The 93,983-nt window shown below is 50.0% G+C and carries 81 protein-coding genes (1 of these 81 only partly in view); 69 read left to right on the top strand and 12 right to left on the bottom strand.

Annotation, left to right across the window (positions count from 1 at the left end; all coding sequences use genetic code 11):
- Positions 1-315: 315 nt before the first annotated feature.
- Positions 316-1,179, bottom strand: coding sequence for a polysaccharide deacetylase family protein (locus tag ACTHRH_RS09010; RefSeq protein WP_440415142.1), 864 nt, complete (start codon positions 1,177-1,179; stop codon positions 316-318).
- 220 nt (positions 1,180-1,399) lie between these two features.
- Here ACTHRH_RS09010 and ACTHRH_RS09005 point away from each other — a divergent pair, with 220 nt between their 5' ends.
- From ACTHRH_RS09005 to ACTHRH_RS08975, 7 genes are all read left to right on the top strand, one after another.
- The gene (locus ACTHRH_RS09005; protein WP_440415157.1) at positions 1,400-3,718 is read left to right on the top strand and encodes a helix-turn-helix domain-containing protein; all 2,319 of its coding nucleotides are present in this window, start codon (positions 1,400-1,402) and stop codon (positions 3,716-3,718) included.
- Between the two features lie 300 nt (positions 3,719-4,018).
- Positions 4,019-4,912: an ABC transporter permease gene (locus ACTHRH_RS09000; RefSeq protein WP_144935181.1), complete on the top strand. Its 894-nt coding sequence runs from the start codon at positions 4,019-4,021 to the stop codon at positions 4,910-4,912.
- Between the two features lie 19 nt (positions 4,913-4,931).
- Positions 4,932-5,792 (top strand): carbohydrate ABC transporter permease, encoded by an 861-nt coding sequence (locus tag ACTHRH_RS08995; protein ID WP_144935159.1) that lies wholly within the window; start codon positions 4,932-4,934, stop codon positions 5,790-5,792.
- Between the two features lie 141 nt (positions 5,793-5,933).
- Positions 5,934-7,502 (top strand): extracellular solute-binding protein, encoded by a 1,569-nt coding sequence (locus tag ACTHRH_RS08990; protein WP_379289000.1) that lies wholly within the window; start codon positions 5,934-5,936, stop codon positions 7,500-7,502.
- Between the two features lie 661 nt (positions 7,503-8,163).
- Positions 8,164-9,219: an amidohydrolase family protein gene (locus ACTHRH_RS08985; RefSeq protein ID WP_144935155.1), complete on the top strand. Its 1,056-nt coding sequence runs from the start codon at positions 8,164-8,166 to the stop codon at positions 9,217-9,219.
- Between the two features lie 72 nt (positions 9,220-9,291).
- A complete protein-coding gene (locus ACTHRH_RS08980; RefSeq protein WP_313960577.1) occupies positions 9,292-9,759 on the top strand; it encodes a Rieske (2Fe-2S) protein in 468 nt (155 codons plus the stop codon).
- A gap of 414 nt (positions 9,760-10,173) precedes the next feature.
- A complete protein-coding gene (locus ACTHRH_RS08975; RefSeq protein ID WP_379289003.1) occupies positions 10,174-12,234 on the top strand; it encodes a hypothetical protein in 2,061 nt (686 codons plus the stop codon).
- A gap of 9 nt (positions 12,235-12,243) precedes the next feature.
- Here the strand turns inward: ACTHRH_RS08975 and ACTHRH_RS08970 are convergent, their stop codons facing one another.
- Positions 12,244-12,783, bottom strand: a complete 540-nt coding sequence (locus ACTHRH_RS08970) for a histidine phosphatase family protein (RefSeq protein WP_144935148.1) — start codon at positions 12,781-12,783, stop codon at positions 12,244-12,246.
- A gap of 403 nt (positions 12,784-13,186) precedes the next feature.
- Between ACTHRH_RS08970 and hrpB the strand changes: the two genes are divergently transcribed.
- Both hrpB and ACTHRH_RS08960 read left to right on the top strand, forming a co-directional pair.
- Positions 13,187-15,799 (top strand): ATP-dependent helicase HrpB, encoded by a 2,613-nt coding sequence (hrpB, locus tag ACTHRH_RS08965; RefSeq protein WP_440415137.1) that lies wholly within the window; start codon positions 13,187-13,189, stop codon positions 15,797-15,799.
- Between the two features lie 318 nt (positions 15,800-16,117).
- Entirely contained in the window at positions 16,118-17,107 is a 990-nt protein-coding gene (locus tag ACTHRH_RS08960) for a Gfo/Idh/MocA family protein (protein WP_440415135.1), read from the top strand.
- Positions 17,108-17,547: 440 nt separating this feature from the next.
- Here the strand turns inward: ACTHRH_RS08960 and ACTHRH_RS08955 are convergent, their stop codons facing one another.
- The gene (locus ACTHRH_RS08955) at positions 17,548-18,480 is read right to left on the bottom strand and encodes an AraC family transcriptional regulator (RefSeq protein ID WP_379291127.1); all 933 of its coding nucleotides are present in this window, start codon (positions 18,478-18,480) and stop codon (positions 17,548-17,550) included.
- 347 nt (positions 18,481-18,827) lie between these two features.
- Between ACTHRH_RS08955 and ACTHRH_RS08950 the strand changes: the two genes are divergently transcribed.
- Positions 18,828-21,728 (top strand): family 78 glycoside hydrolase catalytic domain, encoded by a 2,901-nt coding sequence (locus ACTHRH_RS08950; protein ID WP_440415133.1) that lies wholly within the window; start codon positions 18,828-18,830, stop codon positions 21,726-21,728.
- Between the two features lie 345 nt (positions 21,729-22,073).
- Here ACTHRH_RS08950 and ACTHRH_RS08945 read toward each other — a convergent pair whose 3' ends face one another.
- Together ACTHRH_RS08945 and ACTHRH_RS08940 are read right to left on the bottom strand one after the other, a co-directional pair.
- Entirely contained in the window at positions 22,074-22,244 is a 171-nt protein-coding gene (locus tag ACTHRH_RS08945; RefSeq protein WP_186328301.1) for a hypothetical protein, read from the bottom strand.
- Between the two features lie 412 nt (positions 22,245-22,656).
- Positions 22,657-23,052 carry a VOC family protein gene (locus ACTHRH_RS08940; protein ID WP_379291122.1) on the bottom strand — a complete coding sequence of 132 codons (396 nt, stop codon included), beginning with the start codon at positions 23,050-23,052 and terminating at the stop codon, positions 22,657-22,659.
- A gap of 510 nt (positions 23,053-23,562) precedes the next feature.
- On the opposite strand from ACTHRH_RS08940, the gene ACTHRH_RS08935 reads away from it, so the two are divergent.
- The 3 genes from ACTHRH_RS08935 to ACTHRH_RS08925 all read left to right on the top strand — a co-directional run bounded on the left by ACTHRH_RS08935 (position 23,563) and on the right by ACTHRH_RS08925 (position 26,604).
- Positions 23,563-24,159: an ECF transporter S component gene (locus ACTHRH_RS08935; protein WP_440415130.1), complete on the top strand. Its 597-nt coding sequence runs from the start codon at positions 23,563-23,565 to the stop codon at positions 24,157-24,159.
- Between the two features lie 221 nt (positions 24,160-24,380).
- Positions 24,381-25,844: an ABC transporter ATP-binding protein gene (locus tag ACTHRH_RS08930; RefSeq protein WP_440415154.1), complete on the top strand. Its 1,464-nt coding sequence runs from the start codon at positions 24,381-24,383 to the stop codon at positions 25,842-25,844.
- The gene (locus ACTHRH_RS08925; RefSeq protein ID WP_379291118.1) at positions 25,822-26,604 is read left to right on the top strand and encodes an energy-coupling factor transporter transmembrane component T family protein; all 783 of its coding nucleotides are present in this window, start codon (positions 25,822-25,824) and stop codon (positions 26,602-26,604) included. The genes ACTHRH_RS08930 and ACTHRH_RS08925 overlap by 23 nt, the downstream gene beginning before the upstream one ends.
- Positions 26,605-26,724: 120 nt before the next feature.
- Here the strand turns inward: ACTHRH_RS08925 and ACTHRH_RS08920 are convergent, their stop codons facing one another.
- Both ACTHRH_RS08920 and ACTHRH_RS08915 read right to left on the bottom strand, forming a co-directional pair.
- Positions 26,725-27,141, bottom strand: coding sequence for an NUDIX hydrolase (locus ACTHRH_RS08920; RefSeq protein ID WP_440415127.1), 417 nt, complete (start codon positions 27,139-27,141; stop codon positions 26,725-26,727).
- A gap of 59 nt (positions 27,142-27,200) precedes the next feature.
- Complete coding sequence (locus ACTHRH_RS08915; RefSeq protein WP_440415125.1) at positions 27,201-28,226, bottom strand: hypothetical protein; 1,026 nt, start codon at positions 28,224-28,226, stop codon at positions 27,201-27,203.
- 221 nt (positions 28,227-28,447) lie between these two features.
- Between ACTHRH_RS08915 and ACTHRH_RS08910 the strand changes: the two genes are divergently transcribed.
- The 12 genes from ACTHRH_RS08910 (at position 28,448) to ACTHRH_RS08855 (ending at position 42,445) form a co-directional block, all read left to right on the top strand.
- Positions 28,448-29,830, top strand: a complete 1,383-nt coding sequence (locus ACTHRH_RS08910) for a response regulator (RefSeq protein WP_440415123.1) — start codon at positions 28,448-28,450, stop codon at positions 29,828-29,830.
- A gap of 22 nt (positions 29,831-29,852) precedes the next feature.
- Positions 29,853-30,002, top strand: coding sequence for a helix-turn-helix domain-containing protein (locus ACTHRH_RS08905; RefSeq protein ID WP_440415152.1), 150 nt, complete (start codon positions 29,853-29,855; stop codon positions 30,000-30,002).
- Between the two features lie 3 nt (positions 30,003-30,005).
- Positions 30,006-31,721, top strand: a complete 1,716-nt coding sequence (locus ACTHRH_RS08900; RefSeq protein WP_440415121.1) for a sensor histidine kinase — start codon at positions 30,006-30,008, stop codon at positions 31,719-31,721.
- A 174-nt stretch (positions 31,722-31,895) separates the two neighbouring features.
- Positions 31,896-32,849: an ABC transporter permease gene (locus ACTHRH_RS08895; protein WP_440415119.1), complete on the top strand. Its 954-nt coding sequence runs from the start codon at positions 31,896-31,898 to the stop codon at positions 32,847-32,849.
- A gap of 25 nt (positions 32,850-32,874) precedes the next feature.
- Positions 32,875-33,771, top strand: a complete 897-nt coding sequence (locus ACTHRH_RS08890) for a carbohydrate ABC transporter permease (RefSeq protein ID WP_440415117.1) — start codon at positions 32,875-32,877, stop codon at positions 33,769-33,771.
- 62 nt (positions 33,772-33,833) lie between these two features.
- Positions 33,834-35,087, top strand: a complete 1,254-nt coding sequence (locus ACTHRH_RS08885) for a hypothetical protein (RefSeq protein WP_440415115.1) — start codon at positions 33,834-33,836, stop codon at positions 35,085-35,087.
- Between the two features lie 93 nt (positions 35,088-35,180).
- On the top strand, positions 35,181-37,586 hold the full coding sequence (locus ACTHRH_RS08880) for a hypothetical protein (protein WP_440415113.1): 2,406 nt from the start codon (positions 35,181-35,183) through the stop codon (positions 37,584-37,586).
- A 477-nt stretch (positions 37,587-38,063) separates the two neighbouring features.
- Entirely contained in the window at positions 38,064-38,195 is a 132-nt protein-coding gene (locus ACTHRH_RS08875; protein ID WP_379291097.1) for a hypothetical protein, read from the top strand.
- A 180-nt stretch (positions 38,196-38,375) separates the two neighbouring features.
- Complete coding sequence (locus tag ACTHRH_RS08870; RefSeq protein WP_440415150.1) at positions 38,376-39,488, top strand: RNA-guided endonuclease TnpB family protein; 1,113 nt, start codon at positions 38,376-38,378, stop codon at positions 39,486-39,488.
- A 141-nt stretch (positions 39,489-39,629) separates the two neighbouring features.
- Positions 39,630-40,334 carry a futalosine hydrolase gene (locus ACTHRH_RS08865; RefSeq protein ID WP_440415111.1) on the top strand — a complete coding sequence of 235 codons (705 nt, stop codon included), beginning with the start codon at positions 39,630-39,632 and terminating at the stop codon, positions 40,332-40,334.
- Positions 40,331-41,167, top strand: a complete 837-nt coding sequence (locus ACTHRH_RS08860) for a 1,4-dihydroxy-6-naphthoate synthase (RefSeq protein ID WP_440415109.1) — start codon at positions 40,331-40,333, stop codon at positions 41,165-41,167. Before ACTHRH_RS08865 ends, ACTHRH_RS08860 begins: the two co-directional genes overlap by 4 nt.
- Before the next feature lie 468 nt (positions 41,168-41,635).
- The gene (locus ACTHRH_RS08855) at positions 41,636-42,445 is read left to right on the top strand and encodes a hypothetical protein (RefSeq protein WP_440415108.1); all 810 of its coding nucleotides are present in this window, start codon (positions 41,636-41,638) and stop codon (positions 42,443-42,445) included.
- Between the two features lie 352 nt (positions 42,446-42,797).
- Here the strand turns inward: ACTHRH_RS08855 and ACTHRH_RS08850 are convergent, their stop codons facing one another.
- Positions 42,798-42,959, bottom strand: coding sequence for a hypothetical protein (locus ACTHRH_RS08850; RefSeq protein ID WP_186328300.1), 162 nt, complete (start codon positions 42,957-42,959; stop codon positions 42,798-42,800).
- A gap of 204 nt (positions 42,960-43,163) precedes the next feature.
- Between ACTHRH_RS08850 and ACTHRH_RS08845 the strand changes: the two genes are divergently transcribed.
- From ACTHRH_RS08845 to ACTHRH_RS08680, 34 genes are all read left to right on the top strand, one after another.
- A complete protein-coding gene (locus ACTHRH_RS08845) occupies positions 43,164-44,285 on the top strand; it encodes an efflux RND transporter periplasmic adaptor subunit (protein ID WP_186328299.1) in 1,122 nt (373 codons plus the stop codon).
- Positions 44,282-47,416, top strand: coding sequence for an efflux RND transporter permease subunit (locus ACTHRH_RS08840; RefSeq protein ID WP_379286723.1), 3,135 nt, complete (start codon positions 44,282-44,284; stop codon positions 47,414-47,416). The genes ACTHRH_RS08845 and ACTHRH_RS08840 overlap by 4 nt, the downstream gene beginning before the upstream one ends.
- 489 nt (positions 47,417-47,905) lie before the next feature.
- Positions 47,906-48,385 (top strand): DUF6530 family protein, encoded by a 480-nt coding sequence (locus ACTHRH_RS08835; RefSeq protein ID WP_144935102.1) that lies wholly within the window; start codon positions 47,906-47,908, stop codon positions 48,383-48,385.
- A 24-nt stretch (positions 48,386-48,409) separates the two neighbouring features.
- Positions 48,410-49,525, top strand: a complete 1,116-nt coding sequence (locus ACTHRH_RS08830; protein ID WP_440415104.1) for an AAA family ATPase — start codon at positions 48,410-48,412, stop codon at positions 49,523-49,525.
- Positions 49,526-49,596: 71 nt separating this feature from the next.
- Positions 49,597-50,622 (top strand): vWA domain-containing protein, encoded by a 1,026-nt coding sequence (locus ACTHRH_RS08825; protein ID WP_440415102.1) that lies wholly within the window; start codon positions 49,597-49,599, stop codon positions 50,620-50,622.
- Between the two features lie 189 nt (positions 50,623-50,811).
- Positions 50,812-51,489 carry a response regulator transcription factor gene (locus ACTHRH_RS08820; protein WP_440415100.1) on the top strand — a complete coding sequence of 226 codons (678 nt, stop codon included), beginning with the start codon at positions 50,812-50,814 and terminating at the stop codon, positions 51,487-51,489.
- The gene (locus ACTHRH_RS08815) at positions 51,486-53,303 is read left to right on the top strand and encodes a sensor histidine kinase (protein ID WP_440415098.1); all 1,818 of its coding nucleotides are present in this window, start codon (positions 51,486-51,488) and stop codon (positions 53,301-53,303) included. The genes ACTHRH_RS08820 and ACTHRH_RS08815 overlap by 4 nt, the downstream gene beginning before the upstream one ends.
- A gap of 1,347 nt (positions 53,304-54,650) precedes the next feature.
- Positions 54,651-55,319 carry an N-acetylmuramoyl-L-alanine amidase family protein gene (locus ACTHRH_RS08810; protein WP_144935086.1) on the top strand — a complete coding sequence of 223 codons (669 nt, stop codon included), beginning with the start codon at positions 54,651-54,653 and terminating at the stop codon, positions 55,317-55,319.
- Positions 55,320-55,356: 37 nt separating this feature from the next.
- On the top strand, positions 55,357-56,031 hold the full coding sequence (locus tag ACTHRH_RS08805) for a GDSL-type esterase/lipase family protein (protein ID WP_440415148.1): 675 nt from the start codon (positions 55,357-55,359) through the stop codon (positions 56,029-56,031).
- A 36-nt stretch (positions 56,032-56,067) separates the two neighbouring features.
- Positions 56,068-57,474, top strand: coding sequence for an MBOAT family O-acyltransferase (locus ACTHRH_RS08800; RefSeq protein WP_440415096.1), 1,407 nt, complete (start codon positions 56,068-56,070; stop codon positions 57,472-57,474).
- Positions 57,475-57,506: 32 nt separating this feature from the next.
- Positions 57,507-58,637, top strand: a complete 1,131-nt coding sequence (locus tag ACTHRH_RS08795; protein ID WP_440415094.1) for a DHHW family protein — start codon at positions 57,507-57,509, stop codon at positions 58,635-58,637.
- A complete protein-coding gene (locus ACTHRH_RS08790) occupies positions 58,634-59,128 on the top strand; it encodes a DUF4358 domain-containing protein (RefSeq protein ID WP_440415092.1) in 495 nt (164 codons plus the stop codon). The genes ACTHRH_RS08795 and ACTHRH_RS08790 overlap by 4 nt, the downstream gene beginning before the upstream one ends.
- 432 nt (positions 59,129-59,560) lie before the next feature.
- Complete coding sequence (locus ACTHRH_RS08785; protein WP_144935075.1) at positions 59,561-60,046, top strand: hypothetical protein; 486 nt, start codon at positions 59,561-59,563, stop codon at positions 60,044-60,046.
- 499 nt (positions 60,047-60,545) lie between these two features.
- Complete coding sequence (locus ACTHRH_RS08780; RefSeq protein ID WP_440415090.1) at positions 60,546-61,709, top strand: S-layer homology domain-containing protein; 1,164 nt, start codon at positions 60,546-60,548, stop codon at positions 61,707-61,709.
- A gap of 14 nt (positions 61,710-61,723) precedes the next feature.
- Complete coding sequence (locus ACTHRH_RS08775; RefSeq protein ID WP_440415088.1) at positions 61,724-68,077, top strand: PKD domain-containing protein; 6,354 nt, start codon at positions 61,724-61,726, stop codon at positions 68,075-68,077.
- A 660-nt stretch (positions 68,078-68,737) separates the two neighbouring features.
- A complete protein-coding gene (locus tag ACTHRH_RS08770; RefSeq protein WP_144935066.1) occupies positions 68,738-69,205 on the top strand; it encodes a hypothetical protein in 468 nt (155 codons plus the stop codon).
- 328 nt (positions 69,206-69,533) lie between these two features.
- Positions 69,534-69,887 carry a hypothetical protein gene (locus ACTHRH_RS08765; protein ID WP_150960124.1) on the top strand — a complete coding sequence of 118 codons (354 nt, stop codon included), beginning with the start codon at positions 69,534-69,536 and terminating at the stop codon, positions 69,885-69,887.
- Between the two features lie 14 nt (positions 69,888-69,901).
- A complete protein-coding gene (locus tag ACTHRH_RS08760) occupies positions 69,902-71,620 on the top strand; it encodes an ABC transporter ATP-binding protein (protein ID WP_144935171.1) in 1,719 nt (572 codons plus the stop codon).
- Positions 71,621-72,313: 693 nt separating this feature from the next.
- Entirely contained in the window at positions 72,314-72,493 is a 180-nt protein-coding gene (locus tag ACTHRH_RS08755) for a hypothetical protein (RefSeq protein WP_144935059.1), read from the top strand.
- A gap of 16 nt (positions 72,494-72,509) precedes the next feature.
- Positions 72,510-73,214, top strand: a complete 705-nt coding sequence (locus ACTHRH_RS08750) for an ABC transporter ATP-binding protein (RefSeq protein ID WP_186328298.1) — start codon at positions 72,510-72,512, stop codon at positions 73,212-73,214.
- Positions 73,207-74,346, top strand: a complete 1,140-nt coding sequence (locus tag ACTHRH_RS08745; RefSeq protein ID WP_379290779.1) for a hypothetical protein — start codon at positions 73,207-73,209, stop codon at positions 74,344-74,346. The genes ACTHRH_RS08750 and ACTHRH_RS08745 overlap by 8 nt, the downstream gene beginning before the upstream one ends.
- Before the next feature lie 24 nt (positions 74,347-74,370).
- Positions 74,371-75,546: a sensor histidine kinase gene (locus tag ACTHRH_RS08740; protein ID WP_440415084.1), complete on the top strand. Its 1,176-nt coding sequence runs from the start codon at positions 74,371-74,373 to the stop codon at positions 75,544-75,546.
- A gap of 18 nt (positions 75,547-75,564) precedes the next feature.
- Positions 75,565-76,362 (top strand): LytR/AlgR family response regulator transcription factor, encoded by a 798-nt coding sequence (locus ACTHRH_RS08735; protein WP_440415082.1) that lies wholly within the window; start codon positions 75,565-75,567, stop codon positions 76,360-76,362.
- The gene (locus ACTHRH_RS08730) at positions 76,325-76,837 is read left to right on the top strand and encodes a GNAT family N-acetyltransferase (RefSeq protein ID WP_144935044.1); all 513 of its coding nucleotides are present in this window, start codon (positions 76,325-76,327) and stop codon (positions 76,835-76,837) included. Before ACTHRH_RS08735 ends, ACTHRH_RS08730 begins: the two co-directional genes overlap by 38 nt.
- A gap of 20 nt (positions 76,838-76,857) precedes the next feature.
- The gene (locus tag ACTHRH_RS08725; RefSeq protein ID WP_440415080.1) at positions 76,858-77,394 is read left to right on the top strand and encodes a MarR family winged helix-turn-helix transcriptional regulator; all 537 of its coding nucleotides are present in this window, start codon (positions 76,858-76,860) and stop codon (positions 77,392-77,394) included.
- Positions 77,395-77,408: 14 nt separating this feature from the next.
- Entirely contained in the window at positions 77,409-77,567 is a 159-nt protein-coding gene (locus ACTHRH_RS08720) for a hypothetical protein (RefSeq protein WP_440415078.1), read from the top strand.
- Positions 77,568-77,575: 8 nt separating this feature from the next.
- Entirely contained in the window at positions 77,576-78,001 is a 426-nt protein-coding gene (locus tag ACTHRH_RS08715; RefSeq protein WP_440415076.1) for a class I SAM-dependent methyltransferase, read from the top strand.
- Positions 78,002-78,209: 208 nt separating this feature from the next.
- The gene (locus tag ACTHRH_RS08710; RefSeq protein WP_440415074.1) at positions 78,210-79,271 is read left to right on the top strand and encodes a suppressor of fused domain protein; all 1,062 of its coding nucleotides are present in this window, start codon (positions 78,210-78,212) and stop codon (positions 79,269-79,271) included.
- Between the two features lie 18 nt (positions 79,272-79,289).
- Entirely contained in the window at positions 79,290-79,802 is a 513-nt protein-coding gene (locus tag ACTHRH_RS08705; RefSeq protein ID WP_144935037.1) for a GNAT family N-acetyltransferase, read from the top strand.
- A gap of 49 nt (positions 79,803-79,851) precedes the next feature.
- The gene (locus ACTHRH_RS08700) at positions 79,852-80,487 is read left to right on the top strand and encodes a histidine phosphatase family protein (protein WP_440415071.1); all 636 of its coding nucleotides are present in this window, start codon (positions 79,852-79,854) and stop codon (positions 80,485-80,487) included.
- 167 nt (positions 80,488-80,654) lie between these two features.
- Entirely contained in the window at positions 80,655-81,191 is a 537-nt protein-coding gene (locus tag ACTHRH_RS08695; RefSeq protein ID WP_440415069.1) for a hypothetical protein, read from the top strand.
- A 208-nt stretch (positions 81,192-81,399) separates the two neighbouring features.
- Complete coding sequence (locus ACTHRH_RS08690; RefSeq protein ID WP_150960113.1) at positions 81,400-81,879, top strand: GyrI-like domain-containing protein; 480 nt, start codon at positions 81,400-81,402, stop codon at positions 81,877-81,879.
- A gap of 85 nt (positions 81,880-81,964) precedes the next feature.
- Positions 81,965-82,315: a VOC family protein gene (locus ACTHRH_RS08685; RefSeq protein WP_144935028.1), complete on the top strand. Its 351-nt coding sequence runs from the start codon at positions 81,965-81,967 to the stop codon at positions 82,313-82,315.
- A gap of 137 nt (positions 82,316-82,452) precedes the next feature.
- Entirely contained in the window at positions 82,453-82,923 is a 471-nt protein-coding gene (locus ACTHRH_RS08680; RefSeq protein ID WP_150960112.1) for an NUDIX hydrolase, read from the top strand.
- Between the two features lie 105 nt (positions 82,924-83,028).
- Here the strand turns inward: ACTHRH_RS08680 and ACTHRH_RS08675 are convergent, their stop codons facing one another.
- Positions 83,029-83,790, bottom strand: a complete 762-nt coding sequence (locus ACTHRH_RS08675; RefSeq protein ID WP_144935022.1) for a class I SAM-dependent methyltransferase — start codon at positions 83,788-83,790, stop codon at positions 83,029-83,031.
- A 436-nt stretch (positions 83,791-84,226) separates the two neighbouring features.
- Between ACTHRH_RS08675 and ACTHRH_RS08670 the strand changes: the two genes are divergently transcribed.
- The 5 genes from ACTHRH_RS08670 to ACTHRH_RS08650 all read left to right on the top strand — a co-directional run bounded on the left by ACTHRH_RS08670 (position 84,227) and on the right by ACTHRH_RS08650 (position 86,843).
- Positions 84,227-84,577 carry an NUDIX domain-containing protein gene (locus ACTHRH_RS08670; protein ID WP_440415065.1) on the top strand — a complete coding sequence of 117 codons (351 nt, stop codon included), beginning with the start codon at positions 84,227-84,229 and terminating at the stop codon, positions 84,575-84,577.
- 113 nt (positions 84,578-84,690) lie between these two features.
- Positions 84,691-85,296, top strand: coding sequence for a carbohydrate-binding family 9-like protein (locus ACTHRH_RS08665; protein WP_150960110.1), 606 nt, complete (start codon positions 84,691-84,693; stop codon positions 85,294-85,296).
- Between the two features lie 123 nt (positions 85,297-85,419).
- The gene (locus tag ACTHRH_RS08660) at positions 85,420-85,545 is read left to right on the top strand and encodes an SDR family oxidoreductase (RefSeq protein WP_150960109.1); all 126 of its coding nucleotides are present in this window, start codon (positions 85,420-85,422) and stop codon (positions 85,543-85,545) included.
- A 151-nt stretch (positions 85,546-85,696) separates the two neighbouring features.
- Positions 85,697-86,218, top strand: a complete 522-nt coding sequence (locus ACTHRH_RS08655) for a GrpB family protein (RefSeq protein WP_440415062.1) — start codon at positions 85,697-85,699, stop codon at positions 86,216-86,218.
- 145 nt (positions 86,219-86,363) lie between these two features.
- Positions 86,364-86,843 carry a GNAT family N-acetyltransferase gene (locus ACTHRH_RS08650; RefSeq protein WP_150960107.1) on the top strand — a complete coding sequence of 160 codons (480 nt, stop codon included), beginning with the start codon at positions 86,364-86,366 and terminating at the stop codon, positions 86,841-86,843.
- Positions 86,844-86,978: 135 nt separating this feature from the next.
- Here ACTHRH_RS08650 and ACTHRH_RS08645 read toward each other — a convergent pair whose 3' ends face one another.
- Entirely contained in the window at positions 86,979-88,547 is a 1,569-nt protein-coding gene (locus ACTHRH_RS08645; protein WP_440415060.1) for a Vga family ABC-F type ribosomal protection protein, read from the bottom strand.
- Between the two features lie 423 nt (positions 88,548-88,970).
- Here ACTHRH_RS08645 and spoIIP point away from each other — a divergent pair, with 423 nt between their 5' ends.
- Positions 88,971-90,302, top strand: coding sequence for a stage II sporulation protein P (gene spoIIP / locus ACTHRH_RS08640; protein ID WP_379290746.1), 1,332 nt, complete (start codon positions 88,971-88,973; stop codon positions 90,300-90,302).
- A gap of 238 nt (positions 90,303-90,540) precedes the next feature.
- Here spoIIP and ACTHRH_RS08635 read toward each other — a convergent pair whose 3' ends face one another.
- The gene (locus ACTHRH_RS08635; protein WP_144935001.1) at positions 90,541-90,843 is read right to left on the bottom strand and encodes a phospholipase D-like domain-containing protein; all 303 of its coding nucleotides are present in this window, start codon (positions 90,841-90,843) and stop codon (positions 90,541-90,543) included.
- A gap of 106 nt (positions 90,844-90,949) precedes the next feature.
- Between ACTHRH_RS08635 and ACTHRH_RS08630 the strand changes: the two genes are divergently transcribed.
- Positions 90,950-91,543: a YitT family protein gene (locus ACTHRH_RS08630; protein WP_379290743.1), complete on the top strand. Its 594-nt coding sequence runs from the start codon at positions 90,950-90,952 to the stop codon at positions 91,541-91,543.
- Positions 91,544-91,656: 113 nt separating this feature from the next.
- Here ACTHRH_RS08630 and ACTHRH_RS08625 read toward each other — a convergent pair whose 3' ends face one another.
- The gene (locus ACTHRH_RS08625) at positions 91,657-92,496 is read right to left on the bottom strand and encodes a polysaccharide deacetylase family protein (RefSeq protein WP_440415058.1); all 840 of its coding nucleotides are present in this window, start codon (positions 92,494-92,496) and stop codon (positions 91,657-91,659) included.
- Positions 92,497-92,793: 297 nt separating this feature from the next.
- Between ACTHRH_RS08625 and ACTHRH_RS08620 the strand changes: the two genes are divergently transcribed.
- The 3 genes from ACTHRH_RS08620 to ACTHRH_RS08610 all read left to right on the top strand — a co-directional run.
- Positions 92,794-93,324: a DUF402 domain-containing protein gene (locus ACTHRH_RS08620; protein WP_150960103.1), complete on the top strand. Its 531-nt coding sequence runs from the start codon at positions 92,794-92,796 to the stop codon at positions 93,322-93,324.
- A gap of 74 nt (positions 93,325-93,398) precedes the next feature.
- Complete coding sequence (locus ACTHRH_RS08615) at positions 93,399-93,830, top strand: N-acetyltransferase family protein (RefSeq protein WP_440415056.1); 432 nt, start codon at positions 93,399-93,401, stop codon at positions 93,828-93,830.
- Positions 93,831-93,844: 14 nt separating this feature from the next.
- On the top strand, positions 93,845-93,983 hold the start of the coding sequence (locus ACTHRH_RS08610) for an NUDIX domain-containing protein (protein WP_440415054.1). Its footprint extends 365 nt past the window's final position; only the first 139 of its 504 coding nucleotides appear in the window; its start codon is at positions 93,845-93,847; its stop codon lies off the right edge, out of view.

Below are 93,983 nucleotides of genomic sequence, written 5' to 3'. Positions count from 1 at the left end.
GATTGGGTTACTTTTCCTGTATGCACCTTTAACCTTTATTCCCATGAATTTTTCGACAAGAACTTTTCACTGTCCAGTATACATGGTTATTTTTTTATGGTGCGGACTCCGGAATTAGGGGGCCTAGCCGATAGTGCATCTTTTTGCCTGTTAAAGTAGAGATTTAGAGATTTGGAAAGAGAATTCATGTATTTTCGCAGGCTTTTCTTTCGAACATCTCCATTCGCTTCATAATTGATGTATTATCGCAGCAATTTAGGTTCGCCCAATGGCCCAAGATGTGTTCCTCTGAGTAGGGGCTCACTTTAGAACCGTTCATTTGATTGCTGCCACAACATGATTGAGAATGTTCTGATGCAGCGATTCCGCCGTAATCCACGGCCCTCCCGCATTGATTCGCGGAATTTGCCATGGGTCGGTTTGCTGCGTAACCATGCCCTCTTCAACGGTAAAAGCGTATCGGATTCCTTCCTCCTTGATTAATTGGATCGCAAGCTCATCATAGATTCCATACGGATAAGCCAAGGAATCGATAGTTTTGGGATAGCTCTGATTCAGCGAGTCGATGCAGGTTCGAGTATCCTTCTTAATGCGCTCTTTATATTCGCCTTCCGTCTCTTGAACGCCATCCTTTCCTATTATTCTAGCAATCATCAACGCTTCTCCCGATTCCGATTTGCGGTGGAGGGCGTGCGAATGGCATTGGAAGTCAATGTCTGCGGCTGCGGATGCGATGTCTTCCACTTGGCGATGACTCAGATACGGGATATTTCCGCCCGACGGATTATCCAGAAATTCAGTAATTACAAAATTAATTGCGGGAATATTCTTTTCTTTAAGCAGAGGATAAACATGGTCGAAGAAGCTTTCGTATCCATCATCAACGGTAACTAATACAGCATTGTCGGGTATGGAGCCGCCTTCTAAAAACTGTTTGAATTGTTGCGAAGAGATAAAATTGTAGCCCTTTCCTATTAAGTAGTCCAAATGGCTGGAAAATAGCTCTGTTGGAATGGTGGCAAGGCTTTGATCCACATCGTGGACATGATGATACATCAATACGGCGACCTGGTCCCGATACCATAGGGCTCCGGTATTTTCCTTAGCGCTTATGCCTGCAAAAATAATTGCATAACCCAGAACGAGCAAGATTACTGTCTTGACTACTATTTTTCCCATCTTGTCCCCCTGTTATTAGGAATGATATATACATAGACTTACGAATAATGGGAAAAGTTTCAAAAAACGACAAAATTTAATATTATGTTTGCGCATTGTTCGATAGGTGTCTTGAGAACGAGATGGCCACATACAATAAAATACTGTAGCCGTATAGTTAGGGTGGGGCTCCTTCCAGATGAAAAGGAGGGGGAAGAGGAGGGCTGTTCGGGTGAGGCGTATGATCAAGCAGGGATCTTTTAACATGGCCCTATTTTGGCGTTTCTTCACCAGCTATTTTATCTTGATCCTCATTCCCGCCATCGTTGCGTGTACCTTTACCTACTTCTTCATAGTTCGTCTGATCGAAGACGATGCGGAGAAGCTGAATAACGTCACTATGCGGAATTTTGCAGACCAGACGGACCGTACATTTTCTTCGTTGAAGACAAATATGATCAATCTGCTCAGCACCCCCAATCTGGTCAGCTTTCTTCAGGTAGCCGGCGACTCCCCCGATAACCAGCAGCGCAACGAGCTCGTCCATTCCTTGATGGAGCAGCTCAACAAGATCGATTCGGGCGGGTTGATGTACAGCGCCTATCTGTTTTTTGTCCATGAGGACCTCGTCATTGATTTCCAGACATACACCGGCAAGGAGTTTTATTTTCAACATTATTATCCTCTGGAGCCTGCCGAGAAGTCGGCTCTGTTCTCCTATTTCTCCGATAAACAAATGATGCTCTTCACCGAACCCCATACGATGTACCAGAAGCCTCTGTTTACGAATCAAGTCCTGTCCTCGTACTCTCATATTTCCGTCTTGATGAGCTATCCGTTCAATACCCGCTCCCCGGAGGTCTATCTCGTCGTTAATTTGAATGAGGACAAACTGCGCGAGCATATTGGCATCACCGAAAGATGGGTGACGGGCACGGCTATTCTGGACAGCTCAGGGCGGGTGATTAGCCAGACTGGTTCCATGAGACTGGACGCAGACTCTTGGTCTGACATCCTGCAAGCCAGCCAAGAAGGCTCCCTGTTCGTTAACGAAGACGGGCAGGCGGTGTCCGTCATGAGGTCGCATTTCAAGGATGACTGGTATTACGTCAGCCTCATCGATTTGCAGACGCTGCTGCAGCCGGCGCGCTGGATCAGCAGGGTCAGCTTCGTCTTTCTCGGTTTCGTGCTCGTATTGGGCAGTCTTGTATCCTATTATTTGAGCCGGAGGCTGTATACCCCGATCCTGGAGATCAAAACCGGCCTCGAATCGCACCATAAAGCTGCCGAACCGAAACCATGGTTTCCGGTGAAGGGGAATGACCTCGATGTCATCAAGCAGTTCTCCGGATTGCTGATTTCCGAGAATAAAGAGCTGTCCAGGCTGGTGGGCGGAATGTTCCCAATAGTGCAGGAGCACTTTATGACCAAAATCCTGCTGGGAGAATACCGGGACGGATTGTCCATTGAATATTACGCCAGGGAGATTGACTTCCCTTATCCGTCGCAGGCCGTCCGGACCGTGCTATGTATCGAAATCCAGTATTACGCCTCCGTTCTGGATCAGTTGTCGGAAACGTCCCGGTCGTTCCTGATGGCCGAGCTGAAGGAGAACATCCGCAAGCGGATGCCCGTTGCCGTATGGCTCTGCCAAACCCGGGCCGACTTGTTGGCCTGCGTCGTGCATAGCGAGCCCGCGAAGCCCTTCGGTCCGAAGGAAGCGGCTCAGATCCTGCAGACGATTCTTGTACAGCCCTATTACAAAGCGACCATCGGAATCGGCAAGACGGTCGACACGATAGAAGATCTGCATATTTCCTACGCTCATGCCCTGGCTATGCTCCGGTATAAGGGACTCCGTTCCGAGGTCGAAATTTACAGCCCGGACAATGCCCGGGATGATCGTGCGGCTTGGGACAGCTTCCTGTCTGTGCAGGAGGTGAACAAAATTTTTAACCGGTTCAAAACACGCGATTACCCCGAACTGCTGCAGGCGGTATACGAGCTGCTGGAGGAGGGCGTGAGGAAGAACGCTACCGCTTTTCAGGTAAAATACTTGTGCTCCGATGTGTTAAATACGTGGATAAGAGCGGTCGAGACGGAGCGCAACGAGTTCGGCATCCCTTTCTACTCCGGATTATTCGTCAAGCTGGACCGCTGCGTAACCTGGGAAGAGATCCGGGACTGCTTCCGGGAAACCCACGCGCTGTTGTTCCTTGCCGAGAAGCCGGATGCCCGAAGAGGGCAGCTTGCGGAAATTCTCGAGTATATTCATGAACACTGCGGAGAAGAATTGTCCATCGAACGATTCGCCGAGCGAATGGGCATGTCGGCCGGCCACTTCAGCCGTACGTTCAAGGAAGAGGTTGGCGAGAAATATGTAGAGTATATCGCCAAGGTCCGCCTGGCCAAGGCGAAGCGGCTTTTGCTGGAGACGGATATGAAAATCGACGAGATTGCCGAGCAGGTCGGCTATTGGGGGCGAAATTCGTTCATTCGAATCTTCCGCAGATATGAAGGAACTACTCCGGCGAAATACCGGTCGATCCATCGAAAATAAAGGTGCGAAAGAAGAGACTCCGTTTTTTCGTGAGTCTCCTTTTTTCTATGCGGCTTGTCGGCAAAAAAAAAGCGACCCGGCAAAATTGAGCGCTTTACGCACGGCTTGCCCGCTCCGTATAGTAAAGCCACAACAACGATCAGACGGTGCCGCGAAATGAGGTGCCGCAGCAACCAATAAAATGAAAACGTTCCCGTAAGGAGGTGGGGATGATTGGCAGATCAAGCAGAAAACCGCGGAACCGCCGATGCCGCAGTACTGCCCGGAGCGAAGGGCAAGAAGCCGCCGCATTTATGGCTGATGCTGAAGAAGCACAAGGCACTGTATTTTCTGATGCTTCCCGGCATCCTGTATTACATCATTTTTAAATACTTGCCCATGTACGGCATCATTATCGCTTTCCAGGATTTTTCGATAGGCCGGGGAATATTCGGCAGCAAATTTGTCGGTTTCAAGCATTTTATCGAGTTCTTCTACTACACCCCGGATTCCTGGAAGCTCATCCGCAACACGATCATGCTGAATATTTACGATCTGCTGTTCCATTTTCCGGCGCCGATTGTGCTGGCCCTTCTGTTCCATGAAATTAAAAATAAAGCGTTCAAAAAGTTCGTGCAAAGTGTCAGTTATATGCCGCATTTTCTGTCCACGGTCGTTATCGCGGGGATTATCGTCATGTTTCTGTCCCCGTCCACGGGCATCATCAATTTTATTCTGGTGAAGGTGTTCGGCATGGAACCGATTATGTTCCTGGGCTTGCCGGAATGGTTTCGTACCGTATATATCGGCTCGGAAATCTGGCAGAAGGTCGGCTGGGGAACGATCCTGTATTTGGCGGCGATTGCCGGAGTCGACCCGACCTTATATGAAGCGGCCAAGATCGATGGGGCCAACCGCTTCCAGCAAATGCGCCACGTTACCTTCGTCGGGATGATCCCCGTCATGATCATTCTGTTCGTTCTGAATCTCGGGCATTTCATGGAGGTAGGATTTCAGAAAATTCTGCTGCTGTACAATCCGATGAACTATGAAACCTCGGATGTTATCAATACCTTTGTCTACCGCAGAGGGATTCTGGACGCCGACTTCAGCTTCGCTACGGCGGTCGGGTTGTTCCAGTCGGCCATCGGCTTCGTTCTGGTCGTCTTCGCAAACCGGATAGCCAGAAAACATTCGGAGACCAGTCTATGGTAACGAGCGGGGAGGGAACGGGATGAAAATCAGGGAAAGCCTGGCCTCCAGGCTGTTTGACGCCTTCAATACCGTGATCATGATTGGCCTGGTTATCGTGATGGTGTATCCGATGATTTTTGTATTCTCCGCCTCCATCAGCGAGAATGCCATGGTGGTGAGCGGACAGGTGCTGCTGTGGCCCAAGTCCTTGACCTTGGCTGCTTACGAAAGAGTGGTGTTCAATCCGGATCTGTGGGTGAGCTATTGGAATACGATTCGCTATACCTTCGTTCATACGGTGCTGACGTTGATGGCGACTTCCGCCATGGCGTACCCGCTCGCCAAGAAATGGCTTCCCGGACGCAGAGTGATCCTGCTGATGGCGGCCTTCACCCTGCTCTTCAGCGGAGGGCTCATTCCGACCTTCCTCGTCGTTCAGAAGCTCGGCCTGCTGAATACGATCTGGGCCATCGTGCTTCCTTCGCTAATCAGCACCTGGCATCTGTTTATTATGCGGACTTTCTTCGAAGCGCTTCCCGAAGAGCTGGAGGATGCCGCCACGATCGACGGCTGCGGGACGATTCAGGTGCTGCTGCGGATTGTTCTCCCGCTGTCGCTTCCGGTGCTGGCCACGATCGGGTTATATACCGCCGTTAACCAGTGGAACGCGTTTTTTGACGCGCTGATTTATCTCAACGACCGCAGCATGTATCCTCTGCAAATCATGCTCCGCAACATTCTGATCGCCGGCTCCAACGTGCAGGGCGAAGGAGACATGAGCCATATGGAAACGATGAAGTACGCCATGATCATTATCGCTACTTTGCCGATCTTGTGCATTTATCCGTTTATCCAAAAATACTTTATTCAAGGCAGCATGATCGGGGGGATCAAAGGGTGACCGCTTCGGCAAGCGGTAAGCAGAAGCGCGAGAGTACAGGAAGTCTTCTGTGCCTGCGGTGACGGGAAGTCCGGTCTCAAGTATGAATAATCACTTACCGGACCTTCTGACCAAAACCTAAATAAAGAGGAGGCGAGCAAGGTGAACAAAAGAACGTTAGCGATTACGCTCTCCACCGTTATGCTTGGCGGGCTGGCGGCAGGCTGCAGTGGAGGCAAGGGAGGGACGGCAGCCGAGACGCCCGGCGGAGCGGAAGGCCCGGGTCCGAAGCCGATCACCTTCACATGGCTGGTCTATGACCGGACAGAGGGGCGGGTCCGGGACGACTGGGAAATTTTCAAGGAAATTGAAGCCAAAACCGGGGTTAAGGTCGAATTTCAGGTTGTCAGTCAGGAGGGGATCAATGAAAAGAAACAGATTATGATCGCGACGAATTCCGTCACCGATTTTATTCAGGTAAGCACCCAGGAAGGCAGGGAGCACGGTCCGGAGAAGGTGTTCCTCAATTTGAAGGATTATCTGGATATTGCCCCCAATCTGAAAAAGTTCTATGACGATTTCCCGGAAGCGAAAGCGTTGGCCACCGGACCGGATGGCGGAATTTATACTGTGCCGGTGCTGGAGGGAGACCCCGAGGGCAAAGGCTTCAACTTCGTCTGGATGGCCCGCAAGGATTTGATAGACAAATATGGGTTGAAGCCGCCCGAAAGTCTGGATGAGTTCTACGAATTTCTGAAAGCGTTGAAGGAGAAGCATCCGGATTCCTATCCGCTCACGGCCAACTCACCGATCGGGGATACCGGGCTGTACACAGTGTTCGGCAGAGCCTTCACCGGCATTCAAGGCTTCTTCAATCTCCTCCCGGACGAGGAAAAATACGCCTTCGCCCCATACCACGAAGGGTATAAGGATGCCCTCATTTATTTGAATAAGCTGTATGCCGAAAAGCTGCTGGATCCCGAGTATTCGCTGCTGACCGGGGCCCAGTGGGAGGAGCGGATACTGTCCGGGAAATCTCTCGTCACTTATTTCTGGAAAGCGGATATTGATCCGTTAACCGAGAAAGGACGCACGGCCAGCGGAAGCCAGGAGTATGAGCTCGATGCGATTCCGCAATTCGCCGCCGACGGAATCAAGAACTATCAATATTCGCGTTCGCTCGTGGGAGGCAGCGGCCGGGCGATATCCGCCAAAGTCAAGGATAAGGAAGCGGCGGTCAAGTTCCTGGATTATCTGGTAAGCGAAGAAGGTTCCAATTATCTCTCACTCGGGATTCTCGGCAAAACGTATACGATTGAAGACGGAAAACCAAGGTTCATGGAGGAATTCGGGAACAGCCCGTATGTCCCTCTGCGCCGTGACTATGGGGTCTGGTATGATCATATTTCCCTCAATAATGCCAAAGCCCGGGCCGCGTGGGAGAGCGGCTTGAACGAGAAGAGCAAAGCCATTAACGCCAGATACGAGAAATATATCATTCCAGCGCCTAAAGCGATTGTCAAGACGGAGGAAGAGATGGAGCTGGAGAAGTCGAAGCTGAACAACCTGAACAAATATTTGGAGCAGAAGATTACGGAGTTCGTCACCGGGAAAACCCCGATTAACGACGACACCTACCAGCAATTTCTCGATCAGGCCAAGAAGCTGGGCGCCGACGAGCTGCTTGAAATGTACAATACGGCATACCAGCGAACCTATGGCTCCAAGTAAGCAACTGGTGTGATGGCCCGGTAGGTGGAGAGAGGACCTCGCATTTTGAACAGCCCAGGGAAAGACGTCCCGTGGAAGCGTAGAGGTCTCCCACTCCAATAAGTTGAACAGCCTTGGTAGGAGTGACGGCCGGAGGAGGGGGCCTCGAATTTGAACAGTCCCGGGAAAGACGTCCTGTGGAAGCGTAGAGGTCTCCCTCTTGAATAGGTTGAACAGCCCTGGTAGGAATGACGGCCGGAGGAGGGGGCCTCCTTTTCGACCACGCTGATGGACACTTATGCCTAAGACCTGGTCGGCTCGAAGGTGGTCTTTATCGACCGCGTTCTAACGGAAACGTAGGACCTTAATCGGCTCAAGATTGCCTTTTCGACCGGCTAACGGACTCCAATGACCTTATTCGCAAAAAACAGGGCGGAAATACGAGATATTCTATGAAATAAGTGCATCTGTTTCCGTTACCCCAAGGATAAACGGCTATCGCCGTCCTTAGGACGGGCGCGTTTACCGATGAAATATAAGAACAGGTATAGATGAAAACTTATACTTTCTTATATTTAAAAAAAACGTCCTATTTTAACGAAATAGGGTCTCTCAGGTCCGTTACCGTTTTATTATTGGGGACCTAGGCAAAAATAGATCATTTTGCAAAGGAGCTTAGCATATGGCGGAGAATTACAAGGTCATCGATGCCGATGTCCATAATGAACAGAACGATGCCGATCTTGTTCCTTATCTGCCGGAGCCGTGGAAGAGCAGGGTGGCCCGCAGCGGCGTAGGCTACTCGTACTCCGGCTACTATTCTCCCGTCGGTGTGATGCGGAGGGACTCGATCCCTCCAGGCGGCGGCAAGGCGGGCTCGGATCCGGAGCTCATGATCAAGCAATTGATAGAGCCCTACAATGTCGAGTATGCGATTTTGACGGGCGTGGTCTATAATATCTCGACCACACATGATCCGGATTTTGCCGCCGCTATATGCTCCGCTTACAACGACTACCTCATTGCGGAATGGCTGGGCAAGCACCGAGCCTTCAAGGGGGCTGCAGCCGTAGCTACCCAGGACCCGCAGCTTGCGGCCAGGGAGATCGACCGGATCGGCGGGCATCCCGATATCGTCGAAGTCATCATTTCCAGTGCGGCCCGCTCGCCTCTGGGACAGCGGCAATACCACCCGATCTACGAAGCGGCGGAGAGGAACGGGCTGCCTGTCGCCCTTCATCCGGGTGCGGAAGGAGCGGGCGGGGCTACCGCGCCGACTGCTGCAGGGTATCCGACGTGGTACATCGAATGGCATACATGCTTGTCGCAGATGTTCATGGCCCATCTGGTCAGCATGGTGTGCGAAGGAGTATTCGAGAAATTTCCCGGCCTGAAGGTTGTCCTCATTGAAGGAGGAATGGCCTGGCTGCCGCATGTCATGTGGCGGCTGGACAAAAACTACAAGGCATTGCGCTCCCAGGTGCCGTGGCTGAAGAAGCTGCCCAGCCAGTATATTCGCGAGCACTGCTATCTGACGACCCAGCCTATCGAAGAGCCGGATAATCCGCAGCATCTGGTCGACCTGCTGAACATGGTCGACGCCGAGAATATGATTCTCTACTCAAGCGATTATCCGCATTGGGATTTCGATCCGCCTTCCGCCGTCCTCCGCAAGTTAAGCCCGGATGCAAGAAGGAAGGTACTATACGAAAATGCCAAGCAGCTTTACAAGCTTTAGTATAGCGGGAAGATCGAAGGACCGGCAGCAGTCTGGGAGACTCGGGAGACTTGGGAGACAGATTTTCTTGTCATGAGACAGCAGCTTTTGTACGACAAGCAGCAGCGGTTTCACGGTATGCAATGGACCAGCTTGGCTCCAACCAGAGGTAAAACCGATTTGATTCTATCCGGACGGAGGGGGAAAATGGCGGTACATTATGTATTGAACGAAGGAGATGTGCCGGAGGGCGGGCATGTCATCGTTAACATAGGGGGCCGCGAGATCGGCGTTTATCTAATCGACGGTCAATACTATGCATTGTACAACTACTGCCCCCACCAGGGAGCGCCCCTGTGCAGGGGAATCGTGTGCGGAACGACGATGCCGTCAAGAGTCTATCAATACGAATTCGGCAAATCCGGCGAGATTGTCCGCTGTCCATGGCACGGCTGGGAATTCGAGATCAAAACCGGGAAATCCCTGATCGACGATAAAATCCGCGCCAAAAGCTACCCTATCGAAATTCAAGACGGAAAAATCGGGATTGTGCTGAAGTAGGGTGTAAAAGGGATAAAGAGGTCTCTGAAGTCATCAAGATCGTCAATGACTGAGGGACTTCTTCTTTTCGGTTTGGCCACCATACGGAAAAAGGAAAGTGAGTCGTTTAAAAAGCGATTGATAAAGCAAGATTAGGATTGAAGTGTTCAGCCGCCTAGGATTGGGCGGTTTTCCTATTGTTTAATAACATTTTGCACGGTAACCACACCGTTCCGAAGGGCAGAGATTATTGTATTATTTTATTAAATCGAGGAGAAGGGATTACTGACAAAATATCGAATATATCAACGTCATATTGTTTGTGGAACTTATTGGAACCGAAAAATTTGTTAACACCTCGGCGGAATGCCGCATTGATATAGCTCTTAACCAGAGAACCCATTTTACCAATTGTCCAGAAAAGGAGGGATGCCTTTGAACACGAAAAAATTGGCCCGTTTGATAGGAGTGCCTCCACAGGAAGCCGACGAATGGGCGGGGCAGTCGCAGCCTTTCAGGCAGAGAATTCTGGAGGAAGCGGCTCAGCCTTTCAACACCGAAGCGTTCCATTCCCTGGTTCAGGAATTGTCCCCGGTGGAGAAGCGAAATATGGCCAGGCAGCTGGAGCTGCCGCTCACCGCCTCCCCCAGAAGAGCTTTTCCGGATGCCGTGTTTTACAAGCTTCTGCTTTCCAAATTGCGGCAAACGTCAGGGAAGCAAAAGCTGTTGACGGCCATTCTGCTTACTGTAATGGACCTCTACGAGGAAGCAGGGGATTACGTGGAGGAGTTCCTTGAGGCCCAAGAAGCAAAAATAAAACAGTACGGGCATTGGCATTACTATTGGGCCCTGCGTCTGCACCCGGAACGTACCGAGGAGACGGAGGAACGGCTGCAGCAGCTTGCCGCCGTCAAGGAGGTTCAAGCGGGGAGGACGGAACCGGCTCCACAGCCTGATACAGCTAATGATGAGGCTTGCCGCTCTTTCATCGATCCCGGCAAGCATGCCGCTGTAGAACGAAGGCTGAAGCGGGAATCGGACCTCCGGCTTAAAGCCGAGCAGGAATCCGATCATTTGCGCAAACAATTACGCGTGAAGGAAAGATGGGCGGAACGGCTTAGCGAAGAAAAACAGAAACTATCGGCGGAAGCCTCCGCTTCACAGGAGGAAGTGTTACGCCTGCAAGCTTTGCTGGCGGAGCAGAGGCTGCGTAACGAGGTGCTGGGCAGCGAAAAAATGGAGCTTCTTTCCCGGCTTCGCGCGCTGGAAAGCTCGCTGGCGGGATATCAGGAAAGTGCCGCGGCGGCGGAACGGGAGCTGAAGCAGGCGAAGCACCGTTTGCTGGAATTCAAGCAGCGGTCGGCGGACCCCCGCGAGCTGGCGGAAAGGCTGGCTGCCGGACTCACTCAGGAAGCGGAACAATGGTGCCGGAAGCTGGGACAGCCCCTTCCGGACCGGAGCAGCGGCGCGGCTATTCGCCGTCATATTCGCTCTTTATTCGATATGATCGACTCCCTGGAGCGATACCTGCATGAAGAAGGCCCTATGTCTTCCCAGTCTGCCGTTATGAACCCGAAGAAGGATGCGGTACCTACGGCGGTTTACTCCCCGGCTTCGGAAGAAGGAAAGGAAGAGGCCCTATCGCTGGAAGAGTCGGCTCCTTCCCGGGAAGAAACCGCAGCATGGTTTGGCGGCACCTTTTATAGGCGGGATCATGGCGGTTATATTGTGCTGGAGCATGGAGAAGTGTTTAATATTACGGAATCCATGGTTCATCATTATCGTTTGGAGCATGAGGCGGAGGTCAGATGCAGGCCATATGAACAGGAATCCGGCGTTATTCATTATGAAATCGAGCTGCTGCTGCAAGGGGACGATACCTACGCTCCGATTAACCAGTTCAGCGGGTATGTGGAGCTGGGGGAGCATTTTACATTCTACTGTGTGGATATGAACAACCCGGAGAACCGCTACCCGATTCACTATCGCGATGTGGAAGTACAGGGTCCTTCGGATGGTGATCCCTGTTTGTTCAATGTAGCTGTGGACGGGCATTACGCCCGGCTTTCCAAGCTCTATCGAAAGTCGTCCCAAGGAGACGAAGGGATAAAGAAAAAACTGGATCGGCAGAAGCAGGCCTCATGGACGGCGAAAACGGATAAAAGCAAGCCGGAGCCTTTCCTGACAGGCTGCAAAATTGTCATTATTGGCGGACAGGCCAAATGGTTTGAATCGGTCGTATCGGAGACCGGGGCCGAGCTCGTTCATGATAATGGGGACAGTCCTGAGCGAATCCATGCCGATTTGCGCCGCGCCCAGGCCCTGTTCATGCTGATTACCGCGACTTCCCACCGAGCGACCTGGAGCTGCGTGGAGATTGCCAAGCAGTGCCGCATTCCGCATTATATCATTCAGGGCTCGAAATCCAATTTACGCACACTTCTGTGGGAAAATAAAGAGGCGATTCAACGGACAGCGACAGCGGCCCATTCATAATAAGGAAAATTAAAGGGGGGAATCCGCCCAAATCCGCCGGATAACGGGAGTTTCGGATTCGCCGGCAAAGGACAGATGATAGACATCCGGATTGGACATGGCTTCCCATTCCGAATAGCCGATCCGGCTGTCATAAGATTTCAGAAGCAGAGACAGCAGATTCCCATGGGAAACGACCACGGCATTTTTGTATGGACCATCAAGGATTTCCCTGATTACGGTAACGGCACGGCCTATCGCCTCGTTACCGGACTCCCCGCCTTCGTAGCTTAAGTCCAGATCATCGTAGGTTTTGCGAAGCATATCACGCCACTCCGAATGATTCTTTCCCGACAACACTCTTTCGGTTAAACGTGAATCCAGCTTGATTTCCAGCCCCCGGCGGACGGCAAACGGCTCTATAGTCCGGAACGCTCTTTCATACGGACTGGAAATAATATAATCGATAGATTTATCGGAGAAAAAATCAGCGAGCTTGTCGGCTTGCTCCAATCCGGTATCTGTCAGCCCGGCATCCGTCCCGATGGATAACCCTACCAGCTTACACAAACTTCTTGACGCTACCAAAAGAAGGCGAAAGACGGTCAAATGTGCAGGTCTTTTTCACAAAATGGGGCCATTTCGCTAAAAATCGCTCCAAAGACGTGCACTATTGCTCTAGAATCAGGTATGCGACGACTTTTCTCCAAAAAGACGTGCATTATCGCTCTAGAATTAGGTACTTCTTCGTTGACGGCCCGGTAAATTATGGAGACTCTCGTTGCAAACTCTCATTTGAGGAGAATGATCCCGGGTCCTGACGGTTAGTAAAGCATCCGTAATTTTCGAGCGCCGGGCTTCCCAAAAATTCCGTTCTGCGGCCAGGATCAAAGGCTTTCGGGTGACGGCTGGACAACCTTCCGTTAATCTTTTATTGTAGAATTCAATCATTACCATGGAAAGGTAGCCTGCCATGACGACATCATCATTGCCTATCGAAAAAGTGCTGCCGGAGCTGAAGGAGAAGCTGCGGCTTAATCCCAATGCCGTCCTCCTGGCCGATCCGGGGGCCGGGAAGACGACTCGCGTTCCCTTGGCTTTATTGGACGAGCCTTGGCTCAAGGGGCGCCGTATTCTTATGCTGGAACCGCGCCGCTTGGCTGCCCGGGCGGCTGCACAATATATGTCGGCCACTCTTGGAGAGCCGGTGGGCCTGACGGTAGGGTATCGGGTCAGACTGGATACGCGGGTAGGCCCGGAGACGAGGATAGAGGTTATAACGGAAGGGGTTCTGACCCGTCTTCTCCAGGAAGATCCGTCTCTGGAGGATGTGGGGCTGGTCATCTTCGATGAATTTCATGAGCGCAGCCTGCACGCTGATTTGGGGCTCGCGCTCTGTTTGCAATCGCAGGCGATCCTTCGCGAAGATTTGAAAATATTGGTCATGTCGGCAACTCTGGATGCCGAAGCGATAGCCCGGCTGCTGGAGGATGCGCCGGTAGTGGCCAGTGAAGGAAGGGCCTATCCCGTGGAAACCCGTTATTTGCCGCAACGGCCGGAAGGATCGATAGAAGCGGCTGTGACGAGAAGTATAGTTAAGGCGCTGCAGGACGAACCGGGCGATCTGCTTGTGTTTCTGCCGGGGGCCGGCGAAATTCGGCGAGTGGCGGAGAGGCTGGAAGAGCAAGGTATGGCGCGAACTGTCCGCATTGCTCCGCTATACGGAGGGCTGTCGGCGGAGGAGCAGGACCGGGCGATCGCCCCTTGTCCGCCGGGAGAGCGCAAGGTCGTGCTGGCGACGTCCATTGCCGAGACCAGTCTGACGGTCGAGGGAGTGCGCGTTGTCGTGGACAGCGGGCTGATGCGCGTTCCCCGGTTCTCGCCGCGCACGGGAATGACGAGGCTCGAGACCGTGCCGGTGTCGAGGGCGTCCGCCGACCAGCGCCGGGGGCGTGCGGGCCGTCAGGGGCCGGGAGTGTGCTACCGTCTGTGGACGGAAGAGAACAACCGGCGGCTGGCACCGCAGAGCCTGCCGGAGATGCTCGAGGCGGACCTCGCTCCGCTGGCGCTCGAGCTCGCCGTGTGGGGCGCCGACCCGCAGGAGCTGCGCTGGCTGGACGCCCCGCCCGCCGGGGCTCTGGCTCAGGCGCGGGAGCTGCTCGGCCAGCTTGGAGCGCTGAGCGAAGACGGGGCCGTCACCCCGCACGGGAAGCGAATGGCCGAGCTTGGGCTCCACCCGCGGCTCGCGCATATGGTCCTCCAAGCGATTCCGCTCGGCCTGGGGGACCTGGCCTGCGAGCTGGCGGCGCTGCTGAGCGAGCGCGATCCGCTGCGCGGCCGTCAAGCCGCGGCCGATGCGGACGTGCGCCTCAGGGTGGAGGCGCTGCGCGCCGCCGACGCCTCCGGCGGGCCCGGGCGACCGGGCCAAGCGGCCGCGGTGCATGGCCGAAGCGCGGCTCAGGCGCACGGCTACGGCGCGGACCCGGCCGCTTGCCGGCGGATCGCCGCCGAGGCCAGCCGCTGGAAGCGCACGCTCGGCCTGCCCGCTTCCGGGCCGGGGCGCGAAGGCAGCGCCGGCGGGCCGCCCGCTGCGGAGCCGGGTCGGGGAAGCGATATCGATGCCAGCGGATTGCTGCTGGCGTTCGCCTATCCCGACCGCATCGCGCAGCGGAAGGCAGGCGGCCGCTTCCTGCTGGCCAGCGGCCGCGGAGCCGCGTTCGCCGCCCCGCAGCCGCTCGGCCAGGAGCCCTGGCTGGTCGTGGCCGAGCTGGACGACCAGGGGGCGGATGGCCGCATCGGCCTGGCTGCGCCGGTGGAGCTAAGCGACCTGAAGCAACGATTCGCCGAGCGGATCGTTGTGGAGGAATCGGTCGCTTGGGACCGCTCGGCGCAGGCGGTGCGGGCGAGGCGGCGCGAGCGGCTGGGCGCGTTGGTGCTGCAGGATGCGCCGCTGGCCGACCCGGACCCGGAGGCCGCCTTGCAGGCTCTGCTGCAGGGAATCGCCGCGGAAGGGCTGGCGATCCTGCCGTGGTCCAGGGCGGCCCGGCGGCTCCAGCAGCGTCTGTGCTTCGTGCAGCGCCATGACCCGGGCTGGCCGGACGTATGCGACGCGGCGCTCGGCGCTGACCTGGCCGGCTGGCTCGGCCCGCATTTGTACGGCCTGAAGAGCCGGGAGGAGCTGCAGCGGCTCGACCTGGCGGCCATCCTGGAGGCGATGCTCTCCTGGGAGCGGCGCCGGGAATTGGACGAGCTGGCCCCGACCCATATCGTCGTTCCCAGCGGTTCGCGCATTCCCGTCGATTACAGCGATCCCGCTTCCCCCGTGCTGGCCGTCCGGCTTCAGGAGCTGTTCGGGCTTGCGGAGACGCCTCGCATCATGCGGGGAAGAATCGCATTGACGCTGCATCTGTTATCGCCGGCTCAGCGCCCGGTACAGGTGACGCAGGATCTGGCCAGCTTCTGGCAAAACGCATACTTCGAGGTGAAAAAAGACCTCAAAGGCCGCTATCCGAAGCACTATTGGCCCGACGACCCGCGCAGCGCCGTCCCGACTAACCGTACCCGCCCCCGGAATCAGGGGAATTAGCGAATATTCGGGATGCGCTTTCCCCCCCCCGGCACGCTTGATAACGCTGACCGAAGAAGGAGAAGAGCGGCGAGTAGTCCTTGGTCCGGGGAAAGGGTCCATATTGACGCTGGGGATAAGGATACCCAATCGATCTGTTTTCACAAGGGGAAGGGACATATGGGCAGGATCCTCCCGGATCGTTTGCCGGTTTGTCCCGCTCTATTTTTTTGAATAATGGGAGGCATCGCGTTCTTAATTTGGGCTGTCCATATACGTATTGCCTTGTTTACAGCTCATACATTTTCTCGATTTACGCTCTAAGGAGGCAACATAGCTATGATCCGATTTGCAGTGATTGGAACCAACTGGATTACCGACAGCTTCATCCAAGCCGCCCGTGAGACCGGTCTGGTGGACTTGACTGCCGTCTATTCACGGACGGAAGAGCGGGCCCGAGAGTATGCCGCCAAGCACGGCATCCCGAATCGATTTACCGATTTAGAAAAAATGGCCGCCAGCGATGAATTCGACGCTGTCTATATCGCGAGCCCGACCTCTTGTCACGCGGAACAGGCCATTCTTTGCATGGAACACGGCAAGCATGTTTTGTGCGAAAAACCGATAGCCTCCCACGCCCGGGAAATGAAAAAAATGATAGAGACGGCGGCAAAACATAACGTACTCCTGATGGAGGCTTTAAAGTCCACCCTGCTCCCCAATTTTCGCGCCATTCAGGACAATCTCCATAAGCTTGGGCCCATTCGGCGATATTTTGCAAGCTATTGCCAATACTCTTCGCGCTATGATGCGTTTAAACAAGGAACGGTGCTCAATGCGTTTAACCCTGCGTTTTCCAATGGTTCTTTAATGGACCTGGGGGTCTACTGCATTTACCCGATGGTCGTTCTGTTCGGAAGGCCCGAGCTGACCCGGGCGAACGCCGTCATGCTCGAGTCGGGGGTGGACGGAGAAGGGAGTTTGCTGTTGAAATATAAAGAGATGGACGCGGTCATCATGTATTCGAAAATAACGAATTCGTATCTGCCCGCCGAAATTCAGGGAGAAAACGGGACGATGGTTATCGATCGGATCAATCAGCCGGGGAAAGTGGAAATTCGCTACAAGGACGGGACGGTTGAGGAAATTACCCGCGAGCAGACAGGGAACACGATGAAGTACGAGGTTCAGGAGTTTGTCCATTTGATAAAAAGCGGCGAGCTCGAATCCTCCGTCAATTCGCATGCCAATTCTTTGTCCGTCATGGAGATTACTGATGAGGCCAGAAGGCAAGTCGGCCTGGTCTTCCCTGCTGACTCGCTGGCTTAGCTGGGCTTATTACAATGTAACGTGCATAAGAAACCATGAGTGTTTTGTATGCGTTGTTCCAAGTAAGTCAAGCTGTTCATGATCGTTATGATGCGCAGGTGTAACGGACATGGAAGCCGTTAATGATCGGATTTGCTCCCTTTTGGCATTCTAACGGACATGAGGGCCGTTATTGACCGTTCCGGAGGTCATTTGAAGTCTATTTTCGTCAAATAACGTTCCCTCAGTCCGTTACACGGGGAAAATACCTCAATCGACACAAATAACGGCGCTGGTGTCCACTACAGTTTTTTCGCAAATCGTTCCCTGCCTCCGACTTATGTTGCGATGCTGCATAGAGGTTCTTTTGTAACGCTGTACAAGTGACCATGCGGTTTAACCTATGCATCTTTATTGCGTCCGGCAGATCATAGTTCGGAGATAGGCTATCTCTATCAGTCCTAATGAGAGAACGAACCCCGATCCTTTTGCCTTAGCAAGCGGTATTGGCGGGGGGTGACTCCGGTGTGCTTTTTAAACAATTGGCCGAAATGCTTTAAATCTTCATAGCCGCAATGAAGTGCCGCTTCCAGAACCGTCGTTTTGGGGCGGCTTAAGAGTTCGCAGGCATGACGAATACGCTGTTCTTGTATGTAGCTCAGGATGGTCGTCCCCATGATCTGCTTGAACAAGCGTTGTCCTTGGCGGGGGCTGATGTTGGCAGCGGCAGCTACATCTGAAATGGTAATAGGCTGCTGAAAATGTAGGTAGATATATTGTTTCATGGCCGTAATTTTGTCGATTATTTCGGGAGAAGTGGCCTTACCGGCCGGCTGCTGCAGGCGCTGGAGAAGAATCAGAAGCTCGAGAAGGCAAGCAAGCAGTTGAGAGCGGTAGCCGGGCTTCTTCGTATCGTATTCTGTGAGCAGACGATGCATAACATATTTGAATTCTCCATCCTGTTCACGAATATGCAGCCATCGTTTCCCGTTCTGCAGATTTCCGCTTAATAACACAGCGATTTCCTCTTCCAACGGATAGACGGTTAATTGTTGGAGCTGTTCAGTTTGAAAAATACAGTTATAAACTACCAAGGAACGGTCCTGCTGCAAGCTGACGGGTCGAAAGACATGGGCGGTACCGATAGGGATAAAAAAGACGTCGCCAGCCGTGACCGATAATGTCTCGTTGTCGACGTAATGAAAGCCCTGCCCTTCCGCGACATAGCAAATTTCCGCGAAATCGTGAAAATGTTCCGCCAATTGAAAGGATTCGCTTACCCGATTGACATATATGGGGAGAAATTCCCGGAAAAACAGTTCGCCGCTGGTTAGCTCCACCGTTCGTTTGACCGTCATTCCTCCGAAACTCTTATCCCTTGCTTGGTCAGCCATTTCGTTGGCTCCTTTCCCTTGGTTTGCCTCTTGGCTCTCATTTTCGTCGATTCGTTTATTTCTTCACAGTCATCCGTGCTCTCCCTTTTTCCCTCACTCCAATTTTGCTTCCACTGATGACAGCTTGTTTCTTTACTCCTCGTTTTCTTATCGATTTTCCTATGATATCCCAATAACGAACCGTCTTTTAGAAAGGAAATTGTATGCTTCATTCTACGAACGGTTATCTCAAAACATAAATTGGATTAGATGACATTTTACCCCTGTCGGATGTCGTGATCAACCCCTTTCTTATGTGCCGTTATCGATACAATAAAGGAAATAGGTTAAACGAGGAGGGAAGAATCATGACAAATGTATGGTCTGAGCGGGCGAAGTGGATATGGGGAGGTAACGAAAGCAGTCCCCGCAATGAATGGCGTTTGTTCCGCAAAACGTTCCCAATCCAAGAGAAGGAATACACACAAGCCTGGCTTGATATTACTGCCGATTCGCGATATGTTCTGTTCGTCAATGGACAGGAGGCGGGCCGAGGGCCGGTAAGATCATGGCCGGCAGAGCAGGCCTATGATACGTATGACGTATCTCCCTATATTCGTCCGGGTGAGGACAATACCATTGCCGTTATGGTGATGCACTTCGGTTTGTCTACCTTTTATTACTTGAAAGGAAGGGGAGGATTGTTGGCGCAGCTTCGTATGGCTGACGAAGCGGGAACCAGCTTGGGCTGTGTCATTACTGACGGAAGCTGGCGAACGCTGCGGCATCCCGGCCAGGACGGAAGAGCCCCTCGAATGTCCTGCCAGCAGGCTTTCGCAGAACGGATAGATGCCCGATTATTCGACTCTGCCTGGAAGGATCGGTCCTACTCCGATGAAGCCTGGCCGCTAGCCGAAGAATTGGGGGTGCCGGGGATGGAGCCGTGGACCACTCTAATCCCCAGGGATATTCCTCCGCTGACAGAGGAAACGGTCTATCCGATCAGGGTAGAAGCGTTGAAGAAGGTACGCCGGATTTCCTGGAATGCATACATAGATATTCGCAGCGAGATGGTGCCCGATAGCCGGGAGCATGCGAATCCGGTCGGTTTTGTCGGTTATTTGGCGACCGTTGTCCGGGTCTCCGCCGGCGGGAATTTCACGATAGGCTTTCCTGCGGCATTTGTGAATGTGGGCACGGTCATCCTGGACGGCAAGGCGGTGGCTGCGGAGCGCTTCTACGGAGAAGCCCCGGAGAGATATGCGGATATTGAGCTTGAGGCGGGCGATCATTTATTAATGGTCGATGTAAGTGGAATCGATCACGGGCATGGATTCCGCATCGGCGTCGATGGAGAGGCTCCGATAGAGCTAATTTCCCCATTGTCCGGAATCGATGGGACAAAGTACTCTCCGTTCGTCGGAATTGGACCGTTCGATACGATAGAGGTGATAGATCATCGGCCCGGCAGGCGTTTAAATATGGAACATGAGGAATATTTGGCGGTTCGTTCCGTTTCGCAGGCGGCGGAATTAACTCTGTATGCCGATCGTTTAAGTCCTGTGCCTCTCGGCTTGTATCGCGATGATGATGTGTTTGGCCATCATGTATGGAAGAAGGCAAGCGAATCGCAAGCGGTTCCGCATGCGCTCCAACACCTGGTGACAGCTGACGGGGTTCCTGCACGCGTGCCCTTTTACGAAGGGGCCGATACGGAGATGATCATTGATTTCGGTAAGGAAACGGTCGGATATATCGAGTTTGAGCTGGATTGTGCGGAAGGAACGATAGTTGATTTTTACGGGTATGAATATATGCGCGATGAGTACATTCAGCATACGTACGGTCTGGATAACACCTTAAGATACGTGGCGAGAAAAGGCAGGCAGACCTATAAATCGCCGGTTAGGCGGGGGTTTCGCTATCTTATGCTCACCGTCAGGAATGCCCGGTATCCCGTTCACTTCTACAGCGTCCGCCTTGTTCAGAATACCTACCCGGTAGCGGAAATCGGCCGTTTTCACTGTTCGGATGCCCTGTTGAATGATATTTGGCAGATTAGCCGGGATACGACCAAGCTTTGCATGGAGGATACGTTCGTCGATTGTCCCGCATATGAGCAGGCATTTTGGGTGGGGGACAGCCGCAATGAAGCGTTGATTGGGAATTATTTATTTTCCGCTCCGGCGCTAACGGAAAGATGCCTGCGTCTGGTGCCCGGATCCCGGAACCAGACCCCCTTGTATGCCGATCAGGTGCCAAGCGGCTGGAGCAGTGTCATTCCGAACTGGACGTTTTTCTGGGTCATTGCCTGCAAGGAGCATTATGAGCAAACCGGGCAAACGAAATTTGCTAAGGATATGTGGCCTTCCATACGCTATACGCTTAATCACTACGTGCAGCATATCGACGATAACGGGCTTTTCAATATCCAGGCATGGAATTTGCTCGACTGGGCGCCGATCGATCAGCCGAATGGCGGCGTGGTCACCCATCAGAATGCTTTTCTGGTCAAAGCGCTGAACAGCGCTGCGGAATTGGCTCTGATTGCCGGTCATGCGGAAGAGGCGGATTCGTTCAAGCATTGGGCAGACCGCCTGAAAGCGGCGATGAACAAGCATCTGTGGTCAGAAGATAAAGAAGCCTATCTGGACTGCATTCATGCAGACGGGCGCCGTTCGGGGATTTTCAGCATGCAGACGCAAGTGGCCGCCTTTCTGTGCGATATCGCGGATGGGCCGAGGAAGGAAGCACTGGAACGATATTTGCTTAATCCTCCGGCTTCTTTTGTGCAAATCGGCAGTCCGTTCATGTCATTTTTCTATTACGAGGCTTTGGCGCGGATCGGAAAGCTGACACATATGCTTGACGACATTCGCCGCAATTATGGACAAATGATCGATTATGAAGCGACAACCTGCTGGGAGATGTATCCGAGCTTTAAGGAGAATCGGACGAATCCGAACTTTCTGACCCGAAGCCACTGCCACGCTTGGTCGGCCGCGCCGGCTTATTTCCTGGGGGCCTATATTCTTGGGGTGAGACCGCAGGCTCCCGGTTGGGAAAAGGTGTTGGTGGAGCCGAATCCATGCGGATTACGCTGGGCCCGGGGAAGTGCTCCGCTTCCTGAAGCAGGCCGGGTCGATGTCTCCTGGAGGGCTGATGAAGAACGCAGGCAGATGGAGATCGAGGTTCGCGTGCCGCAAGGACAGCAGATTGAAGTGAAATTGCCGGAGGGCTACACAGGAACAACGAAGATAATAAACTAACTAGCGGACTTGATCATTCGGGCCCGGTCCTTTGTTGTGCTATTGAATCGGTAGCGCCCTCTTACCACAGGTAAGATCAGGCAGACCGAATCCGGGGCTGTCAGCAATGGTTGGCCTGCATTCGGATGCGCAAGTCTAGGTTCTTCTGATTGAGAAGGATGTCGATTGACCGCATCGCAACGTGCCCTCACCCGGAGCGCGTTGCGATGCTGAAAACATGGTGCGCCCGACAAATATCTTCCGCCAGTACATCTATTTGACAACCGGGGGTGTACCTATCAGGCTGACGGTAGACGAGACGACTAAGAAGCCCGCTCATTAGATAATACCCGGCTCGATTTTTATCTAATCTTGGTTGGACTTTTCTTGAATATACAGGTCAAGAGCCTTAATTGCTCTCTTTGCAAGCTGGATAAATAAAATAAGGCAATAGACCCCCAGCACAAGTAAAACCAGGTAAATTAAAAACACCAATAAAGGCCATATGGCCAACATCCCTGCTGCTGAACCGCTCATTCAAACCCTCCTCGCAGTAGTAATAGATTTCCAATCCAATCCATTCTACCATAATTGGAAATTGTTAGTATCAATAAATGTTTATGCTGAAATACGTCAGTATAAGACGATATACCTGCTAAGTCATTTGATACATAGTTTTGCGATTATTTCCCGGGAAAAGTCGACAGAAAATCGAGGGGATTTTACATGGAACCATGACATTATCGTTTTTGCAAAGCTGGCTGCTGACAGAACGTGTGTTGAAGCTGCCGAGTTCACCCGGGCGGACCTCAAGCATATCGAGCAGAATGGTCGTCTTGAATGTGAGGGATTACGTTGAGAGAGCAGGTAATGACAGAATCATTAACTCAACATAGAAAAAACACGCACAATAAAGGGATTGTACGTGTTTTTTCTCCCAGCCTTAGCCTTAGCTGACCAGGTTGAGCTGCCAGGAAACTCCGAATTTATCTGCAACCCAGGCAAACCTGGGACTGAACGGATAGGCTTCCAAGGGCATCAGAACCGCGCCGCCCTGAGAGAGCTCCTTAAAGAGTCGATCGACCTCTTCTTCCGTCTCGCAGTTAATAAATAGGGAGATGGAAGGGGTGAAAGTGAAATTATGCTTGACACTGCTGTCGATGCACATGAACTGCTGTCCCTTCAGGGAGAATGTTGCCTGAAACACGCTTCCTTCCCGTCCGGCTTCGTTCGGGCCGTAACGGGCAATGCTCAAAATTTCCGACTGGTCAAATAAAGAAGTATAGAAATTCATAGCTTCTTCAGCCTGTCCTTCGAACATTAGAAATGGAGTCACTTTTTGCATGTTATCAACCTCCTTCATTTTGCAGTTCCCATGTTTTCTTTCAGCTCATTGAACATTAATCCTCGGCCGTATCCGATTCGCTCCTGTATTCTGTCAGTGTTTGCTCAACGTCTTACCGGGTGCAGCCATCTTCATGAGGCATGACGATGGTTGGGTGAAGGTCATCTCGCAGCCTTAGGATGAAAAATAGAGTCGGGATTTTCTCTATTTTGGTCAACCATATAGTTGAGTATACACCCCCCCAAGATGTAATCATCCATAGGGTTAAATATCGATTTCACTATTGCCAGAATAGCGGGAATAGTGTATGATATGGGCGATTCCAATTGAATAATCCCGGGGGCTTGAGGAGTCAGGCTGAGAGTGTAGCCGTTATACCGCTACTGACCGTTAATCTGAACTGGATAATGCCAGCGTAGAGAACATATGTTGATTAGGGACCCTTTCTCCGTCTGTGCATCCAGGCGGTTTTTTTGTTTGGAAAATAATGGATTGAAGGAGAGGGAGCACTTGAAACAACAAGCAACTGGCAGTAAAGGATTGAAGTTTACCGATATTTTGGTCACGGTGATGATTTCTTTAGTGTTTGGAGTCATTTTCAAGCTGTGGGACGGCGTATACGGAGTGGTTAAGCCGTTATTTCTGCAGGCGGGCCAGTTAACTTACGGCATGTGGTTTATGGCGGGACCCTTCGCGTATCTGATCGTTCGCAAGCCGGGGGTAGCGCTGCTCGCCAATCTGGCGGCGGCCAATGTATCTTCATTGCTGGGCTCCGCATGGGGACTGGAAACGATTCTTTACGGATTCGTACAAGGACTGGGTGCGGAATTGGTCTTCGCAGGTCTGCGTTATCGCAAGGCGGGACTGGTTGCGGCCGGTGTGGCCGGCATAATGGCGGGACTCGGTTCCTTCATCGTGGATCTCTTCCTCGGCTACGCCAATTATGAAGCATGGATGCTGGCGCTTAAATACGGTTTACGTGCCGTTAGCGCATTTGTATTTTGCGGCGTGTTCGCTTATTGGCTCGTCCGTGCGCTGGAAAAAACCGGCGTGACCCGGCAGATTCAGCCGGTGGCGAGGGAAGAGTACGAGTCGCTGCAGAAGTGACATGATATCTCCACTAACTACACGTAAGTTCTAAAAGCCCGCCGGGACAACAACAGGAAGAACATTCTTCCCCGATCGGCCGACTGTGGTCGGACGAGGAGCAAGGGGAAGCCCAAGCGGGCCGTTGAGCCCGGTAATGAGGTGGTTAAATGCAGGACAATCCGGCAACATTCTTATCTGTCTCGAACTTGAGACTGAAATTTCCGGGAGAGCCGTCCTTGGTGTTCAAGGACCTCTCCTTTGCTGTTCCACAAGGCCAGAAGGTTCTGCTGCTCGGACCGAGCGGCTGCGGCAAATCGACGCTGCTGCAGGTGCTTAGCGGAATTATTCCCGGTTCCGTCGAGGTTCCTCTGACCTGCGATTCGGTTCGGCGTCCGGACTCCTGGGGCTTCGTGTTTCAAGACCCGGACACCCAATTCTGTATGCCGTACGTTGATGAAGAGCTGGCCTTTGTGCTGGAAAATCTGTCCGTCCCACGGGAACGGATGGAGGAAGAGATCGGGCGGGTTTTGCGCAAGGTCGGACTCGTCTTCGAGGATATCCATACTCCCATTCAGACCCTATCCCAAGGAATGAAGCAGAGGCTGGCCCTCGCTTCGGTTCTGCTGCTTCAGCCGGAGGTGCTTTATCTGGATGAGCCTTCGGCAATGCTCGATCCGGAAGGGACGGAGCAGATATGGGCGGCGGTCAAGGAAATATCCGCTAACAAGACTCTGGTCATCGTAGAGCATAAGATCGAGCAGGTTATTGACTTGGTCGATCGTATAGTGCTGTTCGATGCGGAAGGGGCCATCCTCGCCGACGACACGCCGGACGAAATTTTCCGCAGTCATAAAGAAGAGCTTGTCCGTTTCGGCATATGGTATCCGCAGGTCTGGGAGGATTATATCCGGTCGGATGCATATCAGGAGATAGAGCAGCAGAGGCGGAAGGAGCGCCAAGCTCTCGAAGGCCGCCCGGGTCCTGCTCTGGAGCTGAGGGATTTCGCCGGTTACCGTCAGGAGGAAGTCAGGATTGAGGTTCCGCTGGCGGAAGGACAACCCGGTGAATGGATTTGCATCGTAGGGGAGAACGGAGCGGGCAAAAGCACGCTGCTGCAGTCCATCATGCAGCTTCTCCCGACCAGCGGCACGTACAGGCTGTGCGGGGAAGAAGTCCGGCAGACGGTCAGAGGGCGCAGGAAACGAAGCGTCAAATCTCCGCCTCCCCCGGAGCTCGCTTTTGTCTTTCAAAATCCGGAGATGCAATTTATTACGAACTCGTTATATGATGAACTGGCATATTCGCTCCGGCCGCTGAAGCTTTCCGAGGAGGAAGCGGATAAGAAGGTTAAGCAGACGTTGGAGGCATTCGGCTTATACATGAGTGAGAGGCGTCATCCTTACCAGTTATCGGTCGGTCAGAAGAGACGGCTCAGCGTCGCCTCCGCCGTCATCGGAGAGAAGCCCGTGCTGCTGCTGGATGAGCCTACCTTCGGTCAGGATGCGAGGAACACATTCGCCATATTGGAGAAGCTCGAAGAACTGCGTGTGAAGGGAACGACGATTATTATGGTGACGCATGACCCGAATATTGCCGGTTACTTCTCCGACCAAATATGGCGAATAGAGCGGGGGCGGCTGGTTGCCGTGGAACCGCCGGAGCTGTGGAGGTGCGTCAGGCATGAATTTGTTCACACCCCATAGAGAAACCTGGCTTTACCGGGTGAATCCGGCTTTGAAATTTGCCGTGTTCTTCGTGCTGTTGGTTATCGCCTTGATCAATCGCCGGTTCGATTTCGCGGTTTATCAGATGATCGCCTACCTGCTGCCGCTTCTGCTGTTCAGCGGCTACACGGGAAGGAAGCTTCTGCTGTTTACGGCTCCGTTCTTATTCATCTTTGTCTCCTCCTCGTCGACGATGATTCTGTTCGGCAAAGGGGAAGAGGTTTGGTGGCAGTGGGGGCTGATCCGCATCTCGAAGGAGAGCTTCTACCACGGCCTGCTTATCGGATGCAAAACGATAAGCTTCGGCGCACTCGGAATGATCTTCGCGTTGACATCGAAGCCGATTCTTTTCTTCTACGCGTTAATGCAGCAGTTTCGGCTGCCGGCCAAGTATGCCTACAGCTTCATCGCTTCGATCCGGATGCTGCCTGCCGTCTGGGATGATTACCGGGTTCGCACGGACGCCTTGAAGGTTCGCGGGACGCGGTTTGCCCGGGGCTTTCGCGGGATGTATGAGCGATTGAGCGCTTATGCGGTGCCGCTGCTTGCCCAGAGCATCCGCCGGGCACAGAGAATCGCCGTGGCCATGGAGGCCAAGCGGTTTCAGATGGGAGCGTCGCGAACCTATTATTATACCACCCGTTATTCCCGAATCGACTTATGGTTCGCGGGGATGATGGCAGGGCTGCTGATAGCGGCCTACTGTACGGCGGTTTATCTTCCGCTGGCCGGCCGTTGAGAGGCAAGCGGAATAAATCGGATGTCGTAAAAAAGGACCCCGTCTCCACTCCATAGTGGGATTTGAGGTCCTTTTCGGCTTCATTTTGGGACGATCCTGTTTTTCGTTGAATGGGATGGATTAATCCGCTAGAAATCGATTTTTACTCATTTTCACTTGTTCAATCATATGCCCGATGTTTCCTTCACCTGCAAATAGGGTCATGTCAAAAAAATCCCGGTTCAAATCAGACCAGTACAATTCATTTTCATCCCCCGAGATCTCTACATCCCCCTTCAATCTGCCGGCATAGACTTCAACATAGCAATTCTGAAAATAGTATTTGAAATCCATTAGATGATGCAAAGTAATATGTTCTCTAGAGATGTTTGTTTCTTCATATAGCTCTCTATAAGCAGCGTCGAGCCCGGACTCTCCGTTTTCGATTTTGCCGCCGACCAGATTGCTTAATCCTTTATAAGGGTCCTTTAATCGTTTGCACATAAGCAGCCGGTCCATATCCTTGCTGTAAACCATAAGAACATTATATCCTTGCATACCTGATCTCCTTGTATTATGCGGTATAGAGAATTTTGCACGAATGTCCGGAAACGGAGTTATAGGAAAAAGGCGGCCGCTTCCTTGGAGGCGGTCTCCGGAGTCCGGAGGCTTAAGTATTCGCCGTGCACAAAGTTGAATACGTTCATATCGCTCGTGGCCAATAGTCCCGTAGTCAAACGGGGGATTAACCGGATATGCACCCCACTGGCCTCAGTCCGACGGACGGGAATGAAGGCCGCCAGGTTAAAGCTTGCGATGCCCGCCTCCCGGAAGAAACGGAAGAACCGCAGCAGGCTCTCGGCCAAGGCGAGCCAATGCCGCTCGTCCAACTCCACGAACGAAGGGGCGTCCTCATAAATTCCAACAAAGTCATAATGGCTTCTTGGAGCATAGGCATGCACCCATCCGAGGGTGTCCTGCTGCCCGACCCAGCGCTGCTGAAGCCGTCTTTCCTCTTCCAACAATGCTTGATAGTAGGGTTGTTTATATTTTTCATAGAAGGCCTGGCCGTATTCGGAAACCGTCGCCTGATAACGGGTCTGCTGCTCGGAAGCAAGCACATGAATATGCGGATGCAGTATACTTCCGCCCGAAGGGGGGAGGTAATTCCAGTTGATGGACGCATGAGTCGCCTTCGGGTCGGTCTGCAGCACTTTGGACAGATAGGCATGAGCGACGGACAGCGCGTCTGCGAGGACCGGAATGCTGAACTCCTCCAGACGGACATAATGCGAATCGGTCATTCGCACGACAGCGTTATGCTTGCCGTAAGGAAATAAGTTGGGAAAGGCGACCGCTTCTCCCTTGACTAACCTTCCGCCCTCTACAATCTCGTTAGAAAATGTGGGGGTCATCGTGTGAACATTATCCGGGCAGAAGGGGCACTTGCTTCCTTCGGTGGCCTTGGCAGCCTCCTCGTAGCCCGGAGGAGTAAAGGGGGCTCCGGCCCCGGGATCATAAACCAGTCGCGAGGTTTCCCCGGTCAGGGGATCGAAGCGGACTTCCGTTTTGCGCTCCAGCGGTTTCCCGGCCGGATCGAGAAATGTAAAGAACTCCTGCTCTGCACGAAAAGTAAGGGTCATGCTCCAAGCCTCCTTGCGCTTATTAGCTGAAATCTATCTTTTACGAATGCCAGACATTCCCAATTAAACAGATATCAGCTATTATACCATACCTGTCCCGTCAGGTGGTCATTGAAAGATGTTCACGTAGAGAACATCAAAAATACCCGGTTAGTAAGACAAGCCGGGTTATGATACACTCCATTATAAATACGATCACAGATCATAAGGCGGTGGGGACAATGTTGAAGATGCTTGTTGTCGATGATGACAAGTTCGAGCGGGACGGGGTCAAGTTTCTGGTCGACAAGTACGATTTGAAACTGGAAATCGCCGAGGCGGACAGCGGAGAAAGCGCGCTCGAATATATCGCAAGACATGATGTCGACATTTTGTTTACCGATATCCGCATGAAAGGAATGGATGGGCTTGAGCTAGCCGAGGAAATCCGTGAGCGCGATGCGTCCGTCAAGGTTATCTTTATGAGCGCATGCGGCGAGTTTGAATATGCGCAGCGCGCAATCGATCTGAAGGCGATTCGCTACATATTGAAGCCGGTGCAGGTGAGCGAATTTATTAAAGTCGTATCTCAAGTGATTCAGCTGTGCAAGGAGGAGCGTCAGGCGAAGGAGAAGCAGATACGGCTGGAGGAATCGTATCGCAAGGAGCAGCATTACCATAAACAGAGGCTGCTGACCGATTATATTATGGGACGTGCCGATTCATCAGCTGAGGGAGAAGAGATCGTCCGGCCGCTGCCGATTGCGGGCTTCAATGGTTACCGGTATATCCGAATGCTTCTGCTGGATTCGCGAACCCGGCTGTTCGATCGGTTGGATCTCGATTTCGACCGGCAGATTGTGGAATCGGTGCAGCGCGCTTGCGATGTGGTCCATTTGAATGAATTTCAAAGCCTGCTGTTACTCGAAGCTTGGGCCGAAGAGCCGCTGCAGAAGCTGGTGGAGACAGGGCATAATTTGATGGAATGGCTGCGATCCCGGTTTGACTGTGAGGTGACGGTTGTCATCAGTGGTCTGGTAGAGGATGCCAGGCAGCTTTACAAGGAATACAATGCGTTGGAGACGGTGCTGGAGAACAAGTTCTTCTTTGACGAAGGCACAGTGCTGCTGGCGAATCATACGTCATTCGCCATCGATGATATAGCGAAGATGATGGATGACCTTCTTCAGAAGCTGACGGCTCATATCCGGCGTCATCGTTTCGAAGCTGTGGAGCCGGGCTTTGATCAACTGTTCAACTTATTGCAAAATAGCGATCATTTTTCGGTCGTTTATGTCAAATATGTATGTACGGAGATTGTGAAGGTACTTTTTGAAACCGCTACCAAAAAGAACGCCAACAAATTCAGAGAAGATTTGGAAAGCATCTATAAAACTGAGCGGCTTAGCGATCTGCGCCAAGTGATGCATGAGCTCTTTGCCGATTATGGGCCGGCAGCTTGCGACGTCTCTGACAGAGTGTCCAAAGCGGTAGAGGAAGCGGTGCGGATAATCGAGCGCGAGTATGCCGCCGATTTATCGCTTGAATTGCTGGCAGAGCGGGTTTATTTGACGCCGAACTATTTGAGCCATTTTGTTTACAAAGCAGAAGGGGATCAGCATTAACAAATATATTACGCTGTTCCGGATGGAAAAGGCCCGGGAACTGCTGCTGACGACAAACCGTAAAATCGCCGATATTGCCCGGGATGTCGGCTATCAAAATTTACCTTACTTTGGTTCGTTGTTTAAAAATTATTATGGCAAAACACCGTCCCGATTCCGGAAAGAGGCCTAGACGATGAAGCGGCTGTTCTATCGGTATTTCAGCCATTTGCGGTTCAAGCACAAGCTGTTTCTGTCCTATTTGACGGTCATTCTTATTCCCGTCTCGGTGCTTGGGGCCTATGCTTTCAATCAGTCCAGGGCGATGCTGGAGCTTCAAGCTCTGCAGGGCATTGAAAAAAATGTGAACACGATATCGGAAAGCATCGGAAGTGCGGTTGGACGTTACAACCATGCGGTGCGCTCGATCGTTTACAACAAAATATTTCAAAAAATCGTCAGCAACGATTATATTGATCTGGTCAACCTGTCCCGCGATTTGAAGGAATATTTGACGCCGTACTTCATTATGATGACGAACCTGGACAAAGATATTGAGAAGGTCACTTTCTATACCCATAGATATGTGCCGGAATATGGGGATTCCGTCCTGTCCGCAAGCAGAGTGGAGCGGGAGTATTGGTATGCGGACGCCATTGGCGGAGCAGGCAATCAGACCCACTGGTTTTACGATGAAGGTTTGTTTGTAACCGGTACATTTCCGGATTTGTCTGCAGAACGGAAAGATATCGTATATATGCGGATTAATGAAACGAGCTTTTTCAAAAATGTGGCGGAGCTCGCGCAGGAATATGGGGTGGTGATTGCCGACAGCCGGGAGCAAGTGATTTACAGCAATTTGGGTGCTGCGAATATAGCGGCACTCGATGTGGACAACATATCGGGGCTGAACGAAGGAATGATTTCTGCCGGCGAAACCGAGCTGTTTCTCGTCAAAACGATGGTGCCCAAGACCGATTGGACGATCTACTGCCTTGTGCCGGCGGCACAAATGTCGCCCAACGCCGGATCCATCTTAAATGCGACCCTGGTAGTCATCCTTATATGTATCCTGATTCTTCTCGTCATTATTTCCATCTTCTCCAAAACGATGATCAGCCGTATTTATAAATTGAATATGCTGATGAAGCGGGTGGAACGGGGAGAGCTGGACTTGCGGGTGCACAGCGCGTTCAAGGACGAAATCGGAGAGCTGACGAACGGCTTCGGGCACATGCTGATTCGGCTGAATGAACTGATCGACGAGTCGTATCGCAGCAAAATTGTGCAGAAGGAGGCTGAAATGAAAGCTCTGCAATGGCAGATTAATCCTCATTTTTTATATAACACGCTGTCGTTCATTAACTGGCAGGCGCTGAGAAGAGATGCGCATGACATTAGCCATGTAGTTACTGCGATGGCGAAGTTTTACCGGACGGCGCTGAACCGCGGCAACAATATTATCTCGGTAAGAGAAGAACTGGACAACATCAGGTCGTATATTGAAATTATTCAAGCGATGAATGAGTACAGCTTTGATGTTGTGTATGACATTGATGAGCGTGTCTGTCGATATGACACGATTAATCTGATATTGCAGCCTTTGGCGGAAAATGCTGTCAAGCACGGCATTAATCAGAAGACGGAAGGGCGGGGGCGGCTTCTAGTAAGCGCTCATTTAGGGGATGGCGTCATCCGCTTTTCGGTTGAAGATAACGGTCCGGGCATGCCGCCTGAGACCGCGGAATCGATATTGACGAGGCAATCTGCCGGGTATGGGTTGAAAAATGTCAATGAAAGACTGCATCTGTTGTTCGGCGCCGAGTACGGCCTGTCTATTCACAGCCGGCAGGGAGCCGGTACAGCGATGGCGGTAACGATTCCGCAATACAGACAAGATTCAGGTTCATAACGGATGGATGATTGTCGGCGCTGCAGAAGCTTGCCCCTCACCGGGCAGGCTTCTTTCTTTGTGAACTCCGTAGAAAAGTGAAAGATATCAGAAATATTTGATAATTTAATATTTATTGGCCCGTGATATGATTTTAAACAAACAAAGAAAGCGTATTCACGGGAGGCGACGGCGATGGACGACATCACCATAGCGGCGATAAGCAGACGGCGGGAGCTGCGCAGGGAGAAGCAAAAGAAGTATAAGCGGTATCGCGTGCTGCTGCTCATGATGCTGCCCGCGGTTGTCTATTTCACCGTTTTTCACTATTTGCCGATGTACGGTGTGCTGCTGGCCTTTAAAGAGTTCAAAATTACGCAGGGGATATTAAACAGTCCTTGGGTCGGATTTGAACATTTCAACAAAATTATGGGCGATTCGTATTTTTACGTCGTGCTGAAAAATACGATCATCATCAGCTTGTATAAGCTGATATTCGGTTTTCCCGTTCCGATTATGTTCGCCTTGCTGTTAAGCGAAGTATCCAGTCTGAAGTTTAAAAAAGTGGTGCAAACCGTCTCGTATTTGCCGCACTTTATTTCATGGGTTGTTCTGGCGGGCATCTTTTTCACTTTATTTTCGCTTGATGGGCCGGTTAATGCGCTTCTCAAATGGTTTGGCGGCCAGCCGCAGCTGTTTCTGGCCGATGACCGCTACTTTCGCTCAATTCTGGTCATTACAAGTATTTTTCAGGGATTCGGTTGGGGCTCGATTATTTATTTCGCGGCCATCTCGAATATCGATCCGCAATTGTATGAGGCGGCCATTATTGACGGGGCGGGGCGGTTCAAGCGGATGTTCTATATTTCCATTCCGATGCTTGTGCCTGTCATCGCGATCATGCTGATTTTGTCCATGTCCGGTATTCTCGACGCGGGCTTTGATCAAATTTTCAATATGTATAACGTTAAAGTCTATAACGTCGCTGACATTATCGATACCTACGTATACCGCAAAGGCCTCATAGAAATGAATTACAGCTATGCCACCGCAGTCGGATTGTTCAAGTCGGTTGTAGCGCTGATTCTGATTATTGCAGTTAACCGAATAGTCAAATGGATTGGCGGCAAGGAGTATGCATTATGGTAAACGGTACGGGTGAGGTGAGAACCGCATGTTAAATGTGAAGAAGACGGCAGGGGAGCGGCTGTTTGACGTTGTGCTGTATGCCGCACTGGTTGTGATAATGTTCTGTACGCTGTACCCGTTCTGGACACAGGTTGTCATATCGCTGGATGGAGCCGGAGCCGACAGCGCTGCTTATTCATCGGGAATCATTTTGTTTCCGACCGAGCTGACCTTCGAGAGCTACAAGCTGGCTTTCAAGTTTGACGCCTTATGGACGGGGTATTGGAATACGATCGTTCGAACCGTGCTGGGCGTATGTTTGTCCACTGTGCTGACGGCGATTACGGCCTATCCGTTGTCCAAGCGGGATTTGCCGTGGAACGGCACATTTACCGGGTATATCCTGTTTACGATGTTGTTTTCCGGGGGCTTGATTCCCACCTATCTGCTCATTAAGCAGCTGAATATGCTCAATACGATTTGGGCGCTTGTCATTCCAGGGGCGATCGGAGCGTTCAACGTACTGATCATGCGCAATTTCTTTCGCTCGATTCCCGATGAACTGGAGGAGTCGGCGCGGGTCGACGGAGCCGGGTACCTTCGCATTTTCACACAAATTGTTATTCCTTTGTCGAAGCCTGTACTGGCGACGATCGCATTATGGGTGGCCGTCGGCCACTGGAACGCCTGGTTTGACAGTATGATCTACATTTCCGATCCGAACAAGCAAGTGCTTCAGATCGTATTACGCAAAATTATTATTCAGAACAATATGTCGGATATAAACAGCGTCATTCAAAATTTGGGCAATAAGACGGAGTTTTCCGGAAGACAATTGCAGGCGACGGTAGTTATGTTCTCCATTATTCCGATGCTGATTGTGTATCCGTTCATCCAGAAATATTTTGTCAAAGGGGTAATGATTGGCGCTATTAAAGGGTAGCCCCCTATTAATAGATAGATCCGTCATTAAGAGATCCATAAAAAAAGAAAGGGTTGGTTCGAATGAAGAAGGAGCGTTGGCTCATTATGGGGCTGTGCGCCGCCATGTTAACGCCGCTGATGGCGGGATGCCTGGAATGGCTTAAAAGGTTTCTGGGCGATGACCCGTTTAAATATGTCAGAAGGGACGGCAAAATTTATGGGCTGCCTGTTATTTGGGACATTGGCATCGACGGCATTCAGCTTGGCTTCCGCGACGACTGGCTGAAGAAAGTCGGCATCGACAAAACGCCGGAAACGCTGGAGGAAATGGAAGCGGCATTGACGAAGTTCCGCAATGAAGATCCGGACGGCAACGGGAAGAAGGATACGTACGGCATTACCGCAACCGGTGAAAATGTGCAGAGCATGTTCAGTTCCGTATTCGGAGCGTTCGATGTCTACCCCAACATTTTCCGGGAAAGGAACGGCACCATTGTGCGGGGCGAAATCGAACCCGGGGCCAAGCAGGCGCTTGAGGTGCTGAACCGCTGGTACAAAAATGAACTGATCGATCCCGAATTTGTCGTGAATAAAGGCGAGAACGTGGAAGATAAAGTGATGACCGATAAAGTCGGCGCGGTTGAATATTACTGGTGGTCATTCCTGCCCGGCAACGCATTCCTCGGCGGAGAGTCATGGCATGAGCTGGCGAAGAAGTATGAAGGGTTTAGCTTCGCCACAGTCGGAGGGGTTAAGGGACCTGAGGGAAAATATGGCATTTCCCAATATAATCCGGCCTTTGCCTCGGGCGTAATGTTCGGCAAGCAATTGGAGAATGACCGGGAGAAAATGATCAAATATATGCAGGTATTCGAGGCAACGCAATTTAATCCTAAGTTTTACGAGCTGCTCCAGTTCGGCGAGAAGGGCAAGCATTGGAAAGAGAATGAGAAAGGCACGGTTGAATTTATTGAGCCTTATACGGATGAGAAGGAGCGCAAAAAAGCGGGAATTGGCCACTACTCCATGGCCGGGTCGTTCAACGATTACGATTTCCAGACTTCCTATACATCGGATGAAAGCTTGCGTGAGCTGGCGAAGAATACTCGCGCCAAGGGAACGCGCAATATCGATATCCTCGCTCCGTTCAATAAACCGGTGTACAACGAAACGCGGGATAAGCTGAATCAATTAACGCTGCAAACGTACATCGACTTTATTACCGGACGAAAATCGCTCGATGAATTTGATAACTTTGTAGCGGAATGGAGAAAGATCGGCGGAGACAGCGTACTGGCCGAAGCGCAGAAAGTGTACGAGGAAAATTTGAAGTGAGCGACACTGGCGGGGCGGCGATGAGACGCCAAGAGCCGGGTGCGGAGGGTAAGGAGGCGGGAAAACGATGAATAAAATTGCAGCGGATGCATCGTGAGTTGGCAGGATACGGCGGACGGCCAGGAATATGCGTCAGCGTCCGCCGGCGGTTCGCCGTTGATTCGCGCGGTCGTAGATGGAAGGCTGTGCTTGCCTTCATCGGTCATATGCCGGGACGAAGGGGATGGGAAAACGAGTATGCTGACATTCGCTTTTGCAGATGTCGACATACAAATCACTGTGAAGCTGACTTGCAAAGAGAAGTATGCGAATTTTGAAGTTACACATATTGACGACGTGGATCGGGTGGATACAGTCATCTGGGGGCCTTATGTCACTGCGATGTCCGGTTCCATCGGCGAATCCGTCGGCGTCGTCCATAATGGCAATTTCGCCATCGGTCTCCAGGCTTTGAATGTGAAGACGGTTGGCGGCTGGCCGATTGAGCTGGAGAGGCCGGAGTATGTTCAGCCTTCCTACTCGGCGCCAAGAGGCGCCGAAGGAGAGGAGAGCGAAAGCGGAAGATCGGCCCCTGACGGCACACAGCCGTCCGACAGCAAATTCGAGTATGAAGTGTGTGCGGCATGGCCGGCGACTGAAGGCAGCCTGCTGCAGGCATTCGCGCGGAACCGTACGAAAGCGGGCCGCAGCGCAGTATGGAATTTGCCCGATATAACCGTCGAGCCGATCGGCGGAGAAGATGCCTGTATTGCCGGAACCCGGATCGCGCTGTTCGGTTGTCCGGCCGATCAGGTGCTGGATACGATCGAAGCGATCGAGCTTGGCGAAGGATTGCCGCATCCGACATTCGACGGCGTCTGGGGCAAAAGGTCGCCTGTTGCAACATGTTCATATCTGATCACCGATTTCTCCGAATCAACGATATTAGAAGCGGTTCACTATACGAAGCTGGCGGGTCTGCGTTATGTGTATCATCCCGATCCTTTTGCCGATTGGGGCCATTTTACTTTGAAGCCCGGCAGCTTTCCGAACGGGGATGAGGGACTGAAAGCTTGCGTCGAGGCGGCGGAAGCCGAGGGTGTCCATGTAGGTCTTCATACCTTATCCAACTTTACAACATTGAATGATGCTTATGTGACGCCGGTCCCGGATAAGCGGCTGCAGCTGGCCGGAACAGCCAGACTGACATCGGCCGTGGATACGGCGGCGGATCAGCTAGAGGTGGACGATCCCGTCCCGTTCAGAGCGCAGCTGTTCCGCCATTCGGCCCGGATCGGCGATGAACTGATCGAGTATGAGGCGGTGTCGGACAGCGCGCCGTGGAAGCTGCTTGGGGTGAAGCGCGGAGCGAACGGCACCGTAGCGTCAGCGCATGACGCCGGCACGGCGATCGGCCGGGTGTGGGATCATCCGTACGATGTTTTCTTCCCGAATATCGAGCTGCAGGATGCTTATAGCGAACGGATTTCGCGGTTGTATGCGTCTGCCGGATTAAAGCAGATTTCGTTCGACGGCCTGGAAGGGTTATACGCAACGGGGCAGGACGGGTATGGCGTGAACCGATTTGTCAAGCTCTGTTATGATCATTGGGGCGATGAAGTGATTAACGATGCGAGCATTGTCGTCCCGAACTATTTGTGGCATATTTTTACGCGCTTCAATTGGGGTGAACCGTGGGGAGCGGCGACGCGGGAAGGGCAATTGGAGTGGCGGCTGAGCAACCAGCGCTATTTTGCCCGCAATTTTATCCCGCCGATGCTGGGATGGTTCCTCATCCGTTCCGCCTCCGAGCGGTTCGAGGCAACGACGCTGGATGAGATCGAGTGGGTGCTGTCCAAAGCGGCCGGATTCGGCGCAGGCTTTGCCCTGGTTGCCGATATGGCCGTGCTGCGAAGAAACGGCAACATTGCAGCGCTGCTTGAGAAGGTAAGCGAATGGGAAGCGGCACGCCGCGCCGGCGCCTTCACACCGGAGCAGCGGGAGCGGCTCCGCAAGCCGAAGGGCGACTGGCATCTCGAGGCGGCCGGAGACGACGGCTGGCTGCTGTACCCGCTCGCCCGGTCCAAGCCGCTTATCTGCAGCCCCGCCGAACTGCAGCCGGGGCAGCCGGGGGGCTCGGATTGGGCATTGTACAATCCGTATGCTGCCCAGCCGCTAGCCTTTACGCTGCGCGTAGTGCCAACTTACGGCAATGAAGAGGCTTCCGTGAAGCGCCCCACTGTGTACACGGATGGCGTATATATGACGTTTGATACGGAAGTTATGGCCAACCAGTATCTGGTTTGCGACGGCGACCGGTACGGCAAAATTTACGACAGCAATTGGAATTTGCTGAGGACGGTGCAGGCTTCGGCGGAAGCGCCGACGGTCCGGCACGGCGGGCAAACGCTCTCCTTCAGCTGCAAGTTTGTGGGCGAGCCGAAGCCGGAGGTTCGTGTCACGGTAATGATGCGTGGCGAACCGGAGAGGGTCGGTGTCCCGGCCGTCCGCAGCAACTAAATAAGGAAGGCGGAGCCGTCCCGGTTTACGGGACGGCTCTTTTAATGTACAATTTATAAGACCGGGCCCCCCTGTAAAATACCGTATAAACTCTATCGAAGTAGAGTCCAAGGAGAGCGACCGCGGTTGGAGGAAGGTATAGACGAGGATGCCGACGCTGTTTGGCTGCGGACGGATACGCTATGCTTCGAAGGTCGCGCGTCGCCGGCATTATAGCGGACTCTCAAATTCCGCGATAATACATCAATTATGGAAAAAGCCCGCGAAAATGCACTAATTTCGCTCTAAAATCACCCATTCCTCCTGGAACGGGAAAAAAGCTGTATTTTCTCAGGCTTTGCAGCGGATACGGAGCCACCCGGCTAAAAGCATGCAGAATTGCGGGCTTTTTGGGACGGCTCAATCCGAGTGGAAGCACCCGGCGCTATCGCCTTCAACAATATATCAATGTCTTACAGACAGGTGGGATCGGAGCCTATGAAAAAATGGTTTCAAAAGCTGTATTCGGAATATTTGCTTATTCCGCGGGCGGTCCGCCTGCTTTTTCTATGGGGCTGGATCATTCTCCTATGGTATCTGGTGCTTAAATATTTTTCAATATTTTCGTGATGTGCTACATTTAACTTTCCTCCGAAAGAAGTCTCCCACTTCTAAACGTGAAGGTGCGTCAGCCCCAGTGAAAGTGGGAGATGAATATCGGTTAGGCGTAGCCTAAAGTTGTCTATTCATCTGGAATATATTACAATAAAATTAGAACATATATTCTGTTTAGAAATGAGGTGATTTGATATAGCAAACAAAGCATATAAGTTCCGTCTGTATCCAACGCAAGAACAAGAGAAACTCCTTGCCAAAACCTTCGGTTGTGTTCGTTTCGTCTACAACAAAATGTTAGCTGAACGGCGTGATACATATGAACAATTCAAGGGTGACAAAGAAGCGCTAAAGAAACAAAAGTTTCCTACTCCTGCTAAGTATAAGGAGGAGTTTGCATGGCTCAAAGAAGTAGATAGTCTCGCATTGGCGAACGCCCAACTGAATTTGCAGAAGGCATACAAAAACTTCTTCTCTGGTCGTGCTGAATTTCCGAAGTTCAAAAACCGTAAGGCAGGACAATCCTACACAACCAATGTGGTAAACGGAAACATTATGCTTTTGGATGGCTATATCAAATTGCCGAAACTGAAACTTGTGAAAATGAAGCAACATCGGGAAATTCCGTCGCTTCATATGATCAAGTCTTGTACGGTTTCTCGAACAAAAACAGGAAAATACTATGTTTCTATTCTCACTGAATACGAACATCAACCTGTACAAAAAGAAGTGCAGACGAGCGTTGGCTTAGATTTTTCCATGAATGGCTTATTTGTCGATAGTGAAGAAGGTGAGACAGCCAATTACCCTCGTTTCTATCGCCAAGCCTTGGAAAAATTAGCGAAGGAACAGCGTATTTTATCACGTAGAAAGAAAGGCTCTAGTCGTTGGCACAAACAACGTCTGAAAGTAGCGAAGCTACATGAAAAAATAGCGAACCAACGAAAGGACTTTCTACATAAGGAATCGCACAAATTAGTGAAACTGTATGACTGCGTGGTTATCGAAGACCTCAACATGAAAGGAATGTCACAAGCACTCCATTTCGGGAAAAGCGTTGCTGATCATGCCTGGGGCAAGTTCACAACATTTCTCCAATACAAGTTAGAAGAGAAAGGGAAAAAGCTTATCAAAATAGATAAATGGTTTCCATCATCCAAAACTTGCTCATGTTGTGGTCAAGTAAAAGAGTCTCTATCCCTTTCTGAGCGTAAATTCCACTGTGATTGTGGTTTTGTGGCAGACAGAGATTGGAACGCTTCTATCAACATCAAACGTGAAGGATTACGCTTATTAGCGTTGGTATAGCAAAAAGAACTCTTGGAACGAGAGGGATAGCTCGGTCAGTTTTCGTTGGCTACTAAAAGCAACGATAAGTCGAGAAGCCCCCACTTCAAGGTTTTAAGTGGTGGGTAGTTCACTAGTAACTACAGCTAGAGGAGAATGGACATGGTCGCTGAACAGAAGACAGATTTATCCGGGACTTCGGGTTCCGGATCGAATAGACGCGGAGGGCGAATCCTCGTCGTAACCGCCGTTGCCGCCGAGCGGGAGGCCGTGCTGCGCGGGCTGCAGGACGCCGGCAGGTTCGATGTCCTGGCTGCGGGCGTGGGGCCGGCTGCCGCTGCGGCGGGCACGGCTGCGGCTCTGGCCTCCTCCGGGTACGGCCTGGTGATCAGCGCCGGAATCGGCGGCGGCTTCACCGGCCGGGCGGAGGTCGGCTCACTGGTCGTGGCGGACGAGATCGTCGCCGCCGACCTGGGAGCCGAGACGCCGGAAGGCTACCGCAGCGTGGACGAGCTGGGCTTCGGCGCTGCCCGCATCCCGGCCGATGCCGGCTTGGTGGCCCGGCTGGACGCGGCGCTGCGCGAAGCCGGCTTGGCGGTCGCGGTGGGCCCGGCCGTCACGGTCTCAACCGTGACAGGCACGGCCGAGACCGCCGCGCGGCTGGCTGCGCGGGTGCCCGGGGCGGCGGCCGAAGGCATGGAAGGCTTCGGCGTAGCGACAGCCGCCCGCCAGTTCGGCCTGCCGGTGTTGGAGCTCCGCGCGATCTCCAATCCGGTAGGGCCGCGGGACCGGGCCGCATGGCGGATCGGAGAAGCCTTGGACGCGCTGGCCGCCGCCGGCGCAGTACTGCAGGAGGTGCTGGAATGAAGATAGCTTTTTCCCCTTGTCCTAACGATACATTTGTTTTCCATGCTTGGGTGCACGGACTTATTCCGGGAGCGCCGAAGCTCGATGTCACCTATGCCGATATTGATGTGACCAACCATTTGGCGGTTGCCGCCAATGGGCCGGACGTGCTGAAAATCTCGTACGCCGCCCTGCCGTGGGTACTGAACGATTATGCCTTGCTGCCCTGCGGGGGAGCGCTGGGCCGAGGCTGCGGCCCGTTAGTGCTGACCGCCCCTTCTGCAGAGGGAGCGGAGGCTGCGGCATTGGCGGGCCGGCGGGTGGCGGTGCCGAGTGAGCGTTCCACGGCTTATCTGCTGTTTCGGCTGTGGGCGGCCCGCAACGTGCCCGGCGGCGTAGGCGAGATCGTGATTATGCCGTTTCACGAGATTATGCCGGCGGTGCGCGACGGCAAGATCGATGCCGGCCTGGTGATTCATGAGGCCCGTTTCACGTATCCGTCGTATGGATTAAATCTGCTGGCCGATCTCGGAGCGTGGTGGGAGGAGGATACCGGCCTGCCCATTCCGCTGGGAGCGATCATCGCCAAGCGCTCTCTGGACCTGGCTTCCATTGCCCGGTGGACGCGCGAGTCGGTGGAGTATGCCTGGGCGCACCCGGAGGCATCACAGAATTATGTCTTGAGCCATGCTCAAGAGATGGATCCCGAGGTTGCCAAGGCGCATATTGACTTATATGTGAACGAGTTCACCGCTGAGCTGGGCGAGGACGGGTATGCGGCAATCAACGCCCTCCTTGGCCGGGCTGCGGAAGAAGGGCTGGTACCGAAGACAGACCCGGCCGCTTTACGGTAAATGCCGACAGAGATTCGGCGCATCATATGCTTCAATGAAAGGCACTTGCGAGAGGTACAGGCAAGTGCCTTTTTTGCAAATATAAGAAGGTATAAGTTTCCAAAGGACGGCGATAGCCGTCTATCCCGGCGTCCTCGCTATTTTGTAAAAAAGAATGCAACTTTAAACGGGGATTGCAGGAAGAAAGCAAACCAGGATATTTTCGGCTGCAAAAAGCGGTTGAATAAGGACTACCCTTCAGAGGAATGGAATATATTAGATTAAAACTTTACAAAAATTGAGAAACCAGAGCCTTTCAGCCTCGTATTATTTAATACTATAAAGTATTATTTAAATTAAGAGGAATAATCTGACTCCCTCTCTTGACGGAATAGAAGGCGACGGGATCCGGAACATAGAGAGGCCTATGCATACGCGGCGCCGGTCAGAAGTTTCTAGAACTAATGCTAAGCAGAAGGAGAAGAGGATATGATTCATTGCCCTAACTGTTATCAACCGAACAAAGATGATCAAAAAATGTGTACCGAATGCGGGTACTTTCTAGAGGAGGAATCAGCCGCGGCCGCAGAGTTGACGGGCCGGGGAGAGAAAACGGCGGAAGGGAAGGATGCCCAGACCGCATCCGCTTCGTCCCGGGAGAAATGGGAGCCTTATGCGGAGAAGGGAAAGCTCGTGGCCAAGGGCTATTGGAGCTACGCGGCGGATAAGCTGAAATCCCCGTTGACCAACGGAGTGGCGGCTGCCCCGTCCCAATGGATTAACGGCTGGATTACGCTCGGTCTGTTCGTGTTATTCTTCAGCCTGTCGAATGTCGTTCAATTGCGAAGTTTGAAGATGGGGATTTTAAGCATCGGCACACAGGTTCCGGTGTTCAAGACGTTCATGGTCAGTTTCTTTCACATCTCGGTTCTGGTGCTTCTTACCGCAGGTATGCTGTGGGTGGCGGTTAAATATCTGATGAAGTTATCCAAGGGATTTACGGAAGTAATGTCCCGCTATAGCGCTCTGACCGTAGTACCCGTCGGATTGACGATTGTCTTCTTTCTCACGTCGCTGATCGGATTGAGATCGCTGGCTTTATTTTTGCTTGTATTTATTTTGTTGGGATGGATAGCTGCGGTCCTCGTTACTATTTACTCTTTCAACAAGGAATCTGAAGGAACCGGCGCCGATCCGTTATACAGCCTGTTTGCCGTTTTCTTTGTCCTGTGTTTCTATCTATGGGTCGCCGGGGATTCCCTGACGAAGTCCTTCCTGAGTCTTGTCGTCAAATTTTAAATAGAACTATAGCAATCCCCCGGTGCTTGAGCAGTGGCCGGGGGATTTTGGCGCGGATATGGCCTGCGCCTCACGAACCACGCTGATTGGCGGATGTTCAAATAGGAGTACACAGGCTTGTTTACCACATTGGAAAGTTTAAGTTGATTAAAGCATCATAGTGGATAAAATCAACAATTGGTATAAAAAGCTACCTATCATACCAAATGGGGCTCCCCGCAAATCTTTATCGAAGCAAGGCAAGAAGAGCGACCGCGTTTAGAGGAAGGTTTTAGACGCCGACTCCGTTGGAGTGCGGACGGACTAAGCTTCGAAGGCCACACGTCCACTTTGGGGGATTGACAGAACTCCGTTATTTCTTCAGCAGGACGACAATTAGGATGGCGATAATGACGAGGAGCAGCAGCGCTCCTCCCAGAATAGCTATTAACCCCCAATTAACAAACACCATGATCATCACCTCAATAGAGTTCAAATTCGATAAGAAGAAGTTAACTCCTGCATTATCTGCCATAACACTAAAACCTGTCAATATGTGGATAGACTATCCAATTGACCAGTTGGTCATTTCGAAAAGTGACAATCTTTTGAAAAAATATTATTCCCCTTTATTTCTCAGGGAATATGGAATAAATGTTTAGCGAATTGTTTTGACCAATGAGTCAGTAAATAGTACCATTAGAAAAGAAAAAGACACTAGCGAAGAGGGGAAATGAGAATGCTCGGAAGAAATTGGACCCGATCTAGTAGTATAGTCCTGCTGCTTGTTCTTGTCCTGATCGCTGCGGGATGCAGTGGGAATCCGACTGGAGGGAGCCAGGAAGCAGAGGAGAAACAGACTCCTGTCCAGGTAGAGACGGTTCGCGAGGGGGATATGGCACTTAATCTGGAAATAGCCGGTACAGTGCAAGCATCTCGCCAAGTTACCGTGGTGCCTAAAGTATCCGGGACGCTGGCGGAGCTGCATGTCAGCAAAGGACAAGCCGTCAAGCAGGGAGACCCCCTGGCCACTGTGGATAATCGTGATCTTGTAACGGCCCTGGAGCTGGAGAAAGCCGGGCTGGCCAATGCATTGAACCAGCTTGAGCTCGCTAAGTCGAGAGAGCGCCAAGGATTGGATGCTTCCAAAAATTCGCTGAGAGACGAAGTGGCGAAGGAGCAGGCGGCTGAAAACTTGCGGCAGGCACAATTGGCCGTCGAACAGGCGGAAATCGGAGTAAAGCAGGCTAATCTGCGGATTAAGCAGGCGGAGCAAAGATTATCCGACTCGGTCATTTATTCGCCTATCTCCGGTGAAGTGCTGTCCATTCAGAATGAAGTTGGAGAGCTCGTGGGACAATCTCCTCTCATGGTGATTGTGTCGCTGGATCCGATCAAGGTAGTGGCCAACGTCAGCCCGAAGCAGCTGCCGCTGTTCCAGCAAGGGCAAAATGTTGAACTGGCGTTAAACTCCGATAGCGGGCCGGTAACCGGAACGGTGGAATATGTGTCTCCCGCAGCCCTGGATTCCGGGCTGTTTACTGTAGAGGTTAAGGTAGGAAATGCGGACGGCAGCATCAAGCCGGGAATGACAACCAAGCTTCTGGTTCCGCAAACCCTTGCCGAGAATGTGCTCATCCTGCCTACATCCTCCATTCTGGAGGAGAATGGAAAGTCCTATGTATATGTTATCCGTGGGGACCAAGCGGTCAAACAGGAAGTACAGATAGTTCAATCGCAAACGAATGAAACAGCGGTACAGGGAGAAATCACCGCAGGGGAACGAGTCGTAACGAAAGGCCAGTTTACTTTGACAGATGGCAGCAAAGTGAAGGTGATGGGGGAGGGGGACGTTAATTGAAGCTTGTAGACGTATCGGTCAAACGTCCCGTCGGTGTCGTCATGGTCGTTCTGGCCATCCTGGCGCTCGGCTTCGTATCGCTTAAAAATTTGGCGGTCGATCTGTTTCCCAACATCAACTTGCCGATCGTCGTCGTAGCAACCAGTTATCAGGGCGCAGGCCCGCAAGAAGTGGAAAATTTGGTCAGCCGGCCGGTGGAATCCGCCGTCAGCTCCGTTCAGGGGGTCAACACCATTCAGTCGACCTCCCAGCCTAACTCCTCGTTGGTTGTGCTGATGTTCGATTCCGGCGTCAATCTGGATACGGCCGTTGCCGAAGTCCGGGAGAAGGTCGACCAGATGAAGAGCTTCTTGCCGGACAATGCGAATGATCCCTCCGTGCTGCGCTTCGACCCTCAACAAATTCCGGTTATGTCCATCGGCCTGAACGGGGATAAGCCGGAGGTGCTGCAGGATATCGCGGAGAACCAGATCGTTCCTATGCTGGAGCGGGTGAACGGGGTGGGCTCCGTGTCGGTGCAGGGAGGAAAGACCCGGGAAATCCAACTCGAGCTCAACCGCGCGGAGATGAAACGTTACGGAATCTCGAGCGGGCAGATTGTTCAGGCGCTTAGCGGCGAGAACCGCTCGGCGTCGGCCGGTGTCATTGCCAAGGGGGATAAGGATCTGCAGATAAGGGTCCAGGGAGAATATACGAGCCTTGACGATATTGCGAACACCTTGCTGATGCTTCCGCAAGGCGGATATATCCGGATATCGGATGTAGCCGAGATGAAGGATACTTACAAGGAGCAAAACTCGTTGACCAAGGTCAATGGAGAATCAGCCCTTGTCTTATCCGTACAGAAGCGTTCCAATGCCAATACCGTCAAGGTTGCGGACGGATTGAACAAGGCGATTGTGAAGATCAATCAGGAGCTTGGCGACCGGGCCAAATTGTCCGTCGTCATGGATACCTCGATTTTTATCAAAGAATCGATATCTTCGGTTATTAACAACATGATTTTAGGAGGGGCCATCTCGGTCTTCATCCTGCTGCTGTTCCTGCGAAGCCTGCGGGCGACGCTTGTTATCGGGATCTCTATTCCGATTGCGGTAATCTCCACATTTTCATTGATGTATTTCACCGGACAGACGGTCAATGTATTGTCCATGGGGGGATTGGCACTCGGGATCGGGATGATGGTCGACTGTTCGATTATTATTCTGGAAAATATTACGAGGCACCGCCGCAACGGTGCTACGTTAATCGAGGCGGCCAAGCAGGGAGCGTCCGAGCTGGGATCGGCGGTTATCGCATCCACTACTACCAGTCTGGTAGTTTTCCTGCCGATTGTCTTCGTTAAGGGAATCGCTTCGGACCTGTTTGTTCCGTTAGCCTTGACCGTTTCCTTCTCGCTGATCGCATCTCTGGTCGTTTCGTTGACTCTGGTTCCGATGCTGTCCTCGAAAATGCTCAAGCTCAAGACGCATGAGGAAGTTCGCAACGGCAATGGCGGCAAGCAGGTTGGAAAAGGATTGTTCAGCCGCTTTACTGCCTGGTTTGGCGGAATAATAAAGGTATATAAAAAGTTGCTTAAATGGGTGCTTTCCCATCGCAAAACGACCGTTACCCTGACGATCGTTATATTGGTAGGCAGCCTGGCCCTAGTTCCATTCATCGGTATGGAGTTCTTCCCTGCCTCGGATCAAGGACAGATCACGATCAATATTGAGACCGATACCGGATCGAACCTGCACGAAACCGAGAAGGCAGCGGACCAGGTGTCTGAAATGCTGAAGCCTTATGCGGATTTGATTGAAACCAATTATTTATCGATAGGCAGCGGGGGCGGCTTCGGCGGCTCGGGGACGAATACCGCGTCATTTAATATTCAACTGATACCCGCCAATGAACGAAGCATGACCACCAGTCAGATGATGGTAGAACTGCAGGAGAAGACGGCTTCAATTCCCGGCGCCGAGATCGTAGTAACCGAAGCATCGGCGGGACTGGGAACCGGCAACCCTGTGCAGATTCAGATTAACGGGCCGGATTACGCCGTTCTCTCCGAGCTGGCGGACCAAGTAGTCTGGACGATTTCCCAAATTGACGGCATTCATAATGCCCAGAGCTCGATCTCTGCAGGGCGTCCGGAAATCCAAGTGCACGTCAACCGCGAAGCGGCGGCTCAATACGGCTTGAGCTACCAGCAGGTGCTTCAGGAGGCGGAGACCGGCTTCAACGGCCGGGTGGCTACCCGCTATCGGGAAGACGGCTACGAGTATGATGTCCGAATTCTTCTGCCGGAGGGCGAACGGAAGACGATCAGCGACCTGGAAATGATGATGCTGCCTACGGCGACCGGACAGCTCATTCCGCTGTCCGCAGTGGCTGATTTGCAGCAGATCCAAGGACCTTCGGAAATCCAGCGGCAGAATCAGGAGCGCCAGGTTAATGTGACGAGCGATATCGTTGGCCGTGATCTTGGCGGAGTCATTACCGACATTAACGCAGCTCTAAGCGGTATGAATTTTCCGGAGGGCTACTCCTATTCTATGGGAGGTCAGGCGGAGGATATGATGGAATCGTTCCAGGATTTAGCTATGGCACTGGTGTTCTCTATCTTCCTTGTTTATATCGTCATGGCCGTCCAGTTCGAGTCGGTGCTTCATCCTCTGGTGATTATGTTTGCCATGCCGACCATGTTCGTAGGGGTTATGCTGGGGCTGTTCGTAACCGGTAAGCCGCTTAGCGTTCCGGCTTTGATAGGACTCATTATGTTGGCGGGGATTGTGGTCAACAACGCCATTGTGCTTATTGATTACATCAACGTGCTGCGCAGGCGGGGCGTGGATCGTACCGAAGCCATTATGCAGGCGGGTACGACTAGGCTGCGCCCGATTTGGATGACTACGCTGACCACCGTGCTCGCCATGATCCCGCTTGCTTTAGGAATCGGCGAGGGGGGCGAGTCTCAGGCTCCGCTGGCGGTTGTCATCATCTTCGGGCTGATGGTTTCCTCCTGCTTCACCCTGTTCCTGATCCCGGTCATGTACACTCTGTTTGACGATATGGCCGGCTGGTTCAAGCGACTCTTTCGCCGGAAGAAGAAGGATTCGACCATTGTCCCGACCGGGATCAACGGTTAAGCTTGAATGAGCAGGTTACGGATAGCCTGCGGAAAGGCCGCCCTGTGTAGAGGCGGTTGCAGAAGAAGCAGCTAGACCTGTAATAGCAGCTGCAGTAGAAACAAATGGAAGTAGCGTGTAAGAAGCCCTTGCGATGCAAGGGCTTCTTTATATAAGCGGACAATGGGCGAAGTGCTTTTAGTTCTGTCCATTTGAACGATTATTCATAACAAAAGCGGACCTTTCGTGCCATACATACGGCCGATTGTATGATTATTCGATTTATTATATAGAACGCATCGTTCGCATCAAGATCAGCTATGCTTGTCACTATGGAAAAACCACATCGATAAAAGCAGCGCCCATTTTTGGCTAGAGACGGTTGACTTTGGTTCAATTCAAAAATATAATATTCAGTAATTTAGTAAATCAGTAATTCAGTAAAATGAAATATTCGTTATCCTTATACTGGGTGAAACGAAATAATTTAAAACGAAAAGAGGTACACATATGAAAATACCAACTACACTAAAGCATAAACCCGTTGTCGTGTCGGAAAATTACGAGCAGATCGACGGACGGTATGCCCGAAATACGGATGCCAAGGGCCTGTCCCTGGGATTGGCCCAGTGGAATGACAGGGGCAACGTCGATATTTCGGCCAAAGTATGGAGATATACGGGGGAGAAATGGTCCAGACAGTCGGAGGAAATGCCGCTACATCGTGTGCTTGACCTATCCATTCTTATTTGCCGGACGATCGCGCATTTTCGCGAAGCTTACCGATATGAGCATTTGTACGATACGGAGAATCCGGTCATCGACCGGGTCGGCCTGCAGGGTGATGCCATGACGGTAGCGGTTTGCACGGACAACGAGAAAATCAACGAAGATATCAAGCTGTTCAATCAGGCTCTGAGTAACGACGATGAGATGATCGGGGAACGGCTGCGCACTTTATCGAGAATTTTGAAGGATATGGGGTATTAAGCAACCTATTTTAAGGAGAAAGCCATGAATATGGAAGAACAATTTATATTGTCTCCGGCCAGACAACTGACCGATGCGGAGAAAGAGCTCATTTGGAGAAGGCCGCCGTCTCATAAGGCAAGCGAGGAAGAACTGCGTATTTGCAGAGAAATAAAACGCAACTGGAACCGCGGAGAGATGAAGATTGCCAACATTTTGTTAGAGGGGGATGCCGGTTCCGGCAAGACGCAGCTTGCCAAAGCCTTATCGGCGCGCTTGGGCCTCCCGTATACGAAAGTGACCTGCTTTGCCGACATGGACAAAACCGATATCATCGGTGCCATTTTACCGGTTGTTTCCCGGGAGAGCCTGGAGAAGATGGAGCCGGAGGAGCAGAAGATACTGAAAGCTCTCTATGAAAGTGACGGTTTCCAAAGCGCGGCTGAAATATTGATGGATGTGCTGGGGGTTTCGCAGGAACAGGCTGCCTTGAGAATGAAAAAATTGCTGAAGCTGGCTGCGGAGAACACGGAGGGAGAAGCCGTGGAGTATCGTTTCTACCCTTCGGAAATAGTCAGGGCCTATCAGAAAGGATACATTCTGGAAATACAGGAACCGACCGTCATTCGGGATGCCGCGGTATTAATGGCGCTTAACTCGGCCTTGGAGCTGGATGGCAGCATCAATCTGCCTACGGAAATCATCCGCAGACATCCGGATTTCATAGCGGTCATTACCACCAACCGGAATTATGCGGGCTGCAGACCGCTTAACGAGGCTTTGCGCGACAGGATTCAGCATACGGAGAAGATGGATTTGCCGCCTAAAGAAGTCATGATGGAGCGTGCCGCTGCCAAAACCGGTTATCGCAATCGCGAGGTGCTGGACGTTCTGGCGGAAATTATTATCGTATTGGACAAAACGGCCCGGGCCAACGCCATCAAAGGGGTAGCGGGTATGCGCTCCTTTTTTTATTGGGCGGATGCGGTAGCTGCCGGTGCTTCTGCAAGAGAATCCTTATATCATAAAGTCATCTACAAAATTACTACCGATTCCGAAGAAATCCGGCTGTTGGAGGAAGCGCTGACGAGCCAAGGTTTGTTGGCCAGCCTGGAGGAAGTGGAGCTGGAAGTAAAAAAAAACGAAATGTTGAAGCAATAGAAATAAGGACAGAAGGAACAGCAGACGATGACGGTGCTGACCATGACAGCCAGGCGGAAGACGGAATTATTTTGAAAAAGGCCGCCGATAGTGACGATCGCAGCTCCGAAATTTCGCTGTCGGATGGGCCGACCTCTACGGAGAGGTCAGAGCTGGAAGAAGACGGCCCTCCGGTGTATCATCAGACCGATCATGACAGGACGACGGACGATGCAAAGCGTAAAAATCGGGAAATTCGAAAGAAACTGAATCAAGACGCAAGAAAGACCGTATCCGATTCTGTTCATAAAGGAATCCGGCTCATTGTACATCGTCCGGAATTCGATAGGGATCTTCAGCAGGAATACTTCCGTCTGAGCAAAGAGCTTATGCCTGTCGTGCGGGAAACGGCGCGTAAGGTAATGCCGCTGTTGGAGCATGAGGTCTCTTTGGAATTTGCGGGGAATCACTATTATGGCGGCAAATTTCAAGCGGACCGCACCGCTTATCGTGATTTCAGATATTTTGCGAAGAAGCTTCCTCCAACGGAATCGCCCTCCCTTGCGGTTGCTCTGCGAGTGGACGAATCCGCGTCGATGTCGGCCTTCGGAAGATTGGAGGCTGCCAAACGCGCCGTGCTTGCGGTATATGAATTTTGCCGGATTTGCCATATTCCTATATTGATATACGGCGATACGGCCGATATTTCCAAGCTGGAGCAAATGTCCGTATATGCCTATACCGATTTGGATCAGGTCGATGCCGATGACCGATTCAGGCTGATGGGGATTCGCGCCAGAAGCAATAATCGGGATGGCATGGCACTCCGAATCATTGCGGAGCGGTTAGCGGTCGCACCGCAGCAGACCAAGCTGTTGATCAGCATAAGTGACGGGCAGCCCAAGGCGATGGAGGATTATACCGGAAACTATGCGGCATTGGACATGCAGCAGACGATAGCCGAATATGAGCGGAAAGGGATTGCCTTCCTCGCCGCCGCCATCGGCCAGGATAAGGATGTCATAAGCCAAATCTATGGGCAGGAGAGGTTTTTGGATATTACAGATCTACAACAGTTTCCTGCGAAATTGGTTCGGATCATCGCCCGGTATTTGTAATTTTACGGAAGTCTGAAGGGTCAGAGGCCGGTGTACAATCCCTTAATACAGCGGTGTTGGCGGGCAGAATTTGAACGCATTAACAGGAAATAATAGGAATTGACAACGGGACAAGGTGTCCTGGCCAAGGGCACATGCAAGGCGAATGCAGGAGCCTGCTTCGACAAACGTTTTGAGAGGTCATAACTTATGTCTAAAACAATACTGATCGTGGAAGACGAACCTATTCTGCGGGAAATCGTGAAGGATTATTTGCTCGAGGATGGCTATGAAGTGCTGGAAGCGGACGATGGAAAACAGGCGCTGGCGTTATTCCAGGAGCATGAAGTGGACTTAATCATATTGGACATCATGCTGCCGGAATTGGACGGGTGGGCGGTATGCCGGCGCATTCGGAAGTCGTCGGACGTTCCGATTATTATGCTGACGGCCCGCTCGGACGAGGACGATACGCTGCTCGGCTTCGAGTTGGGCGCGGACGATTACGTCACCAAACCGTACAGCCCTCCCATTTTGCTGGCCCGGGCCAAACGGCTTCTTGAGAGCCGGCGGGTTGGAGCGCTGGAGAGCGATACTTTATCCGGCGGAGGGATTACGATTCATTTACCATCTCGCACCGTTACATTGGACGGGACGAACTGCAGCTTGACGCATACGGAATTTGAAATCCTGGCCTGCCTTATGAAGAACAAGGGGATGATCATCACCAGGGAGCAGTTAATTACCAAAGTGTGGGGATATGATTTCGTTGGCGACGATCGTACAGTCAACAGTCATATCCGCAATTTGCGCTCCAAGCTGGGGGAGCATGCCCGATGCATCGTCACCGTCGTCCGTTCGGGATATAAATTCGAGGATCAGCCATGAGAAGGGGCATCGTATTCAAGCTTTTTCTATTAACGACCGCATTATGCCTGTTCATTCTCGCGATTCTTTTTGTCGGGCAGACCGTATTCTTCAAGCAATTTTATGTGCATCAGAAGGTAGAGAAGGTGCAGGCGGCCCTTCAAGCTTACAAGCAGGACTACTTCAGTAGTGCAGGGGACCCGCAGGCCGTAGCCAAGCTGGAGCAGGACTTTTATCAAAGACATAACACCTGGGTCACGACATTGGACGCCATGGGCAATCTGAATTATTTCGGCGATTTTTATATGGAGGTTCGGGTGGAGCTTTCTGACGATGGCCTTTCCGGCCAAACGATGACCATCCCGCTTTACAGCGTCATGAATGTGGAGGATTTCAGTCAGGACAATCCGTTCCTCACTACATGGATTCAAGAGGGAGAGCGGATCGCTATAGAAGGCTTGCTGATGAACCATCAGCCGGTTCCGCAGCGCATGGCAAGGGAACCAGGCCGTCTGAGGGAGGAAGGCCGTCTGGAAAATCAGCAGATGGTAAACAAGGAATATGAGGTCGTCACCAGGTTTGAAGATAAGAACCGATATCGTGAACTGTACCCGTCGTTTCTTATCAAAGGAAAGATCATAAAAGTCCGCACTCCGGAAGGGGCGGGGGTGTCACGCTATACGAACCATCTATTTCTGGATCGGGTCAAAAGCTTTCAAGCGGATCTTCTGTTTGGAGATTATGATGGTGGCACGAATGAGAGCCAGATCATAGATTTTGAAGAAAACCAGGTAAATTACAAATTGTTCGTGGAGCAAATCGATGACCGGAACGGGAATCCCGCCTACCTGTTCGCGATGGTGTCGCTGCAGCCGGTGAGCGAAGCCGCGGATGTGATGCAGGATTACTATGTATACATCGTCATAACCACACTTCTGCTCGTGCTGCTCGCCTCCTTCTATTATTCCCGGCGGATTGCCCGTCCGCTGCTGCGTATCAACCGTACGGCGCAGAGAATGGCCGGCCTGGACTTCACCGAGAAAATTCCGGTAACGACCAAGGATGAGATCGGGGACTTGTCCCGCAATATTAACGAGCTGTCCGAACGGCTGCATTCCCATATAACCCGGCTGGAGCAGGACATTGAGAAAGAGAAGCAGCTGGAAAATACGCGGAAAGAGTTTATATCCGGAGTGTCGCATGAATTAAAAACTCCGTTAAGCGTCATTCAAAGCTGTCTGTCCGTTCTTAAGGACGGGGTTGCCAGCCATAAGCGGGATCATTATTTTGCGGCGATGGAAGATGAAGTGAGGAGAATGGATCTGCTCATCGGGGATATGCTGGAGCTGGCGAAATACGAATCGGGCACATACAAGATGAAGATGGATACGTTCCCTATCGATACACTTATAGAGCGGGTTTGTGCGAAATTCTCTTCGGACATGGAAAGCAAGTCATTGCATCTGTATACCCGTCTCGCCCCGGTCGAGGTTGTAGGCAATCAGCATCGGATCGAGCAGGTGCTGGTCAATTTCCTCACCAATGCTATCCGCTATACGCCGGAACAAGAATCGATCATCCTTTCGGCCGTCGAAGAGCAGGAGACCGTCCGGGTGAGTATCGAAAATAAAGGAACCCATATTCCGGCGGAGCAGCTGGAGAAGATATGGGACCGTTTCTATCGCGGCGATAGTTCCCGCCAACGGAAGGCCGGAGGAACCGGACTCGGATTGGCGATTTCCAGGAAGATTTTGGAGCTGCACGGGGTGCGGTACGGCGTCACCAATACAGCGGAAGGCGTAATGTTTTATTTCCATCTGAATAAAAAAGTGTAGGCGGGCTATCTCCACTCTCCAAAGTAGCCTGTGGTTGACCACCGTCATGCGCCGCCAAACACCGCGCTGGGAGTCTCGCGTGCGGTACGGAAAGATCCAACCACTGAGTAACGGCCTGCACGAAATGTTCCACCATGAGCAAGGGCCTCGAGGACGTCAAGGACGTCAAAGGATAAGTTCGGCCCTCTTCTCCTGCATGTTCGGCACAAAGACGAGCAAAAATACATTAAAATCCGGCCGTTTTTCACTAAAAGCGCGAAAGACGATCAAATGTGCAGGTCTTTTTGGCAAAATGGGCCGATTTCGCAAAAATCCTTCCAAAGACCTGCATTATTGCTTTAGAATCAGGCATGTCGCGGCATTTCTCTCAAAAGACCTGCAGTTTCGCTTTAGAATCAGGTACGTGGCAGCCCTTTTTCCAAAAAAGCTCCGGACTATCCTCCATGACCATCTTTTACACTATCTAGGGGGGAATTGGAGCTGTCCCGAAGAATATCGTATAAAACGAGTACCTCCCGAAACGTACGAAAGAACGACCTCCCATTCCATTGCAAAGGCGGATGGTGAGGTCCTTTTTTCTCGCAAAAAATCGGCGCTGAGCGGGGCTGGAAATTCGCAACGGCTATTTTGGGACGGCCTTTTTTTGTATTTTTCACAGCTTGAAATCACTTCATAGCTTCTTCCACCTCTCCTTAAACTACTCGCTATCCGCCACTGGAGCAGATTTCGAATCAAAATGTGGAGCTTCTTTCCACATTTTATATGCCGATTCCATTCCTGGCCAATAGAGCTGTCTTCCTGACTGCACCTCAGAGGCATTGGCCTAGCGTTATACCGCCAGGCATGGGCTAAATGGATTTCCGAGGCTGTCGATTTAATGTGGACACATTTTATTAATTACAAAATCGCCTCTAAATCGCCCTCTTATACGGATTTTTAATGCAGGTAAATCTCTTGTCGAAAAGAAAATCGATCTGAGGGCATTTGAGAAGCAAGTTAGAAAACTGTCCACAGTTAATAGACAGCCTCGTTTTTCCAGTTATTTCACTTCCTATCTTCCAATCCATTCATTTTACCTACATAAAATACAGCTAGATCCCTTCTCTCAGAGAAAAATGGCGACTAAGCGAGGACACGGGGTTATTTTTTTGTCTTTAAACTACTTTTATATCATCTGCACCTTATCTTTATCTCTCTCTATTATTCTATTTTGCGAGGAGGGCACGTGACCATAAAAGCCGTCTTGAGCGAGACCGCGGTGCAGAAGTCTTACGGACGCCCAACTATCCGCCTGAATTTCGGGAGCAAGTTCATCGCATGTAAGGTTAACGGAAGGGGGGGAGACCGATGAAGCGAAGGAGACCGTACTTAAAATGGCTTGCGGCCGCCATTCTTATTTTTGCCGTGTACAAGCTTTATGACGGCGAAATCCGCGCGAGCGAGAGCGGGGCTGCGAATATCGACGATGCCCCGGTATATAAAGTGGTCATTGACCCGGGACACGGGGGCAAGGACCGGGGAGCTACCGGCGTCAGCGGCAAAGACGAGAAGGATTTTACGCTGCAGCTATCACAGAAGGTGAAGGAACTGGCGCAGCAAGAACCGCGAATCGAGGTCTATTTGACCCGAACCGATGACCGATTTCTTTCTTCCATAGATCGGGCTAGACCCGAATTTGCCAATCAGATCGGTGCGGACTTATTTATATCCATTCATGGCAACACGTATACCGATCCCGATGTTTCGGGTACGGAAACTTATTATTACCGCAAAGAATCGCTTAAGCTGGCTAAAATCATACACAAGCATGTGGCTGGGGCGACCGGATTTCGCGACCGCGGGGTGAAGAAAGAGGACTTTTTCGTTGTGAAAGATACGAAGATGCCGGCGGTGCTGCTGGAAGTCGGTTATGTCACGAATCCGCAGGACGAGGCTCAGATGTTTACGGACGATTTTCAATATCGGATTGCCGCCTCCATTCTGGACGGGATGAAGGAATATTTAAAAATAAACTAAGAACGGGAGAGGAACATACATGAACATGAACATGACCATGAATATGACCAAAAAAAGAATGATCACCCTGCTGATCGGAATCGTCGCAATCTCGTTGGCGGCGTGCGGGAACCCGGAAGGCGGGCAGAAGCCCGGGGCTGTGACTCAACAAAAAGGGGCAAACCCCGCAGCTTCAGAACAAGCGTCATACGCAACCCTGTTTCAAAAGAGCGTATTTCTGGGGGATTCGATTACGGAAGGGCTGTCGTTCCACGATGTGCTGGATGAGGCGAATGTACTTGCTGGTGCCGGGAAAACCGCCCAGTTCGCGCTCGAAGATATCGACGATTTGGTTAAGCGCCGGCCGAAACATATCTTTATTCAATTGGGATCGGACGATATCCTGTGGCCTACCGACAATCCGAAGGAATACTCTCTGATGCACTACGCCCAATTGGTCGACACGATCAAGGAAAAGCTGCCGGACGCCGCCATAACGATTCTATCGGTTACTCCGGTAACAGAGGAAGCGGAGAAAGAGGAGCCCCGTTATCGCAATATCGCGGATTACAATCAGGGGTTGAAGGAACTGGCCGCCAAGGAACAAGTCGGATTTGTCGATTTGGCATCCATCATTGCAGACCATCCCAACCTGTACGATGCGGACGGCATTCATTTTAAAGCCGGGTTCTATCCGTTAGTGCTGGATTTGCTGAAGGATCAAGTGAAGTAACATGCCGAACGGGTCTATAAACGGAGGTGACGGAAATTGGTCTTTAGCAGCCTGATTTTTCTGTTCCTCTTTCTGCCGGTAACCATTCTTGTTTACTACTTATCGCCAAAGAAGCTGAGAAATTCCGTCTTGCTAGTTGCAAGCCTAGTCTTCTATGCATGGGGCGAGCCGCTGTATATCTTGATCATGATTTTCTCGACCCTGTTCGACTATGCGAACGGGCTGCTAATCGAAAGATATAGACATCGTCAGCCGGTGGCCAAAGCGGTTCTCATCGGCTCTATCGCCGGCAGTTTGGGCATTCTCGGTTTTTTCAAATATGCCGGGTTTGTTGTGGACAATCTCAATCAGCTATTCCATCTCCAGATTCAGGCGGCGGAGCTACCGCTGCCGATCGGCATATCCTTCTATACGTTCCAAACGATGTCCTACGTGGTGGATGTATACCGGAACAAAGTGCCCGTGCAGAGAAATATGATCTCCTTCGGCGCTTACGTGACGATGTTCCCGCAGCTCGTAGCGGGCCCGATTGTCAAATATGGCGATATCGCGGGGCAGTTGGCTTCCCGAACGATGACGCTGGACCGGTTCGGCGAAGGGGCGGAATGGTTCATCCGGGGACTGGCCAAGAAAGTGCTGCTGGCCAACAATATCGGATTGCTGTGGGCGAGCGTGAAGGCGACGCCGATGGGAGAGCTGAGCGTTCTTTCCGCCTGGCTTGGCATCATCGCTTTTACCCTGCAGATCTATTTCGATTTTAGCGGGTATTCGGATATGGCGCGGGGGCTGGGTAAAATGTTCGGGTTCGATTTTATGGAAAACTTCAATTATCCCTATATCTCCAAAAGCATTACGGAGTTTTGGCGCAGGTGGCATATTTCGTTGGGCTCCTGGTTCCGGGAGTACGTCTATATCCCGCTCGGCGGCAATCGATCAGGTCTTCCCAAACAGCTTCGCAATCTGTTGGCGGTATGGTTTTTAACCGGTCTATGGCATGGGGCGAGCTGGAATTTTATTATATGGGGCTTGTACTTCGGTTTCTTCGTGACGGTCGAGAAGCTGTTTCTGCTGAAATGGCTGCAGCGCTGCCCCGGCTTTGTGGGACATGTCTACACGCTTCTGATCGTCATCATCGGATGGGTATTCTTCGAATTCGACAATCTGACATTCGCTGGGCAGTTCATCGGAACGATGTTCGGATACGGGGCGCACGGATTTGCGGATCATCAAGCCCTTTATGATCTGTCGGCCAATTTCATCCTGTTGACCGTGCTGGCGTTATGCGCGACGCCGCTTCCCCGGAGAGTGTTATCTTCCCTTAGAGAAAAAGGAAACATGGCGGGTGCAATCGCTGTCCCGGTTATTTATTTCCTATTTATGTTTCTATCTACGGCTTATTTGGTCAATGAAACCTACAATCCATTCCTATACTTTCGATTTTGAAGGAGGCGGCGGCTCTGAACAGGTATGACAAAATGTACAGAAATCTAATGGCCACCCTGCTGCTGCTGTTTATTGGTATGATTGCCGCTCTTCATCTTCTGACGCCCGACAGAGCCTTCTCGGAATCGGAAAATCGGGTGCTGGAGCGGCTTCCACATTTTTCGCTGCAAGCTCTCGTATCCGGAAGGTTTGCTTCCAATTACGAAAAGTATGTATCCGACCAGTTTGCTTTCAGGGATGTATGGATCGGCGTGAAATCCGATGCGGATCGGCTCATGGGGAAGAAGGAGAGCAACGGAGTTTACTTGGGCGCTGACGGATATCTCATTCAAAAATTCACTGCGCTGACGGCCGGAGATTTGGAAGACAAGGTAGCAGCCATTCATTCGTTGGACAGCGTCACGCCCGGCCTTCAGAAGTATGTGATGCTTGTGCCCACGGCGGTCACCCTGCTTAAGGATAAACTCCCGGCTTATGCTCCGGCCGGCGATGAACCGAAGTATTTGGACCAAGTCCGGCAATCGCTCCATAGCGATATTCGATTTGTTGACGTCTATCCTGCGTTATATGCCGAGCGGGAGAATCCAGTTTTCTACAAAACGGACCATCATTGGACGACCCGGGGCGCCTATTACGCCTATCGGGAGCTTTGCAGGCAAATGGGGATCATTCCGCAGGAGGAGGAAGATTTCCATATCCGCCAGGTTACGAATGAATTCTACGGTTCGCTCTATTCGAAGAGCGGGTTCAGACGTCTGCAGCCGGACAGCATCGAGCTTTATGTGCCGAAGGAGGATCAGACCTACACTGTCGAGTATGTCGAAGAACAACAAACGTCGGACTCCTTGTACGAGATGGAAAATCTCAACAAGAAGGATAAGTATACGGTGTTTCTTAACGGCAATCACGCGCTTATCCATATAACAACGGGCCATCCGGGGGAAAAGAAGCTGCTGGTGGTCAAAGATTCGTACGCCAACAGCCTGATTCCTTTCTTAACGGAGCACTTCAGTGAGATATACGTCGCAGACCTGCGGTATTACGAGGAAGACTTGGTGAAGCTCGTGCAGGAACAAGGTATCCATGACATGCTGCTGCTCTATAATATCCAAACCTTTTTGGAAGACCCATCTATTAAGAAGCTATCGGAGGGGATCGAATGAGAAGAGATAAGAAAGAGATTGGGAAAATTTTAGCCGCTATCCTGGCGTTCGCTGTGGCTGTCGGCGTTATGGCCGGATGTTCCGGCAAGGAGGACGTCGCCGCCGAAGCTCTATCGGCCGCTGAAGTGGGGGAACGAATCCGGCAGGCGGTGAATTTTGATGATATGAAGCAAGGGGATAGCAGCAAGCTGCAAAAGCTGTACCATATCGTTGCCGCGGAGGTGGAGGATTTTATTCTTTATACGGCCTCATCCAATGTGAAGGCCGACGAGCTGGCCGTTATTAAAGTAAAGGATGAGAATCAGGTGGAAAGCATCAAAGAGAAAATAAGGCAAAGAATCGAAGCGCAAACGGTAAAATTCAAAGACTATCGGCCGGACGAATACTATCTTATCGAAAAGCATGTCTTGAAAACGAGAGGTCCTTTTATTCTTTTTGCGGTCTCCCGCGAGGCTGATCTGATGGAACGTGCCTTTGACGGCGCGTTTTAAATTTGGAACGGTAAACGGCCGGAATCTGTGTTAAAATTGTAAATATATAGTAGACGTTGGCCCGGGGCAGGCCTATTCGTAGTTGTCTTGAACTGCGAACTGCTTGCTTCGGGTTAATCGGTTTGAATGGCGTCTCAGATCAAACGCTTTTCCTCCAGAGGTTATTCGTATCCTTGGGCAACAATGTTGAGGGTGAAATCGTTCACCTTAGATTGATAACGATGAACACAAGATCGATTTAATTCATGTTACTTGGATTAGAATTAATGCTAGTTTGTATATACATACAAGGTGAGCCTGGAATTAAATTCTATGGAAGCGAGCTTTTCATAGGGGTGTTTGGATTCATTTTAGTAGGGATCGGTTTTTTCATGAAGAACAAGGAGCAATGAATTACTGTTCGGAAATCATTGCAAAGCAGGAGGATAAGCTATGAAGGCGGTTGCGAATGCAGTAGTAGTTGCGTTCATGTTCATGAGCATACTGATAGGCTGTTCCAATAGCGTTAAACCCGATGCAAGTATGTTTGAGGTGGGGATTGAGGAACTACAGGGTATCCGAGCGAATGAGCCATTTATAATAACCGGTTACCTGAAAAACAACTCGAAACATTCTTGGGAGATCTCTCACGGAGCCGGAATGTTTACCTATGAGATTGTGGATATGGAGGGAAATCGTGTTACCCGGAACACTGGCTTGCTTATTCAAAACGCTATAGGCTATCTGACGCAACTAAAACCGAATGAGGTTCTGCAAAACAACGGAGAAGAACAAAGAAGCGAAGAATATTATACATTCGTCATAGATAAACCCGGGCGGTACAAAGTCAGGACAAATGTAGAGTTCCGGATCGAGCATAACCAGGAAATTTATGAACAAACACTAACCAGCGAGTTCTATGAGTTCACCGTTGAATAGGTACTAGTCAGAAAGACTGATTATAGCAGAAGCAACGATTATAATTGGTTAATGGCGGACTATAATTAAAAATTAGAGCCGACATTATGGGGATGCAATGGAAAGCATATTAATTACTGGAACCAGCCGGGGATTGGGCGTATATCTGGCAAGGAATACTTGATACGTGAAGTCAAAGTAGGTCTTGCCATAGATTGGAATATCGCTTATAGTAGAGACAAACCCAATAGATCGTGCGGAAGAACCGCCCTTATTCTCGAATGCGAGCATAGGGGCGGTTTGTTGTTTTTTTTGGCCGCCTAATTCTTTGATAGAGGATTTCCTTCGACGGGTTAACTAGTTAATTTTGTAAAATTAGGAGGAATGAACTAGTTATTTGCAGAAACAAGTATAGGTATAAAAGCCTAATAGGCCTCAGGCTGCCCTTTATGCGGTTCTATTGGAAGCCTATTTTAGGCCGTATTATAGCATTCAACAATAATATTTGGAGGTTTAAACCATGAAAACAATTCCATTCAAAAACAAATTCATTACCGTTGGCGTAGCCGCAGCATTAATGATGACGGGGTGCACGAATCACTCGTCCTTGCTTGCCGCAGGCAAAGAGGAGCCGAAGGAAGAGAGGACAGACACTGTAAAGGCTAAGACGTCCGTTCAAGTATCTTTGTCGGATATCAAAGGCCACTGGGGGGAGCAGTCGATTCAGCAAGCGATAGAAGCCGGTTATGTGGACGGCTATGAGGATGGGACGTTTAGGCCGGAAAAGGAGGTTACGCGGGCGGAGTTTGTGAAAATGCTGATCAGCTCCATGAAGGAGAAAGTTGATCAAAGCGACTCCGGAAATCCATGGTATGCTCCCTATATGCTTTCGGCTCAAACGTCTGGAATCGTTACCGAAGGAGATATCACCGAAGATTTGGGCCAGCCCATTTCCCGGCTGGAGATGGCCAAGTTGGCCATTCGGGCGGTTGAGGACAGCTATAGGGGGAATAGAGAGGTCAAGGACGCTGAATTAATTTTTGAAAGCACGAAGGCTGGACTCATTACCGGAGTCGCCCCGGGAGAATTGGCCCTAGATGGCGTCACAACAAGGGCACAGGCCGTCACCATTATTCAACGGGTACTGAACGCTCAGACAGGAGGGACGAACGAAGTAGATAAACATGCGGCAAGTGCGGCCGAAATTGCCTTGTATGGAGCCAATACAAGGACGCTGCTGCAAACCGCTACAGTCCCCTTGCCTTATGAAATCCCGATTGGAAACGGTCTGCGTATGAACATAAAGGAAATCATAGTCACCGATATGACCGATCCGACCAGTCCTCTTTATGACAAGTATAAAGGGGCAGTGAAGTTTAGCGAAAAAATAGTTGGGGATGACTATGTGTTTACGTTCAACTTAGACATTATTAATGAAGAGGCAAGAAAAAATAGAAATGAAGGCTTATTTTTCTTAATAGATTTGGATGACTATATGCCGCTTGATATGGAGGATAATCTATATACCGTGAGTCTCGATGAGACTGGAACAACAAGTGGAACTCTTAGCTACAGTATGGATAAGGAATTATCCGATGGTATCATATCTAGCCATGGTTATTTGGACATGCATCTTTATACCAAGGGAACACGCGGGTTTGCGTTAGCTCACAAAATGGAGTAGGGGGACCTAGCGTCTTGAACAAGAAAAGAATGATTGTTGGACTTTCTGTCTTACTGCTCATCACTGTTCTTGTCACGACCTTCCTGTATCGTCCCTCAACGACCTATGCCGAAACGATGTTTATCGATTTTGAACGAGGGAGTATCGTTGGTACAGAAGAAGAATATTACCTCCCGTTTAAAGAGCGAGAGATGAAACTGGATTTGAAAAGCGATCTTCCGATTAAAGGCTATAAGATTTGGATGGATGACGGTACTGGTAAAGAGGTGGAAATCACATCTCAGGTCAACCGGAATGGTGATGTTCTTACTTTTAATGCAAAAGGAGTAGCAAAAACCTTCTATGGGGATCGGGATAATAACCCCGGTCATAAAATTTATCGGGACCCAAATGGAATCCAGTGGGGGCATGGGATTGAACGAGCAATTTTATTCCAGCCGGATCAAAGCACCATTAAGAATGGCGTTTCTGAGTACCCCGGAGTTATTCCTCCTACCGGAGTTTGGCAGGACAACGGGAAACCGATCGACAAATATCCAACGAACTTAAGATATCAGTACAATTTTACAGACGATGGACTTCCGGACTATGCCCCCAACTACAATATGGTCGGTGCAGCGGTCACTTTTTCAGTGGAATCCGATCCTCCAGATATATTCTACTCTGTAAAAGATGATAAAAAATCATTAAAAATTAATCTGGATAAAATTGATCCTAACTCCATTGAGATTAAAAAAGCAAGATCATCCAATTTGCACCCAAAAGCTGAACCCTTCTACTGGGGTAAGTCACATATCCCTGGTTATGGGGCTGTGAAAGTTCGCCTGATGCTTGATAATACCTTAAAAGAAGGCAAGGACTATCTTGTAGACTACCGTGATGGAAAACAGGAACTGAGAAATTACCTTATGGCCGTAAATACGGAGTGGGAAGGGACTTCCTATTTCTACAAAGGGAAAATTGAAATCATATATGATTTGGCCAAACCCGACTTAGGCAGCCTTGACTTCAAAACCTTGGTGGACTGTATCGGTTTGAACGTGGATACGCCTTTTGAAATTTCGTTTAGTAATCGTGGAAAAGCCATCGATACGCCATTTACGGTTCAAGTTTGGGTCGCCGGCCAGCTCCATAAGACGTTCAATTATCCGAAGATGGGGACCAATCAGACGATCAAAGAGCAGTTCACGTATAAATTTACGAATGAACGGTCCACCGAATTTGTGATCAAACTCGATCCGGATAACCGAATCGTCGAAGAAACGAAGGCCAACAATGAGATCAAGAAGCTGTATGCGGCCAGCCGGCATTGTGACGACAAGCCGATTGAAGAAAAGGAAATTACCGGAGATTTTGAAATTATACCCGGCAAAATTCAGTTCCGGGATTCCTTTACACTCAAACCGAAAAACATTGTGGTGAAGGGAACCGGCTGCGAATATGTCAGCCACCGGTTCCGGTACAATCAGAATGGGTGGGGTGTAGGGGATACACCAAAAGTATTTTCCAAAACCCAGGAATTCAAGCAAAACTATCCTTATAATCTTCAGGTAGGAACGGTTCAAGTGTACATGCAGATACAAACGACCTGCGGAAATTCCGATTGGATCGGGCCGAAGCCGTTGGAGATCGAAACGAATCCGGATAACCGGCCGCCTGTGTTCAGTATCGGTTGGTTTCAGCAAGGGGATTATTATGGTTTTATTCCTTCAGCCACCATTGTCGTCAAGGACTCCTATGTGAACCTGCGGGTCATTAAAAACCCGACAACCAATCCGCCCGAGCCTTATGATCCGGACGGGGACCCTATCGAATACTATTTCCATTTCGAAGATAGTAAGAGTTCCTGGATTCGCGGATTGCCGGATTATTACCGGCTCTGGCCCGGAAATACGGAGTTCAACAATCTAAAAGCTACAGAGCTGGGAACGCATGAAATCATGGCGACCGCAACGGATCCCCAAGGAGCCTCTTCAACCAGTAAGGCGATGATTACGGTGGTCGAGCCTAACCCGATCCCCATCATAACTGCACCTGATTCCGTGGTGGAGGGACGTCCCGTGAAGCCACCGATCCATGGGGAGAACAGTTTTACGTATGTTCCCGGGCGAACCATATCCAAGCACTTTTGGGAAAATAGACGGGATGTGTACCCGAAGCCGGGAATTGAAACGATCACCTTGGAAGTGGAAGACAATACCGGATTGCGTTCTTTACCCGAAAATAAAGCCATTCATAAGCTTGTGGTGAAGGAAGATTTGCCGCCGGTTCCCAAGCTGGCCTATAACTCTATCGGACTCCGGAATACACCGCTGCCGATTAAGAACGAAACATATAGTCCGGATGGCGACGCTATCGTTGTCAATGATCTGTATGTGGCCTATGATTCCAACAATGACGGCAAGTGTAACGAAGCGGACTTCCGGAAAATAGGCTCTGGCGGTGGGGTAGTGAATTACACCGCAGATAAAGTAGGGAAATATTGTCTGAAGGTGTATGCCGAGGAAGATTGGGGTAAACATGCGACCGGATACTTTTCCTTTGAAATCGTGAACCAGGCACCCGAGGTCAGTTTTACGCCGGTTGGCATTTCGACGGAACCGGAGCCAATTGAATCCACCGTTTATCCGGCAAGCGATTTTATGACGAATAAATGGGTGAATACTTCTTTAGACCAAAATAACCTTCTGAAATATTGGTCGGCAGCTCCTGACGGAACCTTGGTTACAGTCCCTATGATACGGAACACGCCAAATACGATTTATGATCGTTATCCTGATTATCCTTATGAAACGCTGCCTGTTTCACCGAATAAAGTAACCGGGTCCAAAGACCTCCGAAAACCGGCAGGAAATACTTTTAGCTTGGAATATCCCTTGGGTGGAGGTAAGTATATCGGCCGTAATATAAGTTCGGGTAGAACTTATCGATACTATCTGGTAGACACTAACGGCAGTAAACCGGAATTGCTTTTCGAAAATGAGGGAGTAGCCTTATATGTCAGGGAAGATTTGGGAGAGCTCATGTTTTACTACGAACAGCTTCTGAACCTTTCCAACGGAGAAAATTTGTTTTGGCGTCACTACAAGCTTTATAAAATCTCGGAATTGGCTAGAGGCAATACGACACCTTTAGATGCATCCACGCAAGACATCAGATGGTACGATTGGAAGTATACGGTGAGCGGACGGGCTTTAACTTTCTCCGATGGGTCTGACCCCAGGAAAAATACCCGGCTCGTCAAATTCAATACGGATATTAAAGAAATCGACCTTACCAATCGAAAAGTTTATTCTTACCGTTACGACAATTTAACAACTCCTTACAAAGTGGAAAGTTACACGGGGATCCCTGCGAAGAGCCGAGAGATGGAAGGTTATGACAATCACCCTGACTACGGACCGAAGTATTTGAAAGCATCTGATCTGTCCCGTATGGATTTTAAAGGGAACAAGTATCAGATTATAGAGGAGTATTTACAGTCTACGAACAAGTATGCGGATTATTTGGTTCGCTGGGATGGGAATACCGGAAAACCTGAAATTGTTCACACTTTTATGGGGGATTATCATGACTGGGTAAAAATTGAGTTCGAGTCTGACAGTCGTTATATAAACCTAGCTGTAGGCCCTTCTTGGAATAAGGAGTACTGGTATTACGACGCAGTTTCCGGAAATGTGCTGAAAGGGGATCGAAGAATCCCTTATACACCTGGGTTGTATCGAAACTCCGTAAACGGTATCGGTATTCTCCGGAAAGAAATCCGAGACCCTTATGATGATGAGCTGATGGGATATACGTTTGAACTTGCCGACAACAAGTCCAAAAGGTCCTTAGGGGAGCTGCCATTTAGGTCTGGAAGGTACGAAGACGGGTATGCTCAATTGATCGGTGGAGAAATCTACTTTGCTGATGACAGTAAAATCTTTACTTACAACTACGAAGGAGAGCAGCCGCCGGATCATAACGAATGGCATACCAATGGCCAGCTAATCCACACGCAAATGGCGCCGATGACGAATGGCACGATTGCTTGGAGCCAGAAGGTTGCGTATCAAGAAAAAGGTTATCTACCCACCGGAGTGAGTTTCCGGATACAGGATCATAAAAATATGTACCGTGTGGAAGTAACCAGCTCTAAGGTAAAGTTACTCAAAATCGTCAATGGCAGGAAACAGGTGCTGCGGGAAGTCACTCATTTCATTCCGGACAATACTTGGACCGGCTACAAAGTCGATATGCGCGGCAGCAGTCTGAAGGTGTATGAAAACGGGGTTCCGGTCATTGAAGTCACGGATAGCACATTCACCCGAGGCACATTCGGACCATATTCCGTCCATGATACGGTTGCTTTTAAGGGGATTTCCTCCCGGATGATGCCTGCCGGATCCGAAAGCGAAGTCAATGGTTATGCCATTGTCGATACGCAAGTGACTTATGATACGACCTACAGCGATTTTGAAAATGACCCGAAAATTCCGGACAAAACGGAATGGAAGACAGAACATATTAATACAACAATGTTCTTGAATATCGGGGATGGCAAGAGTGGATTGTCCGCGTTTCATAATTCCGTGCGGAAGACGCCGGTTCCGGTATTCGATAAGGTGGGAATGTACCGGATTTCGTATCGGGAAATGGACGATCCCCATCCCCAGTATCGTTATCCGAGCAACGTGTTCGGCCAATACCGGAAGTACTCGGATGTTGATATCAAAACGCTCATTGTCCATCGGAGGCCGATAGCGAATTTCACGGCCAGCATCAACAATAACAACCTGGTGGTTTGGAATGAGCGCAGCTACGATCCGGACCGCTGCTACAGCTTCGGAAACTGTCAGGCGGCTTATGCAGGCAATCACGGGATTTACCAGAAGAAATACTATTACGTCACACCTAGCGGCCAGACTGTCCAAGGAAAGCTGCAAAGGCCAACGGAAGAAGGGGTTTATACCCTAGGGTTGGCTGTAGCGGATGAATACCGGGCATGGAGCGACTGGTACGAGCAGGACATCGTTGTGAAGCAGCCTGTGGCGGCCAACCGTCCTCCCAGCGTGACCTTGACCTATCCGAACGGAAGCAAGGCAAACCCGACCTATGTGTCTACGTTGACACCAACGATTAAATGGAACCAAAGCGATCCGGATCCCGGCACGGTCTTTGAACTGTTTGACGTTCAAATTAAAGATGAATGGGGACGAATTTTCCTCAAAAGGACCGGATTAGTCCAAAGTACGACAGCCACTTCGAATCAGTGGACGCTCGATGTTCCTCTGGAGCAGGGGCAGAAATATGAGGTGCAGGTGCGAGTCACCGATGGCCAAGACTATTCTCCATGGTCCAACATCGGCTGGATGATCACGAATCGTCCTCCGGCAGCCCAGATGATCGTTCCTAATGGTACAAAGGATATGCCGACCATGATGGATACGCTGCGGCCGACTCTGCAATGGAAGCAAACCGACCCGGATCCGGGCACCGTATTTAAAGCGTACCAGCTACAGATTATGGACGAAGCCGGGAAAGTAATTCTGGATACAGGCGAGAAGAGCCAAAATACGTCCAATACATCAGCTTCATGGACAGTAGATAGGGATTTGCCGCCAAGGCAAAAGCTTCAGGTGCATGTTCGTGTTCATGATGGACATATCTGGTCGCCTTGGTCTCCCGTCGCCTGGATGATGATTAACCGCCCGCCGGTTGCGGATTTCGATTGGTCGCCCAAACCGGTGTGGGAAGGAGATCCGGCCGAAGTGTTTTCCTTGGCAACCGATCCCGATGGCGATACACTGACCTATCTATGGCAGGTGGAAGGGCCTGACGGGAAGCGAAGCACCTTCGATACCCCCCGCTTTAACCAGCGTTGGCTGCAGCCCGGGCGGGTGGTTGTGAAGCTGACCGTATCCGACGGTCTGGCCTCGGATTCCATTACCAAGACGATCCAGGTTCAGGAGCTGACGATCCGCTCCGAGGTTCATCATACTCCTGAATGGCTGGTCAGGCATGAGGAGAAGGAGCATAATACGACCGTTCCGCCTAAAGATTTTTACTCGGGGGAAGTGTTCGTCGTGCAGACGGAAAGCTCGCCGGCTCCGGTTCGTGAAGCGTCTGCTTCCTTGCAGGCCAACGGCAGAGACGGCAGCCCCATCTCCATTACGGCCCGTCTGGAACCCGATGAAAGCGGCGTGCTCTTCCATGGCGAGCTGTATGACGAGCGGCTCGGTTCCTTGGAGGGAGGGCTTCCCAAGGGGTTTCATCACATCCGATTTAAGATTATATATGACAATGGAGTGGTGAAGGAGGAGGAGGTTCCCATCCGAATTATTGGATCGATTTATGACTATATCGGGGTTCACCGCATTCAGTGAGCAGGAAAGATTTGCAAAAGAGCTTGGAGGTAAGGATGCGCAGCACCCAATGCGGGATATTACACTGCATGACGGCGGTCGTCGATCGCTCGTACGGCCATCCGGCCCATAACCAGAGCAGCGCGCGCCGCAAGAGGCGCCGCTGCTGTGCTGGAAGGGGAGGGTAATTGTAAGGTTTGCCCGCGGGATTGCAAGATATTTCTTTGGAAGAACGAAAAAGGATTTGATAGAATAATAGGCATCTAAAAATGCATAGTCAGGAAGCAAGAGGGTGCTTGACCATGACGCAGGCGAGCGTCGCCTGATTTCAGACAGTTTTGCCGAATTTCTGGATTCGCTGCTGTGACTTTGATGCGGGTGACGTTTCGGAAGGAACATGGAGGATTTTGAGCTTGCTGATGCGGGAATCCTCTCGAACTCGGGATGAGGCTGCATGGAAAAATGCAGCCTCTCACGTTACAGGGGGGGCGACTGTTTGCGGCAGGGCGGTTTTTAGGTAGGGAGAAGGAGGATGCGGAAGTTGTTCATTCCTTACCCCTGGTTGGGGCCGACGGAAATGAAGCGGACGGATCATTGGAACAGCACGTGACAATTGGAGCATGGACGGCAAGAAACCGCTTTGCATTATGACTTTTTACAATAGATGGGAGGCCAGGCAGTATGCAGCAGTTGGAATTTGAAATCCCTGAAGACAAACGAATAATTATCTTGAGCCTACAACCTGATCCCTATCGTGAGATTTTGGAAGGATCCAAAAAACATGAATTTCGCAGAAAGTTCCTTAGTACATCCGTTAATGCTTTCATTTATGTCAGTTCTCCAATAAAAGAAATCACAGCTTACATCGAATTTGGCAAGCCGATTATTGATAAAGTTGAGAATATTGGCCGTATCGCCGAACTGGAAGGGTCCGGAAGTATGGAAGGAATATCTAGGTATATGAACGGATTGGAAACCGGATTTGCCATACCCATCATATCGATTCGTGAGATAGAACCACTAACTCTAGAAGAGCTTAGAAAGACCTATCGCTTTACGGCGCCGCAATCTTATATCCATCTAGAGTCAAATCCCAAGCTGAAAGCAACCTTAATTCAGCGATTAAAAGCTGCAGCGGAGATGTCTTAAGTGGGTCGTCTGACTGGAAAGATTGAAATGCCCCAAACGGTAAAAAAGTACTAGAGCACTACAAGATAAATAATAAAGTACACATCAAAGGAACCGTCGTTAGTTGGAGTACAGCCTGTGTAAGATAATCATGAACTTAAGAGAACCACACCTGGACAGAAGGAGTGGTTCTTTGCGTTACACAGCAGCATGGCTGAATTTTAAGGAGGGAGGATGCAACCTTTTGTAAAAAAATCCCTGCTGAACTATTGACATGGCGCATCTTTTAGTATACATTTGTATACAAAATGATAGTGTATACGTATGTATACGAAAAGGAGGGTGCAAAATGAGAGGTGGATATCGAGAACGAATTGAAGGAAGGCATCGTGGCGAAAGCGTGGAAAGTCGCGAACATCGAGGAGACCGTCACGGACGGCATGGCTCTCGCTATGGGATGCCTGGCCCGCAAACGTTCAGAAGAGGGCGAATATTGGCTTTCCTGGAGCATTTGCAGTCCAGGCGTGCCACGGTGGCCAAACAGCTTGGCGAGCCTGAATATGAAACGATCAAACCGGTCATATCCGGTGAGCTCAAGGCGCTCGACCACGTTATAGAAGAATATATTCGCTTATTTGATCTACAGGAGGAGGATCCCCAACCGGATAATGGCGATCCCCCAGATGGCAGAGAGGAGAAATAACGGCAATGTGGCAGTTGTTGCGACGATTTTTTTCGTATTACCGGCCTTATAAAGGTTTGTTTATGCTGGATTTTGGATGCGCGGTCATCGCGGGTCTCCTGGAGCTTGCTTTCCCGCTTGCGATTAGCAAATTTATCGACGATCTGCTCCCGGTGGGGAACTGGGGGATGATCGTGCTGGCTTCATTAGGGCTGTTATGCGTCTACGCGCTTAATACCGTCCTGAACTATATCGTCACCTATTGGGGGCATATGCTGGGCATCAATATCGAGACGGACATGCGGCGGAAAATGTTCGAGCACATCCAGAAGCTGTCGTTCCGGTTCTTCGACAATCACAAGACGGGTCATCTGGTAGGCAGGGTGACGAACGACCTGAACGAAATCGGGGAGCTCGCCCATCACGGGCCGGAAGACGTGTTCATTGCCGTCATGACGCTCGCGGGCTCTTTTACACTGATGGCTTACATTAATCTGGAGCTTGCCCTGCTGACGTTCATTATCGTACCGATTATGGCGTGGCTAATTATTTTGTTCGGGGGAAGAATGACCACCACTTACCGCCGGTTGTTCTCCAACGTCGGCAACTTTAACGCCCGGATCGAGGAGAACGTGGGCGGGATTCGCGTCGTGCAATCGTTCGCTAACGAAGAGCATGAGAAGGAGCTGTTCGCGGTCGACAACCGAAACTTCCGCGAGACGAAGCTGATGGCTTACAAGACAATGGCCCGGAGCATCTCCGTCAGCTACATGCTGATGCGGTTGATCACCATTTTTGTGATGGTGTGCGGAGCGTGGTTTTATATCAAGGGCAGAATCGAGCTGGGAGAATTCATGGCTTTCCTTCTGCTGTCGAATATCTTCTTCCGTCCGATTGAGAAGATCAACGCCGTGATCGAGAGTTATCCGAAAGGGATCGCAGGGTTTAAGCGATATGTGGAGATTATCGACACCGAACCGGATATCGCCGATGCGAAGGATGCCGTGGCCGTTGACTCGCTGCGGGGAGATATCCGCTTCGAGAACGTGACGTTCGGCTATGAGCCGGATCGGAGTATTCTGAACGGCATCCACCTGTCGATTCGCGCAGGAGAAACGGTTGCGTTCGTGGGCCCTTCCGGTGCCGGTAAAACGACGATTTGCAGCCTGCTTCCAAGGTTCTATGACGTGACCGGAGGCCGGATTACGATAGACGGTCTGGATATCCGGGACATGACGCTGCAATCATTGCGGAGAAATATCGGCATTGTTCAGCAGGATGTATTCCTCTTCTCGGGAACGATCCGGGAGAACATCGCATACGGAGATCTGAAAGCTACGGAGGAGCAAATCTGGGAGGCGGCCAGGCGGGCGTCGTTGGAAGAGATGATCCGCCAATTGCCGGATGGAATGGATACGGTCATCGGGGAGCGGGGCGTCAAGCTGTCCGGAGGACAGAAGCAGCGGCTGGCGATCGCCAGAATGTTCTTGAAGAATCCTCCGATCCTGATTCTGGATGAAGCGACGTCGGCGCTTGACACCGAGACCGAAGCGGCGATTCAGCAATCGCTGGCCGAGCTGTCCGTCGGAAGAACGACGCTGGTCATCGCGCACCGGCTGGCAACGATCAAGAACGCGGACCGGATCATCGTCATCGACGAGAGCGGCATCGCAGAGCAGGGCCGGCATTCCGAGCTTGTCGCTTCCGGCGGCATATACAGCAGACTTCATCAGGCTCAATATCTGCATGCGTGAATGAGGGCTGTCCCCTAAGCGATTATAATGAAGGACCCCGTTCCCACTCATAGTGGGATTCAGAGTCCTTTTTGCTTCATTATTGAGACAGCTCCTTCGTGCACCGACCTCGAAATATTTGCTATCTATAGCCTGGCAGCTGCTTCGAAGGGGGTATAAACTATCGCCTGGAAGCTCACCAAACGTGGGTATGGTTAACTAACTGGATTTTCTACAGTTATTTTGCCCCCTTAAGGCGAAAAGAGAAATACTAACTGGAAAAACTACAGGTATTTTGGGGAGAAAAGGCGATATCAGCCAAAAACCTCAAATCTAAGTGTAGTTTCTCCAGTTAATTCAGTCACTTTTGAAGCAAGCCCGGAATTTGCCTGTATAAAATACAGTTAGTCATCCATGTCACTAGTGTGTCGCCGTCAGGGGGATAACAATCAGGACAAGGTGAGTGGTTGGCCGTGCAATTTTCAGGACAGTTAGTCATCCATGTCACTGGTGTGTCGCCGTTTAGGCGGATAACAATCAGCTCCCGAAGCCCCCTTGGCGCATCCTGACCGTGCCCGATCCGGTCCTGACCGTCATTACGGGCTGCCGCATAACCGCAGTCACTACGGATATGCGGCCTTTGAAGACAATAAAGCTATATGCTCCCAGCAGTCCGTTACAATAATAGTAACAACTATGAAGGGGGCTGCAGCCATGCTGCTGGATACGAAGAACAAAAAAATCATATTCGCCGTCATCATGATTATTATATGGGGGACTGGAGGCGTCGTTTATGCAGCCAAGGGCAATCCATGGTTGTCTGTCGCAGCGTTTGCGGTTGTGCTAGGAATGGGGGTCAAGCTCTATAGCACAATGAAAAAATCGGAGAAGTAAGGCCGGGTGAATGCATATGATACTGGAAACCCATCGCCTGACCGGCTGGTATACGAAAAATAAGCCGGTTATCAACGAAGTACATCTACAGATTGAGGGAGGGAAGGTTTATGCCTTGCTCGGCGCCAACGGTGCGGGCAAAACGACCCTGCTCCACATCCTTACCTCCATACACGGCCAATACAGCGGGGAAATCCGTTATTGCGGCGAGAAGCTGACGTCCGGCAATGAGATGCGGCTGAAGCGTTATCGATGCTTTATCCCGGATCATCCCGATTTATTCGATGAGATGTCGCCGCTTGGTTTTATCGAATTTGTGCATCGGTTATATGGCACAACTCCGGATTCGGCCCGGCTGGCGGAGCTTTGCGGGACCTTCTCCTTCGACCAGTTTCTTCATCAGAAAATCGGTTCCTTGTCGCTGGGCAACAGACAGAAGACGGCATTGATCAATGCGCTGCTGCTGCGATGCCCGCTGCTCATTCTGGACGAGCCGTTGGTCGGTCTGGACGCGGTAGCCATCGAAAGCTTTTACCGGGAGCTGCGGACCTACGTGACGCAAGGGAATGCCGTCCTCCTGTCTACCCATCTGTTCCCGATCGTGGACCGGATATGCGATGAAGCCTTCATTCTTCATGGGGGAACCATTCAAGAATCGGTAACGGTTAGCAGGAATCACTCAGTGCAAGAAACCTTCTTCCGGGTGATTGGCCATGAGTAGCGCTCCATCTGTGTTCCAAGTCCTCCTGCTAGATGAGACCAAGGGTAAACGATGGATCAGGGAATTAACTGCCATTGCGGTCATAATGGGAATCATCCTGTTCATTATCCCATCTTCCTACACAGCTCTCGGCGTTCAGTCGCTCGGCCATCTGCTTAAGGGGACAATTGCCGCCGGCTTATATTTGTCCGTCCTATCAGCCATCTCCAAGGCAAGGGATCCTAAATACAAGTTGCTGCTGTCTATGCCGATGGACAAAAGAAGGTTCGTATTCCTCTATGCTCTTGTGCTATGGGTAAAAAATTATGGACTCCGGATGATGCCCGTTGTCATGTCCGTGCTTGCCGTGAGCGTTAATGACGGAAAGCTGACGCTCCAGCAGTTAGTTCTGACGGGGGCGGGATGTGCCGTATCCGGATTGGCCGCTTCTTTATGCGGCACGGGCGCCGTCATCTTCGCTTATGAGCGAGGGCTCCTGCGGTTCCGGACAGGACGGTCGACGATGAAGTTCAACTGGATGAAGAGGGAGTTCGTCCGGTTCGCAAGCGATAAGGTGCTCTTCCTGAATCACCTCGGGTATTCGCTGTTTATGATCTTTTTTCTCTTTAACGCCATTGCCGTATCCCATGTGGATAGCCGTTTTGTCCTTTTCCTGCTGACTTTGCTCTCAACAGCCTCGACTCCCGGTGTGTTATTTTCCTACGAGAAGCCCTGCCGTTCACTGCTGCTCTCGCTGCCGGTGTCGGGGAAGACCTTGTTTGTAAATAAATATTTATTCAGTATCGCGATTACATTGCCTCTATATCTGTTGGCCTACGCGATCGTGCATATATACCAACCCGCTATCGGGACGCCGGGGCTGCTCGTACTCATGCTGTGCTCGCTTGGATTGACCGTCTTTATCAAGCTGTATTACGATTTTAAGCGGCCGAACTTCGAATGGAGTCATACCCGCCAAATGTTCGAGCACAAGCGGAAGTATAAGCTGTGGGCCATGTCCATAGCCGTATCCGCGCCGTGGATGTTATACTCATATGTGGCTATACTGGGAATAATCGCTGCGCAATGGGTAGTGACTTGGTGCTTCCTGTACGCCATAAGAAGGGGAGGCGCCGCAGTCAACCGATTTTAAAAATGCGGAAGCCGGTGGTGTAACATGGAGCTAAGCACAGCGTGGATAATCATATTATTTTTCCTGCTCTTATATATGCGGACGAAAGACGCGGTGGCCTCCTTATTATTTGGTCTACTGAACTATGTGAATTTTCTGTTTGCCCTGCAGATCAGCCACATCGTATGGGCGGAAATTCTGAACATCCGGAACCCGGCGGCCGAGCAGGTATTTTTGTTCGTTTTCATCGGGATTGTCGCATACCTGATCGGAAACTTGTTTTCGGGTAGAACGAAAAGGGACGGCCCTGAAGCGAAGCAGGTATTTTCTTTGCGGCAGCGCATTTTCATCTCGTTCGGCAATATGTGCATGATTATGGGGGGGGTCTATCTTTCCCTCCTTTTCTACAGGGGGACATCCGGTATGCAGGACAAAATCCTGCACACCCTGCTGCTCGCGGTATATATCGCGGTGATTGTAGTCAGCCACCGGTTATATACATACACCTTCAGGAAGGAGATGGAGAAGCGGCAGTTGGAGCAGGAGCTGGGGCAGTTGGAGAAATACGCGGCTTCCCTGGAACACGTTCTGCAGGATATGAGGACATTCAAGCATGACTATGCCAACATTTTGTCCACTCTTCAAGGGTTCATGGAGGAAGAAAAATTTCCCGAACTGAAGCGTTACTTCTACGATGAAGTTTGTGCATATTCCGAGAAGCTGCTTCAGATGAATACGAGACTGTCCTTGCTTGGACATATTCAGCTTGCACCGCTCAAAGGGATTGTCTCCTCGAAAATGCTGAGGGCTATGGCGGAGCAAATCGACGTCTTTATCGATATTACGGAGGATGTTCATGAAGTGGAGATGACCCCGCTCGACCTGTGCCGAATAATGGGAATCCTTCTGGACAATGCGATCGAGGCTGCGCTGGAGACGCCGCAACCGAAGGTGGAGCTTGGCATCGTCTCGAAGAAGGGGGCCACCCTCTTCATTGTTAAAAATAGCTGCTCCGAACAGACGCCGCCGATATATAAAATGTTCGAGTATGGATTTTCCACCAAAGGAGACAACCGGGGAATCGGCTTGTCCTCGGTAAGGGAGCTGCTCGACCGCAAATATCCCGATGCGATGCTGAATACGGAGCTGGACACTGCCGCAAGGACATTTATGCAGCAGCTTGTGGTCAAGAATGTTCATTCGGGAAATAGGAATTCGTAATGAGAAGGGGATTATCTGATGCTTAATGTTTACATTTGCGAGGATAATAAACAGCAGCGGGAACAGCTCGAACGAATCGTAACGCATTCGATCATCAGACAGAGGCTGGATATGAAGGTGGCGTTGTCCTCCGGCGACTATCTCGATATTTTGGAGCAGCCCCGGTGTGACGGCGGCCTTCCGTCCCTTTTTTTGCTGGATATCGATCTCAAAGCGGACATCAACGGAATCCAGCTTGGCGGGATACTGCGGGACAGGTACCCCGATTGCTTCATTGTGTTCGTAACCACTCATTCGGAGCTGAGCTATCTGACCTTCCAGTACAAGGTTGAAGCCTTCGACTTTATTATCAAGGACAATCCGGAGCAATTTCATATGCGGGTGGAGGAGTGTCTTCGCAAGGCTTATGAACGCCATTTGAAGAAGGGCGGAGATTCCCGCAGAATGACCATCGAAACCGATGAAGCCATTATCAATGTCAAATATGAGGATGTGCTTTTCTTCGAAACGTCGTCCTCACCGCATAAAATCAAGCTGCATGAGCGGAACCGGCAGATCGAGTTCTATGGGACTTTGAAGGAACTCGAGAAGCAGCTCGATGATCGCTACTATCGCTGCCATAAGGCATATATCGTCAATGTGGACAATATACGGGAGATTGACAAGCTTAAGCGGGTGGTGCATATGATCAACGGAGAGACATGCTATGTCTCCTTCCGGTATTACAGCGGTCTCGTCAAAGCTATGCAGAGCGGAACAGCAGAGGGGAGCTTGGAAGATGATAGCCTTCAAAAACATAGAGCAAGAACATACTGAGGCATTTTGGAAAATAAGACTGGAAGCCTTGAAGATGCATCCCGAAGCATTCGGTAGTTCTTATGAAGACTCGGTGCATACCCCATTGGCCGAAGTGAAGAAAAAAATAAAGAATGATAAGGATAACTATATCCTGGGAGCTTTCACGGAAGATGAACAACTGGCAGGCATGGCGGGATTCAGAAGGGAACAAGGAATTAAACTTAACCATAAAGGAATGATTTGGGGAGTTTATGTCTCGCCCGAGTACCGTGGACAAGGGGTTGCTAAAGCCCTTATTCAGGAAATATTGGATAGAGGAAGAGAAATAGAAGGGTTGCAGCAAATCAATTTAAGTGTTGTAACGGCAAACCGGCCGGCTGCTGAACTTTACAAGAAAGTTGGATTTGTAACTTACGGTGTGGAGAAAAATGCATTAATCTATAATCATCAAGGATATGACGAGGAGTTGATGACGTATTTTTTTAAAAGGTAAACAAATAGTGGATATATCGCTTGAATGAGGCAGGAGGATTTTGTATATTTTATTTAGTTAGACTAACTAATATTATTCAGACAAGTAAGCGAAAGGATGGGAACAGTTTGCAAAGGAAAGAACAATGGCCTGCAAGTTATTTTTTTAAACGGATTACTCAGTCTTTAATGAATGCCCTGCAAAAGAAATTGGATCGGTACGGGATTACAAATGCCCAAGTGTTTGTGATGCTCTGTCTTTCCAGCGAAGACGGTCTCTCACAAAACGAGCTGTTGAAGCATCTCCAGATTAAGGCGCCTTCGTTAACGCCTTTACTTGACCAGCTTGAGAAAAAAGCTCTTATAGAGCGCCGGCCGGATTCGCAGGATGGACGGACAAAGCGTATTTACCTTAGTCCATCAGGAACTCAATTTCTCGAAGAGGAAATGCGGCCCATCTTTAACGAATTGGAGGAAAAGCTGCTTTCGGGTTTATCGCAGGAAGAACGGGCTCTGCTGTTTCCCTTGCTTATTCGCCTGTATCAAAATACTTACGAATACGAGATAGATAGTAACTAGAGGGGAGGAATAAAGTGAAGCAATTCTTAATGAACTTATTCGGCCAGCCCAATGGTTTGTTAGGAAGCATCGGTGGAAAGATTTTGGCATCAGCCAATAAAGAAATCAACCAATGGACTGTATCCTTGTTGGGAGTACAGCCTGATGATAGAGTCCTGGAAGTCCTGGGGTAGCGGTGGAGATGATAAGCAAGATCATTAAGGATGGAGTGTTGGTGGGAGTCGACATTTCGGAGGTCATGCTAAGCCAAGCCCAAAGAAGAAATGCAGCTGCCATACAGGAAGGACGGGTGAAGCTCATACTTACGGCCGTGGAGAATCTCCCCGTATTTGACCACCCATTTGATAAAATCTATACCATTAATTCAATTATATTCTGGGAACAACCCGTCGAACGGTTAAAAGAATTGCGGAGTTGGTTGAAGCCGAACGGAAGGATAGCCATTACACTCCAACCCCGATCCAAGGGGGCTACAGATGAAATGGCACACATGGAAGGTGAAAAATTAGTGCAGTATCTCCAAGAGGCGGGGTTCAACCCAATTCGTCTAGAAACTAAAAACATGAAGCCTGTTTCTGCTGTATGCGCTATCGGTATTAATGCCTGAAGGGGGGCGAGCAGCTTAACAAGGACGAGGCAAGGAAATTCCATATCAAATTAGGACTATAGAGGTGTTTTGACAGATTTAGGATGATCACAATTGATAATTAGGACACCCATTCTTTATACTTGTTCTAAGCCATTGGGCCCTTATGCTACGAGTATCTATCAACGGGTAATATGGATCTGTTTAAACAAAAGTAGGAGGCAAGTAAATGAGTGAAGAGATAACTTCTAGCGGCTGGGATGCCATCGATCGGGAGATGTCGAGAATTTACGGGGATCAGGAGCCGAAGCATTACGGAACGATCATTTCTTATGCGCTAGGCGGCCCGGACCCGTTGGATGGCATAAGCGCCTACAAGGCGGAAACGCCAGAGCCGCATTGGCATTTTGTCACCTATGGTTTCTCGGAATTGTATGATAAGGAATCCGACAATGCGGAGGAGAGTGGTTTCGGGTTTGAATTGACCTTCCGGCTGGCCCGCAAGGAAGAAGAGGAAGAACCGCCGGCGTGGGCATTGAATTTGCTGCAAAACATGGGGAGATACGTTTTTAACAGCGGCAATGTGTTCAGAGCGGGTGATCATTTGGATGCGAACGGTCCCATTTGCCTGGGGGCCGATACTCTATTGACCGCACTGGCTTTCGTCGAAGATCCGGAGCTTCCCGCCATCGATACTCCGAATGGGCGGGTTGAATTTTTGCAGATGGTCGGAATGACGGGGGATGAACTGGAAGCGACGCAGGCATGGAATACGCTGGGAGTGCTCTCCACCGGTTTACCGTATATGCCGTATTACATAACGGACCTGGAACGGGACTCGCTTCTTCGCATTCCTGCCGTATCCGAAGCCGTCCATAGAGGGATGGAACAAGACGGCTCCAGCACCGGTTTTTTATTTGTAAGTCAGTTAGGCTGGGAACAGGGCAAGAATGGCTGGTTAAATAAGACCCCATCCATACTCCAGCTCGGGGCTAAGCAAGCTGAAGTCATCGCGAAGCTGCTTCGTGGCCGTATTCTCAAAGGCAATAGGCTGCTCCTCGTTGGGCCGGATTTGCGGGTGACTTTGGAGCCGGGGGAGAAGCCGGGATGGTCCTCGGGCGAGGGCGAAGTCCGGATAGTGCTGGATGAGCGGGCGGCCGCCGAGCTCAGCGAGAGGCTGATTCCGAAGGAAAGTAAATTTAAAGTCCCTTCTTTGCAAGGGGTCGCCTTTCAAATTGTAAAAACGAATATTACCGATACCGAAGGAAACGTTGTAAAGGTCATCGGTTGAGAGAAAGGATTTAACGTTATGCCCACTTATTCTTTTCATCCTATGACTGAAGAGTATGCTTCCATGATTTGCAGTTGGAAGTATGATCATCCCTATTCTATTTATAGTATGGATGGCAGTGAGGAATGTATTTCGGAACTCATGAACGAAGAGTACTTTTATGCGTTGGATGACCGGGGAGAGTTAACAGGATATCTCTGCTGCGGGAATGCTGCCCGTGTTCCAGGGGGATATGCCATCAACCTCTATAACAACAACAAGTATCTGGACATTGGTTTAGGCCTCAAGCCTGATTTTACGGGCAAGGGTAATGGGCTTGAATTTTTGACTCAGGGTATCGGCTTTCTTAAGAAAAGCTATAAAGTTCAACATTTTCAACTGGTTGTTGCAGCCTTCAATGAAAGGGCAATGAAAGTATATGAGCGTGCCGGATTTATTAAAGGGCCTTGCTTCATGAGCAAGGTAGGCGATCAAGAGATAGAATTCGTAGCGATGAACTATTCCACGGCCGAAGGTACGTCTACGGAATAGTCTGCAGCTGGATTGCAAGGAGGCCGGATTTAAACAAAGGGGTGCGATGATGGATAACAAAACGAAAATTTATTTAGTCAGACACGGACAGACCGAATGGAATGTCAAGCATAAGTTCCAAGGCCACCAGGATTCTCCGCTGACAGATATGGGCATTAAGCAAGCCCAGTGGTTAGAGGAAGCTATTCGGAATGAGCAGATAGATATGATTTATTCAAGCTCAAGCTTGAGAGCCCGTCGAACGGCAGAGATCATAAGAGGCACGCGGGAAATCGATATCATCGAAAGTGATGATTTAAGAGAAATCAATCTGGGAATTTGGGAAGGCAGAACCCAGGATGAGGTTAAGGAGCTCTATCTGGAGGCCTTCAATGATTTTTGGGATAACCCGGAGAAATTTAAAGTAGAGAACAGCGAAACCTTCCGGCAGGTTTCCGACCGGGCAATAAACATGATGCGCCAAACGGTCAACGACAACCAAGGCAAGTCTATACTAATTGTGACTCATACGGTCGTGGTCAAATTAATCATGGCCTATTTTGAAGGACGGCAGATGAAAGAGCTTTGGAATCCGCCGTATATTCATCCGGCCTGTTTATGCAAGGTTGAGATAGATGGGGACCAATCGAAAATCATTTTGCATGGAGATATTAGCCATTATAAGGAAGAGCCTTCTCTAGGATAAGCAAAAGCAGGGAAATTCGCACCGCAGGCGGGGACTGTGTCCGGTGTGACTATCTGCCGACTTATGGCGGTGCCAGGCTGTGTGACGATGGGGGGCCGCTTAGCCTTTCGAAGGCTACCATTTATACCGGCCGCAAGGGAAAGATTTCACGATTGTGAGGGCAACCTATGGGGAATTATTTTTTGTACCATTATTATGAAGCTGAGAATGGCCCTTTTAAAAACTTATCGGCATTACCGTATGATGAAGCCCGTAAAGTTATGGAGAAAGTAAAGCAGGAAGGAACTGTATTTGCCAGCAGACGATCTGATGATTATTTAACCGTACGCCGGCAATTGGAAGAACGGGCAAGAACTTTATTTATAGATAAAGGCGGGAAACCGGAAAAATTATATCCCCACTATATGACTTTGGGCCGGTGTGAGTGGCTGAAATCCTGGTATAAAGAAGGCCGAGTATTGCAAATACCTTTGGAAGAGTTTGATCCGGAAACTATAAGCTTTACATACGGGGATTTATTCCCGACTATGAGATATAAAGACGGCAAACCATATAGGGAAAAAATCTATTTACAAGACGAAATCAAGGAATTGATCGAACAATTCGGATGGCCGCAGGAATGGAACAGAGAAGGAAATAAAGGACCTGAACGATATATAGAAGTCCAAATATGGGTTGATAAAGTAGTTGGGAAATTTTTGTAAATAAGGTAGAGTGGGGGGAGAAGGCTGTCGTATAATAGATAGTGTTAAGCCCCTTTGATTTTTACCGCTTATTTTGAAAAAGAGGGTTAGTCAGGCCATCCTGTCTCCACCGCATCATGCCCGGGACATACAGTTCTGAAGGGGCATACATTTAAACATGTAACCGGTGTCAAAAATGCAAACCATTTCATTGGAGGAGGAAATGATTATGGCCACGAGACAGAGATTGGAGAAATTTAAATGTGAGATCACGACCAGAGAATACAAGCTGATCGGACAAAGCATCACAGCCAATTTTCCTAGCGGTTTTCCGGACGCGGCAGTGAAGATCCAAAGAGAATTTGCGGGGAGAAGACGTGAAGTAGCGAATGTCGTAGATCCTGAAGTCATGCTTTCGCCTTATATGTGCAATGAAATTTTCGCTACCTACTTTGCTTGTTTGGAAGTTAGGGAAATAACCCATATCCCCGAGGGGATGATCGGCTTTCAGCTCCCTCTTATGAACTACGCCAAAATTAATTGTACCAATAAAACTATTGGAGAGGCCTATACGAAAATTTTTGAATGGATGGGGGCTAACGGATATAAACAGAAGTTTCTGGATAATTCATGCCCCATCGAAATCTATTATTTCGAGGATAATGTAGAGGAAGAAGATGTGGAAATTCTAATTCCGGTTAAAGATTAAAGTTCAATCTTTGCAATTGCGATGTCATAATAGTCTGCTATTTAAACGAAACGTTTCGGCAGCTTAATTTGAGGAGAATGTGAAAATGAAAGTCAAGAGAATTATTGCCAACATTGAGACACAGGATATTGCCAAAGCTAAGTGCTTTTATGGAGAAATACTTGGACTTGATCAATTGATGGATATGGGATTTATTGCGACCTACGGTTCACATGAAAAAATGGACACTCAAATCAGTTTTCTCTCGGAGGGAGGTTCTGGGACGCCTGTGCCTGATTTGTCCATTGAAGTTGATGACCTGGACGATGTTTTAACTCGTATACAAAAGGCAGGGATTCCAATTGAGTATGGACCGGTTGATGAACCGTGGGAGGTACGGCGTTTTTTTGTAAGAGATCCTTTCGGGAAGCTTGTCAATATTCTTGTTCATCTTTAGATGAATGAGTAGTAGATGCGTTAAAAGTCTTCACCACCGGGCTCATTATCCGCAGCCCCCTGACTTAGGATTTTATCCGAAGAATGGATAAGGCATTTTTGCGTTGGCGAACAAATTAGGGCTGGGGGGAGCAAACGTTGAACATAAGAACGGTTTCTCTATGTATTATAAGAAAAGACAATCTTATTCTGGTTGAGGAGATGCGGGATGATGCCGTGAAGAAGACGTTCTACAGGCCGGTTGGGGGGACGGTGGAATACGGGGAGAACAGCAAACAGACGGTGATCAGGGAAGTTAAGGAAGAAATTCATGCGGACATTACGGAGCCGAAATTGCTTTTTATCATTGAAAATATATTTCCGTATCTGGATCAGGTAGGGCATGAAGTGGATTTTATTTATGGGGCGGAATTGGTAGATAATTCCTTATATTTCAAGGATGAAATAGAGGGAATGGAAGGAAACAATCCATATAAAGCCGTTTGGAAACCGCTCGAAGGATTTCTAAATAACCAAGAAGAAAAGCTGGTGCCCGACGGCTTGTTAGAGCTGCTGCTGGAGCAGGAAAGGGACTTCATCAGTCATGTTAAACATATCAGAACAACCTGACCAATAGGTTTAGTAATAGAACCGGGGCGCGAATTTATTACACTATCCATAACCGCATCCGTCATGATAAAAAGGAGCCTCCCGCAGCAGAAGGCTCCTATAATTCTATTTAGGACGCGATTGGATGATGAAGCGATGCTGACTGACATCGAAGTACCCGTTCTCCCGGATGATTTGGTGAATTTCATACAAGGGATCGGCGTATTTTTCCGGATCGAAGTCGGGAATTTGCCAGGGTATCGCTTGTAAATAGTAAATCAAGCTGGCCGTATCATAGAATCGCTGAATAGGGAATTCTTCCTTGCGGGTCGAAATCTCAAAGCCATTCGCTTCAAGCTCCATCACCGCCGTTTCCAGATTCCAATGTGCGAACTCTTCATTTAACGGAACGCCCATCATTTCGTTGATCTCGCGGCAATCGAGTCCGCCGGCTTGTTGGGTAAGGAAAATCCCGTCATCCGCAATAATCCTCCTTACTTCTTCCGGAGAGTAGGATTCGTGCTGATTTAGAATCAAGTCGAATTGACGGTTTTGAAAAGGCAGATTGAAATCATCCTCAATCTGTACGACCTTTACGCCGAGAGGTTCCAGCCTCTTTCTGGCGATTGGAACGTTGGGTAGATACCCTTCCGTGGCGAAGGCCTCTTTGGGAAATGGGGACAGTAAGGACAGGAACTCCCCGCCGCCGGTGCCCATATCCAGCATGGACTTCGCTTTCCGAATAAGGGGGATGGCCATGCTGCCGTAGGACCACGAGAGCAGTTGGCTCCCCATTCGGCCGGTTCTGGTAATGTATGAGAAGTCCCAGCCGGAAAAATCTTGTCTCGTGTCTGATAAAATTTCATGAAATTGCTTATCCATTGTCATCTGTCGACCTCCTGTTATCTGTATGTCTTTCGCAGATTTGTCTGCAGCTTCTGGAGGTCCCCCTAATATATAAATGACCAAGTTATATTTCGTGCTCGAAGAAATTCATAGAAAATGTACCTCCTGTTAAGACTATAGGTTTATTGTAACCATAATCTTACAGGAATGTCTATGCGGATGTTATTGAAGCTCGAAATCGAAAACAGCGGACTATGCATAACCCCGGTGTCACGATAATCAACAGGTTCCCGCCTATCATAGAGATTTTTTGCGCATCATGCTGAATGAGAATGAATTTTTGAATGCTCAAGTGGAATGGTTCGCTGAGGGCAGAAAACTGAAATGGACCGTTATGGAGCGAAAACAAACGATTTAAAGGAGGAGATAACTGCCCATTAGCCTGGAAATCGAATCTATATGAAAAAGGATGGTGCGGATGCCGGTCGTCAGAGTATTTGTGTTGGATTCGGAAGAACGTGTGCTGCTTGTGAAAACACGCCACAAAAAAACGGGCGGTTATTACTGGATTGCCCCGGGCGGAATGATTGAGAAAGGCGAATACAGCCGGGAGGCGGCCATCCGCGAAGTGAAAGAAGAAACCGGTTTGGACATCTCCATTAGGAGACTGGTTTGGGTAGAGGAGAGTAAAAATGATAAAGGTGAGGTCGACTATATGTACTGCTCCGTTTCCGATCTCAGTATCCATATGGAGCAGGCCTGCCGCTGGTTTGATGAGGTGCTGGAAGAGGTTAAGACGGGAATGGATCAGATGGAATCCTTCGTGTGACCATCCAAATGACCGTCGACGCCATAGCGGTTTTCAGTGATAATAGGAGTATTAATTGCCCTGACGGATTGTAAGGATGGAGGGCGAAACGATGCCGGATAGGAGTGTTGAGGATGACTGAGAGAAGCTATGAATTGGATTGCGTTTTTGTAGATTATGAGGACAAGGTGTGGGAGAGGATAGAGCCGGCTCCTCTTGTCGATGTCGTCGATGGAAGACCGGTTAGGGAGGCCACCGGCATCAAAGCTTGCTGGGACGATGATTTTCTATACGTTCGGTTCGATTGCGAGGACAGCTACACGGTAGCCACCTATACTAAACGGGACGATCCGCTGTATGATCAGGACGTTGTGGAATTGTTTATCGATGAGGAAGGAAACGGAAGCCGTTATATGGAGTTCGAATTCAGTCCGCACGAGGTCATCTTCGATGCGATGATCGATAACCGGGAAGGCCATATTACCATCGATACGGAATGGGACGCGGAAGGATTAGAGGTAAAAGTCCGCACGGAGGAAAATCAGCGCACTTATATTATCCGATTGCCGCTTTCTCATTTCTGGAGCCGGCCCGAGCACGGTACCACCTGGCGGGTCAATTTCTACAGAATTGACGAACAGCGCGACGGAACGCGCGAATATCAGGCTTGGTCGCCGACCGGCGCAATCAATTATCATATCCCGTCCCGTTTCGGCACGCTTCGATTTGTTCGAAGGTAAAGAAAGGAAGCTAAGAACCTAGAGTCATCTCCAGGAAACGAGAGTTGGAACCAGCGTGTTCCGGTTCTTGTTCAGTTGCAGAACAAGCAGAGAACCCTAGGAGGAATCGAATGAAGAGAGAATTTGACGGGAAGACTTGCTCAACCGGAGGAAGTGGCCGAAGCCATTATTTGGCTCTGTTCGGATAAGTCATCGTTTGTAACGGGGCAATCTTTGGTCGTTGACGGTGGAAGAATTTCCGGAGAGTAGAACTAATAGAAACTATTATAAAAATAGGAAGCAAACATCTTCAGCAAGCTAAGAACCTAAGGTGCCAATTCATTGAGAGGCATAGCTCTGAACACTCGGTGAGGTAGATGTGTAGAATCATATAGATGGCATATAAAAATCGGAAGGTGTTATGATGGAGAATCAGTGGAGGGATAGGTTTCTCGATCTGGGAATAAAGTTAAGAGAAGCGTTAGGTGAACTGGCGGTACGGATTGATCATGTAGGATCTACTTCTGTTCCCGGACTAGATGCCAAGCCTATCATTGATATCCAAATTTCGGTGGTGGACCTTGAGAATGTATCCAATTATAAAGGCAAAATTGAAAGTCTTGGATTCCAATGGCGCAGTGACAATTCGGACAAAACGAAAATATATTTTCGTGAAGTGCCCGGAAATAGAAGGACTCATATTCATGTCAGAAGAGCGGGAAGCTTTTCCGAACAAATGACACTGTTGTTTAGAGACTATTTGCGGGAGCATCCGGAAGATTGTTTGAGGTATGCGGAAGAGAAGCGTCGATTGATGGCCCTCTATATAAATTATCGTCCGAAATATGTCGAGGGGAAAGGGCCTGTAGTCTGGAGCATCCTGCAGAAGGCCCATACCTGGTCCATGGAAGTAGGCTGGCAACCGGGAAAGACGGATGCATAATTATTGGAAGCCGCTTTGGCTGAACGAGTCTAAGGTGCAACACGTTTGTGAGAAAACAACAGAGAGATTCGTTCCAAAGGAGCTGCTTAACAATTAAATCACTTTAAAAGAGCAGCAGTTCATCGATTTTTTGAAGGAGGTACCTATGAAAATTCGGCAATACAATGATTCCGATCAAGAAGCACTCGAGAAATTCATGGAGGTTATGTATGCTTTCAGAGGATTGACATTTGATCCTGATCATTTACACCTTGATTTAAGAAGAATTCCAAGCACGTATCAAGAACCAGGAGGTCAATTTTGGATCATTGCTGATAACGATGCGGTAATTGGTACGGTAGGTGTCAAAATACTAGATTCCAATGAAAGAATAGGGGAGATCAAGCGATTCTTTGTTTTGAGTGAATATCATGGCAGAGGGTTAGGCAGGGAATTAATGGAGACTGCTATTAACTTTGCCCGGGAGAGAAACCTCAAAAAGATACGTCTTGATACAAGGAGACAAGCGATTAAGGCATTATCTATATTCAGGAAGTATGGATTCTATGAAATACAAAGGTATAACGATAATGAACATGCTGAAATTTTTATGGAGTTGGACATAGAGGCGAAGATAGAAGGTTGAGTTTCGGTTTGCATTATAAAGGTCAAATGTAAATTCGTTAATTCATCTCTACGATCATAATGGAAAGGAGGATGCCCGAAGCACCCTCCTTAAGTGTATGCTTGATTCCTGCGGGACGCATCGAAGTAACGGAGCTTACGGAGAGTCCAAGTTTCTCTTTTCCGCCAGGAGCCTGCGAAATTCCATTTCCAGCTCTTCGGACGGCTCCATACTGAGGCGGCTGAGCACTTCCGTTATTTTCGTTTCCAGGATGAGACGCTGATCTTCTTTCTGATCCCGCTCTTCCTTCGGAACATGCTCGATATATTTATGGTAGGGTCCTTCAAATAGTCGGATTTCCCCATGCTCTATCGATAAAATTCGGGTGGCGATTTTTTCGATAAAGCGCCGGTCATGCGAGACAAAAATAATCGTGCCCTCATACTCTTCCAGAAGCGATTCCAGCGCCTCAACCGCTTGAATATCCAGAAAGTTCGTCGGTTCATCCAGCACTAGCGTATTAATATCACTAACAAACAGTTTGGCCAGGGCGACCTTAACCCGTTCGCCGCCGCTCAACACTTCTATCCGTTTATACACGTCCTCCCGGAAAAAGTGAAGTCTCGCAAGCACGGTGCGAATGAAGGTTTCATTTTGCTTGGAGGTGATGCTGACGTTTTCCAATATCGTCTGTTCGGGATTCAGGATATTTAAATTTTGACTAAAGTAGCCGATCTTCATCGATGGAGAAATGGATATGCCCTTTTCCCGGTTAATTATTTTTTTTACAAGGGTCGTTTTCCCGCTCCCGTTCGGTCCGATGATGGCCAGCTTATCTCCGCCGCGAACATTAAAGCCTGCCGATTTCCACAGAACTCGTTGACCCGCGGTGCCCTGAACATTTTCTGCACGAAGAACGATCCGCCCGATGAACATTTCCTCATTAGGCAAATTCATTTTAAGGGGGGCGTCTTCTCTTGGTTTTTCCACCTTATCCAACTTCTCCAGTCTCGTTTCAATGGCTTTGGCTGTTTTTTGCAGCTTTTTTTGTTTCTTGGCAAAGTAGGGCTTGGCGCCGGTAATCTTGGCTTCCGACAAGCTGGTTTGTTTGGGCTTTTTCGTTGCTCTTGCCGCTTTTTGCTCCTTTAAGATCAAGGCCTCCTCCAGCTGCTTTTTCTTTTTCTCATACGTTTCGTAGGCTGCTTCGTGTTGATGACGTTCCAATTTCTTCTGTTCCGCGTAATCGGAATAGTTCCCTTTATATGCTTTCACATGGCCTTCATGGATTTCCCATATCGTTGTACAGAGGGCATCCAGAAATGCACGGTCATGGGAGACTATGACGAATGCGCCTTGCCAATGAGCCAGCTTCTTTTCCAGCCAATCGAGATGAGCGGCATCGAGGTTCGTTGTCGGTTCGTCTGCAAATAAAATTTCCGGATCTTTCGCGAGTGCTTCATTAATATATTGCTGAGTTACTTCTCCGCCGCTCTTCGTTGTGTCCGTTCTCTTAAGCTGCGGCAAAAGTTCACATTTGACTCGAGTCGTCACTGTACCTTCGTCTGGAGCTTTCTTCCCGGCCAGAACCTGCAGTAAGGTTGTTTTTCCGCTTCCGTTCTTACCTACCAAGCCGATCCTGTCGTGTTTGTGAATTTGCAATTGACGGGCATCAATTAATAAACGGTCCTTTATATAGAGCTTCAAGTGATTGGCTTCCAACAACATACTATCATCCCCATTCCTTTATGATCTGGAGACAAAAAATGCCTCCCGTCTGAATTCAGAATAGGAGGCAATAGGTGAACGCCAAAGAAGAGACCGCTCTTTAGGGCCCAACTAAGAATACCAATCCTATTCTGAAAACTCAATCGAAGGCATTATGAAATAGAGCAGAAGAAATCTGCCTGTACTGCCTTCATATTGATAGCTTTCGAAAAATAGGATTAGTACTTCATTGTCGTTGGCTCACCCTTCCGTATTTAGTTACTACAACAATAAAGGATGCGAGCAGAGAAGTCAACTTTTTAGTCCTGAATGGTTTCAACGATTTTATACGACATTTTGGAAAAATAATTAAGGATAGTTGGAGGAATTTGCCAGTCTATGTCGAATTTATTAGATTGTATATTCGGCATAGGAGTGAAAAAATTGTTACGTTACAAAATTATCGGAGTGGCCGTTAGTTCATGTTTGCTTGTCGGGATGCTGAATGCAGAAATCGTTCATGGTCAGGAGGCATCCGGGGAGTCGTTGTTCAAGCTTCAGGTTCAGAGCAATACTGCTCAAGTCGATGAAGTTCAAATGATTCAAATCACAGCCGGTACGAAAGATAAGAAATATATTAGAAGTACAGTAGACCGGCTGAATGTTCGTACAGGACCCGATTTGAACTCATCCGTCATCCGCAAGATAGACCAAACGAACCGATATGAAGTCTTGGACGAGCAAGAAGAATGGGTGAAAATCCGTTTGCCGGACGAAGGAGAAGGCTGGATATTCAAGGAATTTACCGAATATGAAAATACGGAAGAACCGGCCAATCCCGAAGCCAAGCCGGCAGAAGAGAAACGAACCGATGAGGTCTGGGCCGCAAGTCTGAATGAGCCAACCGTTGTCAAGATTATCGATATTACGAATCTTCGCAGTGGACCGGACCTCGACTATGACATTACTGGCAAAGCGATGCCCGGCGAAACCTACCCGATCGTTGAGACGGATGGGGAATGGTACATGATTTCGCTGCCGGATGAAAGCACCGCTTATGTGGCAAGCTGGGTCGTAGAGACGGATTTCTTGAAGCGCAATGCAAATCTGAATCCGCCGAAGAGCACGAGCAACGTGGAATCGGCACCGATCCTGTATATTTATCATACTCATAATCGGGAATCATGGAAAAATATCGCACGCAATACTAAAGGAAGTTCTGTCGATGACCCGGAAGTTAATATTACGCTGGTTGGCAAACGCTTGGGGCAGCTCCTGCAAGAGAAGAACATTCCGGCATTAACCGGGGAGGAAGATACTGCGGAGAGATTGAAGCAGCAAAAGCTGAGCTATTCCAAATCTTATTCGGTATCGCGCCAAGCGGTAGACAAAGCAGTGGAGACTTATCCTTCCCTCTATTATTTCTTCGATATTCATCGCGATGCGGACGTTCCGCGTGAGAAAACGACGGTTACCATCGACGGAAAAACATATGCGCGTATTCTGTTTGTTATCGGTACGGCGCATTCCGGATACGAGGAAAATCAAGCCTTCGCCGAGGAACTGAATAAGTTATTGAAGAAGAAGTATCCCGGATTATCGCGAGGCGTTCTTACCAAAAGTGCTCATCAGGGAGACGGGGAATACAATCAGTCAGTCTCTCCCGGCAGTTTGTTAATGGAAATCGGAGGCACGAACAATACTCTGCAGGAAAGCTTACATACGGCGGAAGCGCTCGCTGATGTATTCGCGGAATATTATAACTCGGTTAAGTAGTACGTCGAACGCGGGTTGAGGGAAATACAGAAGGTTGGAGCCGTGGCATGATGAACAATCCTGCTGAGGCTTCAACCTCTTTTTTTCGGTTCGTGGAGAGAAAGGTAACGCCTCCCCTTTGGTAGCTTGCTGGGAAAATCCATTAGCATTCTAAATCTTAAATATAAACAATTTAGGAGGGATTATTATGCTTCCGTTATTAGGAAAGCGAGCTCCAACAATACCTGATCTATACCCCTTAAAATAAAGGAGAGAGGAGCCGGGCGAATACTTCTTTAAACCGTTGAAGTGTAGGCCTTTTTGAAAATTCCGATAACAGAACCTCCTTACTTACACTAAGGTCCGTATAGAAATCCTGAACCAGCCGTTCTACAACCTTGTGATCAAAAAAGACCGCATTGAGCTCAAATTGGCCGCAGAAGCTTCGCATATCCATATTTGCACTGCCGGAGCAAGCCAAATTATCGGAAATGAGTACTTTGGCATGGAGGAATCCTTTTTCATAGCAAAAAAACGGACACCCGCAACCAATGAACGGCATGGTCAATAACTCAGAACGGGTTCCAAAAAATGTTTAATCGTGTTTCATGCTTGGCGTCGGACCGGCATATAAATCAGACATGCCTTTCGTTCGGGAGATGGTTCGATTGCTGTCCTTCCAAAAGCTCGCAGCTATTCTAACGGGGAGCTTACTCATCGCGGCAGGAACACACTGTTTTCTTGTTCCTAATCAAATTTTGGACGGCGGAGTATTGGGAATTGCTCTCATCGTAAATTATTTATTCGGGGCCCCAATAGGGCTTGCAATGATTTTGTGCAGCATACCGCTCTTTATTTTAGCTTGGTATTATCAGAGGAGCTATTTTTACAGCAGCCTGCACGGGCTGTTACTTTCATCTTTGATCATGGATTTGGCGACCCCATTACAACACCGTATGGCTAATTATTTGGACATAACTCCTGTAGGCAGCTCTATTCTGGGCGGGTTCGTGGTAGGAACCGGAATCGGAATCATGCTGAAATATGAAACCAGCACGGGAGGGACCGATCTGCTGGCCCAATTCGTTGCCAAAGGATTAATGATTAATGTAGGAGTAATCATATTTGTATTGGATGGGATCGTTATTTCTCTTGGCGGAATTCTTGTTTCGGCGGAAACCTTCTTTCTGTCCATGCTAACCATTGCCACCGGCGGTTTAGCTACCGGCCTCTGTACGATGAAGAACAACGATCGCGAGTGATTGGCTTGCTCAGAAATAAAGAGCCGCTATACATCGGCTCTAACCATTAGAAAGCAACCATACTGACCCGGTATGGTTGCTTTCTTGGTTTCAGCGAGCTGTGCCGCCACGATTTATTGCCCAGCCGAAATGTTTAACAATTCGGGTATGGTCACTAGCTTAACCCCATCCTCCCTTAATTTCGCAATAATTCTGGGCAGGGCGTTAACGGTTCCGGTCAAGTCCTCTCCGGTTCCTCCTGCGGAATGCTGCAAGATGATGGACCCCGGAAACACATGGGCAAGAATATTCGTCTCCACTTGTTCTGCGCTTAATCCTTTCCAATCCAATGAATCGACATTCCAATTGATGATTCTTTTCTGCTGGCTGGCCAGCCATTGAATTTGTCCCTCGTTGATGTTTCCGTACGGGGGCCTGAGCAAGCTCGGCGTATAGCCGGTAAAATTACGGATAAGGCTGTCCGTTCTCGTGATTTGCTCACGGAATTTATCATCGGTCAGCTTTGGAAGGTTCGCGTGATCATACGAATGGTTCCCGATCACATGTCCTTCATCGACCATGCGTTGGACAATATCCGGATGCTTCTCCACCCGATTGCCCACTACAAAAAAGGTTGCCTTAACCCCTTCTTTCTTCAAAACGTCCAGCACTTGCGGAGTAAATCGGTCATCGGGCGCGTCATCAAAGGTTAAAGCCACTTCCCGTTTGGATGAGGGGCCGTTAAGAATGAAGGTGCTTCTGTATTTAGCACGCAGATCGCCAAGGGACAGAGGCCGGGGATCTCGGGTACCGTTTTCCGGCCCATCCGCCAAATCAGGTGTTTGGGTTAAAGGTTTTACTTGTTGTTCAGGCTGCTGCAGCGGCTCTGCTTGTTGAGTTCTTGTTGTATCCGGTGAAGCGCACCCGTTTGCGAAAAGGGTCAGAATAAGCAAAAATAACCAACGTGTTTTCATACATACCTCCTATAATGATTAATTGCTTTTCCCATAGGATTCGTTATTCGTGGCAAGGTATGCATGCGGAGTTAAAAAACGCAAATCTGAAGTTGGGATAATCATGCAAGACGGGAGTCCGCTGCAAATCTGCATGGCGTCTTGTCCAGAAAAGTTAGAATATATTGATTCTGTCCTATCCCGGAACAGGGGGAATACAGTAAACTGGAAGGAGATGCCAATAACGATTTTAAATGAAAGCGCCGGCGGGCACACGCATTATTATCTGAAAAATGACATTTAACGGGACAAGGAGGCATGATGAAACTAAAATTCGCGGATCGTCCGAACTGGACCCGGATTATCAAGAAAAGATATGTCCAAAAGTATGTACGGGATCATTGCTTTGAAGGATATATTTCGTGGCTGTTTCTGGACGAGGTCAAAGAGCCGTTAACAATGAAATACGGCAGCCAAGAGATCTGTATAGCGGATGATGGATATTTCTGGCTGATGTTTTTTCCGAACAATAAGCATCATAGCTTGACGGCTATGATAAACGAGCAAAACAAAGTGATGCAGTGGTATTTCGATATCGTGAAATCGATCAAGCTGACGGATGAAGGAATACCGGTCATTGAGGATTTGTACTTGGATTTGGTCGTATTGCCGAATGAAGAATATTACATACTGGATGAAGACGAACTGGACGCAGCATTGGAAGAAGGAGCAATAGATAGGAACGATTACCAGTTGGCGGTAGATGAACTCGAGAACCTTCGAATGAGCGTTGAACGCGGAGAGAACGTATTACTGAATAATACCGACAGATATATGAAGGCTTGGTGAATCAGACGTATGGCCTTCTTATTTCAGAGAGCGTAAATCCGAAAATCCGTATTCGGGGGAGGAATGATCGGACAATGAATAACATGTATGTACGATGGGCGTCGGCGGAGGATTCCGGTGCGCTGGTCCGTTTAAATAACAAGTTTAATGGAGTGGGAGTATCCGCTTCGGAAGTTGAGCAAAGTTTGCAAAATTCAAATGAATTAGTGGCCATTGCCGTGCTCGATGAGACGCCGGCAGGATTTGCTTGTGCCCAATTTTTTAAATCGTTTTGTTACTCCGAGCTTGTGGGGGAGATTACTGAATTGTACGTAGAGGAAGAGGCACGGGGGAAAGGGCTGGCCACTTTATTGATCCGGTTTCTGGAGGAGGAGCTTATCCGTCTTGGAGTGACGAATATCAAGGTTCTGACGGGAAATAACAATCGGGCAGGGATAAGAACCTATGAAAAATCCGGTTACAAGCTTCAGGATGAACTGGTTTTCGAAAAAGAAATATTAGGCTGAGGAAGGAGCACTAAATGAATACACGACTGATGTCCACGGCATTTCTCTTTAACGATGGCAGAATTCTGATGCTGAAACGGGCCGCGAATAGAAAAATTGCCCCAGGGTTATGGACAGGAGTAGGCGGTCACCTGGAGCCCGAGGAGATTAATA

This window comes from Paenibacillus sp. SAFN-117 (genome assembly GCF_051966115.1).
Lineage (GTDB): Bacteria > Bacillota > Bacilli > Paenibacillales > NBRC-103111 > Paenibacillus_L > Paenibacillus_L residui.
Note: the sequence above shows the minus strand (reverse complement) of the source record. Positions and strands in the feature narration are given on the sequence as shown.

Bases quoted from the DNA above. Each gene is read 5' to 3' on its own strand.
- ACTHRH_RS09010 (WP_440415142.1), bottom strand. From the start codon at position 1,179: ATGGGAAAAATAGTAGTCAAGACAGTAATCTTGCTCGTTCTGGGTTAT.
- ACTHRH_RS09005 (WP_440415157.1), top strand. From the start codon at position 1,400: ATGATCAAGCAGGGATCTTTTAACATGGCCCTATTTTGGCGTTTCTTC.
- ACTHRH_RS09000 (WP_144935181.1), top strand. From the start codon at position 4,019: ATGCTGAAGAAGCACAAGGCACTGTATTTTCTGATGCTTCCCGGCATC.
- ACTHRH_RS08995 (WP_144935159.1), top strand. From the start codon at position 4,932: ATGAAAATCAGGGAAAGCCTGGCCTCCAGGCTGTTTGACGCCTTCAAT.
- ACTHRH_RS08985 (WP_144935155.1), top strand. From the start codon at position 8,164: ATGGCGGAGAATTACAAGGTCATCGATGCCGATGTCCATAATGAACAG.
- ACTHRH_RS08980 (WP_313960577.1), top strand. From the start codon at position 9,292: ATGAGACAGCAGCTTTTGTACGACAAGCAGCAGCGGTTTCACGGTATG.
- hrpB (WP_440415137.1), top strand. From the start codon at position 13,187: ATGACGACATCATCATTGCCTATCGAAAAAGTGCTGCCGGAGCTGAAG.
- ACTHRH_RS08960 (WP_440415135.1), top strand. From the start codon at position 16,118: ATGATCCGATTTGCAGTGATTGGAACCAACTGGATTACCGACAGCTTC.
- ACTHRH_RS08955 (WP_379291127.1), bottom strand. From the start codon at position 18,480: ATGGCTGACCAAGCAAGGGATAAGAGTTTCGGAGGAATGACGGTCAAA.
- ACTHRH_RS08950 (WP_440415133.1), top strand. From the start codon at position 18,828: ATGACAAATGTATGGTCTGAGCGGGCGAAGTGGATATGGGGAGGTAAC.
- ACTHRH_RS08945 (WP_186328301.1), bottom strand. From the start codon at position 22,244: ATGAGCGGTTCAGCAGCAGGGATGTTGGCCATATGGCCTTTATTGGTG.
- ACTHRH_RS08940 (WP_379291122.1), bottom strand. From the start codon at position 23,052: ATGCAAAAAGTGACTCCATTTCTAATGTTCGAAGGACAGGCTGAAGAA.
- ACTHRH_RS08925 (WP_379291118.1), top strand. From the start codon at position 25,822: ATGAATTTGTTCACACCCCATAGAGAAACCTGGCTTTACCGGGTGAAT.
- ACTHRH_RS08920 (WP_440415127.1), bottom strand. From the start codon at position 27,141: ATGCAAGGATATAATGTTCTTATGGTTTACAGCAAGGATATGGACCGG.
- ACTHRH_RS08915 (WP_440415125.1), bottom strand. From the start codon at position 28,226: ATGACCCTTACTTTTCGTGCAGAGCAGGAGTTCTTTACATTTCTCGAT.
- ACTHRH_RS08910 (WP_440415123.1), top strand. From the start codon at position 28,448: ATGTTGAAGATGCTTGTTGTCGATGATGACAAGTTCGAGCGGGACGGG.
- ACTHRH_RS08905 (WP_440415152.1), top strand. From the start codon at position 29,853: ATGGAAAAGGCCCGGGAACTGCTGCTGACGACAAACCGTAAAATCGCC.
- ACTHRH_RS08900 (WP_440415121.1), top strand. From the start codon at position 30,006: ATGAAGCGGCTGTTCTATCGGTATTTCAGCCATTTGCGGTTCAAGCAC.
- ACTHRH_RS08895 (WP_440415119.1), top strand. From the start codon at position 31,896: ATGGACGACATCACCATAGCGGCGATAAGCAGACGGCGGGAGCTGCGC.
- ACTHRH_RS08890 (WP_440415117.1), top strand. From the start codon at position 32,875: ATGTTAAATGTGAAGAAGACGGCAGGGGAGCGGCTGTTTGACGTTGTG.
- ACTHRH_RS08885 (WP_440415115.1), top strand. From the start codon at position 33,834: ATGAAGAAGGAGCGTTGGCTCATTATGGGGCTGTGCGCCGCCATGTTA.
- ACTHRH_RS08875 (WP_379291097.1), top strand. From the start codon at position 38,064: ATGAAAAAATGGTTTCAAAAGCTGTATTCGGAATATTTGCTTATTCCG.
- ACTHRH_RS08865 (WP_440415111.1), top strand. From the start codon at position 39,630: ATGGTCGCTGAACAGAAGACAGATTTATCCGGGACTTCGGGTTCCGGA.
- ACTHRH_RS08860 (WP_440415109.1), top strand. From the start codon at position 40,331: ATGAAGATAGCTTTTTCCCCTTGTCCTAACGATACATTTGTTTTCCAT.
- ACTHRH_RS08855 (WP_440415108.1), top strand. From the start codon at position 41,636: ATGATTCATTGCCCTAACTGTTATCAACCGAACAAAGATGATCAAAAA.
- ACTHRH_RS08850 (WP_186328300.1), bottom strand. From the start codon at position 42,959: ATGGCAGATAATGCAGGAGTTAACTTCTTCTTATCGAATTTGAACTCT.
- ACTHRH_RS08845 (WP_186328299.1), top strand. From the start codon at position 43,164: ATGCTCGGAAGAAATTGGACCCGATCTAGTAGTATAGTCCTGCTGCTT.
- ACTHRH_RS08835 (WP_144935102.1), top strand. From the start codon at position 47,906: ATGAAAATACCAACTACACTAAAGCATAAACCCGTTGTCGTGTCGGAA.
- ACTHRH_RS08830 (WP_440415104.1), top strand. From the start codon at position 48,410: ATGAATATGGAAGAACAATTTATATTGTCTCCGGCCAGACAACTGACC.
- ACTHRH_RS08820 (WP_440415100.1), top strand. From the start codon at position 50,812: ATGTCTAAAACAATACTGATCGTGGAAGACGAACCTATTCTGCGGGAA.
- ACTHRH_RS08815 (WP_440415098.1), top strand. From the start codon at position 51,486: ATGAGAAGGGGCATCGTATTCAAGCTTTTTCTATTAACGACCGCATTA.
- ACTHRH_RS08810 (WP_144935086.1), top strand. From the start codon at position 54,651: ATGAAGCGAAGGAGACCGTACTTAAAATGGCTTGCGGCCGCCATTCTT.
- ACTHRH_RS08805 (WP_440415148.1), top strand. From the start codon at position 55,357: ATGAATATGACCAAAAAAAGAATGATCACCCTGCTGATCGGAATCGTC.
- ACTHRH_RS08795 (WP_440415094.1), top strand. From the start codon at position 57,507: ATGTACAGAAATCTAATGGCCACCCTGCTGCTGCTGTTTATTGGTATG.
- ACTHRH_RS08790 (WP_440415092.1), top strand. From the start codon at position 58,634: ATGAGAAGAGATAAGAAAGAGATTGGGAAAATTTTAGCCGCTATCCTG.
- ACTHRH_RS08785 (WP_144935075.1), top strand. From the start codon at position 59,561: ATGAAGGCGGTTGCGAATGCAGTAGTAGTTGCGTTCATGTTCATGAGC.
- ACTHRH_RS08780 (WP_440415090.1), top strand. From the start codon at position 60,546: ATGAAAACAATTCCATTCAAAAACAAATTCATTACCGTTGGCGTAGCC.
- ACTHRH_RS08770 (WP_144935066.1), top strand. From the start codon at position 68,738: ATGCAGCAGTTGGAATTTGAAATCCCTGAAGACAAACGAATAATTATC.
- ACTHRH_RS08765 (WP_150960124.1), top strand. From the start codon at position 69,534: ATGAGAGGTGGATATCGAGAACGAATTGAAGGAAGGCATCGTGGCGAA.
- ACTHRH_RS08755 (WP_144935059.1), top strand. From the start codon at position 72,314: ATGCTGCTGGATACGAAGAACAAAAAAATCATATTCGCCGTCATCATG.
- ACTHRH_RS08750 (WP_186328298.1), top strand. From the start codon at position 72,510: ATGATACTGGAAACCCATCGCCTGACCGGCTGGTATACGAAAAATAAG.
- ACTHRH_RS08745 (WP_379290779.1), top strand. From the start codon at position 73,207: ATGAGTAGCGCTCCATCTGTGTTCCAAGTCCTCCTGCTAGATGAGACC.
- ACTHRH_RS08740 (WP_440415084.1), top strand. From the start codon at position 74,371: ATGGAGCTAAGCACAGCGTGGATAATCATATTATTTTTCCTGCTCTTA.
- ACTHRH_RS08735 (WP_440415082.1), top strand. From the start codon at position 75,565: ATGCTTAATGTTTACATTTGCGAGGATAATAAACAGCAGCGGGAACAG.
- ACTHRH_RS08730 (WP_144935044.1), top strand. From the start codon at position 76,325: ATGATAGCCTTCAAAAACATAGAGCAAGAACATACTGAGGCATTTTGG.
- ACTHRH_RS08715 (WP_440415076.1), top strand. From the start codon at position 77,576: ATGATAAGCAAGATCATTAAGGATGGAGTGTTGGTGGGAGTCGACATT.
- ACTHRH_RS08710 (WP_440415074.1), top strand. From the start codon at position 78,210: ATGAGTGAAGAGATAACTTCTAGCGGCTGGGATGCCATCGATCGGGAG.
- ACTHRH_RS08705 (WP_144935037.1), top strand. From the start codon at position 79,290: ATGCCCACTTATTCTTTTCATCCTATGACTGAAGAGTATGCTTCCATG.
- ACTHRH_RS08700 (WP_440415071.1), top strand. From the start codon at position 79,852: ATGGATAACAAAACGAAAATTTATTTAGTCAGACACGGACAGACCGAA.
- ACTHRH_RS08695 (WP_440415069.1), top strand. From the start codon at position 80,655: ATGGGGAATTATTTTTTGTACCATTATTATGAAGCTGAGAATGGCCCT.
- ACTHRH_RS08690 (WP_150960113.1), top strand. From the start codon at position 81,400: ATGGCCACGAGACAGAGATTGGAGAAATTTAAATGTGAGATCACGACC.
- ACTHRH_RS08685 (WP_144935028.1), top strand. From the start codon at position 81,965: ATGAAAGTCAAGAGAATTATTGCCAACATTGAGACACAGGATATTGCC.
- ACTHRH_RS08675 (WP_144935022.1), bottom strand. From the start codon at position 83,790: ATGACAATGGATAAGCAATTTCATGAAATTTTATCAGACACGAGACAA.
- ACTHRH_RS08670 (WP_440415065.1), top strand. From the start codon at position 84,227: ATGCCGGTCGTCAGAGTATTTGTGTTGGATTCGGAAGAACGTGTGCTG.
- ACTHRH_RS08665 (WP_150960110.1), top strand. From the start codon at position 84,691: ATGACTGAGAGAAGCTATGAATTGGATTGCGTTTTTGTAGATTATGAG.
- ACTHRH_RS08655 (WP_440415062.1), top strand. From the start codon at position 85,697: ATGATGGAGAATCAGTGGAGGGATAGGTTTCTCGATCTGGGAATAAAG.
- ACTHRH_RS08650 (WP_150960107.1), top strand. From the start codon at position 86,364: ATGAAAATTCGGCAATACAATGATTCCGATCAAGAAGCACTCGAGAAA.
- ACTHRH_RS08645 (WP_440415060.1), bottom strand. From the start codon at position 88,547: ATGTTGTTGGAAGCCAATCACTTGAAGCTCTATATAAAGGACCGTTTA.
- ACTHRH_RS08635 (WP_144935001.1), bottom strand. From the start codon at position 90,843: ATGCCGTTCATTGGTTGCGGGTGTCCGTTTTTTTGCTATGAAAAAGGA.
- ACTHRH_RS08625 (WP_440415058.1), bottom strand. From the start codon at position 92,496: ATGAAAACACGTTGGTTATTTTTGCTTATTCTGACCCTTTTCGCAAAC.
- ACTHRH_RS08620 (WP_150960103.1), top strand. From the start codon at position 92,794: ATGATGAAACTAAAATTCGCGGATCGTCCGAACTGGACCCGGATTATC.
- ACTHRH_RS08615 (WP_440415056.1), top strand. From the start codon at position 93,399: ATGAATAACATGTATGTACGATGGGCGTCGGCGGAGGATTCCGGTGCG.